This window comes from Acinetobacter gyllenbergii CIP 110306 = MTCC 11365, assembly GCF_000413855.1.
GTDB lineage: Bacteria > Pseudomonadota > Gammaproteobacteria > Pseudomonadales > Moraxellaceae > Acinetobacter > Acinetobacter gyllenbergii.
The window spans coordinates 1-115,343 of sequence record NZ_ATGG01000013.1 but is presented as its reverse complement, the minus strand read 5'-3'; the positions used below and the strand labels follow the sequence as shown (position 1 = coordinate 115,343).

The following is a 115,343-nucleotide window of genomic DNA, read 5'->3' as shown; positions in this document are numbered from 1 at the left end:
GCTGAATTGCCATCAAGTCCGCATCTCGCTTGAATTGCTCAAAACTACGGTTTTCTTTTGCTGATGCAGGTAATAAGTTATAGAACACCTCAAACCATTCATATACACGCTCAGCATTCCACTGTACATAGGCATCACGTGTAATTGAAATTAAGTCATAAGTATCCGCACCAATTACTGCGTCCTGAAAATCAATCACACCTAATTCTTGCTCATTCTCGATTTTCATCAAATTACGACTGTGAAAATCACGATGTACAATCACTTGTGGCTGCTGAGTTGCTTCAATCGCAAGAAAATCGAATGCTTGTTCGATTGTTTCCAACTGCTGCTCTGTCGGTTGAATGTTCAATGAAGGCAACATCCAATCTGTAAGCAAACGCATTTCAGTCATTAACTTTTCATAAGAATAAGCTGGCAATTGTGCATCACCATCGACCTGCTGCAATTCAATCAACTGCTTAAAACTTTGAGCATAATATTGATCTACTGTTTGATCATTGAGTAGTGTTGATAACACCACATCCCCAAAATCTTCCAATAACAGCAGTCCCAAAGTTAAGTCTTTCGCAACAATATGCGGAACACGCACACCATTTTTGTCAAAAAACTCATCAATACTGACAAATGGTGCACAATCTTCTTTTTCAGGAGGTGCATCCATTAGCATGTATGTTTTGTTTTGTAACTTAATTCGCGCATAGCGACGAAAGCTTGCATCTCCAGCCAGAAAGCTGATCTCAAATTGATCAGATTGTAGAGTGGCTTGAAGCCAAGTTTGTATCAATTGTTCACGTTGTGTATTCATTTGCAATAAAATCTAAAACTAGCTGAGATTTTGAAAGCTTAAGTGTAGCCACTTATCAACTTTTTCTCTATGATGCGACAATAATTAATTGTGAATTAGCGTACTGGTTAATGAGACAATGAAACATCAGTTTAAATTTAATCCTTTAGCAACAGCTATTTTGACACTCTTATGTGGCGGCTCGATCCAATCAAGTTTCGCGGCACCAGCTGATGCTGTCTCTACGCTTGACAATAAACAGCTCAAAGCTGCCATTCGACAGAATCAAGAACAGCAAAATCAAGAAAGTTATCCTGGGGAAAGTTTCTTCCAGCAATATTATGTGGATAAATCCGCACCTGAAGCACAGTTACGTGATAATCGCTATTTAAGCTCCTCCTTTTGCCAAGGGACTTGGGTGACTCCAATCAACCCAGAAACAAAAGCTGGCACTGCGGATACGACCACCTCTGTACTCACAGCAGATTATGGGCATTACAACCCAGCGGGTGATTCAGTCCTACAAGGCAATGTCGTCATTGACCAAGAAGGCCGCACCATTCGTGCCGATCAAGTTACCATTGATTCAACACAGACCTACGCCAACGCCGAAGGTCGTGTTCAAGTTGCTCAATCAGGTTTACTCACCCAAAGCGATACAATTAACTATAATTTAAAGACACAAACGGGTGATCTAAATAATAGTTTCTATATCTCAGAACAGCAGCATGCACATGGTCATGCCAGCCAGATCAAACGGGCCAATCAGAACTTAGTCGTGTTGAAGGATGCGAGTTATACTGCTTGTCCTCCTGAGCAAAAGCCTGCATGGAAAATTCAGGCCAAAGAAATTGAGCTCAACCAAGATACAGGTCGTGGCGTAACACGCGGTACCAAGCTCTATGTCAAAAATGTACCTGTACTTGCAGTTCCTTATTTCAACTTTCCAATTGATGACCGACGTACGACGGGTTTATTGAGCCCAAATTTTGGTTATAGCAATGATGGTGGTGCACAATTAATCACCCCCATCTATCTCAATCTTGCGCCAAACTATGACCTCACACTCACGCCGAGCTACATGAGCAAACGTGGCCCGAAATTAGATGCTGACTTCCGCTATATGACTGAAAACTTTGGTTCAGGTCGTATTTGGGGTGGTTATATTGCCAAAGACAATCAATATGGTGATGAAGCACGTGATGATCTTCACTTTGTTCACAATTGGAAGATCGATAATCAATGGTCGACCAATTTAGAATACAACTACGCATCAGATAAAGATTACTTCGCGGATTTCAACAATAATCCAAACACACGAACAGATCTAAATTTACGCCGTGCTTGGGAACTGAATTACCAAAATGGAATTCCGGGCCTGAGAGCTCAGTTGAAAGTTGAAGACTTCCAAACTTTGGATAAGACAATCAAAGATGTCGATAAGCCCTACGCTCGTCTTCCGCAATTCTTATTAAACTACATTACGGGTGATCCACAAGGCCTACAATACGAGTTTAATAACGATACTGCTTATTTCAAAAAATCTGTAAATGATGGATCTGCATTAGAATCAAGCGGTACCCGTATCTACAATCAGTTTGCAGTTCGTTATAACTACTTAACTCCTTCTTGGTTCTATGTTGTTCCAGAAGTCTCTGTCCGCAGCATTAATACCTTCTACGATCAAGACTCAAAAGAAGGCCGTGGACTATCTGCTTCTGATGATTTAGAGAAATCAGTTGTCGTTCCACAATTCACATTATCGACTGGTTTAACATTTGAGAAAGATGGTAAATACTTACAAAGTATTTCCCCTCGTGCCTTTTATGCTTACTCACCTTATAAAAACCAAGATGATCATCCAAACTTCGACTCAACCACAGCATCGATCAACTATGATCAACTGTTCAACCCGTATCGCTTCTATGGGCATGACCGTCTAGATGACAATAACTTCTTGTCGCTCGGTGTGACTTATAGCTTGCTGGATACTGAAGGCCTAGAGCGCATTAAAGCTAGCATTGGTCAAAGCTATTATTTCAGTGATCGTCGTGTCAGCCTAAATGAAAAACTCGATGAGTTTGACACACAGCGTCGTACAGGACCGATTGTAAGCTTATCGAGCCAGCTTAATCAGAACTTTACTATCACCTCCAACTCTGCTTGGATGTCGAATGGTGAAAACGCACAGCGGGACTTTCAAGCTTACTATACAGGCGACAAAGGTAATCTTTACAACTTAGGCTATTTTTATCGTAAGCACATCCCTGATCGACAGGATTCTTATGACCAAGTTGTTGCATCCTTTATACAACCTGTAAAAGACAATTGGCGTATTATGGGTCATGCTCAATACGACATTGACAACAATGTGATGCGTGAATACTTACTTGGTGTAAATTACGAATCATGCTGTTGGGCTGTTTCAGTCTATGGCCGTTCTTACTATAACGATTTGGATGATCCAAACTCTCCAGATGTACGTAAAAAGAATGCGGTGATGGCTGAATTCACCCTGAAAGGTCTTGGTGCTTTAAACAACAAGCTTGCTTCTCTCCTTGAAAACAGAGTTTTAGGTTTCAACAAAATTAATCAATCTTGGACACAACGTTAATGAAGATAAAATCTTTTCAACATATCTTTAAAGCGACTGTTCTCGCTACCCTAATTTCTTCATCAATGCAAAGCTTTGCACAACCTACGGATGAGGTTGTTGCCATTGTAGATAGTAGTGTCATTCTTAAAAGTGATTTAGAACAAGGGATTGCTGAAACAGAACACCAGTTAAAAGCACAGAATAAAACTGTTCCACCGCAACAGTATTTGCAAATGCAAGTGCTTGATCAATTGATCATTCGCCAAGCTCAATTAGAGCAAGTGAAGCGTTACGGCATCAAGCCTGATGAAAAAAGCTTAAATGCTGCGGTATTAAAAGTCGCAAACCAATCAGGGGCCAATACACTTGAAGCATTTCAACAAAAGTTAGATGCAATTGCGCCTGGTACATACGAAAACTTGCGTAACCGTGTTGCTGAAGATTTAGCGATTGGTCGTTTACGCCAACAACAAGTTATGTCACGTATTAAGATCAGTGATCATGATGTTGACAACTTCCTTAAGTCACCAGAAGGTCAAGCTGCGCTCGGGACTCAGGTGCACGTCCTTCACATGCGTATTTCAGGTGACAATGCCAATGATGTACAGCAAGTCGCTCAACAAGTAAAACAATCCCTCACTACAAGTGATGACACCAAATCAATTAGCTCTAAACTATCCACCGCTTCCGTGAAAGTTGATGGCGCTGATATGGGATTCCGCTCACTCTCAGAAATTCCAACTGAGCTTTCAGCACGTATTGCCCCACTTCAAGTTGGACAAACCACTGAGCTGATCAATGTTCGTGATGGTGTGCATGTCTTAAAATTACTTGAACGCAAGCAAAACGAACAAAAAGCATTAGTTCCTCAATATCAGACCCGCCATATCTTAATCCAACCATCTGAAGTGGTAAGCATAGATCGTGCAAAACAAATGATCGATAGCTTATACAACCGCGCTAAAGCAGGTGATGCTTTTGCAACACTCGCCGCAACCTACTCCAACGATACAGGTTCTGCCCGTGATGGCGGTAGCTTAGGCTGGGTGAGTCCTGGCATGATGGTTCCTGAGTTTGAAAAAGTCATGAAAGAAACACCGGTTGGACAAATCAGCCAACCCTTCCAAAGCCAGTTCGGCTGGCATATCTTGCAAGTCACAGATACTCGTGAACAAGACATGACCAAAGAAGTGCAAGAACGTATGGCACGTCAAATCTTGGGTGAACGCCAATTCGATACCGAAGTTGATAGCTGGATGCGTGAGCTTCGTGCCAATGCTTACGTGGAAATTAAAGATGCGAGCCTTGACTCAAAAGCACAACAGAAATAAATCCGCTTAAGAAAAATGCCAGCAATCCGCTGGCATTTTTTTATTCCTAAAATTAAAGGTAAAAAAATAGCGGCAATTGCCGCTATTTTTTTACCCATTACAAATTGATTATTTGTAACGATCAACCATTTTCTCTAAAGAAATTGGACGAATTTTATCTGCATTACCTGATGTACCAAATGAATTATAACGATCTACACAGATTTGCTTCATTGCTTCAACTGTTTCACCAAAGAATTTACGCGGGTCAAATTCACTTGGTTTTTCAGCCATCATACGACGCATTGCGCCAGTAGAAGCCAAACGTAAATCAGTGTCAATGTTAATCTTACGCACACCATGTTTGATCGCTTCTACTAGCTGATCTACAGGCACACCATAAGTTTCTTTAATATCACCACCGTATTGGTTAATCACAGCCAACCACTCTTGTGGTACAGAGCTTGAACCATGCATCACAAGATGCGTATTTGGTAAAGCAGCATGGATTTCTTTAATACGGTCAATCGCCAAGATATCGCCTGTAGGTGGACGAGTAAACTTGTACGCACCATGTGAAGTACCGACAGCAATCGCCAAGGCATCGACATTGGTATCTGCCACAAACTGAGTTGCTTCTTCAACAGAAGTTAACAGTTGAGAGTGGTCAAGTACACCTTCTGCACCAACACCATCTTCTTCACCTGCCATACCAGTTTCAAGGCTACCCAAGCAACCGATTTCACCTTCAACTGAAACGCCACACGCATGTGCCATCGCTACAACACGACGAGTTACGTCAACATTGTAATCATAAGTTGTAGGTGTTTTACCGTCCGCACCCAATGAACCATCCATCATCACTGAGCTAAAACCCAATTGGATTGAACGTTGGCAAACATCAGGGCTTGTACCATGATCTTGATGCATTACCACTGGAATATGTGGCCACTCTTCAATCGCAGCTAAAATAAGATGACGTAAGAAAGGTGCACCCGCATATTTACGCGCACCAGCCGAAGCTTGCACGATAACAGGTGAATTCGTTGCATCCGCAGCGAGCATGATTGCACGCATTTGTTCTAAGTTGTTTACGTTAAACGCTGGTACGCCGTAGTTATGTTCTGCAGCGTGATCCAAGAGCTGGCGCATTGAAATTAGAGCCATAATATCCTCCCAGGTAATGCGCCATATTCTACATGCTGATCTATTTCAATTCAGCAACTAATCACAGTAATTATAAAAAAATCTTCAATCTTTTGTGTAATTTGAGTAGTTATTCTGACTTAATAATCAAAAAGGTCAAATCACAGCATGATTTGACCTTTTCTCAAAAGACATTGCGCTTAATTAGATCCAATAAAATGGATCAAAATTTAGCAATAACCTTCTAAACGTGTTAACGGTAATTTTTTACCAATCGCTTTTTCAATTTCTGGTAAATAGAATGCATCATCTTCTGACAGGAAACTAATACTAACGCCCTGCGCGCCAGCACGCCCTGTACGCCCAATACGATGCACATAGTCATCCGACTGCTCAGGCAAGGTAAAATTAATCACATGCGAAACACCATCGACATGAATACCACGACCCGCAACATCTGTTGCAATCATAATATTGTTCTTACCTTGTTTGAATTGGTCTAACATCTTTAAACGCTTATCTTGTGCAATTTCACCAGATAGCATGCCTACTTTATATCCATCACGCTTTAAGTGATCGTACAAGCGACGCACCTGATCTCGGCGATTGGCAAAGATCATGACCTTATCAATTGGCTCTTCACGCAAAATATCTTGCAGTAATTTGTATTTATCCTGTTTAGCAACCACATAGACACGCTGTTCAACGTCATTATTGGTTTTTTGCTCAGGCTCAATTTCGACTGTAACTGGCTCGAACAACCATTGACGCGCTAAATTAAGTACATCATAACTAAATGTTGCAGAGAACATTAAAGTTTGGCGCTGTTCTTTAAACGGGGAGTAACGAACAATTCTTTTGACAGAAGGAATGAAGCCCATATCAAGCAAACGGTCAGCCTCATCAATTACTAAGAATTCGATTTTATCCAACCACACTTCTTTTTGCTCAACAAAATCAATTAAGCGCCCAGGCGTAGCAACAATAATATCGACAAAGTTACGATCCAACATTTTCTTTTGTTTTTCAAAATCCACACCACCGAGTAAGGTCACAAGGTGCAAATTTGAAAACTTGGTCAATGCTTGCGCATCACTCTCAATCTGCAATGCCAACTCACGGGTCGGCGCTAAAATCAATGCACGTGGTTCACCGCGAAAACGCTGCTCTTGCACTGGATTATTGAGTAGATCATTGATCACACTAATCAAAAAGGCAGCAGTTTTCCCCGTACCTGTTTGCGCTCGACCAATGGCATCATGCCCTGCTAATGTATATTTTAAAACCTTTTGCTGAATTGGGGTCATTTTTGTAAAACCCAAAGCATCAATCGCTTTCTTCAGCTGCGGATGTAAATTTAAGGTTTCAAAACCAGATGTCATATATGCTCTCAAACCATCAACGACCAAAAGAAAGTCGCTATTATAAACCATAAAAAACAAAAACGCCCCAAATTACATTGGAGCGTTTTTATATTGCGTTAAGGCAACAAATTAGTCTAAAGGCTGAACGTTTTCAGCTTGGAAACCTTTTTGTCCTTGAACAACACTGAATTCTACGCGTTGGCCGTCACGTAAAGAACGGTGGCCATCACCCATAATTGCGCGGAAATGAACAAATACGTCATCACCACCATTACGCTGAATAAAACCAAAGCCTTTAGTGTCGTTAAACCACTTTACTACGCCTTGTTCACGAGCTGTCATAAGTCAATCCTCAGATATTGAAAGATAAGGACCTTCCGGTGTTGCAAACAGCAGAGCCAACAAGGTTTTAAAATATTTATAATTTTAAAGCTTGTAATCATTCTGTAAAACTATCAACAATTTCCGGTTACATCCATTTGTTATAGAGTTTAAAACAATTAAATTGCATTAAACAACTTTCTAAAACGCATCGAGCTTATCATGGGTTTATCACAATTAATAGAAGTTTTTTTAGTTATTAAGGATATTTCTATCTGTTTTTTTCAATAATTTAGCTAATTTTTTAATGAAATTTTCCTCTCAAAAATTACGCAAAAATTTGTTAAGATAATTCTGAATAAAGTGATTTAAATGAATATGACCGACACACCCGATACTCTCATCATTATTGATGCCTTAGGGCAACCTTGCCCCATGCCTTTGCTCATGCTAAAGCGCGCACTAAAGAAAGCCAACGGCATACAACAATATCTATTGAAATCTTCTGACCCGCACAGTGAAATTGATGTAACACGATATTGCCAAATTCAGCAACTTCAATGCCAGACACAAAAAATTTCAGACAATGAATTTCACTATTTAATTGAATCTATGTGATTCTTTGCTAAACTCTTGGTAAAGATAAAATAGTTAACTTTACATTTCTATACTCAAATTTCCTTAGTGATGAATAACATTCGCATTAAGATGAAATTGTTGACTTAAATACCATCCTATAAGGAGACTCCATGACTACTGACAGCAGCAATCAATTGATGCCCCTGTCATTGTCTGCGCCAGGCGTAAACCTTGGTGCATATATCAGTACTGTCAATCAAATTCCAATTCTAACGGCCGAGCAGGAAAAAGAACTTGCTGAGCGTTATTATTATGACCAAGATCTTGATGCTGCCAAACTATTGGTAATGTCACACCTACGCTTTGTGGTACATATTGCACGTAGCTATGCAGGTTACGGATTGCCACAAGGCGATCTCATTCAAGAAGGTAACCTTGGATTAATGAAAGCGGTCAAACGCTTCGATCCAAATATGGGTGTTCGCTTAGTTTCTTTTGCAGTGCACTGGATTAAAGCCGAAATACATGAATATGTGATTCGTAACTGGCGTATTGTCAAAATCGCAACGACCAAGGCACAACGTAAATTATTCTTTAACTTACGTAGCCTTAAAAAATCAAGCAAACGACTCACTTTGGAAGAAGCGAAATCAATTGCCAATGATTTGAATGTCACACCAGAGCAAGTACTCGAAATGGAAGGTCGCTTAACCGCTTATGATGCTGCTTTTGAAGCTCAAGGCGATGACGATGACGATACACCCCATACAGCACCTGCACTGTATCTCGAGGACAATCGTTACGATCCTGCTCGATTAGTTGAAGAAGAAGACTACGAAGAACAAAGCACCACTGCCTTGCATGAGGCAATGGATCAGCTAGATGATCGTTCACGGAATATTTTACAACGTCGCTGGTTAGATGATGACAAATCAACCTTGCATGAACTGGCTGCAGAATATAATGTTTCCGCAGAACGTATTCGCCAGCTTGAAAAAAATGCAATGGAAAAGATCAAAACTGCGATGTCTGCAAGTTAAAATCAAACCAAACACAAGGGCTTTAATGCCCTTTTGTTTTATCTGGCTTTGTTTAAGCCCTCGAATATGTTAACTTTGTTCATCAAATTTCCAGTTCCATTGCCATTATGTGGATAGCTATCTCGGCGCTTAACCTTGCGCTTGCAGTTATGTTGGGTGCTTTCGGTGCTCATGGACTCAAATCATTTGCAACCCCAGAGCAACTCGCTTGGTGGGGAACAGCAACTCAATACTTTTTCTATCATGGGCTCGGCTTACTGATTTTAGGTGTTTTGCATAAAACCACAGCAACATTCCCAATAAAAATTCCTTTTATTTTGATGCAAATTGGTATCATCTTTTTCTGCGGTTCGTTATACATTATGGCGCTCGGCCTACCTCGAATCTTAGGTGCGATTACACCGATTGGCGGTGCGTTTATGATAGCGGGCTGGCTGTTACTCGCATGGCAAGCAATCAAGCATGCGAAATAAGGATTGATCATGCACATCTATTTAAATGGCGAGTCAACAGACACGTCTTGTGAAAATCTACAGCAATTGATTCAAAGCTTAGCCTTAGAAGGCAAACGCTTTGCTGTAGAGAAGAACCAACAGATTATTCCGAAAAGTAGACTTGAGCAAACAACAATTGCTCCTGAAGATCGTATTGAAATTATTCAAGCTGTTGGTGGCGGCTAATCGGCTAAAAATGGAGTAAGCCCATGCAAGATTCCCCTTTAATTGTTGGTTCACGTACTTTCCAATCACGTTTATTGGTCGGAACTGGTAAATATAAAGATCTCAATGAAACTGATTTAGCCATTCAAGCCAGTGGTGCTGAAATTGTCACCGTTGCAATTCGTCGTGTAAACATTGGTCAGCATGCCGATCAACCAAATCTGCTTTCTGTGATTCCACCTGAGAAATACACAATCCTGCCAAATACCGCAGGTTGCTTTGATGCAGATAGCGCGATTCGGACTTGTATGCTAGCCCGTGAACTGCTTGATGGTCACAATTTGGTGAAGTTAGAAGTGCTCGGTGATGAAAAAACTTTATATCCAAATGTCACTGCAACGCTTAAAGCAGCACAAACCTTGATTGACGATGGCTTTGAAATCATGGTTTATACCTCAGATGACCCTATTGTTGCTCAAGAACTTGAAAGTATGGGTTGTGTTGCGATCATGCCTTTGGGTAGCTTAATTGGTTCTGGTCTCGGTATTCTCAATCCACACACCATTTCAATCATCAAAGAAAATGCCAAAGTTCCCGTGTTAGTTGATGCTGGTGTTGGTACTGCCAGTGATGCGGCGATTGCAATGGAATTGGGTTGCGACGGCGTATTAATGAATACAGCGATTGCAGCTGCGCAAAATCCAATTTTAATGGCTTCAGCCATGAAGAAAGCGGTTGAAGCAGGTCGTGAAGCATTTTTAGCAGGTCGTATGCCACGTAAGCGTATGGCGAATGCGAGCTCACCTGAAACAGGTTATTTCTTTAAGTAAGAAAAGAAAGATTAAAAGGAGCTTTTGAGCTCCTTTTTTAATGCGATGATGATTTTATCTTGACTCGAGATTAATGAGATGAACAACATGCTCACTTGATCGTAAAGCAAGGTCACTTAAAACATCTGGCTTTAGCAGTTTGATCTCACTCTTTGGCATCCATGAAATCACTTGAGCAGCATTAGAGTCATCAACATAACTAGCTTTTGTGTGGATATGACCTTTATAAATATAAAGAAACTCATGGAAATGTCGACCGATGACGGAATCATAGAAAAAGTTTTCAACGACCGCGAAAAGCACAGGTGAATTAAAATCTTCTCCGGTTTCCTCCAATACTTCTCGCTGGACCCCTTCTAAAGTAGTTTCTGAAAACTTTAATCGCCCTCCGACCAAAGAGATGCTTCCATCTGGAAATGTAGAAACCAAAATTTGGTCTTCGTGTTCTATCCAAGCAGCCACACGGATATTAAGCTTCCCCTCAGCTATCTCTAATGTTAAATCTTTCACTTATTACTCAAAGGCTTCGTTTTAATTATTTATTCTATTATATTCTTTAAATTCCCTTTCGCCCTTTGCTCAAAATTCTGTTGGAAATATTCAGTTTGATACAGCGGTTCTGTCTGATAAAAATGCGCTAGGACTTCTTTTCTTTTAATCAAATAGACATCTGGATCAACCCAAGCGTATTCCTGCTGAATCTGCTGTTCATACTCCGTAAAACGCTCTGGCGAAGCCGCTAGAATCGCCAAATCAATATCCAGTAAAAACTGTAAATCCAACTCATCTGTCGATGCATGCTTTTGCGTGGCAACAATCCACCGCTTTATCTTTTGAACAATATCGTTTGGTAAATCTTGAGCCAAATACTGCTCGAACAGCTCAGCACTTTTCAACTCGTTATCTTTCGCTTGCGGATCATAAACTGCATCATGGAACCAGAGCGCCAATGCAACTGCATGCCCATCATTTAAATCAGCTCGAATCGTGTCAAATAAAGCCAAACATTCATACAAATGCTGCAGCGTATGATAAGCCCGCTGCTTTTCACTGTAGGCAGCAATCAACTTATTAAAAACTTTCTGCGGTTCAGAAAAATAATAATGCTGCTGCAGCTCAAACCATGATTTTTCTAATGAAGTTAAATATTGTGGCATTGCTCATCCTCATTGGATTTCTTTATTCAGCCACTTTGCCAATGATTCAGCATCTTTACGCTCTAAAAAAAGCTGATACAAGGTACAGGAACCAAACTCATGTTTCAGTTCCTGTTGGCGCATAGGATGATTACCAAATCGGAATCGTCGAGTACCATCTCGATCAAGCGGCAATGCATACACCCCATAACTTCGAGGTTCTGTCAAATGCCCTTTGACTTTAACTCGATCAGACGATATCGCATGTTTTAATAAATGTTCTTTGGTTAACATCCCACCCTGCCTAGGGCAAAACTAAGCTGCGTGTTGTTCATCTCGCTTAAAGACCAATTCTTTATTCGATGAACTTTCAGCATCAAAGTAATACCCTTCACTATCAAATGCTTTTAATTGTTCTACTTGGCTTAATTTATTTTCAATCAAGTATCTTGCCATCAGACCACGCGCTTTTTTCGCATAGAAACTAATGACTTTATATTTTCCGTTCTTCTGATCCAAGAATACAGGCTTGATAATTTCTGCCTGAATTTTCTTTTCATTCACAGATTTATAATATTCGTCAGAAGCTAAATTTACCAATACTTTTGCATCAATTTCAGCTAAATCGTGGTTAATTTGATCGGTGATAATACTGCCCCAAAATTCATATAGATTATGGCCACGGGTATTTTTCAATTTAGTCCCCATTTCCAAACGGTACGGCATCATCAAATCCAACGGACGCAATAAACCATACAGACCAGACAGCATACGTAAATGCTGTTGGGCAAAATCAATATCTTGGTCTTTTAGATAATAAGCATCTAAACCAGTATACACATCCCCTTTAAATGCAAACAAGGCTTGACGTGCATTGGAAAAATCAAAATCAGCATTCCAGTCACGAAAACGCTCTACATTTAAATTGGCGATTTTCTCGCTTACTGTCATCAAGGATGCGATTTCAGTTGCCGAAAGTTTACGACATACATCAATCAACTGTTGAGATTGTGCCAATAAACGTGGCTGAGTGTGCGTATCTGTAGGTAAGGCTGTGGTGTAATCAAGTGTTTTAGCAGGAGAAATTAAAGCAAGCATAATCAATCAAAAATAAATTTATCTTAGTGAAACTATAACAGTTGATAATTTTTAATGCCAATTCGTGTTCTCGTTCAGTTTTATCGGTAAAATAGTGGATTCTTCCATTATCCATTGCGTATCTTATGTCTGAGCAATTATTCATCCAAGGTCCTGTTGGTCAAATCGAAATGTTTGTTGATCAACCCCAAGGTGAAATCACAGGTTTTGCTGTCGTCTGCCACCCACATCCTTTACAAGGTGGTACACCTCATCACAAGGTCCCTGTTTTATTGGCTCAGATTTTCAATGAAATGGGCTGTATTGTGTATCGTCCAAGTTTTCGTGGTTTAGCTGGGAGTGAAGGCACACATGACCAAGGACACGGCGAGACTGATGACATCATGGCTGTGATTAAATATGCCCGTGAAAAGCATGCAGGTTTAACCTTCTACGCAGGTGGCTTTAGCTTTGGTTCACATGTACTGGCAAAATGCCAAGCACAACTCAGCGATGAATTACGTCCTAAACAGTTGGTATTATGTGGCTTACCTACAGGCTCTGTGGTTGATTTGCGTCATTATAAAACCCCTGCAATTGACGGCGACATTCTCTTTGTTCATGGTGAGCAGGATGATATTACCCTGCTCTCAGATATGATCGCGTGGGCAAAACCACAAAAACATCCGATCACAATTTTGCCAGGCGCCAATCATTTCTTTACAGGTTATCTAAAACAGTTGCGCCAAGTCATTGCTCGTTTTTTAAAACTGTAGACTTAACAACAAATTACTAAGAAAAATATACGTGTTTTGAATCCAATGTCTGTTATATCAGTATAGATATACAGACATTCGGGTTCTTTCATAATGAAATTAAATAAAAAACAGGGACTTTTTTTAAAGCAAACCATTGAGCAATGGCAACAACAAGGCACGATTACGCCCGATGTTGCCAATGATTTAAATCAAAGTTTTTCGATTCGGCCTTTTGACTGGGAACGTTTAGCAAAATACTCATTCTGGATTTCAATGATTTGTGCCGTAATTGCCATTGCTGCAATTACCGCCGATAAATTTTTAATGGAATTGATTGAAAAAATCTTTATTGATTCCAAAATCATTCCTTGTTTGATTTTTGCTGTGGTTGCAGCAACCTTTTATGGCTTTGCCTATCATCGACGCAAAACCAAACCGCTGCATCAATTTAGCAATGAAGCGATTATTTTTGCAGGCGTGCTCTCTACCGCAGCGTCTGTCGCCTATTTTGGCCAAGCCATCGATACTGGTAGTGGACATTTCTCTTTATTATTTCTGCTCTCCACCATCATTTATGCGGCACTTGCCTTCTGGTTCCCTTCTAAACTGATCTGGGTGTTTTCGCTGCTATCACTCGGCTCATGGTTTGGGACGGAAACAGGCTATATGTCAGGTTGGGGTGCTTATTATCTTGGGATGAACTTTCCTTTACGCTTTGTCTTGTTTGGTGGCGCACTGATTGGTCTAAGCTTGCTGTTTAAACGTTATGCGCATTTTAAAGACTTTGCACATTCAACTTATGTCATGGGCCTACTCTACCTGTTTATTGCCTTATGGATCCTCTCGATCTTTGGCAATTATGGGGATTTGAGTAGTTGGTATAGCGTTAAACAATATGAGCTGTTGCATTGGGGTGTTTTATTCGCGTTTATTGCCATCATCGCGATTGTCTATGGTTTAAAACATGATGATGCCACCTCACGTGGTTTTGGTATCACCTTCTTATTTATTAACCTCTACACCAAGTATTTTGAGTTCTTCTGGAATGGCATGCACAAAGCCATTTTCTTTATCTTGCTCGCTGTTTCGTTCTGGTGGATTGGCCGGCATGCCGAAAAGCTCTGGAACTTAGAATTTCTACCTAACCAACCCCAAATAAAGAAAAACCATCCAGTTGAATGATTACTGAAAATCCCCCCAACTTAAGCCAAACCGAGCCAAATACTTTTTGACTCGGTCACTGTCATTGGTGGTATTACGTTGTTGGCGTGAAGCTGCAAACAATTGACGTCCAGCATCCGCCATCGACTTGGCATTTTCACAGACTTGCAGCACCCCACGCAGTTGAATCTGATCAAACTCATCGATCTCGCTCAACTGCGCTTGATCTAAATACTTGAGTAGAACATCCTTTTTCTTAAATTCACTTTGTGTGGTTTGAATCGACCACAACTGCTTTAAACGCTGAATCTCTTTTTCGACTGTTTCTGAACGGATCAGCTCACCACTGGATAATGTCGCTAATCGCGTCACGCTGGCAGTTAAATCACGGAAATTGCCTTGCCATAATGCTTCTTTAGACTTGGCAAATTTCAAATACACATCGAGTGCATCACGTTGAAAGCGTAATTGGCGTTGCTGATTTGCCGCGAAGCGTTGCAACTCAAATTCAATATTCGGAGCAATATCTTCAATTCGATCTTTAAGATTGGGTAAAAAGAAAGTCCATGTATTCAATCGCGCCCATAAATCCTCTCGGAAACGACCTGCCTGCACTTCAGTTCTTAGATCTCGATTTGTTCCTGCAATCAGCTGGAAATCTGCCTGAACCTCTTTGTCACTTCCGACAGGAAAAAAGGATTTATCCTCCAACGCCTTGAGCAGCATCGCTTGCTCATCTAGCCCAAGCTCCCCAATTTCATCCAAAAACAAAATCCCCTGATCGGCACTTTTTAATAGACCTGTCCGCGAAGCCGCTGCACCTGTAAATGCTCCTTTGACATGACCAAACAAACTCGACATGGCACTGTCACCACGTAAGGTCGCACAGTTGACATCAATAAAGCGGCCATTCAAATGAAACTTATCTTTCTTTAATTGAAAGATTTGTTTGGCTAAATGCGATTTTCCAACCCCTGTTGCACCCATAATCAAAATCGGTGCGCTGGAACGTGTTGCCACCAATTCAACTTCAGTGATCAGTTGATTAAATTCAGGGTTATAAGTTGAAATATTGGCTTTTAGTTGCTGCCAGTTTTGTTGTTGTTCATCTTCAAAACGCTGCTTGAGAACATCATAGCGAGACAAATCCAGATCAATGATACGATATTCACCTTCTGGTGTTTTTTGTTGATTGGGTGCACTTTGAATCAGCTTGGCAGGCAAATAATTGGCATCGACTAATAGATACCAACAGATTTGACCAACGTGTGTGCCTGTCGTGATATGCAAAAGATAGTTATTTTTTTCAATATCAAATGGATAGGTTTTTACAAAGTCATACAGCGCACCATAGACCTCGGCAAAATCCCAAGGATCACGGATACTCACTCGCTGACCTGACACGGTAGTCGATGGCGACACATCCTGCACATCTTCAGCAATAAATTTAACTAAATTATGATGTTGTCGATCATGCAAGAGTACCAATTCATCCACAATCAAATCTTCATGCATCAGAAGGCTCAAAGTCGGACGCCAGCGTTGCCATCGATCAGGACGCTTTCCTTGATCTAAAGTAGAACCTACAAAGCCAATCACAACGGTTTTTTTATTCATTTAAATCTATCATGTTGAATATTTAAAATAGCTTGATATTTCCCTGATTCAGGAAGAAAAGCCTTAAACTGATTATTTCCAATACCTATCCATAATCGCCCACATTGCGTACATTCATACATATCTGCAGAATATCGTATAAACCTATCTATAAACTGCTCAGAAAATGTCTGTTTATGATTTAAAGGCGTATTCATCGTGTCGTCAACTGCATCATAAAAATCAAATAAATCAACATCAGTAATAAAAGAAGCTTTGTATGGAATTTGATCTGTCTGATCAACAATCACATGACCACATACACATCCTAGTTTACTCATTTGAGGCTATGCCCTTAAATCTTTTTATTGATCTTATGATCTTTGCACATCATTTTCTATAAAATTTTATAGTTTCATATACAATAACCTTTTCATTAAAAAATACCAACAAGATGCTTCATTTTACTTTTTTAGGCACATCATCTGGTGTACCCACACTGACACGCAACGTTTCTGGTTTGGCCATCCGCAACAGCAAGAATAAAGACTGGATATTGGTCGATGCTGGCGAAGGCACACAGCATCGCATTCAACAGGCCAAACTTTCATTACAAAACTTAATCGCGATCTGCATTAGCCATGTTCACGGCGATCACTGTTATGGCCTAGTTGGCTTACTTGCAAGTGCAGGTATGAATGCCCGTACTGCACCTTTAACCATTATTGCTCCCAAAGAAATTCAACAATGGATTGCAGTCACAGCACAACTGACCGATTTACATTTACCTTACCCACTCCACTTTATTGAAGTAAATGAAGCGACCCAGATACAGCAACTGACGGATAATCTTTCAATTCAAGCTCACCCACTCAGTCATCGTGTACCCAGTTTCGCATTTAGTATGATTGTGCAATACACTCAAAAAAAATTAGATACGCAGGCTTTAATTCAACTCGGCGTACCAAAAGGAAAAGCTTGGGGCGATTTACAACAAGGTCTGGACATTCAATTTAATGGACAAACTTTAAAAGCAGCCGATTTTACCCAGTTACAGATACAACGCGCACATGCCATCGTCGGCGGCGATAATGACTGTCCTGAATTATTGGCACAGGCTTGCGAAGATGCTCAACTTTTGATTCACGAAAGCACCTACACGCAAGCCGCTTTAGATAAAGTCGGTTCAGGCCCAATGCATAGTTCAGCAAAGATGGTTGCAGAATTCGCTCAGCAACAAGGCCTAAGCAATCTAATCCTGACGCACTTTAGTCCAAGACATCAAGATAATGCTGGACAGCAAGCCATTGCAGAGGAAGTGCAAGCTTTCTATCAAGGAAACTTCTATTTAGCCCATGATTTCGATCAATTTAGCTTAGATGAGACAGGTCAACTTTCAAAAATCGACAAATCCTAATAGATCCCCTGATATATGATCTATCAATAAAATCTCAGCACAGATTATATATCTTTTAAAATATTAATATATCCCAAAAGATATATTAATATCAATAATATCAACAATACATATACTCCAGAAAAATATTTAAAATTTAATTTTATTTAATTATCAATACTTTAAAAAATTTATAGTTGGTTTTTAAAAAGTTGGCACAGTCACTGCAATAACACATCCAAGAGACAACAACTTAAAATTCATAGAGGATGGGTCATGGTAAACCAGACAATTTTTGCCTCTCAGGCAACTAAAAAACAATTGATCAACAATGAAGCTGGCGGTCGTGCATTTCAACTAAATCACCGTCAAGCCTTAGCTCAACTTGCAGCAACAGGTACGTTGAATCACACCTTTTATCAAACGGCACAAATGCAGTTGGATCAGGTATTGGTACTAACACAAGATATTGATGCAGAATTTATTGCTAAAACGGCAGTTTATACCCGCCAAAATAACTACATGAAAGACATGCCTGTTTTATTATTGGCCATTTTATCACAACGTGATCAAACCTTATTTAAAGCAGTCTTTCCATTGGTGATTGATAATGGCAAACAGTTGCGTAATTTTGTACAAATCATGCGTTCAGGTGTGGTACAACGCAAATCTTTGGGTAGCTTGCCAAAGAAAATGATCAATCAATGGTTGATCAATGCCAATGAAAATCAATTGTTGGCAGCTAATATTGGCAATCAACCTTCTTTAGCAGATGTATTAAAAATGACTCACCCAAAGCCTAAAGATGTCGCTCAGGAGGCATTCTTTGCTTATGTGTTAGGTAAAAAATACGAGCTTGAGCAGTTGCCTACCAAAGTTCAAGCCTTAGAAAAATTCCGTCAAGGTTTAAGCCAAGATGTTCCTGACTTGCCAATGCAACTTCTCACCAATTTACAGCTTTCAGCACAACAATGGGCTGAGATTGCTAAAAATGGAGGTTGGCAGATGTTAAGAATGAACTTGAATACTTTTGCTCGTCATGGTGTATTTCAAATCGAAGGCATGGATGAAATCATTGCAAATAAATTACAAGATCAGGATATGATTCGCAAAAGCCGAGTTTTGCCCTATCAATTAATGACAACTTGGTCGGCATTGGATGATGCTGTCCCTCAAGTTGTACAGCAGTCTTTGGAACAGGTGATGCAAGCCGCTTTACAAAATGTGCCTCGCCTCACTGGTCGTGTGATGGTTGCGGTTGATGTTTCAGGCTCAATGGCAAGCCCTGTGACAGGCTATCGCAAAGGTGCAACATCAGTATTACGTTGTGTCGATGTGGCATCGTTATTTGCCTGTGCGTTAAAGCAAGTAAATCCTGACATTGAAATTATGCCGTTTGATACACAACTTCATTCATTGAATATTGTGGAAAATGAATCTGATCAAGCAAGCTTATTTGGTCGATTAAAACAGGTTTTCACAGGTGGTAAAACACGCTCTATTTTTGAAGTCGCCAAACAATTTGCTGCGCTTGGTGGCGGTGGAACGGATTGCAGCATTCCATTAAATCGACTCAATCGAGATCAGGCAGCTGTCGATTTGATGATTTATTTTTCAGACAATGAGTCTTGGGCTGACCAGTTACGAACACGCCATAAAACAGGCATGTTGTATGAATGGGATATTTTAAAACAACGCTGCCCAGAAGCAAAATTGGTCTGCGTAGATTTACAGCCTTATACACACACTCAAGTACCTGAACGTACTGATGTGATGAATATTGGTGGTTTTAGTGACCATGTATTTACGCTGATTGATTTATTTTCGCAGGGTAAAATGCACGCTGATCACTGGATCAATGAAATTGAACAAAGCAAATTACCGACTTGATTGGTCAGGTCTGTAAATAGGGTAAATGCTTTAGGAACTACATCTTTCCAATGTTTTTGTTTCTATACTCAACTTGCTACCCTATAATCAAAATTGCACAAATGCAGATGGAACTACATCACTATCCTTCCAAGATAGCTCAGTGAAAGCTGGCTCGATGTTTCATCATTATTGTTGTGCGAGGAATGGTTGTAATAAATGCCGATGGAACTACATCCTGTAGATAAAACGTTTCATTACACCTTGTTATTACAACCAACCAGTAAAATGCAGATAGGACTACATTTGTTGAGGGTTCAAGTCCCTTCAAATTGATGCAAATCAGTTTGTAGCTCAATTGGGTAGAGCCATGTATAAAAGGTCTTATCATTTTGTTTACTGGTCTATGCAAAATGCAGTCAGGACTACAATAAGGGGTTCACCGTTAGCAATAACTTGATGGTTCGAGTCCATCTTGATCGACCTCGATCAATGGCGGAAAGGGAAACGCAGTGGAAGAGTTGTCTTGGCGATTAATTGTTTGCATATTTTTTATGGTACGGCATAAAATGCGTTTAGGACTACATCCCACCCCATAAATGTGAGTAACCACTCTCATCTGCATCTACAGTGTATGCAGTCGTCTAAATTAAGACATAATGGTTTAAGTCTTAGATAATTTTGTTTATGTCGCATCATCACAAATGCCAATGGGACTACATGGTGAATGCGAAAGCATAGAGTTCAAATCTCTAATCCTTTTTTAAGGAAAGTCTCATTATTTTTGTTGTGATGATCCTCTTTAATCTCAATCAAATGCGATAAGCACTACATAGCAAAATCGTGCGTAGTTGTATATCTATTTTTATAGATAAGGCAGCTAAGGAAAAGAAGTGTTTATCCTCCTTGTTGATTGAGATCCCCCCTCCTTATGGAATATCAGGCGAAAAGAAATCAAATATTTTTCGTATTAGGCGAACTGGTAAGGTGATGATCCGATAAATAAGTTCAATAGAAATATCGATCAAATCGAACCAATCCCAAGCATCACTTCTACCACCTCGGTTTTCTCGCTTTGGTTTCACCCAATAAGCAAATAGGAAACAAACAGTACTTAGCGCAAGAAATACGAGATTAAAATCCTCCAACAGGAATTGCACAACACAAAATACCCCTGCAACAAATAAAATAATCGAGACTAAATAACGAAAAGATCCATAAGATTTAGCAATTTATTGATGTTTTGTTATGTTTATAGCATGACCTTAAACAAAGACATACTCACATCTAAACCAGACAACAGATTTTCATCTGAAATATATCAAACAGCACCCCATCTATTTACTAAAGCAGCAATATAGAATTCAAATGAGAAATGACGACGCTGGATATCAAATAGAAACCAGCATTTCTCTCCTAAATCATGCACTCATCAATACCTTATGACAACAAATTGCAAACGAGCTAAAATTCGCTCGAAAAATTAAGAATTTTTATAAATTTAAAATATCTTTTAAGATATAAAAATATCTAAAATAATAGCAAATTTATTAAACTATATACCAAAAACAATCCAAAGAATCTAAGAAAAATAAAATATTTTATTTATTATCAATAAAATAAGATATTTTAATAGATGCATTTAAAAAGTTGGCACAGTCGCTGCAATAGTATAAGCACACAATATCATTGGGATCTTGTGAATATCACCTGCCTGCAAACGCTTGGCAGGCAGGCTTTGAAAGGAAAATGAAAATGTCTGTCGTTGAACAAATCAACCAACAAGCTCAATTTGAACAAGAACAGCAACAACGCGCCTATCAGGTTCTACAAAATGGCAAAAGTATGCCTGTGAAAATGTGGACCAATGGCGTACTAGTCGATGAAAACTCAAAACAACAATTGCTGCAAACCGCACAAATGCCCTTTATTTATAAATGGATGGCGGTGATGCCAGACGTTCACTTTGGCCTAGGTGCAACTATCGGAAGTGTGATTCCCACCAAAGGTGCGATTATCCCTGCTGCCGTAGGTGTCGATATCGGCTGTGGAATGATGGCGACACGTACCAACTTAACCGCGTCGGATTTACCCGATAACCTATATGCTTTACGTACTGAGCTTGAGCGCTTGATTCCACATGGAATGACCAAAGGCCGTGGACGAGATAAAGGTTCTTGGGAAACGCCACCTGAAATGGTCGATCAAGCTTGGGCTGATTTAGTTGCAGATTTTGAGTTCATCTGTGCGAAGCATCCTCGCCTAAAAAATACCAATAACCGTAAGCAGTTGGGAACTTTAGGAACAGGAAATCACTTTGTAGAAATCTGTTTAGATGAACACGATCATGTTTGGATTATGTTGCACTCAGGTTCACGTGGTGTGGGTAATGCCATCGGTAATCATTTTATCGAGCTGGCACGTAAAGATATGCAAAAGCACTTTATTAACTTACCCAATAAAGATCTGGCCTATTTAGTTGAAGGTACTGAGCATTTTGATGATTACTGGTTTGCTGTGGGTTGGGCACAACGCTTTGCCATGAAAAACCGTGAAATCATGATGCAGTCTGCGATTAAAGCTTTAGCAACAATTATTCCAAAGCCATTCCAAGCACGATTAGAAGCCGTGAATTGCCACCATAATTATGTGGAAAAGGAAGAACATTATGGCGAAGAAGTGATGGTGACCCGTAAAGGTGCTGTACGTGCACGTTTAGGAGAATATGGAATTATCCCAGGTTCCATGGGTGCCAAATCCTTTATTGTTCGTGGACTTGGAAATCAGGAGTCGTTCTGTTCATGTTCGCATGGTGCAGGTCGTGTAATGAGCCGTGCTGAAGCAAAACGACGTTTTACCGTGGAAGATCAGATTGCGCAGACTGAAGGTGTGGAATGTCGTAAAGATGCTGCTGTAATTGATGAAATTCCATCGGCCTATAAACCGATTGAAGATGTGATGAAAGCTCAACAGGATTTGGTTGAAGTGGTGTATACATTAAGACAAGTGGTTTGTGTTAAGGGTTAAATACCTAAGCATAAGCAGAAGGTGAACATATGTTTGTCCAATTAAATCATTTGAAGAGCAAAGAATTACAATCTGATCTTGATGCCATACACGTCGTATTTGAAGTTTCTTTGTTTGATATCGTAGATCAAACAGAATCTTCGAATACACTCGCTATTCATCAACAGATGCTATTGAATTGTGAACATTTAGCAATAGAAAAAGAATTGGACTTAAACACTTTAATCATTGAGAAATTAGATAGCACTCTTGTAGATATTGATAGTTTAGACAAACCTAATTTATTCTCTGGACATAATTGGTTTTTGAACTTGTTAGAGTCAGTCATTGATCCACCATATGGAACAACCCTTGCCCATTCTAATCGAGTCGCATTCTTCAAAAAATTCACGCAATTATGTCTTTTAACTGAAAAAGACTGTGAAATATATGATTGGGTTGGCTACCCAGGTAGTGGTCGAGATAATGATTCTGAATGGAATGATTATTTTGAACCCAGCCGAGAATGGTCGGGTAATTGGTGCTTAACCATCTATTCACCACAGCAAAATAAAGGCTGTTTACTACTTGCAAGCTCGACAGATTAAAGAATAAATTTTTTAGGAAAATAAAAGATGAAACTTGCAGAAGCACTTTTACTGCGAAGCGATCAACAAAAAAAGCTCGCTTCATTAAAACAACGGATCAACGCCAATGTATTGGTACAAGACGGCGATGAACCGAGTGAAGATCCAAATGAACTGATCAAACAGGTGTTTGCTTTAACCCAAGAAAGCAATCAATTGATTTGTCGTATTCATTTGACCAATGCACAAGCAAAATTAGAGGATGGCAAAATCCTGCTGTCCCTATTAAGCTTACGTGATAGTTATGCTGAGCAGCATAAGATTCTCATTGATGCGATTGCCAATACCCATCGTGAACCTGATCGTTATAGTTCACGCGAGATCAAATGGCAGAAGGTTATCCCTGTCTCTAGCTTGCAAAAACAAGCCGATGATATCAGCGCGAAATTACGTGATTTAAATATCAAAATTCAGGCTGCCAATTGGCAAATTGATTTAGTCGAATAAACAACAGATTTTGTGAATTGAGTTCACAATCACAGTTTGGGCATACTGGGCGAGTACAAGATCCCGCTTTACTCCGATCTGAGGGATTGAAAATAATTCAGGCGGCTATGGCAGCATGTGAGCCGTGCATCAATCTTCACAGATTAGGCTCAGCACCATGTACCGAGTAAACCTTTGCCGAAAGCAAAGTCACGCGTTACTTCGCATTACCATGTACTGACAGTATGTTCATTAAATTACAAAATAAGGAAAATAGACGTGAATAAAGCTTTGGCAAATATGCCAGCAACCATCCAGATTGATGGTTCACAAGGTGAAGGTGGTGGGCAAATTTTAAGAACCGCCCTTGCCCTTTCGATGATTACAGGTCAGGCATTTGAATTAATCAACATTCGTGCTGGGCGTAAAAAACCAGGCTTAATGCGTCAACACTTAGTCTGTGTACAGGCATCTCAACAGATTAGCCAAGCCTATATAGAAGGTGCTGAACTGCATAGCCAGCGCTTGTACTTTGCACCACAGCATGTGCAAAGTGGAAAATACCAATTTCAGATTGGTTCGGCAGGAAGTACAACACTGGTTTTGCAAACCCTGTTGCCTGCTTTGTTATTGCAAAATGACGCCAGTGAACTCACCATCACAGGTGGTACTCACAATCCGCTTGCACCAACAGCTGATTTTATTGAGCATTGCTTTTTGCCTACGCTCACAAAGCTGGGGATCGAAAGCGAATTTAAGTTAAATAAAGCAGGCTTCTTCCCAATTGGTGCAGGTGAAATTCAAATCAAGATTCAGCCATGGCTACATCGAAACAAGTTAAATCTATTAGATCGTGGCGCTTTACAAAGTACTGAGGCTTTTGCAGCGGTATTGAATCTTTCAGAAGAAGCACAAATCGCACAACGGGAATTGGCAACGTTAGATAAAAGACTAAAGCTGGATACACAGCAGCAGTTCCATTTAAATGGAATTAGCCAAGGCAATACGGCGTATGTCAAAGTTGAGCATCAACACCACTCTCAGCTATTTACTGCTTTAGGTGAAATGCGTAAAAGTGCAGAACAAATTGCCAATCATTTGGCTGAACAGGTGAAGCAATATATTGATTCCCAAGCCGTAGTAGATGAGTATTTAGCAGATCAATTGTTATTGCCTATGGCATTGGGTCAAGGCGGTGAATTTACTGCACAATGTATTAGTAAACATACCCGTACTCAGGCCACGATGATTGAAAAATTTATTGATTGTGAAATTGAATTTATTGAGGTGGATAAAACGCTATTTCAGGTCAAAGTAAACGTAGAATAGTGAATATTAAATATGAAAGAACATACTCAAATAAGCAAATTTTTAAGCCTCATATTAAGACATAAGCCTGAACAAATTGGACTTCAGCTTGATCAAGAAGGTTGGGCAAAAATTGCTGAGCTCATTGAAGCTGCGCAACAACACGACGTTCGTCTAGATGAAGCATTACTCCATGTAATCGTCGAACAAAATGATAAAAAACGCTTCCAAATCTCAGACGATGATTTGATGATCAGAGCTGTTCAAGGCCACTCAACACATACCGTACAACGGCAAATGATTGCGCTTGAGCCACCACAATATTTATTTCATGGCACAGCGAGTCGATTTATAGATTCAATTCAGACGCAAGGCCTAATCGCAGGACAGCGCCATTATGTGCATCTAAGTGAAAATAAAGAAACGGCCTTGAATGTAGGCCAACGCTACGGTAAGCCTGTACTCTTCTTAATTAACACACCGCAAATGTATAAAGATGGCTTTGAGTTTTATCAAGCAGAAAATGGTGTTTGGCTAACAATACATGTACCAACACAATATTTATCGTTGATTGATCAGACCAAGACAGGATCATTGGTCTGATCTGATTCTAAGATTCAGTTAACGCACACTTTCCAAAGCTGTCACCAATAACTCCCAACATTTCTCGACCGTATCTACTTTAACCCTCTCACCTGGCGCATGCGCCCCTTGAATATCAGGGCCAAACGATACCATCTGTAAATTCGGATAATGTTCAGCGATAATGCCACACTCCAAACCAGCATGAATCACTTTCAAGTTTGGCTCAATCTTAAATGCAGACTGATAAGCTTGTTGTAAACATTTCAATGCAGCCGAATCTGGATTTGGTGTCCAGCCCGACACTAACGGCGTTAATTCAGATTGAATCTGGAAATTGGCGAAGTGTTGTTGAATGTTTTGTGCAAATGTCACTGCTTCTTGGTTCACCATCGAACGAACCATAATCAAAGTTTTCGCTTCATCTTTTGTGAGTTTGACCACACCGATATTATTCGAGGTCTCAACCACATCGGGTAAAGCAGTACTCCACTGTGCAATACCATAAGGACACGTTGCCAAGGCCTGTAACCAAGCTTGTTGCTGCTGTAAAGTAATAACTTCGTTTATCTGATTGGCATTTTGCTGCACGGTGATCTGCAACTGCTCATCAATGCCCTGTAGCTTTTGCAGCCATTCCTCTTGTGTTGCTGCAACTGCTTTTTCTAGATCAGCCAATTGATCTATTTTAATTGCAATCGTTGTCACAGCTTCGCGTGGGATGGCATTTCGTGCTGATCCACCGACAAATTCAACCAGTCGACCATTGGATTGCGCTAAATAGTCATTGAGGAAATTGGCTAAAATCACATTGGCATTACCACGACCTAAATGAATATCAACCCCTGAATGACCACCTTTTAAACCTGATACCAACAGATCAACATAAATCAAATTTGCAGGTGCTGTTTCATATTCAAGTGGCTGTCCTACTTCTAGGTCAATACTGCCTGCACAGCCAAGATACAGCTCACCCCATTCTTCGGTATCAATATTGAAAAGCCATTGCCCAGTTAAAATGCCTGACTCAAGCAAACGAGCACCGCTCATTCCCGCTTCTTCATCAATGGTGAGCAAAACTTCAATCGGTCCGTGCGCGATATCGCTGGATTCTAATACAGCCAGCGCCAGTGCAACACCAATACCATTGTCTGCACCCAATGTGGTATTTTCAGCAACCAGCCAGCCGTCTTTTAATACAGGTTGAATGGGATCTTTAAAAAAGTCATGTTGGGTACCACGATTTGCCTGAGTCACCATATCTAAGTGTCCCTGCAAAATCACACCTGCAACGTGCTCTTTACCTGCTGTAGCGGCTTTTCGAATAATTAAATTACCAATGTCATCGACATAGGTTTCCAAGTTGCGCTGCTCTGCCCAATCTTTTAAATGTTGTCTGAGTTGTTGTTCATGTTTGGATGGTCGAGGAATCGTACATAAGGTCTCAAAATGTTGCCAAACCATTTGGGGTGATAATTTAGAAAAATCGATCTGTATCATGCACCTATACTCTCAAATAAAGCGTTTAAACCAATATACACCATACACCCAAACGGCGATGCTGTTAAATCACTTCATTTAAAATTGTATTCGCAAAATGAACTTAGCTTTTCCACACAAACTGAGAAAAACTATGTTCTGCTTTTAAGCTATTTTCGACAGCCTGAGCCAATTGGCGAATTATGCTTTGTGTTTCAATACGCTCAAACCAAGCTTGTTCTTGCTGTGGATTGGCTGAAATTTCACAGAGAATATGTCCTTCGGTATCTTGCTGTGAGCATAAGATTGAAAGCGGTAATTGATGATTATCGATACGCACTTCAATTTTTTCATGTTCATGACGAATATGTTGTGCATCAAAGCCATATTGTTCTAATTGTTTATACAGCAATGCAGCCACGTACTCTTGCGTGATATAGCATTCATTCGGTGGATGATCAACCACCCCATGTTTTGGGCAATCTGCTATAAATTGCAACGTTTTCATGCTATTCCCTCTATTTTTATGTTTTAACTCTGGATCACAGAGTAAATCCGACGCGAACGGTAAGAATTATTATATATACAATTGTCTTTAATAGATTAGCTGATTGTCTTAGTTCTATAGCTAAATTGATAAATTTAGACCCGATTAGATATGTACATCCACAAACTCAGCCTTTTTATTATTTAAGCGTTTTCGCCTTATGTTTAGCCAATTGTTTTTATGAATATGCTTATAAAAAAAGCAGCATTTAACTTAATTAATCAAGCTAAACACTGCCTTTCCAGATCAGCTTATGGATTCACAACCTGTAAATCCAAACCTGCTGTATTTGCAAGTTCGGTGAAGGTTGGGAAACTGGTTGCCACAGTTTCTGTACCATGAATGGTGATATTACCTGAAGTACGTAAACCTGCCATACTGAAACTCATGGCAATACGATGGTCATGATGTGATTCAATTTCACCGCCAGTGAAAATGGCTGACCAGTCACCAGACTTACCCTTACCTTCAATAATGATGCCATCGTCGGTTGGGGTACAGTCAATGCCCATGGTTTTTAAACCATCTGCCATCACTTGGATACGGTCAGATTCTTTAACACGTAGCTCAGCCGCACCAGTCAGAACCGTTTGGCCTTCTGCACAAGCAGCCGCTATGAATAATGCAGGGAATTCATCAATTGCTAACGGCACTTGATCTTCAGGCATATGAATGCCTTTTAGTGTACAAGAACCTTTGATATGAATATCTGCAATAGGTTCACCACCTGCAATACGTTCATTTTCTACAGTTAGATCAGCACCCATTTGCTTAAGAATTTCAATCACACCTGTACGCGTTGGATTTATCCCAACCGCTTCAAGAATGACATCTGCACCTTCAGTAATTGCAGCACCGACCATAAAAAATGCAGCAGATGAAATATCAGAAGGCACTTGAATATCAGTACCGACTAATTTGCCGCCCCCCACAAGCGAGATTTTATTGCCCTCGGTTTTCACATCATAACCAAAAGCACGCAACATACGCTCAGTATGGTCACGGGTTGGTTCTGGCTCAGTCACTGAAGTTTCACCCGCAGCCCATAAACCCGCCAATAAAATGCCTGATTTCACTTGAGCTGATGCCATTGGTAAATCGTATTGAATCCCTTTAAGGGCTTGACTACCAGCAATACTGACGGGTGGTGTACCTTTCTCACCAGTGGTTTGGATGAGTGCACCCATTTCACGAAGTGGTTTAGCAATACGTTCCATTGGACGTTTAGACAATGATGCATCACCGGTCATCACTGAATCAAACTTCTGCGCAGACAACATGCCAGATAGCAAACGCATACTGGTGCCTGAGTTACCCATATACAAAGCGCTTGCTGGCGCTTTTAAACCTTGCATGCCCACGCCATGAATAGTGACTTCACCATTCTTCGGCCCTTCGATGCTGACACCCATATCACGGAAAGCCTGCAAAGTTGCAAGTGCATCTTCCCCTTCCAAGAAGCCTGTCACATGCGTTGTGCCTTCTGCAATCGCACCAAACATAATGGAGCGATGTGACACAGATTTGTCACCCGGTACGGTGAATTTACCTGTAAACGTTTTCTTTCCCGGTAAAATGGTAAATTGCTGTGTCACCTTGTTTTTCTCCATCAAAGGTTTTTTGGCCAACATATGGTTAAAGTGCTGACGTGCTGCTTGAGCATGCCCGAGCAGCCCCATCAACGCGTGCGAATCTTCCTGTTCAATCAGTTTCTTTAAAACGGACAATTGCTGTTCAAAGCCCTCAACAGCATTCAAAATTGCAGTTTTATTGGCAAAGAAAATGTCATGCCACATCTGTGGATCACTGGCTGCAATACGCGAGAAGTCACGAAAACCTCCAGCAGCATAGCGGAAAATATCTAAATTATCTTCACGATTTGCCAGTTGTTCGACCAAATTGAATGCCATCAAATGTGGTAAATGACTGGTATGTGCCAACACTTCATCGTGTTTGGTGACATCCATACAAATCACTTCTGCTTTCGCCGCAGACCAAAGTTGAATCAGTTTTTCAACCGCCCAATCAGCACTGGTCGGAAGTGGTGTCAAAATCACTTTATGATTGACAAATAAGTCAACTTTTCCTGCATGTACACCAGTATGTTCAGCACCCGCAATCGGATGACCTGGTACAAAACCGACTGGTAGACTTTCACCAAATACTGCTTTTGCCGCTTCAACGACATTACCTTTGGTACTGCCCACATCGGTAATAATGACATTGTCTGCAAGATAAGGCTTGATCTGTTCCAGCACTTTTTGTGTCGCACGAACAGGCAATGCTAAAACAATTAAATCTGCATCCCGAACTGCTTCTTCAGGTGTTGCATAACCGTGTTGAATAAGACCGAGTGCCTTAGCATCTTCTAATGTTTTTTTTGAGCGTGTTGAAGCCACAATTTGAGCTGCAAGTTGTTCTGCCACAATCACACGAGCAAGACTCGATCCAATCAGCCCAAGCCCAATAAATGCAACTTTCTTAAATAATGGTTGAGACATAAAACATATTTGCCTAATGAGACGACTTTGATATGGATAGATACCGAAGTCATCTATCCATACGATAAAACGGGATTATAAAACAGCGATTGGATACGAACCAAGGACACGTAACTCTTTCACCATTGGACGAATTTCTTCCAATGCCGCTGCAACATTTTCCTGACCAATATGTCCTTCTAAATCAATAAAGAACACATAAGCCCATTTCTCAGGTAAGGCAGGACGCGTTTCAATGCTGGTCAAGCTGATTTGATGCTTGGCAAATGGCGCAAGAATTTCCAGTAAAGCACCGGCACGATCATGCGCAGAGATGAGTAGCGAAGTTTTATCATTCCCGCTTTGAGGAATCTTCTCACGACCAATCACAAGGAAACGTGTGGTATTTTCAGGGTTATCTTCAATATTGCTATGTAAAATCTCAAGGTTGTACATGCTTGCTGCAATATCAGATGCAATCGCTGCTGAGTGCCATTCATTACGAATACGGCGCGCCGCTTCTGCATTTGAGTTCAGTGCAACACGCTCAACCCCTGGATAGTGTGCATCTAACCATTTACGGCATTGTGCCAAGGTTTGCTGGTGTGCATAAATCTGCTTAATGCTGTCTTTACGGGTATTTTCAGATACCAGGAACTGGTGATGGATACGCAGTTCAACTTCACCAATCACATTCACTGTCGATGATTTAAAGCAATCTAGGGTATGGTTGACAATCCCTTCTGATGAGTTCTCTACTGGAACTACACCATAATGTGCACTGCCCGCTTCAACTTCACGGAATACTTCATCAATGGTTGGCAATGGACGCACAACCGCATCTTTACCGAAATGCTTTAATACAGCGGAATGGGTATAAGTGCCTTCAGGCCCAAGGAATGCGATACTTTGTGGTGCTTCAAGTGCCAAACATGCTGACATGATTTCACGGAACAAACGCGCCATAGTTGCATCAGACAAAGGCCCTTGATTACGCTCCATCACTTTACGTAGCACTTGCGCTTCACGTTCAGGGCGATAAAACAGCGGATTTTCTTCGGATGCAAATTTCGCTTTGGCTACCGCTTCTGCAAGCGTGGCACGGCGGTTGAGTAACTCTTGGATTTGTTGATCAACACTATCAATATCGTTACGAATTTGGTCTAAATTAAGTGAATTCGATGTGTTTTGTCCATCGTTTACCATTGAATGCAGCCTCAGCAAAATCATCTATAAGAATGGATTACAATTCATCTGTGAATTGATTATCCGAGCTAGTATAGCAACACTTTAAGCTATTAAACACGCTGAGTTTTAACTCTTTTTATTACCAAACTTTATTGATAATGATTTTCATTATATATTGCTAGCAAAATTTCACTGCTTGCGAATAAATTATGTTTAAACGACTTGGTATTTTGACTTTTGCTCTGCTCATGGCTACACCCTTGGCTTTTGCTCAACCCAACACCACGAGTTCAAATAAAGTACCTCTCAAATCACAAACCAATATTCAACAAAGCTTTGTAATCGCATCTAAATATACAAAACATGATTATCTGATTCAGATCTCTGTTCCTGCTGGTGAAGCTCCAAAGCAAGGTTTTCCAATTCTGTATGTATTGGATGGTAATGCTGCTTTTGAGAGTGCTGCCAATATTGCTAAATCAGTAGGTGGTGGTGCCAATCGATTGGGTTTGAGTCCTGTCGCCATTGTTGCGATTGGCTACCCGCAGCAAAACAGTTTTGATGTAGAAAAACGGGCTTTAGACTACACACCTAAAGCATCGGCTGAATTTCAAAAACAAGCCAAGTACAGCTATGGTGGTGCAGACCAATTCATTCAATTTATAGAAAAAGAACTGAAACCTGCCGTTCATGCAAAAATCAAAGTCAATCCACAGCAACAAAGCTTGTTTGGACATTCCTTTGGCGGACTGTTTGTTTTACATACATTCTTTAGCCAACCACAAATGTTCCAACGTTATATCGCTGCCAGCCCTTCACTCTGGTTTGACAACTATGCCCTATTAAACCGTCAGACAGATTGGTTAAAGAACCAAAATAAAACTCAAGATCTTATGCTGATGACCACAGTGGGTACACATGAGCATGGTCGTAGCCCAACACCAGATGCTGAATCTTTGCAGAAGCAGAATGACTTTTACCAAATTTTTAATCAGCAACGTTCACCGCATTTCTTGTTCTGGAATTATCGACATCCTGCTGAGCAGCATCTTACCAATATGTATGCTAGCTTACCGAAAGCGATTATGTTGGCAGGTTGTCAGCCGCAAAGTTGTTCAAATCTCTTTGATGAACCAACACCATAAAATCCTGAATAAACACCGCTACATTTAAGCGGACGATTCGATTCGCTTAAATTTGGACCTTTCAGTAGCATAGATTGGTTATACTGTCTGAAGATGTCATAACAACAGTAAATACAATGAATAAGATTTTCGGCTTAGCTTTATTAAGCTTGATCAGTATCGGTTTAAGCGCATGTAGCGGTTGCCCCATGATTGCGGGTTGCAATGGTACTGATCGCTCACCTTACTTTATCAGCCCAGTGAGCAGTCAAGCTCGGGGAATTCCGATCCCCCCTCAAACCAAGCTCACCTATCAATCACAACACTTTAGACAGACCCATCAGCAAACTCATGCTTTAAAAGAACAAAACCTAACAGGCATCGCCCTTCCTGAAAATACCGCCATCCTTTGGGGCGGTATGCCCGTTGAACAATTTATTCAATATATCGATCCCGCAATGAAGGGTTTTTTTGTCTATCCCGCAAGAGGCTTTAAATCAGAACAATCGAATGCATTTCTAAATTTATGGAAAAGTTGTGAAAGCGATTTAAGCATTTACCTAAAAAACACCAATGACTGGTCATTTAATCCATCTAATATGCAAATACGCGGCTGTGGCCGCTTTCAACAACGCAGTGCATATACGGAAGACAGTTTTCGGCAAGATGAAGCCGATGAGTTTCTACGCAAGATCAATCAAGCCTTGCAACAATTACCTAAACAACAAAGCTACCCTGTTATCCAACGATCAAGCAAATAGTGAAAACAAAACAGCCTGCTCGAAAGCAGGCTGTTTGACTCGATAAATGCGGATTAAGCCTTACCGATAATGCCACGCGCCACGATTTCTTTCATGATTTCATTGGTACCGCCATAGATACGTTGAATACGCGCATCAACAAAGAAACGTGAAATTGGATATTCAGTCATATAACCGTAGCCACCAAATAATTGCAGCAAGTTATCGGCTACTTTCATTTGCATATCGGTACTAAAGCTCTTCAATGCGGCAGCCGTTTCCACATCCAACTTGCCTTCATTATATAAAGCTACGTTTTGATTATAAAAAGCGGCTGTTGCCAACTCATCAATCTTCGCTTGCGCCAAGACAAAACGTGTATTTTGGAATTGTGAAATTGCCTGACCAAAGGCCTGACGTTCTTTTACATATGCTGTTGCTAAATCAATTGCTCCACGGATTGCGCCCAATGCAGTAGACGCAATCGCGGTACGCTCACGCGGAAGCTCTTGCATCAAGTAAGCAAAACCTTGCCCTGCTTGACCCAATAATTGATCTTTCGGTACTTTGACATTATCAAAGAACAGCTCTGAAGTATCTTGTGAATGCAAACCAATTTTGTCGAGGTTAGTACCCTTTTTAAAGCCCTCTAAATGTGTGTCAACCAACATGAGTGACACACCTTTGGCACGCGCTTGTGGATCAGTTTTTACTGCCAGAACCACAAGATCTGCATGCTGACCATTGGAAATAAAAGTTTTTGAACCATTTAACAGATAGTGATCATCTTGCAGGATGGCGCTGGTCCGCATTGCTTGTAAGTCCGAGCCAGCACCTGGTTCAGTCATACCAATGGCACCAACCACTTCACCCGATACCATTTTGGGTAACCAGTACTGTTTTTGTTCTTCTGTCGCAATGTGCTGGATGTACGGCGCAGCAATTTCAGAATGACATGAAATCGCGGTGGATAATGCACAGTAGCCTGCACGTGCAGACTCTTCAACCAACATGAGTGAATAATGCGTTGGTACACCGTAACCACCATATTCTTCTGGAACATCGACACATAAGAATCCATTTTCGCCCAATGCGTTCCAGACTGAACGCGGCATAATCCCTTCACGTTCCCATTGCTCATAATGCGGTGCAATCTGCTCGCTCATAAAGCGTTTAAAGTTATCGCGGAAGAGTTCCAAATCTGAATCATAAGCTAACATCATTATTTCCTTTCGCTTTCATTGTTCTTAAAAATTTGTTCGCAGTCATGCTAATAACTTTTAGATGGGATGTCATGTCCCGTTTACATCAAATCACTAGACTGATTCGGTCAATAATTTTGTTTGCATCGCCAATCTCTAAACCACAATTGCTTATTGATTAAACAGCGTGTTGGTTTTTTTATGCTACGCCGCCCAATTTTATGTCATATTCATTTTATTCTTTGTGACAATCTTCAATACGACCATGAACACAAAACGTAATATCTATAAAACCGCAGAACATCCCTTTGCTCAGTATGTTCGTATTTTAGGTAAGGGCAAAACAGGTTCTCGTTCGCTTAGTTATGAAGAAGCCTATCAAGCTTTTAGCATGATTTTAAAAGACGAAGTACTTGATGTGCAGTTGGGTGCATTCTTGATGCTGTTACGTGTTAAAGAAGAGTCTGTCGATGAATTAGCGGGTTTTGTCCAAGCCACCCGTGATCAACTCAATTTTCAGCCATTTGATGTCGATCTTGATTGGTCCTCGTATGCAGGCAAGCGTAAACACTACCCATGGTTCTTATTGGCAGCGCTGACTTTAGCCCATCATGGTTACAAAATTGTGATGCATGGTGCATCGGGGCATACCATTAACCGTGTCTATACCGAACAAGTTTTACAATATTTGGGCTATTCAATTTGTCAAAATCAACAGGATGTCCGTGAACAACTTGAACAGCACAACTTTGCTTACCTCCCTCTTGAAGCAATCTCACCGATTCTAAGTGAATTAATCTCGCTACGAAATGTAATGGGGTTGCGTTCCCCAATCCACACCTTGGCACGCCTGATTAATCCATTTAATGCCAAAGCGACCTTACAAGCAATCTTCCATCCAGCTTATCGCACTTCACATCAACAGACCGCATTCCGTTTAGGTTATCAGAACAGTGCCGTGATTAAAGGTGAAGGTGGAGAGTTTGAACGTAATCCTGATGCCAAAACTTTGATTTGTGGTATTAAAAATGGTGCGTTGTATGAACATGAACTACCAAAATTAACACCTGATCGTAGCCCGATTGAAGAAGAGCTTAATCTTGCTGTGTTTAAAGCGGTGTGGCTAGGTGAACAGACGCATGAATATGGTGAATTGGCAGTCGTTGAAACCATGGGAATCGCGTTGTATACCATGGGTGTAGTCAATAGCTATGATGAAGCAATGGATAAAGCCAAAGCGCTATGGGAAAAGCGTCTAAACTAAGCCAAATGGCGATTTCAAGTAAAAGAAATCGCCATGATCTTTACAATATATTGCTCTATCGAACTTTAGATTCAAGCATCGCAGCTTTAGTGATAACGATAGTATCTGCAACAACTTTACTTTTTCTGAACAGCCCCCCCATAACAAGCCGGCAAGAAAGATTATCTGTTAATAACGCCTCAATCTGCTTCTTTCTGAGGCAGATATTCATTGCCTCATCTTCACAGACTTTAAAAGAACCCGCTGAAATATACATCCCATGTTCAACACGCCCCTCATCAATCGAAACGGAGCCTATGACGACATAATCTTGTATTGGCTTGCATTTAAAATGTGAATATTTATAGTTTTCCTTAAGATACAAATCGCTTAAGTTATTCTTCGTCATCATCTCAAAACTGAACAAGTCCCCACTGATCCCATCAAGTCGAGAATAGGTTATTTTTCCTAACTGGACATCTTGAACTATTTTACTCTTTTCATTGCTAGGAGAACTACATCCTACAAGAACAAAACTGAATAGTACGATCAGCTTAAGCATCAATTGACCAATCTCACGTTTCACGTTTGCCCAACCCAAGAAACCCACATATTCTAAATACAGTACAAAAAGTCATTTTCCCCCTAGTCTTCAACATAATAAAAATCTGGCCAGAATGGATATTCTTGACCTGAAGAATGAATATTTCTTAGGCTCAATTGATCACCTATTTTAATTGTAATTTTATTGGCGTCATAAGGACCAGACAGATAAGCATCTCGCTGTTGACCTATCAACTTATTACAATATGCATCATGCGCTTTAATCTTTTGGGAGTTCTGCATAGTTTGCGCCTCTATCACCTGAATCCCAATCAATAACATAGGATAACCATCATTCTTGATAGTTGTATATTTCGTTCGTGGCGAACTATATTTTTGACTAGCTACAACATTTACTTTAAGGCGGCATTCAATGGGCTGTTTGGCAAAAATTATGCTTGTATTAAATATAACAAGTGCAGTTAAAGCGATTTTAAGATAAGTCCTATTCATTATTTTTCTCATCCAAATATCGTCATGACTATTTTCCATTGCTAGCCTGTTGGTGCAACTGCTTCACCATTATACGTCTTTCTAACAAAATTTATTGAATGAGCTGTTATTATTGAACTGAATAGTAAACACTACCCAAATTAATTTTATAGTTCGCAATACGATATATCTGTTAAACAGATAAAGTGAGAATAAATGTTGGATCAAGACTCTCAAACAAGCAATATAAAAAAAACAATCTCTAAATATAGAAAAATTCGTTTTAAGCAACCATTTTATATCAGTATGGTCTTAGCCATGACACTATTCAGCTACCCTTCAGCATACGCACAAAATGACCTCACACAAACCGTATCCAATCAATTAGAACGTGCCAATCAGGGCAACACCGCAGCCCAAGTTTATATTGCAAATTCATATTACATGGGGAGAAATGGTTTCCCAATGGATGATAAATTAGCATTCAAATATTATCTTTTGGCTGCAGAGAAAAACCATGCAGAAGCTCAATATGTACTTGCGATGATGTACCTTGAAGGTGAAGGAACCACTGTGAATCAGCAGCTTGCTTTTAAATATCTAGAAAAATCAGCATATAACAATTTATCTCAAGCACAATTTACATTAGGCTTGTGGTATCAAGATGGAGACGATTTTTTGAAAGTGAATCCCCAAAAAGCGAAATATTGGCTGGACAAGGCGGCTATAAATAATTCTACTCAAGCCCAAATCGAGTTAGAGGAGTTAATACGATAAAATTAACCCTTTTCCAATCTCAACGGCATAGAGAAAAAAATATTAACGAGGAAAAAGATGGGAATCGAATATTTTATTATTGCAATGGATGAGTCAGCGAGCAAAGATGATCTCTTAAATATCTTTAGTCCCTATTGGGTAGAAATAGAACACAATTATTATCTTTTAAATTATGGCAACACACAATTTCAAAATCTAATCCTGAATAATGAATGTCATTTTTCGATAAACTTTCATGAAAATAATAGTACTGTGGAAAGTATCACAATTTATAAACCATGCGGTGACATCAAACTGGAACAAGCAATTTATCGGCTTATTCAGAATTATCCAATGTTCCTCACCTATCCTCGTGACCCTTTAATTGTCGTTACTGCAAATCCTAAATGCCTTGAACTTATAAGAAAGCAATACCCTGATCTTCTTGAGAATTTAAAACTAGTCTCTTGCTTTGAGGAGTACCATAATCTTGAATAACCAGTTTATTCATTTTATAACTAAAATCTTGCTAAATTTTCATACGCAATAAAAATGCTCCATAGGAGCATTTTTATTCATTCCAGTCGTATTAAACAAAACGAATTGGCTTAAATTCAGGCTCGTGTTTGTGATGATCATCATCACACTCTTCGCCTTCCTCTTTAGTACCACGGTCGATATAACCACTACGCTGTTCTTTTGGCAAATGTTCCATTTCCCATGCATACACCGCTTGCATACAAATTTCACGCTGCTCTTTGGTCAATGCAATACCATTTGGCCATTTACCAATTTCAACAGCAGTACGAAGACGCTCAACAATTTCAGGATTTAAAATAGCGAGCATTTGTTCAATATTCATGAGTCATCCTGTTGAAAAGATTCAAAATCTTGATTCCACCCCAATTTGGTACGACATGCCATATAGAAGTCATAACCAGGTGGATGTAATAAGCTTAGTTTAAACGGATGTTTGCGAATATGCACAGTATCACCGACATTTAATGCAACACTATGTTGACCATCGGCGCTGACCATCGGCAAAACACGGTTTTCCCGAATGGTAATCTTCACCTCACTTTGCCCACCGACTACGATTGGTCGTGATGACAACGTATGCGGATGCATTGGAACTAGTGCAATCGCATCCATACTCGGATGCAAAATTGGCCCACCACCTGACAGTGAATATGCGGTTGAACCCGTTGGCGTTGAAACAATCAAACCATCACTATGCTGACGATAGACATATTGTCCATCAATATTCAGTTCAAAATCGATCATATGGACCGATTTGCCCGAATGTAGCACCACATCATTCAATGCAATCGCATCATAAATCGTTTCACCATTGGTTCTGACTTCCATTTCCAATAAGAAACGGCGATCCAATTGAAACTGACCTTGCAAGACCTGATCAAGCTTAAAAATAGCCTCTGCTGGCTTAATATCGGTCAAGAAGCCCAGTCGACCACGGTTGATGCCGATGACTGGGGTATTGTGTCGAACCAATGCACGAGCAGCATGCAATAATGAACCATCCCCACCAACGACCACAACTAAATCGACCACTTCTCCAAGCAAATTTCGGCTAACGGTCTGCCCATGACTATAAGGCACCAATTTGGCTGTTTCCTGATCAAAAACGGGGTTTAAGCCTAAAGTGATCAGATGATCATGAATTAAACATAACGTTTCTACTACAGAATATTTGTCTGGTCGTCCAATTAGACCAATATTTCGAAAGGATTTATGTGAAATTTGCACGAATAATTCAGCTCCGTCGCGATTACTGACTATCATATCATTAACAACCAATGTTGCGTTGATGATTGATTAAAAAGTATAAAAATGTCTATCCGTTGTTTTTTTATACGATTAATGTCAACACATTCTTAAACTTTTTATTGCATGTTGCTATTTATTCACAGTTTTATGATTGCAAAATGACAATAAGCTATCGCATCATTACCGACATTGTTTTGGTTTTAACGCAAATCTATGAAGTTTGAACGTGGTATTGGTTTTCTAGCACTCATTTTCTCAATGTTAGTGATAGGTGTCTTTGTTGCTTTTAGTATCTATCTGATCCGCTTGGATAATATTATTCGTGACAAGTTTGAAGGTCAGCGTTGGGACATTCCTGCCAAGGTGTTCGCTCGCCCATTAGAAATCTATTCTAATGCACCGATTACCCAAGAGAATTTTACCCAAGAGTTAAAATTACTGGGTTATAAAAACACGGCGAATTACGATAAGTCAGGTAGTTATGTGGTACAGGGTAATAAACTGTATGTGCATACTCGTGGTTTTGACTATGGTGACAGCACCGAGCCTGAACAAGTACTCGAACTTGCCTTTATGAATGGTCAAGTTAGCGAAATTCGCTCGACTAAACCTTCGAATACAGGAATTGCACGTTTAGAACCTTTATTGATTGGCGGTATTTACCCACAGCATAATGAAGACCGTGTCCTCATTAAACTGAATAAAGTACCAAAAACCCTGATTGAAGCATTAATTTCAACCGAAGACCGTAACTTCTATCACCATCATGGTATTTCAATCCGTGGTACGGCACGTGCTTTGGTCAGTAACGCCACCGGTGGTCGCCGTCAAGGTGGTTCAACCTTAACGCAACAGCTGGTTAAAAACTTCTATCTCTCTCCAGAGAAAACGTTAAAACGTAAAGTCAATGAAGCCCTAATGGCTCTACTGATTGAATTGCATTACAGCAAAGATGAAATTCTGGAAGCGTATCTCAATGAAGTAAACTTGGGACAAAACGGCAGCTATTCAATCAATGGCTACGGTTTGGCATCACAATTTTACTTTGGCTTACCGTTACGTGAACTGAATATCTCACAACAGGCATATTTAGTTGGCCTGGTTCAAGGTCCTTCTTTATATAACCCTTGGCGTAATCCAGAATCAGCCAAAAAACGCCGTGATGTTGTATTAAACAACATGAAAGTCATGGGTTACTTAACCGAAGCTGAATACCAAGACGAAATTGCCCGCCCTTTAAATGTGGTGAGTAAACCAACCTTAGGCCCTGCAAAATTCCCAGATTTCCTTGATATCGTGCGTCGTCAACTTCGCACTGAATATCAAGAAAGTGATATCACCAATCAAGGTCTAAGAATCTTTACCACACTGGATCCGATTGCACAAACCCAAGTCCAAAATGCCTTTAAGAGCACTGTGGACCGTTTAGCCAAAGCCAACCCTGCCCGTTTGAAAAACTTGCAAGGCGCTGTTCTGGTTGCACATCCTGAAAATGGTGAATTAGTCGCTGCCGTCGGTTCAACTCAAGACTTTACTGGTTTTAACCGTGCACTGGATGCCAAGCGTCAAGTCGGCTCTCTGTTAAAACCGATCATCTACTTAAATGCGATTGAATCTGGCCGCTATACTTGGGCAAGCCCGATTGAAGATAGTGCAGTGAATATTCCAATTGATGGGGATAAGAGCTGGACACCGAAAAACTATAGTGGTGGTGAACATGGTGTTGTTCCGATGCAACAAGCATTGGCCAACTCGTATAACCTTTCGACCGTACGTTTAGCCAATGAGTTTGGTTTATCCGCGTTCAGCAATAAATTAAGGCAGTTTGGCGTAAGTTCAGACATTCCTGCCTACCCTTCGATTTACCTTGGTGCCGTAAATATGTCGCCGATGGAAGTTTTAAGCATTTACGGCAATTTTGCGACTGGTGGCTTCAAGTATCCACCACGCTCGATTCGTACTGTGGTCGATGCCAAAGGACATTTATTAGATCGTTATGGCTTAAATGTTCAACAGACTATTGATCCTGCTGCGGCCTACATTCTTAACTATGGTTTACAGCAAGTGATGCGTTCTGGTACAGGTCGCTCTGCTTATAACAGCTTACCTGAATCATTGAATTTAGCAGGTAAGTCAGGCACAACCAATGATACGCGTGACTCATGGTTTGCTGGCTATTCAGGCAATCACGTTGCAGTGGTGTGGTTAGGTCTGGATGACAATAAAGTGACGGGCTTAACAGGTTCTTCAGGTGCATTACCCGTTTGGACCAATGTGATGCGTCAATTACGCCAAGAACCTGTGAACCTACGTCAAACCGACAATGTTCAATGGCAATGGATTGATAGTGCAACGGGTGACTTATCAGCGCAAGGCTGTGATGGAGCGTTGTATATTCCATTATTACGTCAAACTGTACCCCGTCGTGCAACCCTTTGTGGACAATCTCATTACGAAGTAGAACCTACCTATATTCCACAGTCCGAAGAAACCCCTGCCGATGATCATAATGACGGGATCAGCAACTATATTCGTGAAAGTGAAAACCAAATGGATACAGATTTATCCAATCGCCAACCCAGCCGCGTTATTTCGAGCGGCAGCTATAGCGGTGACAACTAAGTCAAAAGGATAATTGGATATGATGAAGAAAACTGCAGTCTTGGTTGGTATGTTGCTACTTGCAGGCTGTACCACAGCGCCTGAAAAAACGCCGACCAAAACAACACCGGCTCACCCGCCTAAGAAAGTGACTGAACCTTCTTCTGGGGTGAAAATTACGCCTTATGAACAAAAAGAGATTAAGCGCCAAAGTGTGCCAGTGGTGGTGCCGCAGCAAAAAGTTCAGCAAAAGTTTAATGATGGCAGTCAACTGCCCGCATTTAAAACCTTAATGCAAAAAACACAAGTCGCTTATAAACAGCAGCAATTGGCGGAAGCTGAACGTTATGCCCTACAAGCACAACGCATTGCACCACAAGCGACTGAAACTTATTTGTATTTGGCCATGATTGCCGATCAGCGCAAAGAATATGCCAATGCCGAAGCATTGGCACGTCGTGGCTTAAGTTATGCACAAAGCAATGCCATGAAGAAACAGCTCTGGTTGATTATCCTGAAAGCCAGTGAAGCCCGTGGCCATACCATTAAGGCTCAAGAAGCGCGTAAAGCCATTCAGGCACTTTGACTTTAGTCAGCTGAAATAAATTGACGAATTCCAGCAAGCCCATAAGCATGATGTTTTTGGGCTTGTTCTAAATCTGCTGGTGCAACACCACCTAAGGCAAATACAGGAATATCACTGTTTTGTGCCAGTTCTGCAAAACTGTGCCAACCCAAGCCCTGTGCTTCAGGATGTGTGGCGGTTGCATGTACAGGACTCAAAAAGACCGCATCACAGCCAATCTGGTGTGCATGCTGTAATGACACTGCATCATGACAGGCCGCAATAAAACGTTTCCCTACGATCAATTCAGCTTTGTTTAAATGCATCAATTGTGATTGCTTCAGGTGGATGGTTTGAATTTTTGCTTGTAGGTCGTTACTCAATTGCTGCCAAAGCGCATAATTGACAACCAGCCGCGAATATTCTGCATCGCTTAAGCGCTGCAATTGTGATTCAATCTGTGCTTGATCTTCTAAAGATGTACGCCAATAAAACAAAGCATGCTGTTGTGATATTTGAGCAAGTTGGTCACTAATTTGAATCAAATGCGACCAACTTAAGCGCTCTAAAATTGCAGCATTGGCTTTAGGGAAATTTAAATTTGCCAATTGATCTCGGCTATACCAAGCCCACGGTTGATGAATAAGCCCTAATAATTCATCAGGTACATAAGCATGGAATAAATGCAAATTGACAATGAGATCATCATATTCATAATGAATCAGATCAAAAGCATGCCACTCTTTTAAACCAATACCAACTTCTTCAAAAATTTCACGGCGACAAGCCTGCTCAGGACTTTCCCCTAGTTCGACTTTTCCACCTGGAAATTCATGTTTATTGCCTTGGTGTTGACTGGCTTGTCTCCAACCTACCAATACTTTGCTTTTATGTAATAAAATTGCGATCGCAACATCAACCGTAGCTTTGGTCATAACAGACTAAAATCTCTCATCTTTTCAGTTTTATTTTAAGGAATTTATAATCGCTTTCCCATGTCAAAAAATAAAATTAATAGAGGATTTTGTAAATTCTTCAAATTTCCGTTGACAGGTCTATTCGATAATGATTATCATTTAAAACATTAAAAAACACACCACGGAGCATAACAAATGAACGCACCATTTAGCCTATTTACCCGCAGTACTGATGCAGCTCAATCATTGCCAATGTTGCATTCAAATAACCTTTTTGCCTTAGGTCGCGAAATCCGCATCATGCATGCTGGTGAGGAGTATCGTTTACGTTTAACCCGTAATAATCGTCTGATTTTAACGAAGTAATATAATAATAATCGCACAACAATAAAAAACGTGGGAATAGCAGTATGTCAGCGCATACTGCTTTTTTAATGTGTTTAAATTACAAACATTTAAAACGTATGCTGACTTTTAGACCACCATGTTGAGACAGTGCGAACTCAATTTCCCCATGATGAAGTTCAATAATTTTTTTACAAATAGATAAACCCAAACCAGAGCCTTGTGTTTTGCTTCCCAAAGCCCGATAAAAACGCTCACCCAAACGTGCCAAACTTTCTGCACCGATCCCTTGCCCTTCATTTTCTACAATCAAAGCCAAATATTGCTGCTGTTGCTGTAAAGTGATATAGACTTGTCCATGTTCTGGCGTATACCGAATGGCATTATCCACAAGGTTTCGAACACAGGTAAAGATGAGCTGCTGATTGGCAAGAATCTGACCTTGCAGATCTGCCACATCCTGCCAATGCAATTGGATATGCTTTTCCTTGGCAAATAAGTGAAGTGCCTGTATTGCCTCTTCAACAATCTCCTGCATCGAAAAATAAGTTTTGGGTAAGTTTTCCGCATGCTCAGGATCTAATCGCGCCAATAACAATAGATTTTCTAAAGTTTGAATTCCCCGACTCACGTCTTGCTGCATTTGTGAAAAATCGGCAGTACGTTCTGGATATTTACGTTGTAACAACTGTAAACGCATCTGAATTGCGGACAATGGCGAGCGTAACTCATGCGATGCATCTGCAGTAAAACGTTGTTCAGCCTGCAAAGAATGATCTAGACGCTGCAGTAGCCGATTGAGCTGAGCCAACATCGGTTGCAGTTCTTTTAACTCAACTTCACCAGAGGAGATGGGCCTAAGATCATCCGCATTCTTGGCCGAAATTTGTTTTGATAATTGATGAATCACACTAAATTGGCGCTTGATCAGGAAATGCAGCATGATCCACTGCATTAACCACAGCAAAATTAAGACCAGTGCATATCCCATAAAGCTATGCAGCAAATCTTGAAAACGCTCTTCTAAAGGTTGCAATATCAACACGTGCATATGCGAATTTTCATCTTCACCCGCATAACTTCGCCATAGCTGACCTTTCTGCCAAATCAAGCCGTAGTCGCCATGTGCGGCCTCAATCAAACTGTAATACTGTTGATCGAGTTGAAAGTCTTCTGACTGGGTGAGCACTTGCTGCTGATTGCTTAAACGATATTGAATATCAAACTGATCACTGAGCTCATCAATTTGCTGCCCAGAGGGGCTGGTTAAATCTGCGATAAGCAGCATATCTGAAATCTCATCCATGATTTCGTCTTGTACTTGCATAGTTTGGTAAACAGAAATGACCGCGAATAAAAGCAATGCCACACATCCAGCAACGATGGAGCTGATTAACGAAGTTTTGACCAGTTTGCTTTGTAAAGACAGCACTTTCATTCTGTTATTCCTGATGCATACGATAGCCTAAACCACGGATGGTTTTGATATATTGCCCACCAATTTTCTTTCGAATTTGATAAATAAAAACTTCAATGGCATTGCTTTCAATTTCATCGCCCCATGCATATAAAGATTCTTCCAGTTGTTCCCGTGTCAAAATGTGATCGGGCTTTTGCATGAGTTTATGCAAAATCTGAAATTCTTTCGCGGTCAGATTAATGGCCTGCCCTGCTTTGGTCAGTGTTTTGGCTTGTGGGTCTAGCTGTAAATCGGCAAAATTCAGGTACTGTCCCGCTTGAGCTTGATGTTGGCGTAATTGTGAACGAACCCGTGCCGAGAGTTCCTCTAAATTAAATGGTTTCACCAAATAATCATTGGCGCCCAAATCCAAACCTTCGACCCGATCATGAATATGGTCTTTGGCTGTAATAAAAATAACTGGAGTTTTACTATCCTGACGGCGAATGCATTTTAGAATGTCGTCACCTGTAGCCTGTGGTAAGCCCCGATCCAATAAGATGCAATCATATTGATGCTGTTCGACCGCCAAGATCGCATGATCACCACGTTCCACCCAATCGACACTATAGCCATCCATCTCTAACCAGTCTTTAATACTCTCTGCCTGAGAGGCATCATCTTCAGCCAATAAAATTCGCATAAAAAATAATCCTCTCTTTTGATCTATAACATTTTTCTGGGAATAAAGCATAAGCAAAAAACCACATGATTGTCATGTGGTCTTTTGAGATCATCAGCTTGCTTAGAATTGAACTTGATCTACATCAACCTCAACACGTTTGGCTGGTTTATAATCAATATCAATTTCACCAATCAAGGTTACAGGTGTTTTTGCCGATACAGCTTTACCTTGCCATAAATCATCATCAATATCGACGGTGATTGAACCAGTTTGATCGCTAAACTGATATTTCTCATCGCCAGTCGCCTTCACCACATAACCTTTTAATTGCACTGGCGTATCATCTTTCATCGTCAATGCTTGTTTAACGGTCGTCGTTTGAGTGGGCGCTATCGCCTGTTGATTCACAGCATTTGTATTTGCAACTGCAAAAGTTGTCACACCAACCAAACCAGCAATTACTGCAACTTTAGAAATAACGTTCATCTTGATACCCTCATTTTGGCTTCTTCATTTCGATGTAGGCATTAAAACAAATGAAGATGAGGTGAATCTGAAGATTAAAATTTTCTGTTTAACTTAGAGGGACGACACGTAAAACCTCTTCCAAAGTGGTTACCCCTTCAATAACTTTACGTGCCCCTGCGATACGCAAAGGTTCAATGCCTTCTTTCTTGGCCTGTGCTCTTAATTGATTCAGTGTAGCGTTTGCACTGATTTGTGATTTAAGCTCCAAACTCACTGGCATAAACTCATAGATCCCGACACGGCCTTTATAACCCGTCTGACGACACGCTTCACACCCAACCGCTTTATACATCGTCGTAGGCATATCCATCATATAGTCAAAGGTGAGATGTTCCCATTCTTGTTCATTGATGGCGGTTTGCTGTTTACAATGCGGACAAAGGCGACGTACCAAACGTTGTGCCAATACCCCTAAAATTGTTGCTGCAGTAAGAAAGGGCTGGATTCCAAGATCGTGCAAACGAGTCAAACTTGATGGCGCATCATTAGTATGTAACGTAGAAAGGACTAAATGACCTGTTAATGCCGCTTGAATCGCCATATTTGCGGTATCGTGATCACGAATCTCACCGACCATGATAATGTCAGGGTCTTGACGCATTAAGGCGCGAACCCCATCCGCAAAGCCTAATTCAATGTTTGGATTCACCTGCATTTGGTTAAAGCTTGGTTCCAGCATTTCGATCGGATCTTCAATGGTACAAACATTAACCTGTTCGGTTGCCAGTTGTTTTAACGATGAATACAGCGTTGTGGTTTTACCTGAACCTGTCGGGCCTGTCACCAAGATAATGCCATGACTGTGCTGTGTGAGTTGTTGCCAACTCTGCAATAAATGCCCTTCAAAGCCTAACTGCTGGAAACTACGGACCAACACTTCTGGGTCAAAGATACGCATTACTAATTTTTCGCCAAAAGCGGTAGGTAAGGTAGAAAGACGTAATTCTGTTTCTTGCCCTTTTGGTGTACGCGTTTTTAAGCGTCCATCTTGCGGTTTTCGCTTTTCCGCCACATTCATACGGCCCAAGATTTTAATGCGTGAAATTACCGCGGTGAGTGTATTGGCAGGCATGTTATAGATGGTATGCAAAACACCATCTATACGGAAACGTACCTTACCTTTATCTTTCCTTGGCTCCAAATGAATATCACTGGCACTTTGCTCGAATGCAAATTGCAGCACCCAATCCACCAATTTCACAATATGCTGATCATTGGCATCTGGGTTTTGGGTATCGCCTAACTGTAATAAAGCCTCAACCCCTTTATTTTCTCGATCATAAATACTGGCATTTTGCGATGAACTCACGGCCCGACTGACTTGATAATATTCAACCAGATAACGTTGCAGTTGTTCGGGATTGAGCAGCACTTTTTCAATTTTCTTTGGTGCTAAACTCCGCTCCAAGTTGTTGAGCCATTCGGTGGTAAAGGGCTGATCCGTCCCAATCAAAATCCGATCCGCATGCACTTCAACCGCTAAAATATGGTTTCTAACCGCAAACTCTTGTGACATCACACTGGTTAGAGCAGCGACATCGGCTTTGAGTGGATCAATCACAAATAAAGGAATATCTGCTTTTTCAGCCAACCACTGACACAAGCGATTCATCGCTAGTGTAGAACCCTGATTGAGTTGATCTTTTAAATTAAAATTGGCAATCCATTGCAAAGGATGCCATTTCAACTGATCTTTCTGACGATGTGTGGTTTGGATAAGTAACTTATCCCGTTCAGTAATCCGACCATCTTTCAGTAGTTGCTCTAAGCACCACGTCACATCAATCGTAAACGAAAAGTTTGCAAATTTTGCCTGCGCTTGTATCACCGTCAGTTCCCCAAATGTATGACTCAATTATTTTTTTAAAGTTTTTAGCTTTGCTCTACAGCCACTACGGTGACAGTCCGGTCATCCACTGTAAAACGAATATTCAATTCTGAAAAACACATCCCATAGACCCGCTCAGCATCATCTTGATACGCAGGTCGTGGATCTAAAGATAACACTTGTTCCAGTTCATCGAATATCTTTTTATTTAAAATCCCATCATTTAATAACTGTTGCTGCTGTGACTGTGCAGTTTCCGTCCACACGACTATTTTCCGTACTGGCTCTTGTTGGGCATAACCACTGACCGAATCTTCAATCGAATCGGAATATTGGATATACGGTTTGATGTCTAAAATCGGTGTGCCATGTAATAAATCACTGCCCATAATATACAGGCGAACGGCTTTAGCCTGCTTTTCAACACGTAGAAAACGTACCACCGACAAGCCGATGGGTGATGGCCGATACATGCTACGTGTGGCAAAAACACCTATTTTCTGATTACCGCCCAGTCGTGGTGGACGCACCTGTGGACGAAATTTAGACATTTGATTCAAAGAGTTATCTTGATTTTTGTTTTCATGAAACTGCCATAGCAGCCACAAATGACTAAAATCTTCAATCCCTTCAAAAGCCAGAATATCGTTATAAGGCTCCGCCATCTCTATATAGGACTCGACTTGTACGAGGTTTGGCTGGCGTGGGATACCAAATTTCTCCCGATAAGGAGAATGCATATGGCCAATGATCGGCATGACTACTGAGTTGCTCATCACTTTTTCTTATAAACACAATTAAATATATTCAGTTTATCGAGAATGATTTTAGATTAGAATAGCGATCTGTTTCTTTTAACTGTGATCGAGACCTTTAATGGCTGCTTTTAACGTTGAACGCATTACTCATGTTCACCACTGGAATGACACGCTTTTCAGTTTTAAAACTACACGCGACACCAGCTTACGTTTTAAAAATGGTCAGTTTGTGATGATCGGCCTTGAAGTGAATGGTAAGCCTTTAATGCGTGCTTATTCGATCGCGAGTGCGAATTATGAAGAAGAACTCGAATTCTTCTCTATTAAAGTACAAGACGGTCCATTAACTTCTATCTTACAAAAAGTACAAGTGGGCGACGAAATCCTGATTTCTAAAAAGCCTACAGGCACTTTAGTACATGACGATTTATTACCAGGTAAAAATTTATACCTTTTATCTTCTGGTACTGGCCTTGCTCCATTCCTTTCTCTACTTCGTGACCCTGAAACTTACGAAAAGTTTGAAAAAGTAATTATGGTTCACGGTACACGTTATGTTTCAGAACTTGCTTACCAAGATTTGATCTTAAATGAACTTCCGAACCACGAGTTCTTTGAAGAACTCGGCATCAAAGACAAATTAGTTTACTACCCAACGGTGACACGTGAACCGTTCCACACTCAAGGCCGTGTGACCACAGCCATTGAAACTGGCGAACTATTTGAAAAAATAGGTTTACCACGTTTCAACCGTGAAACTGACCGTGCCATGCTGTGTGGTAGCCCTGCCTTCCTTAAAGATGTTGCAGCACTGCTTGATGAACATGGTCTGGTTGAATCACCTCGTATGGGCGTGATGGGTGACTATGTGATTGAACGTGCATTTGTTGAAAAATAAATTTTTTCATTGAAAAGGTGCTTTAAGCACCTTTTTTTATAATTAAAAAAAGGAAAATCCATTGATGACAACTCAAGATTCAACGATAAATATTGAAGACTATAAAAATATCATGCAGTTTTTTTATGACTTTAATGATGAGAACACTGAAAAACGTAGTCAGGCACTGGTTTGGTTTTATGAAAACTTTGAATTGGTCTTATCATTTCCCCTCTATTTATCCATACAAGCAATAGAAGGTATCAACGAAAGTCAGATTAGCCCTCACATTCATATTTTAGAGCTAAAAGATGATCAGGGTATCTCCCATCCAACCTATGTGATTGCAACTTATGCATTTCAACCCACTGTTGAAATGCAAGAACCGCTCTCAAACGCTGAGTTTAAATGTATCAATCTTGAACTTGGCAAAATTATTTTCAATATTTTTCCAGCGATACAACAAAAATATGAAAATACCATCATCTCTATTTCATTTCCTAATGATATTCATCAACAGTTCTTTTTAGACCGACAAGAGAGTGCATTTATTAGTTTATTTAAGGATGATATTGAGATTTTAAGAAAAATAGCATTTACCGCATTATCAAGCCAAGATTCCAATTTAAGTGAAGAACTCTGGTCACGCCACTTAAATCACCGCCAATTTAGACAGTTCATTTATAGTTTTGGCTTAGAGCACCCCGAAATTGAAAAAATTTGGTGTTGGGGTCTTGGGAATATACTTTACATCACACTTGATTGCCCATCTTCGTGTTTCAAACAATATAAACAGCTATTAACACTGGAGTTATCAGCAGTTATAAAAGATTCTGAACTTTCATTACAAATTTTAGATTTAGATCAATTAGAAAAAAATGAAATACAAGAAAATATATTAGCCGAAGAATTTAGTTTATTCTTCCAAAGAACATGGAATCATTTTTTCTTATTTCGCTGGTGGCGTAATTTTCGAAAAATACCTCTCATTACTGTTAAGGACCAATGATAAAACAGTGTCATCTTTTTATAACTTATAAGGATGACACTGTTATTTAAGCTAAGCTGCTTCTAAATGAATCAAACGTTCAATATAATACCAACACTCTTCGATTTTAGCATGATCCTTATTCACTTTTGCATAAGCGGTCATACCATCTAAAATATTTATATACATTGCAGTCAGCACGTGAGGTTGAAATACTTGAGCCTTTTCAAACAAATCTTCCACCAAAGCCATTAACCACTCTCGATATTCGACAATTGGCCCAATAATAGAAGGATATTGTTGTAGAATTTCTAAAGAAGCTTTTTGGAACATACAACCATGAAAATCATCTGAATTAAACCAAGACAAATGCCAAAAATACACTGCCTTAATTTTCCCTAAATAATCCTCTTCTGCGATTAAGCTAATTTCATGCTCAATAGCCGCCTGAATACTTTTATTCCTTCGAGACAAGCATTCTTCGATCAAGTTCTCTTTGGATGGAAAGTATTTGTAGAAAGTCATTTTGGCAACACCCGACTCACTAATAATTCGATCCACACCCACAGAGCTGTAGTTATGACGGTTAAAAAGGTCTAGAGCCGTTGCAATAATATCTTCTTTTTTTGACATTTTATTATCCTTGTAGAATTCTATCAAAAAACTTAATGCATTATTTAGACATAGTTTACATGCTGGAAAGTTCTGGCCACTATGTATGTTATGTTATTTTAAGAGCATTATAGAAAAGTCGCATTTTCTTTATTGTTCCTCTTATAGGGTATGTAAAAATCAGTCTACATACAAGATCATTTGTAAAAAAATCTTTCTATTTTTAAAATATTTCTTTTTAACGTGAAGCAATTCACTGTTTGCTTACAGTTAAGTTAATTCATAAACTTTCTTGCTATTTTTTAGATGACTTAATAAATTGATTTCACAAAAAATTCATTTTATATTTAAATCATCCAATAAAAAGATGTTTGGTTGAACTAATAGTTATATTCATAAGCAACCAAAGAAAATCTAAGTAAATAATTGGAAAAGCAATAATATTATTAATTCATCGAGTACAAAACTATGCCTAAAAAATTTGAAAACTTTAACGACCCAAGACAGAAAGCTATTGAAGGAATGAAGAATAGTATTTCTACTGAACAATGGAACAAGAACTTGAACTTTCTGAAACAATTACGTGCAGAAATTTCAAATCACCCTGTTTCACGTCATCCAGCTATTCAACTTCTAAATGACGGTGTTATTGATAAAGAAACCTTAAAACACATTCATTTAGAATATCGCCATGCCATCGTACAAGTATTTACGGATGCATTATTGATGGCACAATTTCAAACCAAACAACTAGAGCCGCGTTTATTATCAGGTTCTAAAATGTTCCCTCGTTTTTTACTTAATCTTAATATTCTGGATGAATTCGGTTTCCGCCCAGGTTTAGACGAAGAAGGATACTATTCAGGCAACCCTGAATATGCCCATTATCCACTATTTGAAGACGTGCTAAATGACTTTGAACTGAGTCAAGCAGAACGTAATGACTATCAACCATCGCTCATTTCGCAACGTGTTCGTAGTTATCTGGAAAATGCATTCCATAGCTATCAAGCCGTTTCAGCATTATTGGCTGTGGCCGAAGAAGAAGTAATTTTATTTAGCCCAGCCTTACGTCAGGCAACCAAAGCTGTTGGGTTTGATGTCGACAGCGGTTATTACTATGTACATGGTGTTTCACATGATGCCTCAGCAGAAGCTGCAGATGATGATCATGAGGACGATTTATGGTTCGTGTTGGCGCAAGCTTGTGTTGAATCTGAATATGCGTCGATCCGCCAAATCTGTCTTGAATACTGTGATTTATGGGAACAGTTCTGGGATGAACAAATTGCCTATTATGGAACATTCAAAAAACTGGCTTAATTTCTTTCGCACAACGAGCCATCTTCAACTTTTTAGTTGAAAGATGGCTTTTTTAATGCCTTGGAGAATCTGCAAAGGCATCAATGTTAAAATCTTCTCCTCTGCTATTAAGATGAATTTAACCGAAGTTAGCGGCTATTTACGATATAATTCAACTTTCTTTCCCCGCAAACGTTTCGCACATGTTTTCACAATTTGATGTCAACTTATTGGTTCTGCTTGTTTTATTGGGCTGCGGTATCTTTAGTCAAAACACGGCAGTAACGATCGCAGCTGCTTGTCTGATCTTGGTTAAATTGACTCCTCTGAATCAGTTTTTCCCCTATATTCAAAATCATGGTTTGAATATTGGCATTATCATCCTGACCATCGGTGTCCTTGCACCCATCGCAAGCGGCAAAATCAGTGGTGAAAGCATCCTCAAATCATTTATTAGTATTAAGTCATTAGCTGCAATTGCAGTTGGATTATTGGTGGCTTGGCTGGGTGGTCGTGGTGTTAAACTGATGAGTAATCAACCCGATGTGGTTGCAGGGCTTTTGATTGGAACCGTGGCAGGCGTTGCGCTATTGAGAGGTGTTCCTGTTGGTCCACTGATTGCCGCAGGGATATTGTCCTTGCTGATTGGTAAATCATGAACGGATAAATTAAAAAAGAGAGGCTTCTCGCGAGTTAGTCGATAGGTAGTGGTGCTGCCACTACCTGATAACCAACAATCGCTGCTTACTGTTCATAATATACGGTGCGTAACTTGGAAAACTTTTCTAGCTGCTTAATAAAACCTTCAAAGTAATTCTTTTCCTTATCTTCACTACGATAACCCGCGTAGAGCTTTCGTCTTAAACCTTGTGGCGAAACACAATCTAAACGGCGACTCACCACCCAGCCTTTTTGCTCATACTCATTCACCACCCAATCAGGCAATGCGGCAATACCACGCCCACTGGCAACCAATTGAATTAGCATCTGGGTCAGATCAGTGGTACGAATATGTTTGGGTTGAATATTGGCAGGAATAAACAAGTGCGCCATGATATCCAAGCGATGTTTATCAACAGGATAAGTGATCAGCGTTTCTTCAGCTAAATCTTCGACTGAAACCTGCTCAGCACGCACCAATGGATGGGTATTGGAAAGTACTAAACGAGATTCATATTCAAAGATCGGGAAGTATTCAATCCCTTTTAGCGCAATTGGGTCAGCCGTAATCAATAAATCAAATTCCGCATTTTGCAATAACTCGTGCGGATTGGATTCAAAACCTGCTGCAAAGTCTAGGTCCACATCAGGATATTGCAGGCGATATTGATTGAGTAATGGCATGAGCCAATCAAAGCAGCTATGGCATTCCGATGAGAAAATAATTCGTCCCGTTTGCCCATGTACGATACGGGTAATATCGGTTTGCGCAATTTGTACCTGTGGCAATACATCATCTGCCAGTTTAAGTAAGCGTTCACCTACATTGGAGAAGCTCACCGGACGACTACGACGATTAACCACTTCTACCCCATACCAGTGATCCAATTCTTTTAATTGATGTGAAATTGCAGATGGCGTAAGACATAAATCTGTTGCAGCAGATACCAAGGAACCGTGCTCTCTTAAAGCAATTAAAGTTTTTAAATGACGAAGTTCTAACACGACCACAACCATTATTGAATTTAATTCATCTTAACATGATATTAATTAGTTTGTCTCAACATAGGCTTTATTTCATGATTTACCCATTCACACTCGTTTAAAAACTCAACACACCAATTGCTATTAATACACGGATGCTTTTGGTATTTAAAAATTTTCAGCTTGAGCTGAGAACATTTCATGGAATTGAACTGCCATAAACATTTAAAACTTTTACAATAGACGATTCACTTTTGCAGACCACGCTAACGATGACACGACAAAGTCAAAAGACGCTTGAACGTCAAATGCTCAGCCTACCCGAAGGGCACGACAAACTGTTGCTGCATTCATGCTGTGCGCCGTGTTCAGGTGAAGTGATGGAAACCTTGATTGAGTCTGGCATCGACTTTTCGATCTTTTTCTATAATCCAAATATTCACCCTGTGAAAGAATATTTGATTCGTAAAGAGGAAAATATCCGCTTTGCCGAAAAGCATAATATTCCTTTTATCGATTGTGACTACGACACTGACAATTGGTTTGCCCGTGCCAAAGGCATGGAAAATGAGCCTGAAAAAGGCATTCGCTGCACCATGTGCTTTGATATGCGTTTTGAAAGAACAGCGCTATATGCCTATGAACATGGCTTTAGTCTGATCAGTAGTTCACTGGGCATTTCTCGCTGGAAGAATATGCAGCAAATTAATGACTGTGGTCTGCGTGCCGCTGCACATTATCAAAATATTCAATATTGGGATTATAACTGGCGTAAACATGGCGGCGCAGTACGGATGCTAGAGATCAGCAAACGTGAAGAGTTTTATCAACAGGAATACTGTGGTTGTGTTTATTCGCTTAGAGATAGTAATCGCTGGCGTATGAGCAATGGTCGAGATCGTATTCAATTGGGTGTGAAATTTTATAGTAATGCAATGGATGATGAGTCAAATCAATAAAATTGACCTCGAAATAAAAGGCTAATTCAGATGAATTAGCCGTTCCACTTCTTAATTTACAGCAACACTGATGATGCTATAGAACTGATTGCTTGGCTTTTGCTTCGCATCGACTGCTTCGCTAACTTCAATCAGATATTCACCTGCTTGAGCAAAGACTAAATCAGCACTGCCATCTGCAGCGGTCTTCAAGCTAATGCCTTGCTTATCGGTTGCACCTTTAGCACGAATGACCACATTAGCATTGATCAATGCTTGATTGGCTTTCGATGCTTTAATTTTAACGGTTTGATTGGCCTTTAGCTCACTTGGATGGGTTAAAAACTCAACTTGAATCGGTGCTGTGCTTGCCTGCACTGGCGTATTCTTCTCTTTAGACACATAAGTCAATAATGTCCATTCCCGGGTAATTTCAACAGGCGTAAATTTTTTCGCTTTTAAATCCGAAGGAATGACAAAATCACGTTCAGCTTTAGCTGGTGCTTTGTCTGCTGGCATATCAAAGAACATTTTCCATTCTTTTTGATCTTGTACATATTTCAATGGATAACTAGCACTGGTTTTAACACTATAAGTTCCCGCTTCGGGCAACTTTAAATCAAATACGGTTGCCGAACCCAATTTAGACTCTGCTGCAACTGTGGTTTTACTGTTATTCGGGCTGGTGACTTCAAACTTCGCATCTTTTAATGCATATTCACTTTGCAACGCTTCTTCTGCATAGCCCGAGATAATTGCGACTTGGGTTTGTTCAGTGGTATACGCAAGTGGCGCAACATAGGGTTCATGAGCAAAGCTATAACCTGAAGCAAGCAACAATGAACTGATCAATAATTTTTTCATTCTCTTTCCACCCTTTATAAAAATTCAGCTAAAAAACGTCTGCGTTGCATTATACATAAATGAAAATAATTATCATTCAATTAATCAAATTTTATCCTACCTCTCCAAATCAGTTGAGATAAAAATTGTGTTCTATTTCACTTTTCTGAATGCGAGTCGAATATAATACGGCGCTACTTTTTGACTTGAAATATTATGTCCTCGCCAAGCTCTCCCTTAGATTCCACACCCTCACACAATTATTCCTTATTTCTGGTTATTTTCTCCCTCGCTGTTGGTAGTTTCTGTATTGGAACGACTGAATTTGTAGCAATGGGGCTGATTCAGGAAATCGCCACCGATTTAAATGTCAGTGTGCCGCATGCAGGCTATTTCATCAGCGCCTATGCCCTCGGCGTCATGGTGGGTGCACCGATTATTGCGATTTTAGGCGCAAAAGTACCGCGTAAGACGCTATTGCTTAGCCTGATGCTTTTTTATGGTTTGGCCAATGCTGCGACGGCTTTTGCCAGCACACCAGAAGCCATGCTGCTGTCTCGCTTTATCGCAGGCTTTCCACATGGTGCCTACTTCGGTGTAGCGGCATTGGTTGCGGCTGAACTGGCAGGTAAGCAACGCCGTGCCACAGCGATTGCACAAGTGATGATGGGACTCACCATTGCCAATGTCATTGGCGTGCCGATTGCCACATGGCTGGGTCAACAATTTGGCTGGAAATCAGGTTTTGAGTTTTCTGCGGTGATTGCGTTTATTACCCTCATTGGTGTCAGTTTATTTGTACCCAATATCCCATTGCAGAAAACTGCGAGTATCAAAGCGGAGTTGGCGGGTTTAAAAAATATCAATATGTGGCTGACCCTTGCCGTTGGTGCAATTGGCTTTGGCGGCATGTTTTCGGTGTATAGCTATGTCTCACCAATCCTAACCGAATATACCCATGCTGATATTCGTGTAGTACCTGTAGCGCTCGCAATTTGGGGCATTGGTATGGTGATTGGTGGCTTGGTTGCCGGCTGGTTGGCAGATAAAAATCTATTTAAAACCATTATTGGCATTCTGATCAGTTCGGCACTCGCCTTTGTCGCTGCCAGCTTTATGATGTCTCATCTCTATACCGCAATTGCGGCCTTATTCTTGATTGGCTTTACCGTGATCGGTCTTGGTGGTGCTTTACAGACCCATTTGATGGATATCGCAGGTGATGCACAAACTTTGGCAGCCTCACTGAATCATTCAGCTTTCAACTTGGCCAATGCACTTGGTGCTTTCTTGGGGGGCTGGGTCCTCAGCCACAATATGGGTTGGTTAGCACCGATCTGGGTGGGTTTTGTATTAAGTTTGGGCGGTCTGGCGATTCTGTTGATTGCACTGGCTTATGCCAAATACTCAGAAAAAAATGAATCTGCCGTATCTTAACGGCAGATTCATGCACTGATTTTAATGCACTAATTTTGCAATCTGTCGATCATGCCATTTTGATAAGAATAATAAGGCGCTGATCGACCCAATCAAAGCAAAAAACATATCTGACTGTGTATCCCACTCATCCCCTTGCGTACCCAAAAACTCTTCGGCTCCTTGGCCCAAAGACAATGCAGCGGCCCATTCAATCAATTCATAGCCCGCACTAATCGCCATTACAATACAGATCACAATAAAACTGAGCATTTTGCCTTTGCTTAAAATACGATTTCGAATCAGAATTTCACGCGCAGCTATGGCAGGGACAAAGCCCTGCATAAAATGTCCGATCTTGTCGTATGGATTCCGTTCTAAACCCAACCATTGTGCAATTTCAAAACCCAAAGGCACGCGTGCGTAGCTATACGCGCCACCGACAATCAACACAACGGCATGCAAAAAAATCAGTACATATAACAAATGACTGAGCGGGAAAGCTTTATAGGTCGTAAATAATAACGGGACCACGATCAATACGGGGATGATTTCAAGCCACCACGTGGTTCGATCGAAAGGCTGAATTCCAGAAATCAGCAGCAAAATGGCTAAAATCGCCGTGCCCAAATACAATAAAGAAATACGCATGAGGTTATAAAAGTAGTGATTTATTAAATCCCATCATATAAAAAACCCAAAGGAAGTCCTTCGGGTTTTTGTTATAAAATCAGCAGATTGAATTTTTATTTCACCGCATCTGCCACTTCTTTTAACATGGCCTTCATGCCATCCAAGCCATTATTCATCAAGTACCAGTTACTTGAATCCAAATAGACGATATTGCCATTTTTCGCTGCTTTGGTCTGGTTAATAATCTTGTTATTCAAGACCTGCTTGGCACCTTGCTGATTTTCAGTAATCGCAGCACCACGGTCAATCACAAACAGATAATCAGGATTTTTCTGGGCAATAAACTCATGCGACACCGCCATACCATGCAAGCCGACTTTGATTGAAGGATCTGCTGGAGTAAAACCATAGAGGTCATGGATATTACCGAAGCGTGAACCTGGTCCATAAGCCGCAATTTTGCTGTTATTGACCAGAACCACCAAAGCAGTTTTAGCTTTAGTTTTGGCTTTTAATGCGGCTATATCTTTTTCCAAAGTTTGTAATTGTTGCTCCGCTTCTGGCTTTTTGCCCACCATCTCGGCAATATTCAGGGTTTGCTGCTTAAATGAGTTGAACTGATCGTTATAGTCCACATCAACAAAATAAGTCGGTGCAATCTGTTTAATCTGTGCCACCAGATTTTCCATTCGTCCGCTCATCAAAATCAATTCAGGTTGGCTGGCTGCAATTTTTTCCAGATTTGGTTCTTTGACTGTACCGACATCCAGATATTTACCCTCATTAAAGTCTTGCAGCACTTTTGGCAACGGGGTGCCTTTGGGTAAAGCCACCACTTTGTCATCCGCGCCTAAAGCATGGATGGTATTCAAAGCACTGGTATCCAATACCGCAATTCGAGATAAATTTGCAGGAATCGTGATTTGACCCGCCTTACTTTCGAAGCTATGCGTATCCTGTGCAGCAGCCGTATTTCCTTCCTGTGTTGCAGAAGGTGTGTTGGAATTACCACATGCAGCCAAGACCACACTCAGCATCATGACTGGCAATGTTTTTTTGAAAAGCATAACGAACTCCTAACTAATGAAATACAAACCTAATTTGTGTTGTTCAACCTGTTGAATCGGGATATGAAAATCGAAAATATCCTTGAGAATGCGTTCATCCATCATCTGCTGTGGATGACCTTGATAGACCAATTGCCCTTCTTTCATGGCAATGATGTGATCGGCATACACTGAGGCAAAATTGATGTCATGAATCACTACAATGATCGACTTACCGTGATTTTCAGCCAGATCTTTTAGCACCTTCATAATTTGTGAAGAGTGCTTCATATCCAGATTATTCAAAGGTTCATCGAGCAAAATATAATCGGTGTCTTGTGCCAGAATCATGGCGATATAAGCACGCTGACGTTGACCACCTGACAATTCACTGATTTGACGCTGCCGTAAGGCTTCTAAATCCATATAGGCAATCGAGCGATCAATTACCTTGCGATCTTCTACGCTCAAGCGTCCTTGGGAGTATGGGAAACGACCAAATGCCACCAGATCCTCAATACTGAGCCTTAACTCGGTATGGTTGGACTGTTTTAAGATGGCCAGCTTTTTCGCAATCTCGGCACTTTTCATCTGCTGTAAGTCCTGCCCATCCAGCAACACTTGCCCCTGATCAGCCTCGATTAAGCGACTCATCATCGAAAGTACCGTACTTTTGCCCGCACCATTCGGGCCAATGAACGCCGTAAACTGTCCTTTGGCAATATTTAGTGAAAGCTCATGTACCACCTGCTGTTGCTGATAGCTTTTGCTTAAATTCTTTAGCTCTATTGCCATTTTTTATTTTCCTTCAGTAATATCCAGAAGAAATAAATTCCACCGACAAAATTAATGATCACACTCAACGTGGTTTTGAAATTCAATAGATGCAATACGATGAACTGCCCGATCATCAAACATAGGATGCTGACCAGAATAATGCCGAGTAATAAGATGTGATGCTGATGGGTCTTGAACAACTCGAGGGTAATGTTGAGTACCAACAAGCCAAGGAACATCATCGGGCCTGCCAAAGCAGTTGCTGAAGCCAGCGCCAATACCACCAGAATCAATAACACGCGACTGGTCTTGTCATAATCCAGACCCAAATTTAGAGCATGATCGCGTCCCAGCGCCATCACATCCAGCTTGTGATAGTGCTTTAAGCTATAAAACAGAATCGGCACAATGGTCAGCAAAGACAATCCAACCGTTTCCATTTTCACCACATTAAAACTGGCAAAACCGGCATAGGCTGCAATCTGAAATTCATCAGGATCGAGCAAGACCTGAAAGAAGGTGGTCATATTGTCGAATAAAGTCGAACAGATCAGCCCCACCAACAACAGAAAATAAATATTTTGCTGTACAACTTTTTGGAAAATAAACCGATATAGCAACAAGGCAAACGTGACCATGAGCAGCAAACTGATCAAATAATCGGTAACAAAGTTGAGTGACAGTAAAGTGCTCGCACCAAAGAAATAGATCATCGCTGTCTTGGACAATTCATATAATTTATCCAACCCTAAAGCCTGCGGTGTCACCACTCGGTTATTCACAATGGTATGAAAGACCAAAGTTGAAACACCAACGGCGACGCCAGCGACGATGATGGCAGCAACGGTTTTTAAACGCAGACCGAGAGCATATTGCCATGCCACCCCTAAATTCCAGCCCAGATATAAGGCAATGCTCAGCAGCATCAAGAGGGCTAAAACAATCAGTTTGGTTTTATGAGGCATGGCGATATCTCCTGAGCAATAACCACAGGAAAATCACACTGCCGACAACACCCATAATTAAACTCACTGAGACCTCATAGGGATAAATCACCACCCTGCCAAAAACATCACAAAGCAATACCAGCAAAGCACCGAGGAGCGCCGTATGTGATAAGGTTCGACGAATATGATCACCTAAATACAGACTGACCAAATTCGGTACGATTAATCCAAGAAAAGGAATTGCACCCACGGTCACAATCACCACACCTGTAATCACTGAGACCAGTAGCAAACCCAGAAATAAGGTCTGTTTATAATTCAGTCCAAGATTGGTGGCAAAATCCTGTCCCAAGCCTGCCAAGACAAAACGATTGGCAAAGACATAGATCAGGATCAATACAGGCACACTGAGGTAGATCAGCTCATACTGACCATTTAAAATGGTGGAAAAATCACCTTGCAACCAACCTGCCAAGTTTTGTAATAGATCCATTTGCAAGGCAATAAAGGTGGTAAAGGCCGAGATAATACTGCCGAAAATCATACCCACCAGTGGAACAAACACGGTATCTCGATGCTTGAGGGTCGCCAGAATGCTCATAAAGGCCATTGCCCCCATCAGTGTCACGGCAATCGCAAAGCCTGTTTTGACAAAGATTGAAGCATTCGGCAGCAAGATAATCGAAACCAAGACGCCTAAACGGGCACAATCATACAAACCAGCAGTGGTTGGAGAAACAAAACGGTTGCGGCTAAGGGATTGCATAATCAAGCCACAGACACTCAGGCCCGCACCTGCCACAATAATTGCCATGAGACGCGGTAAACGACTGGTCCAGAACAATTGCCATTCATGAGGATTACCAGCCCACAAACCCGCAAGACTCATCTCACCGACACCAACAAATAAGGAAATAAATGCCAATGGAAGCAATAATAAAATCAGATAACGCCGCTTAATCATGTTGGGAGAACTTCATAGGATGCGCAAACTTAAAATAAGCTTAAAAAATACAAAATAGATAACAAGAAATTATCACAAATGATAAAGATTATTGTTAACTTTTTTAAATGAAATATCATCGATGTGAAGTACCACTGAATCAACAGAACTTTTAATTTTTAATAAAAAAGCCCTAAGGCTCAGTGTTACCGAGCTTTAGAGCCAAATTTAGTATTATTTAATCAGAATAAATAACTGAGTATTAGGCGCTTATGCTGAAGCCTTAAGCTACATTTTTATAATAAATTTCAAGTTATTCAGGAAGTTTTTCGCCACAATGTGGGCAGTAACGGCACAGCTTCTTTTCCTGCTCCTGATCTTCAAGCAACTTTTCTCTGACCAGTTGCATAATAATTTCATGGGTCTGCTCTTTGGGTAAACCGACCTTTTTGCGAATCCGTTCAATTTCCACTTGATCATGCAGCAGGTCTAAACCTTTGGCCTGTAGTACTTCCCGAAACTCTTGCTCCAATCGCTGATTACGCATATTCAATTCATTGGCAAGACCAGAAGCCAAAATACCCGCTGGTAAAGCGGCAATACCTACCCCGAGAATGGTAATAAATGCACCGAGTATCCGCCCCAAGTTAGTCACAGGGGTCACATCGCCATAACCAACTGTAGTTAAGGTAACCACTGCCCACCACATCGATTGCGGTATTGAGCTAAACGCCTCAGGCTGGGCTTTATTCTCAACCACATAAATCGCAGAAGCCGTCATCACGATCATAATCACCAAGATAAAAATAACCGCTTGGAATGAGCCTTTTTCGCGTTGAATCACGCGCAATAAAATTTGCAGCGAAACAAAATAACGGGTTAGCTTGAGTAAACGAACCAAACGTAAGACGCGTAAGAAACGCAAATCAATCGGAACAATGAAATTGAGATAAGCAGGCAAAATCGCCAATAGGTCGATAATTGCCCCACCACTTTTCATCCAACGAATCCGTTGTTTCCAAGCAGCCTCTTGCGGCTCTTCCTCAACAATACTCCAGAGCCTAAGCAGGTATTCACCACTAAAAATCATGATCGAGAGATTTTCAAAGATATCGAAATAAGGCTTGTATAGTTGATAAAATTCGTTGACGGACTCCAACAAAACCGCAGCCACGTTGCCAATAATCAAGGCAATCAATAGATAGTTTACACAGGTACTTACCGTACTTTTATAGTCATCATTGTGCAGATTGTCATAAACAAAACGTCTTAATTGCTGCCATGAAAATTGAGTCATACCATACTTATTGTTTAATCAAGCAAGCCAAAAATGTAGCACGTTGCTCTCATATTTAATAAGGGATTTTAAGCTGAAGCTCTATTTTCTCGTTTAAAACAAAAGCATTCACCAATTGATTGGCCTATATCACGCTGTTTCAACAAAACTTTCTTTGCAGTTTGACACTCGCTTCAACGATAATAAAAGCTTAGTGGTTATTTTCTTTAACGATTCATTCATAAAGAACTATAAATTTTATTAAACCCGTACAACAAGGGGAAATTACATGGGATTTAAAGCTCTCCCGACGCTGATCTCTTTATTTATTGCATTAATTATCTGGTTCGTCATTCCTGTGCCTACAGGCGTTGATCCTGATGCATGGCATTTACTGGCGATGTTTGTTGGTGTCATTGCCGCCATTATTGGTAAAGCCATGCCGATTGGTGCGATTGCGATTATTGCCATTACTTTAGTCGCCGTGACAGGTGTGACTAATGACAGTCCAAGTGGTGCCATTCAAGATGCCCTCAGCAGTTTTGCCAACCCACTGATCTGGTTGATTGGTATTTCAATTATGATCTCCAAAGGTTTGCAAAAAACTGGATTGGGTGCACGCTTAGGCTATTTATTTATCGCCGTTTGGGGCAAGAAAACCATTGGTATCGGTTATAGCATGGTGCTGTCTGAACTGATTCTTGCACCTGTTACCCCAAGTAATACCGCACGTGGTGGCGGGATTATTCACCCGATTGTCCGTGCAATTTCCACCAGTTATGACTCTGACCCTGCTAAAGGTACTGAAGGTCGTATGGGGAAGTATTTAGCTTTGGTCAACTACCAAGCCAACCCGATTACATCTGCCATGTTTATTACCGCAACCGCTCCTAACCCTTTGGTGGTTGATCTGGTGGCGAAAGCAACCAACAGTAAGATTTCCTTGAGTTGGAGTACATGGGCACTGGCGATGTTATTACCTGGTTTGATTGCCTTGATCATCATGCCATTGATCATGTATTGGATGTATCCACCTGAAGTGAAAGAAACCCCAAATGCAGCTCAGTTTGCCAAAACCAAGTTAAAAGAAATGGGCCCTGTCAGCAAAAATGAAATCATTATGCTGGGCGTATTTGGGATTTTACTACTGTTATGGGCCGGCATTCTTGCCATGATTTTCGGTTCGGCTTGGGCGGTTGATCCCACCACGACAGCCTTTATTGGTTTAGGCTTGCTGCTGATTACGGGTGTACTGACTTGGGAAGATATCCTGACGCAAAAAAGCGCATGGGATACCATCACTTGGTTTGCGGCCTTGGTGATGATGGCGACTTATTTAAATAAGCTCGGTTTAATCACGTGGTTCTCAGGTGTGTTAGAAACAGGGATTGGTCATTTAGGACTCAGCTGGATGCCTGCCTGTTTATTGTTAATGCTTGCCTATCTGTATGCACATTATATGTTTGCCAGTACCACCGCACATATCACCGCCATGTTTGCCGCCTTCTATACGGCTGGACTGGCATTAGGTGCGCCACCGATGTTATTTGCCTTAATGATGGCAGCAGCTTCGAGCATCATGATGACCTTAACCCATTATGCAACGGGCACATCGCCTGTGGTATTCGGTTCAGGTTACACCACACTGGGTGAATGGTGGAAAGCGGGCTTTGTCATGAGTGTCGTCAATATCATCATCTTTGTGGTGATTGGCGGACTTTGGTGGAAAGTGTTGGGTTATTGGTAGGATGATTTAGTTTAAAAAAAGCCCCTTACGAAGGGGCTTTTTCATGTAACTAATTTGAAGGGTACTAGAATTATAAACCTACACAGCGAATAAAATGATATCAGCGTCATTAATCAGGCTTGATATCATAAACCCAGTTTCGTGCTTGTTGATCCGTCGTCGTTTCGCAGACGTAGTAATCTTGATGCCACGAGTCTTGATGGAAGATTTCCTTTTTGTGGTAGCTGACTTGTTTGCCATTTTCGACACAGATAAAACTGTCACCTTGATCTTTCACAGCTGAACCGTTAAGGAATCCACCAATACATAAGAAGCGGGATTGTTTCGCCATTTAATTAAATCAACTTTTTAAATCACTCATTTTCGAATAATTAAACGATGGATGATTTAAACTGTAAAGACAAAATTACGAGACCATATCAATTAAAACTACGAGATCGGCATCGTGGCATAATCTATAAGCTTAAATTTCTCTAACCACACGGAAACCCCACATGGTTGAACGCGCCTGAGACGAATAATAGGCATTACGGTAAGCCGTTCGTACATTATGTACGTTATAGATCCATGCACCACCACGCAATACAGGGAAATTACATAGACCATTATTTTCTGCACCCCAACGTACTGCTGTTGCAGGCGCACCTTGATAATTGGCATGCCAACAATCATCTACCCATTCACGCGCATTGGCGAGTACATCATATAAACCAAAAGCATTCGGTAAAAATGAGCCCACAGGTGCGGTATATGCATAAGCATCGTTACAGTTAAATGCCCGCCATGTGGCTGTATTGGTTTCTGTGGTCGTCGTGCTGACATCTAAAACATTGGCATACTTGCAGGCTTGATCACGCTCAGGGTCATTGCCCCAATAGAATGCAGTTGATGTCCCCGCCCGTGCTGCATATTCCCATTCAGCCTCAGTAGGCAAACGATAGGTTTTTCCTGTTTTTTCAGATAACCATGCTGCAAAAGCCTGACCATCTTCACGACGTACACACACAACGGGATCTTGAGCCGTTTGTGCAAACCCTGGATTACTCGGAGTTAAGTCATTGCGATACCACATATTGAACTCATCGTCTCGTGTTTCCCAACTTCGACATCCTTGCACTTCCCAGCCTGTTTCTTTCTGGAATTGCTGAAATTGAGCGACCGTGGTTTCATGCGAGGCCATTGCAAATGGTTGTGTAACATTGACTTGATGTTGAGGTAGTTCATAGGGTCTTGCCTGAGCTGGCACGCCCTCTCGCTCCTGCTCTTCCAATGTGCCACCCATTAGATAGCTTCCAGCGGGAATTACCGTCAACTCAGGACAAAAGCCATCTGAACAATCTTTAAATTTGAATGCTGCAACGGTATCTGCATTAACGTCGACATTGGTTAAACGTGCGGGTTGAATTGATACATTCATTTGTGGCGGTTTACTGAGCTGTTTTGTTAATAAATCAATCGTTCCCTGCCATTCATTCAGCATTTCACGCAGCATTGCAGGACGTTCCATACTCACGCCCGTACCGTCATAATCTGGCGCATTACAACGTTCACGGATAAAAGTGGCCTCAGAACCCAACTGAGTGAGCTTAGGCAACATACGCTGATCAATAAAAGCGGCTAAATTGTTCTGCTGCGTGGTTAATGACGCTCTTAAATCTTGCAAGGCGGTTAATGCTTTATGATTTTGTTCTATCGCATCTCGATATACCGCATCACATTGGTCATTTTTCCAAACAAGGTGCTGACTTAAAGCTGTTAAGGCCATTGTTGTTGTTTGCAGCTTAATGTCAGAATTTAATTTCTTCTTATCATCATCATTACAGGCTGCCAATAGGCACCCTGCGAGCACAATTCCTGCTGCTTTAGCATAAGCTTTGGCTAAAGTTTCCATCATCAAACTCCTTTTTATATGATTGAATAAAACCCTGTATGTTTACGCTAAACACAGTAGACACTGAGCTTGAGCATAAACAGTAAAGTTTATTGTTCATGAATAATTAAAATGTATTGATGATTTAATTAGCATAGAAAAGAAGCAAATTTGAAAATGCTCAAGAAAAAATACAGATTAAAGTTATTCTGAAAAGTAAATCTTCATTTTTAATACATTCACTTTGCCTAAATTGTTAAGTCACATCTGGCATAACGATTAGGCACAATATCAAAAAAATAAGGGCTGATTACTCAGCCCTTATTTTTAGCTCACTAACGTATTAGGTCAATTGAGCAGCTTGGATTTTCTTGGTATCAACTTGATCAGCTTCTTTTGTATATTCGCTCATCTTGTCGAAGTTCAAGTATTTGTAGATGTCAGCAGAAGCGCTGTCGATTTGTGACGCGTACTGTTGATATTCTTCTGGGCTTGGTAATTTACCAAGAACCGCAGCTACAGATGCAAGCTCAGCAGAAGCTAAGTAAACGTTTGCACCTTGACCTAAACGGTTCGGGAAGTTACGAGTAGAAGTCGATACACATGTTGTGTTCGGTGCTACACGTGCTTGGTTACCCATACACAATGAACAGCCTGGCATCTCTGTACGCGCACCAGCACGACCATAGATGTTATACAAGCCTTCTTCCATCAATTGATGCTCGTCCATACGAGTTGGTGGAGCCAACCATAAACGAGTAGACAATGAACCACCAGGTACTTTGTCAAGTAACTGACCCGCTGCACGGAAGTGACCGATGTTAGTCATACAAGAACCGATGAATACTTCATCAATCTTGTCGCCTTGAACATCAGAAAGAAGTTTCGCGTCATCTGGATCGTTCGGGCAGCAAAGAATTGGTTCTTTGATGTCAGCAAGATCGATTTCGTAAACTTTTAAATATTCTGCATCAGCATCTGCTTTCAACAAGCTTGGGTTATCTAACCACTTCTGCATGTTTTCAGCACGACGCGCCATTGTACGCGCATCTCCATAACCTTCTGCGATCATCCACTTCAACATGGTGATGTTAGAACGTAAGTATTCAGCAACTTTCTCTTCAGAAAGTGTGATTGAACAACCAGCAGCAGAACGCTCAGCAGATGCATCAGAAAGTTCGAATGCTTGCTCAACCGTCAAGTCATTTTCCATTTCTGATAAATCGATCTCAAGGATACGACCAGAGAAGATGTTTTTCTTACCTTTCTTCTCTACAGTTAAGTCACCCGCTTGAATTGCGTAGTAAGGAATTGCATGTACAAGGTCACGTAAAGTGATACCAGGTTGCATTTTACCTTTGAACTTAACCAGTACAGACTCAGGCATATCAAGTGGCATAACGCCAGTTGCAGCTGCGAATGCAACAAGACCAGAACCCGCTGGGAAAGAAATACCGATTGGGAAACGTGTATGTGAGTCACCACCAGTACCAACAGTATCTGGAAGTAACATACGGTTTAACCAAGAGTGGATAATACCGTCACCTGGACGTAAAGATACACCACCACGGTTCATAATGAAGTCAGGTAATGTATGGTGAGTTGTTACGTCAACTGGTTTTGGATACGCAGCAGTGTGACAGAAAGACTGCATCACTAAGTCAGCTGAGAAGCCCAAGCACGCCAAGTCTTTTAACTCATCACGCGTCATCGGACCTGTTGTATCTTGAGAACCAACAGTGGTCATCTTCGGTTCACAGTAAGTACCCGGACGGATACCTTGGCCTTCAGCTAAACCACATGCACGACCAACCATTTTCTGCGCTTGTGTAAAGCCTTTGCCAGTGTCAGCAGGTTGTACTGGTGTACGGAACAATGCTGATGGTGCAAGACCTAATTCTTCACGCGCTTTTGCAGTCAAACCACGACCGATGATCAAGTTAATACGACCACCAGCACGTACTTCGTCTAAAAGTACAGGCGTTTTAAGCTCAGCTTCTGCAATTTGTGCACCGTCTTTGAATGCAGTTACTTTTGCAGCAGCGTGATCAATTTTCAATACAACTTCGTCGCCCATGTTCATGTTGGCAACGTCGATTTCTACAGGTAATGCACCTGCATCTTCCATTGTGTTGAAGAAAATTGGTGCAATCTTAGAACCTAAGCACACACCACCATCTTTTTTGTTTGGAATGTGTGGAAGTTCGTCACCGAAGAACCAAAGTACAGAGTTCGTTGCAGATTTACGAGAAGAACCAGTACCAACAACGTCACCCACGTAAGCAACTTGGTTGCCTTTCGCGATCAATTCTTTGATTTGGTTTAATGGACCAACTTCACCTGGTTTTTCAGGGTTGATACCGTCACGCTCGTTTTTCAACATTGCGTTTGCGTGTAATGGGATGTCTGGACGGCTCCAAGCGTCTTGCGCTGGAGACAAGTCATCGGTATTGGTCTCACCTGTTACTTTGAACACAGTGATTTTGATTTCTTCTGGAACGTCAGCACGGCTTGTGAACCATTCTGCATCAGCCCAAGATTGTAATACTGCTTTAGCGGCAGCATTGCCTGCTTTTGCTTTGTCAGCTACGTCATGGAACGCATCAAATACAAGCAGTGTTTTCTTTAATGCTTCAGCCGCTAATTCTGCAAGCTCAGCATTGTCTAGAAGTTCAACAAGTGGTGCTACGTTATAACCACCAAGCATTGTACCTAGTAAGTAAACGGCACGTTCTTTAGATACGAGTGGAGAGGTTGCTTCGCCTTTTGCAACAGCAGCTAAGAAAGCAGCTTTTACATATGCAGCTTGGTCAACACCTGCTGGAACACGATTTTCTAGTAAATCTACTAAATAAGCTTCTTCACCTGCTGGTGGATTTTTTAATAAGGCTACGAGTTCAGCAGTTTGAGCATCATCAAGTGGCTTCGGTGGGACTCCGAGTGCGGCACGTTCTTCAACGTGTTGGCGGTAAGCTTCTAGCACAGTGTTATTCCTCTTTTCTAAAAAATTACTTGTAAGTTCCAGCTTGCTACAAGCTTTACAAGTAATGTGGACAAGTAAAATTTTACTAGACTTCGCGTTAAATGTTAATGCAACTACCGTATTTCTACGTGATGCCCATTATTTTATAGCGAAATGTTCATCCCTTTGAAATACCGCTTTGGTCTTAGGTTAAAGTCTAATAAAACAATAAATTACATCCATAAAAAAAGACAAACGGTGTTGTCTTTTTTATATACACATTAAAAAAGTTTATAGTTTGGCAGCTTGTCATGTGGGGTAACCAAGCATTCTTCCATAAACTGTTTCTTTAAATTTTCACGTAATGCTTCTGGATCTTTTTTCAATTGATCAACAGGAAGTGCATAAACTGTATCCAAAATTTTAAAGATAAATTTACGTGTCATCTCATCTTCAATCTTTGCCGCATATTCCGTTGCTTGTTTTTGCTCTATTCCATTTTGACGATCTAGCGTAATCGAACGTGCTGCGTTGCCCACACTGACGCAATAGCCATGCCATTGTTCTTCAGGGGTTAACGGCTTTTTCTCAGCACAACCAGCCAAAACTAAACCTATTGCAATAAACAAAACTTTTTTCATCATCATACTGCGGCTAATTTGATGCACACATCATACTGAAACTTGTTGATTTTGCAAAAGGAAGCCTTTAAAACCATGCTTTCCGTAATAAAAACATACAAATCATTTGCTACAGCGCATGTTATTGCCTAACTTTTGACATTTTCCACCATTGGCAGAGAGGTATGTCGTTCCTGCGACGAGATTATAGGACTTACCTTTCATATCCCAACATCTAACCCCATTGCAGTTTTTGACAGGGATAAGCATGTCACTTGTCGCGCTAAGATTGCTTGTTGCTGCGGTGGTCGCAGTGACAGGCTTAGTCGATGTTGTTGCGGCAGTTGCGGTTACTGTTGTAATTTTTGGCTCTTTGAGCGTAGTCACCGTTTGTACATTTGCTTGTTGCGCGACCGTAGTATTGGCATTCTTTTTTACAGGATCAAGTTGAGGTTCTTGTCTTTGTACAGGTTGCGGTGTTGCGGAATAAGTGGTGACCCCTTTGGCATCAACCCACTTATAGTATTCCTTGGCATTGACTTGGAGTGTCGAACTGAAGAGCACTAAGCCAAGCACTGCCCAAAGCTGACCAAAAGTGACAGATTTCATTTATTTTCTCCAAAAAATGTCATAAAATCGTTTATTTTCAATAAGTTATATTAATTCTATCACATTTTTCATTTTCTAAAATCATTGGTTATAAAATCTGTTTAAAAAGTTTCCTCAAACCATTAGTCCGCATTAATTTTATGTGAATGCTTTTTGAAGGTTCGGGCTGTTTTACACTTATAAAAAAAGAGGAACTATTTCAGAGAAATAATTCCTCTTTGTGATGCTAAACCAAACTTAGAGTCAGCTTAGAATCTCCAGTTATAGAATACGTCAATCGCACGTTCTAAGGACTGACTCGCTTCCAGATATAAACGACGGTTCATCTGATAACGCAAGGTTAATTTATTTACTGGGGTAAACACACCAATACCATAGCGAATAAACAGATCTGGCGTGATATAGCCTGTCAGACTCACTTGCGTATCATCACCTGTACCCTGTGCGTCCAATGCCAAACCACTCAAACCAAAGGTTCGACCAATCTGGTTAGTCAAGGCTCGCGTACCGCCCAAGCCCATACTAATACCCGCAGCAGCAATGGTGTTATTGACGTCAGACTTAAAGCCTTCGGTATTACTTAAACCACTGTTACCTTCATTAATACGACCTGTCAGTAAGGCATTTAATGCTTCTTGTTCAGACAAGCCTGCATCGTTATAAATTTGAATATTCGGTACAGTGGCTGTTCCTGTGACACGCACACCAACCATGCTACCTTGAACTGGCTTATTGGCATCAATATCCAGTGTTGGGTTAGCCAACGGCCCATTGAAACGTGCAATTGCTCGGTTCAAATCAAGACTTTGTCCATAGGCTTCGATCTTCACCTTTTGACTGACGCCAATCGCACCATTGGCACGCATGGCTGTTTCTAAACCACGCTGCGATAAGTGCAAACGACCGACCAATGGAATGGTACTTTCGAAACCTTGGAAAATGACTTGGTTGCCTAAACTTACGGTCATATCGGCGCGAATATCCCACGGTTTAGCTGCTTTTAAAGTTGCCAGCAAGTCTTGACCTTGTTGAACCACACGCACATCAGGTGATAAGTTCACCACCGTCGCAGAACTTTCTGGCATCGAGATACGCGCACGCGGCACATCAATTTTCCCTTTCAAGCTTAAACGCTGCGCAAAAGGATAAACATCCAAGCTTAAATCAGGCTCTACAATCGCCGTGATCATTGGTGCTTGGCGTACCAATAAGTTTTCACCTTTCAGGGTCAGATTTAAATGTGGGTCATTTTTCCAATCAAAATTACCCTTCAAACGTCCAACACCTTGACCACTATTAAATGCGCCATCAATACTGGCAGATTGCTGACGTATAGAAGAATACAGCTGAATATTACTTAAATTCACTGGCAGAGAGATCATCGAAATTGCACCATTTTTCAAGCGCATCTCACCGACAAACTCAGGTTGAGTTAAAGTTCCATTCATTTTACCTGCCAAGGCCAGAGTCCCTGACATTGAGCGTACATCTTTGATAAATGGCTTAAACACTTTCAACTGCACATCATTAAATGCAACTTCACCACGCATTGGCATATTGGCTTGATATGGATTAACAATCACATTGGCATAACCTGTCCCAATGTCTGGTGTTTTCATATCGACACGTAACAACAAACCTTCGCTGATACTTTTCGCAATCAAACTCAATTCATCATAAGTGACCGTTGTAGCAGGATCTTGAGGATCATCTGCCGCCAATCCAATTTCACCTTTCTGGGTGACTAAACGCGCGTCCAGCTTCGGATGACTCCCCTGAGCCCAAGACGCTTTGGCATAGCCATTCAGTTGGCCTGTGACCGCTAAACCTTCAGGCATGAAGGCGGTAAAGTCTTTTAAATCTAGATTTTTGGTAATAAAGGAGAAGCTACCTTTAGCTTTGCTAAGGCGCGCAGGCTGATCTAGACATAATTGGCTACTCGAACTCTGCCAGCAATGCTGACCGACATACAATTCCTGTTGTGCCGTGGTATAGATAATCGGCGCACTTTGGTTTTGTACCAAACTGATATTACGCGAAGTAAAGTTACCTTTTTGCAATTGGCCTAACCAGTCGTTCTTCGGATTAAAACCACCTGCCAGTTGTAAATAGAAATTCGATTGACGGTTTTTACTCTCTACCTTTAACACATGTGCCTTGCGCGTTCCCGCTAGATTCACGGTTGCATGTTCGATTTCACGATTGCCATTACGCAAACGGTCTAAAGTTGCAGTCAACTGAGTAGGTGTGGTTTCAGAAGTTGGCAATTCACCTTGCACTTTTAATGAACGAATCGTCACCAGATCATTAAAGGCGAAATTATCAACCATCATATTTGCGGTTACTTTTAGGCGTGGCTGTGACTGTACATTTAAACTACCGTATGCACGACCACGCAAGCCCGGATAAAGCTCATATAAAGCAGGCGCATTCAACTTAATACGTAAATTTTGTGCATTGCCTGTGGCTTGCAACTGATTCTGTGCGTAGGCAAAGAATAAGTCATTGGCTTCGAATTGTTGTGGTAAGAAACCCGTTTGATTCGAATCAAGCAATAAACTCAGATTACCGCGACCACGAATTGGTTTGTTATTCAGGAAGCCTGCAACATTGAGCTGACGAATATCAATCCGTTTCAGTTTATCCGACCAAACACCAAGTGTTTTAACCCGTCCAGAAACTTCACCTTTGACACTTGAAACAAAATATTGAGGTTTAAAGCGTACCAATGAGGCATCAATATCCCACCCTAGTTTATCTTTGAGGTTGACCGCACCCGTTGCAAAGATCTTTCCAGCAATCCCATCGTGATTAAGTTCATTAATCTTGATGTAATCAGGCGTACCTGCAACCTTAATCTTTAAAATGCCATTAGCTTGATTCAAGGCATTCAAAGAACCATCATAATCCACGGCAAAACTTTTAAATCCACCACCAGCTTTTTCATCATGGAAAATCAGAGCTGTCGAACTTTTACCTTTTAAGGCAATTGTTTCAGCTTTATTTTCTTGTGGTAACTGACCAGTTAAATCAATTTGTTCAAAACGAATGATTTGTTGATTTGGTTTGGCATAACCAATGGCTTTGATTTCACCATTCAATAGATTGATTGGGGCAGCCGCAGCAATGCTTTGCGGATTAAAATTCTGTGCTTTGAGCTGAGCTTGCCACGAAAGTTGCTGCTTTTCGGTTGGTAACTTAACTTTGGCCTGACCCGACAAGCTGCCTTTTTCCGCTTCATAGCGAAAACTTTCCACATTTAATAGATCGCCTTTTACATCTAAACGCGCATCATATTTTCCTGTTGGCAATAAAGCCTGCTCATGAGGACGAATCGTTGTGGTGAGGTAAATATCTTGCTGACCTTCTTTTAAAGTCAGATTGGTATGACCTTCTTCACTACTGAGCCAGCCGATATAAGGCATGGCACGATCAATCCCTTTCCATGACACATCAAGCAACATCGGTTGTGCTTTATGGTCTTTTTCTTCCGCTTGGTCCAGCTGAACCGCCCAAGTCTCAAACTTATCAAATGCAAGCTGTGCATTCAGCGCCAAACCTTTTTCCATTGAACCTGTCGAGTTCAGGCTCGCATCCAAGTTCGGAGGTAAAAAATCTTGTGCAATTTGCGGTACGGTTTTGTCTTTCGGATCCAAGCCTTCTAAACGACCTTTGACATCCCAAGACACATGATCCTGCCAGTTTACAAAACCGAGCAAGCTGACCACCCCACCCATCAATTGGCCATTAAACTCACGGATATTCAATTGATGAGTTAAATCAGTATCCATCAGTGCTGTATATTGCCCCTCTGGCACTTGCTCGCCTTTAAGGTCTGTATTCAACGTTAAAATCAGTTTCTGGATGTCGCCATTAAATTTTGCAATACCATCTTTTGCAAACAGCTTTTGATCTTTGAGTAATGGCAAATGATAGTTTTTAAAGAACAGCTCACCATTCATCGGCACATGTTCACGTACAGGATGGACGACCGCCCAACCTGTGAGCAGGTCTGGAGTTCGAGTTGCCACGCCAACTTTTAAGGTATCTAGAGACCCTCTGGCTGCAACTTTAATGACATCAATATCCAAACTTTTAAGTGCAGGAATGATCAGATCAGCAGTCGCATTGAGCGGATATTTACCACTAAAATCCATCTCTCCTGAAGCATTGTTAACTGCTAAAAACTCCATTTTCATGCGTGAGTCTTCGAACTTTAATTTGGTTTCTGACCATAAAGCATCTTTTAGATAAATATCGCTAAAATCGACTTTCGAAGTAGTGGTTTGCAATTGCAAATAGTCGAGCTTGGCTTCATCAACCCGTAATACAAAAGGAAGTTTGATCGGATCAAATCCAAACGGTTTGCCTGATGGTGGTTTCTTATCAAGAATCTTTAGATTACGAACATCAGCATGGCTAAGATGCACTTCTTTTTTTAGAATCGCTCGCCACCCCAAAGACACATCGGCACGATCTAAAGAAACATCAATTCCCTCCAGTCGCACTAACACATTTTTTAAAATAATGCCTGAAAGCAGATTACCGCTTTCATATTCGTATTTAATGGTTTTCTGGCTTTGAAGTACACGGTCTAATAGAAAACGGCTACCCTTATCCGTTGACATCATCACAAGCAAAGAACTGACCAGTAATAAAAGAATGATCAGCACAATCAGCACAATATTTCGAGCAATGCGCCGTGGTGGTCTTGGTTTTGTTGGAGGGGTAAGTTGCTGTTCTACTTCCGTCATAATCAACCCGAGATTGTTTTGCCCTGATTAAATACAGGGCTAAAAAAGTTTTAAAGCTGTGGCCCAATAAAGAAATGTAATCGAATTGGATTATTATCATTAGAAATGCCCGATGCGATATCTAATCGAATTGGTCCAATTGGCGATCTCCAGCGGATACCAACACCCACACTATATTCTGTTGGGTTACTAAATTGTTTGTCATAAGCGTTACCAAAGTCCGAGAACACTGCAGCACGCCAGCCATCTTTAAATTGATAATTGTATTCTAAGGAGCCAACCCCTAAGGCTTGACCACCGATCTTATAGCCGTTTTCTTCAGGTGATAGGCTTTTATAGTCGAAACCACGTAAAGACTGATCACCACCCGTAAAGAAACGTAAGTTATAAGGAACTTTATTAAAGTCATCGGTAAAAATATAGCTTGCATCGCCACGACCGACAAATTGGTGATTGTCGTTTTCACCCAATGAATAGATAAAACGCCAACCCGCACTTACGATTGCCATATTGGCATCTGAGAGTAAAGACTCTGTACCCAGTTCAACTTTATAGGTTTGTTTAAAACCTTTGGTTGGATTCAAACGGGTATTGCTATTGGTTTTAGATGCTTCATAACCTAAGAGCAAAGATTCTTGCTCAGAATCAATTCCTGAAACTTTAAAAGCATCTGGCAACTCATCGACATTGACATCACCTTTTTTAGTGAGTCGGTCTAAACGATAACGCAAACCAAAAGTATGTTGCCAATCACCCAATGGATTTTTAATGACACGTTCACCACCCAGTACTGCAGATTCAACCAATAAGTTGACATCTGGACCAATGTCATCGCGGGTTTCACGCTCATAACCACCAACAAGGTTGAAATAGTCATTTAACGGATGTTTATAAGGAATACTATAACGACCATCAATCGACTGTCGGATTTCAGAGACCTCGACGTTCGCGTCAAAAGAGTGACCATATTTATTGACAATGGCACGACGGTATTGCGTACGAATACGTGCACCCGTATCGGTACCATAACCAATACCTGTCTCAAGGCTGTTTAAACGATCAGCATTTAGCGTCACGACCACAGGAATTTTGCGCTCTGCCCGTGCTTGTTCTTCGAGCTTCTGACGTTCTTCATCGTCGTCGTCATGTGCTGGTAACACTGGCATTGAACGCGCCAAAGCAGGTTGCGCTGGTTCTGCACCAGAGAACTGTGATTCATCCACCACGTCCTGTGTCACCTCTTGCGCAGAGGTGACTTTTGCACGAGCCAGATCTGCCTTCTGTTGACTGCTCATCAATTGCGATTCTTGCACACGTTGTTGATCAACCAAAGCCTGTAGGTCAGGTGGTAAATCTAGGGGGGGTTGAATGGCATCAGGCTTGATCGTATCAACCAAGGTATAGTTAAAATAACGACTATTGGTTAAATTATTTGCCAATGCATTGACACGCCAGAAAGCATAATCATCATCCTCTTTCCAAGGTGCTAAACTGTCGAGAACCTTTTGGGTGAGCGGCAATGGTTTACTCGGATCACTCATCCGATACTCAACTTTCTTTAACTTATAGCGCTCGCCCGTTTCATAATTTAAATTAATTTCAGCAGTTTTTTCTGGTTGAGTGATTTTGACATCATGCAATCGCCAAAATGCATCGAAATAACCGTTATCCGAAGCCACCGTAGTAATTTTAGTTTTGGTTGCTTCATAAGCGCCGTGATTAAAAATATCACCGACATCTTGCTCTGGAATTAATCGAATCACTTGGAATTGAGGTGTATTAGCGCCTGCACCCGTAAATTCAATATTTTGTTCTTTAATTTTGACGGGTTCATTTGGAACCACAATCACCTTCACTTTGCTATCACTTTCTTTCACAAAGGTATAAGTGGCATTGTAATAGCCTACCGCTTGCGCCGCCTGATTGGTCAAAGCACGCAATTGCGGTAAGGCAACATTAAAATCCTCAAAAGACTCTTGGGTGAAGCTAGACAATTTAGCTTTGATATTTAATGCCAAAATCGCAGGTGCGCCAGTCACATCTGCGGAAATACGCGGAATTTTATCGGTATTGAGTAAATTATCTGGACGAAAACGATTTACAATTCGTTTAAAGAATCCAACCTTTTCCTGCGGTTGATCAGACTTAGGCTGCAATTCAGCTAAAGTTTTACCTGTTTCATTGGCCTCCACCACGATTTTACTGTCTGCTTGAATCTCACCCATCAGTTGATCAATATTCAGTGGTGCTTGTTTAATTTCAGTCAGTTCAGTCTGTGATGCATCAGCGATGATAGGCTCAGGATTTCTTGCGGTGTTTTCTCGATACGCTTGTGCTTGATTTTTTGCATCTTCAGCAACACGGAAGATTTCATTTGCCATGTTTTGATCGACAGGGATTACAGGCAGATTTTCTAAATTGTCATCCAACTGAATCGGTTTTAATTCGCTAATTTGATTAGTGGATTGTTCTTGTTCTTTTAGCGCTGCCAAACTGTCTTGCCCAGGCAATACCCCTTGATCCGCAAGATTGATTGCTGGCGCTGTTGGTGCTAATGCAGGAGCTGCCAGTTCAATGGCTGGTTCGGTCTGTTCAAGCGCTTGATTTTCAGGCACAGCCGAATTTTGTTCTTGTGCATAAGCAACTGATATGCAAGAACTAATTAAAAAACCACTACAAATAAGTTTAGGAAAACCCTGCATTTTAAAAATTAAATGCATAGAATGAACCAGTGTCGACTGTTTAAACTTCGTTTTAGATGGCATGTAAAACTCTAAATTTGTTTTTTAATTTATCGTTTTTGATGGGTGAAATAACTTCAAATCTTTGATTTTTCATCCAATCAGACCTAGGTATCATACATGCATTTCATCACATTTTTACAGTTCGTCACATTTTTTTATAAATCACAATGAAGTGAACACATGATGAAACAAGATGAGCACTTAATGACATCACGTCGGTTTGCCCCGATGTTTTTCACACAGTTCTTTGGCGCACTGAATGATAATGTATATAAGCAAGCGCTACTGCTAGTGATTACCTATGGGTGGATTCAACAACAAAGTGCATCAATCAGCACATTAAACAATTTAGCAGCCCTATTGTTCATTTTGCCCTACTTCTTTTTTTCAGCGACTGCCGGCCAAATCGCAGATAAATACGAACGCTCACAACTGATTCGCTTTATTAAAATATTAGAAATCGTGATCATGTTGATTGGTACTGCTGGCTTCCTGCTTGGGAATTTATGGTTACTGTTATTTGCCTTGTTTTTAATGGGCACCCATTCCACTTGTTTTGGTCCAATCAAATATGCCATTTTGCCTGAAATTTTAAAGCCGCAAGAGTTGATGTCAGGCAATGCCTTGTTTCAGTCAGGTACATCGATTGCAATTTTGCTGGGGATGATTTTAGGTGGTGCAGTGATTGCCACTTCAGAAGGTAATCTACTTTGGATCAGTGTCACTGTTATCACTATTGCTTGCTTAGGCTATTTGTGTAGCCGTTTTATCTTGCCGCAGAAAGTCGCCGCACCTGATTTAAAAATTGACTGGAACTTTATTCGTACCAGTTTTCAGACTATCCAATATGCCAAAAGTATCCCCGTTGTATTTGTAATTTTGTTGGGTAACTCTTGGTACTGGTTCTACGGTGCAACCTATTTAACCCAGATTCCGCAACTGACGCAACAAAACCTACATGCCTCAGAAAATGTAGTGAGTCTATTACTCACCTTTTTCTCGGTTGGTATTGGCGTCGGTTCTTTACTTTGCAGAAAAATCGGGGGTTCGGATATTAATATCAAGATGGTGCCCTATGGCGCAATTGGTTTAACAGTTTTTGCGCTATATCTAGCAGCAAGCCTTGCCTTTGTCCCTGAGCGTACAGGTGAATTACTCAACTTAAAAGATATGTTTACGCTCGGTGCTGTCTATTACCATGTCATGCTGGCAGTGACTTTACTGGGCATTAGTGGTGGATTTTATATTGTGCCACTCTATGCCATGATGCAGGCCTATTCACCACGCTCACATCGTGCGCGTGTTGTCGCAGCAAATAACATTTTAAATGCTGTATTTATGGTCTCTTCTGCAGTTTTCTCTATTTTAATCTTAAGCTTTTTAAAAATTGATATTAAAATCTTATTTACCATTACCGCTGTTTTAAGTGCGATTTTTTCATTTTGGTTATTAAAACGCCTAAAACCTTTATTAGAAAATGCACCCAATACATTAGAGGATTAATATATGCGTCATTACACCGGTCTCGATAAACTTATTAATTCCTTTGATCAAGCCTTACGTAGTTTAGTTCCTGGTGCGACTAGTGCGCAGCGCAGCAACCCAGCCGATGAAGAAGCATCACAACTCTGTGTCAGTGATGCCCGTCATGTTGCTGGCTTGATGCGCGTCAATCATAGTGGTGAGGTGTGTGCTCAAGCGCTCTATCACGGTCAGGCACTCACCGCAAAACTACCGCATGTGCGTGAAGAAATGCAGCAAGCAGCAATTGAAGAACAAGACCATTTGGCATGGTGCGAAGACCGCTTAAAAGAATTGGATAGCCACACCAGTGTATTAAATCCAATTTGGTACGGCCTATCTTATGGGATGGGTGCAATTGCAGGTATTGCAGGCGACAAATACAGCTTGGGTTTTGTAGCTGAAACTGAACGCCAAGTGAGTCAGCATTTGCAAGAGCATATTCAGCAACTACCTGCTCATGATGAACGTTCACGGAAAATCCTCGTACAAATGAATGAAGACGAGTTACATCATCGTGATACTGCCTTAGAGGCTGGTGGTGTGAACCTACCCGCGCCTGTGCGGATTACTATGACCGCTATTTCGAAACTCATGACTAAAACCAGTTATTATCTTTAACTTATCCAAGGGAATTATCGAAAGCTAATTCCCTTTTGATTTAGCTTACATCATCAAAATTAACGAAACACAATTTTACCTTTATCGGTCGAATAACGGTCACTCCAAAAGCTTTGCGATTGCTTGTCCAAATCGGTAAAAATAGTGTAATCAATTTTACCTTGTCTAAAACTCAATTGGTCATTCTTCTTCACCGCAATAACGCGTGTGTCATTCACCCAAACTCGCTGTTGCTGATCAATTTTAATTACAGCCAAAGCTGTGCCATCTGATCTTTCTGCAATCCACTGCGGTTGCTGTGTTATTGATGCACTTGGACTTGCTACATCTACCGTTTGCTCGACAAAACCCGCCTTGCTATTTTCCTCTTTACTTTTGCTAATATCGCAACCTTGTGCTTCACTGACTTGAGTACAACCTGATTGTTCTAATTGTTGTCTATATTTGGCATCAATTGCATAGGCTGAGTTCATGCTGCCACAGAGGATAATCCCTAGAGCAATAAGTAACTTGGCTTGCATAAATAATTCCTTCATTATTCGCTTGTTATCTATTTAAACATCCCTGTATACAGGCGTATGTAACTCAAATGTGTTTCGTCACAAACAAAAATCCATGGGCTTAGCCATGGATTTTTTTTATCAGATGTTAAAACTGAACGGTTCAATATAAACCATGTTCGGCCTTAAAGCGTTCTAGATCTCTGACAGCCTGATGATAACGTGACTGCACCCAACTGCTATTGATGCGTAAATCGTATAAACTTTTTTTATACTCTTCCCGAACTTTGGTCGGCAGATCTTTACGCTCCAGCTCTTTTAAATAACGGTTCATATCATTTTGGGAGCGATTAAACTCCGTATCTGCCTGATAGTATTCATAGGCGACCTGATAGTAACTACGCAAGGATTCACGCTTTTCAATTGGGCAAACGCGTATATCACCACGACCTTCTAAAGCCTCATTAAAGATATTTTCTGGTCGACAATAATAGCCCAAGCCTTTTTGATAACCTTGTTCATACAGCTTTTGATTCGGTACAATATTGGCTTTTTGGCAGGAAGAATAATATTTATCTAAGCGTGAATCACGTCCTTCTGAACCATCTTTTTCACCTACATTGAACCAATTTGCTGTTTTACATTGCTCGACACTCATGGTCGCACAGCCCGAAAGTAAAACCGTTAAAGTTGATAAAAGTAAAACTATTTTCATCAAGAATTCTTCCTAATTATTATCGCATTAGCCACTCAAACAATTACATTGTAATGACAGGATAATGCATACTTTGAAGATAAGTTAAATCTGCATGCTGCCATAAATCATATAAAGGAATTTTGACATCCAAAGCCAATGGTAGCTTTTTTGGATTAAATTGCATACGGTCTAAAGTTTCACCCCATGCAATCACATCAATATCCAAACTGATCTGATGCGATGGGCGAACCCGACCAGATTGCGCTTCTAGTTTTTTCAGAATTTCAGTCACCTCATCAACACTGAGTCGGCTTTTTAATAAACAGGCTGAATTCCAATAATCAGCACCAATTCCATCCCGACATGGAATTTCATAAATTGGAGAAAATTCCACTGTGCCTAAACCTGCGATTTGTTGATAAGCAAAAGTGAAATTCTGTTGTTGCTTGAGATTACTCGCCAGTGCGAGCGCAAAAATTGTTTCTGTTGCGTTCAAGGCGAATTCCTACTGCATTGGCTTGTGCAATGATGGCGGGTTTGCGAATGGTGATACTGATCGATTCGATCGAGGGGAAAGTCGTAAATAGACATTCAAGTACCAATTGTGCTGCATGCTCAATTAGTTTGGGTTTGGCTTGTTGAATCACCTGTGCTGCAAGCTCACAGATTTGCGCATAGTTGAGCGTATCTTCTAGCTCATCTGATTGTGCAGCTTGCGTTAGATCATTATGAATAGTGAGATCTAGCATTAAAGGTTGAATAATTTGGCGTTCCCAACTGAAACAACCAATGACAGTATCAACCTTCAACCCTTCAATTATAATGGCATCCATAATGACCTAATGAACCGATAAATAAATTAATGCTTTAAAAACGAAGCAGGTTCAATATTGTGAACCATTTTTAAACGTTGGTCAGCATAAATATCGGTATATGGTGCGAGAACACGCATGAAACGATCAAAATATAGCATTTGCTTGAATAACAAAGCGAAGTCACGCGGGAATTTGATACCGTGACGCTCACCGACAGCCACCATATCCATCATGATGTCATTCAAATCTGCTGGATTAGAACTCAGAATTTCTTGTGGATCTGCCAATAACACACCACTAAATAAACGTTCTAAATCATCAGCCAAGACTTGAGTATCAATTTTCTGATGGGTCATACCCATTTTCAGCATGTTCTCAGCCATTGCATTGTAATTGGTATGCTGTAAAGCATCCATAAACGCCATACATGCGGTCCAAACTTCCGGGTTTAACTGACCAACAATACCAAAATCAATAAAACCGATACGACCATCTTCCAGCAGCATCAAATTGCCAGCGTGTAAATCAGCATGGAAACTCTTACACAGCATTAAACTACCAAACCAAGTATTCATGGCTGTAATCAAGACCTGTGTTGGGTCTTTGGCATATTGTTTGACCACATCAAAGTCAGTCAATGACACGCCATATAAACGCTGCATGGTCAGCACACGGCGCGTTGAAAACTGGTGATAAACTTTTGGCGCAGTTGCCGCTTGGTTACCTGACACATTCAAGTACTGAATAAAGTCATCCAGATTCTGAGCCTCTTCAATAAAATCAACTTCACGCACCATCCGTGTTTTGATCTCATCCACGATTTCAGAAAGCGATGCAAACTTGATTTTTGGAACAGCTCTTTCAAGCAACTTTGTTGCCCAATGCACCACATTCAAGTCAGTATAAAGAATGGTTTCAACACCTGGCTTTTGCACCTTTAAAACCACATCTTCGCCCGTGACCAATCGAGCGGCGTGGACTTGTGCAATTGAAGCCGAAGCCAAAGGCTTTTCATCAATAAAACTAAAAATTTCATTGAGATTACGCCCTTCAAACTCTTCTGCCAAAACTTTTTGGATATAGCTAAATGGTAAAGTTGGCGTTTGATCTAAACAGCCTTGGAATTCCTGAACGTATTCACGCGGGAATAAAGACGGCGTACTGGCAATAAATTGCCCCAGTTTGATATAAGTCGAACCAAGCGACTCAAAGGTCTCACGCATCAGTTTGGCGTTGCTTGGTCTTTCAGTTGCATACCTCACACCTGCTTGTGCTGCAACCACCACTGTTTCACCAATACGTGCAACAGAGCGTAATCCATCGAATAAAATATTTCTTTTCATAATCTTTCTTGCCTCACAGATGGCATTAGTTTAGCAAATTTTGCTCAATTTACCGATCAAGTTGCCTGACAAACAGGACAATTTATATCTTTTTCAAATTTAAGAATACGTTGCGTTAAATTTAAGCCATTCCAAAGCAATAGTTTTTGCTTGAGTGGGGTCAAACCTAAGCCTAAAAACAGTAAAGTGTGATGTGCTTGTAATGACGCTATCATTACAGGAGTGGTAGCTAATACACCCGACTCCGCACAACGTAGCCCTTCATTGGCATGATCTTCTTTCGGAAACAGGCATTCATAACAGGCTGAATCAGCATCCACCATAAACATCTGCCCTTCAAAACCTATTGCTGACGCACTAATCAGAGGTACTTGATGTTTTCTACATACTGCATTAACCAGATAACGGGTGGCAAAGTTATCACAGCCATCTAAGACTGCATCTTGATGCTGTACGAGTTCATCAGCATTCGTTTCATCGAATCGTATATTTTGATAACTGACCTGTATATGCGGATTAATGTCTTTTAGATGCTTTGCCAGTATTTCTGCTTTGTATCGACCTAAATCTTTTGTCGTAAAGGCAATTTGTCTTTGCAGATTACTCATTTCAATCGTATCGGCATCGACAATGGTAATTTTACCTACACCTGCACGTGCTAACAGCTCGGCACTGGTACAGCCGATACCGCCTGCGCCGATTATTAGCACATTGGCAAGTTTTAGTTTTTCTTGTGCTTCGATATCCCAACCATCTAATAAAATCTGACGACTATAGAGATGCATTTCCTCATTACTTAGCTCAAATTCGTTTTCTAAATGGTCTGACACGGGACTTACTTCTTTATCATCAAGAGTGTTCATGATTTTAAGTCGATGTAGGTTCTGAGGAAAGTAATAAATTAGAACCAACACTGTTTTCTTTTGACAAAAAGCTATTTTTACCCCAATATTTTTCTTACTCTTTAACAGTTTAATAAAATCAATAAGTTACCACATCAGTTAGAAATTTTGGGTATTAAAGCCTTTTTGAGTATAACTTCATGTTTTAGCTTATGTTATTTTCATTATTTTATAGTTCATGACGGCATACGTCATTTAGAAATTAAGCGGGCTTTATCAATTCTTGTTCGATTAGTTCATGACGGCATACGTCACATAAATTAATGTTCTAACTGGAGATAAGATTTAAACTGAAAACCCCGATGTACCAAAGAATTGAAAGAAATAGGAAATCGAATTCTTGCAGTTTGTAATACTTGAAGAACCCATGTTTTTTCAGCTAAAAATTCAAATAAGATCTTATCATCACATATCCTCGGGCCAGTAAAGATATCTGTCTGATAAACCAGCCCAATCCACAATGTCTCCAACAAGCTATTTTTATCCAGATCGACTAACGCCAAAGTTAAAGTTTCCTCAAAGATACAATCATGGGTAAGGAAAAGCAGATAGCAGTGAGAATATACACAAACCACACCTTCTAACACTTTACCCTCAACCACAACCCCTGTCTTTTTTCCCTTAATCACGACTTCCGACTGGGGCAAACTCTTATCTGTCATATCTTGGATCAATGCTAAACCAATATAATCAGCCACATACATATTCAAACTTACCTAATAAAATTATTACTGATTATATTTACATCTATTCCTTTTGCCCTACTTCCGATCATGCATCATTTCATATGACTGCGCTCTTAATAAATCTTCTTTAGTTCCAAAGGATTGATTACGCAACTGATCAATTGACTGCTGTTTACTGGCATCCGTGGCATCACTCTTTAAAATCTGGTCACGTGCTGCCAAGTAACCATTGACCTGTGTTTGCCATCCTGCTTCTTCTTGATCAACTTTCTCTAAACGATCCGCCGCTTCTGGCCCTAGTAAACTTTCACGCATATTCCGTAGCTCTTGAGCAGAACCACCCTTTTCCCGCACCTCTTGGGTTAATTGCTGCAATTCAGTAAATTGCATCGAAACCCGAACGCCATCCGCCAGTGTGCTCGGAAGTTGATCAATCAGTTTCGCCAATTCAGCTGCCTTTTGCTGAGCGTTCAGGGTTTTATTGGCATGGATACGCATTTGATCAATATTAAACTGATTCAGATTACGTTCATTGCCAAATAAGGCATTGATCTCAGCTGCATTAAAAAACTGCTGCTGTACTTTATACATCTGATCAATCACTTTCTGAAAGCCTTCAATATCACCCGTCTTAAAGTTGCCCGTTGGTTTTATATTTTTTAAGGCATGGGTATAGGCCACATATTGATCTAACAGATAACTTGCATAACTCGAAGCTGTGTCAGGTAAAGTCGCAGTGAGATACTGTCGAATATCGGCAATCAGTTCAGTTTCAGTTTTTTCACCTAAACTGGAAAAGAAATAGTCGAAACAGCTACGAATACCGACCGTCAAAATTAATTTACCGTTGGCATCGACCTGAATTGGACAATCAATTTCTGTACCGCGTAATGAAGCAGCCAATTCTGGCATTTTGCCTTTTTGATTATTTTGCTGGCCAGCTTCAAAACCATTGCCTATAAGCTGTGATTGAGCCTGTTGGCTTGGCTCATGTGGCGTATTTTGAGCATCTGGTTTAAATATCCAGTAGATTAAAGCCAACAAGAGCAATAAACATACAATCAAAACTAAGCTAATGGTTTTATTATTTAAAAATTTACCGTTCATCATCCCTTGCTCTATTTATCATTCTTTCTTTGTTTGAACCGTTAAACATGACAGGAGCAACGGATTGCTCCTGTCATCAATGAATTATAAGCCTAGATTTTTCAGACGATTTGCCTGAGTCCGATAAGGGGTGACTGGATTTTGTAAGAATCCAACTAAACCCAGAATTTGATTGACTTCATCCAAATGGTTAAATGCGTAATTGTCACGAATCACAGTACCCAAATGGCTCGAACAACGTGGCACTAAGCCATCATTTTCCCCTGAAATCAGTAACGATGTTGCAGTTAATGCATAGTCCATCGGATCTAATGCATTGGTAAATGGACTGGTTCCACTCCAAGAATAATAACGTACACCATTGACCAGTTCAGTACCCGAACCACATGCTGTGGTTGGTACACCTGCTGGAAAACGTTGGTTAAAGTTGGCTGAACCGCTAGTGGTTAATGAATTTAAGCCCGCCAGTGCATCTTGATCATAATAATGTCCTGAACCAATCCCCACTAGCGAGAAGAAGGCATTCACCCCTGCTGCGATCACAGGTGCCAAGACTGGCCCCGCAGGTGATTTAACCACTGAATCGACCACATCAGCCACATCAGATCCTTTGGTAGGCCCACCGACTGCTGTGACTGACGCAACTTTGTTTGGCAACAAACTCGCGACATAACGAACTGATTGAGAGCCATGACTATGGCCAATCAAATTAATTTTCTCTGCACCTGTAATCGCTAACACTTGTTTTGCCTGTAGCAATAATTGCTCACCACGTGCTTCCGAAGAATTAAACGAGGCTTGCTGTGCAACAAATACATTTGCACCATTACCGACCAAGTCTTCAGTAATTCCGTTCCAGTATTGCAAAGGACCTACGGCTGAGAAACCTGCCATCCCGTGCGCCAAGAGAATTGGATACTTGGTTTTCGCATAACTTGATGTAACACTGGTGCTACCGCCGACTGAACAAGAGTTCACATTACAGTTTTGCCATGATGCCTTGGGTGCAAAAAAATCAAACAAACCTGCGTGTACCACAGATCCGCTGCTCACCACCATGCCTGCCATCAGCGCCATGACATTTAAATATTTTTTCTTCACGTTTTGCTCCTAGCATTTTTCATTTTTATTACAACGATTTAGTCTTTTTCTTCGTATCTGGAATCATTCCGAGCATACAAACGACTGGCAAAATTATACTCCTTGGAAATTTTGTGTGATTTTTAGACTAAAACAAACTGTGCCAAAATCATAACAATTCGTGCCAAAATTACGCTAGATTGAATAAATTCCGATGAATGCACATTTTCAAATCATACTCACTGCTTTAAGTTCTGAATAAACTGGATCTGCTTTTAAAATGGAATTTGCTGCGCACTATGAGTATTCCCCGTCTTCAAAATCAGCACTTTATTAGTAGCTCGTATGCTCACCTACTGAGTGAGGTGGTATCACGATGGGATATTGCTGCTGAAACCTTATTTTGGGGTACTGGTGTTGAGATCGAAAAGTTGCATGAGCTAAGTTATAAAATTAGTTTAAATGCCTTTAAAAAAGTGATTGCACGAACGATTGAACTGACACAGGAACAAGGCATCGGTTTTTATGCAGGCACGCAGTTAAAAATCAGCTCACATGGCTTACTTGGTTTTACCGTTGCCATTTCCAAAAATGCCTTGGAGGCGATTGAAACCATCAATCAATTTGCCAGTTTGCAATGCTCATTTGTTGCATTCAACTTCAAAGTTGAAGATCAAACTGCCTATTACAGTATTACCTATGACAGTTCCCTGCTGAATTTTAATGATGAATTAGATACTCAAGCCTATGAATTCAGCTGTATTTTCTTTCTAACAGGTTTTGTCCATTTGGTTCGATTCTTCATTCCAGACTTTAAACCCAGCATTGATCTGCAATGTAAATGCCCTGACTATTTCGCTCGTTTTAGCGATATCCTAACTTCCAGCTTTGCTGAAATACGTTATCAACAACCCAACACCCGCTTAATCACACCCGCAACCTTTTTAAATGCACCTTTAAGTATGGCTGATCCGCTTAGCGCAGAAAAATTTAAAGCCTTGTGCCAAAAAGAGCTAGATGAACTGGTTGCCACTCAGGATATTTTACAGCGGATTAAATATCTGATTGACGATAAGACCGAAGGTTTACTCAGTATTGAACAAGTGGCACAAAAGTTGAACCTGACCAAACGGACTTTGCAACGCATGCTGCAAGAAAAAGCCGTCAGTTTTCAAACACTCTATGAGGACGTGCGCAAGGAAAAAGCCAAACAACTGATGCTAAATCCTTTTCTGACCAAAGATGAGTTGGCTAAAAAACTTGGTTACTCTTCCATTTCCAGTTTCAATCGTGCTTTTAAACGCTGGGAAATTGAATAAAATTTTACGAAAGTTTATGCAACAATAGGATGATGTTTCAACCTTTTGGATGTTATATGAATCACCCAGACATGAAGGCTGTTGAACTTTCCAAAGCCTATCGCCTACTCAATCATGGCCCGACGGTTTTAGTGTCTGCTCAATACGGACAAGAACGTAATGTCATGGCTGCGGCTTGGGCCTGTGCTTTAGAATTAACGCCTGCAAAGGTCACTGTAGTCTTGGATAAAAGTACCAAAACTCGTCAACTGGTAGAGCAAAGTGGTTATTTTGCCTTGCAAGTACCCTGCTTTGCGCAGATTGATCTGGTGCATCAACTCGGAACCATCAGTCAGTTCGATCATCCAAGTAAGTTAGAAGAGTGCAAAACTGAATTGTTTTACCAAGATGACTTTCCAGTCCCACTGGTGGCAGGTAGCCTGGCTTGGTTGATCTGTAAAGTGATTCCAGAACCGCACAATCAACAAGCGCATGATTTATTTATCGGTTCGGTGGTCGGTGCTTGGGCAGATTCACGCGTATTCCGCGATGGACATTGGCACTTTCAAGAAGCCAGCAAAGATTTGCGTAGCCTGCATTATATTGCAGGTGGGACATTTTATCTGATTGGTGAAGAAGTTAAGGCCAAATAATCTTGGATATCAGGCAAGGCCAAACAGGCTTTGCCTCTTTTACTAATCATTGATTTTCATCAACTCACGATATAAAAGATCCAAGAACTGCTGCTGTTCTTGGTCATTTTTAAAATAACGTTGATAAAGACCACTACAGCTTTGTACATCGGCAATATTGGCTTTATTAAATGACCAATCCTTTCGATCTTTGATACTGATGCCTAGATCATCATCACAACTCTGCCATAGCTGAGAAAATCTGGTTCGTTTATCTGCATCTAACTTCTTAAAATCGGCATACACAGAATAGCCGCGCATAGATGAATTAAAAAACTGCGAAATCATGGTAACTGGTACACCACCCCAATCGATGCTTTGACCAATGGGCAAGCGAATATCGGTCAGTTTATTTTCTGACATAATCTGGTCTTGTTTGCCTTTTTTGAAGTACTGTTCCTTATAGACCAAGGTGGTTCCTGCTGGAACATGGATTTTTTTAACCAGCATCGGTTGTTGTGTAACGTAATACGGATAATTTGGTCTTGAGTTGCCACCTGTCGGGTTCATATTACCGACACAGCCTGTTAAGGTCAGTGCCAATGTCATGGATAAAAAAATCATGGGTTTCATCGGTCTGATCCTTCTTGTTAAATCATTTTTATTATTCTTCAACCTTAAATCGAAATTGCTCTAGAAACAATATTCAATAGCACAAACATCAAAGTATAAAAAACCGTTATGAAATGATCTCCATAACGGCGTTTGAATGAAAGCTCAACTTATTTTGGCGCCATACGGATTGCACCATCTAAACGAATCACTTCACCATTCAAATAGGAATTTTCAGCAATATGCGCGACTAAACGCGCAAACTCTTCTGGGCGACCTAAACGTGATGGATAAGGCACCATTTGTCCTAAGGCATCTTGCACATTCTGAGGCAAGCCTTTCAACATTGGCGTTTCCATAATCCCTGGGGCAATGGTCATAACACGGATTGCATGGCGGGCCAGTTCTCGAGCAATCGGTAAGGTCATCGCTACCACAGCCCCTTTTGATGCCGAATAAGCCGCTTGTCCAATCTGACCATCAAAGGCAGCCACTGAAGCAGTATTCACAATCACGCCACGATCTTCATCACCTTCTGCAACCGTGTTTTTACTCATGGCATCTGCCGCAAAACGCAGCATATTAAATGTCCCCGTGACATTAATGTGTAAGGTTTTAGAGAACATCGCCAAATCATGGACGCCATCTTTACCCACTACTTTTGCAGAGGGGCCAATGCCAGCACAATTGATCAGGCCATAAACGCTGCCATGTTTGGCCAATACCTCTTTAAAGAACTGCTCTGCTGCTACTTCATCAGTCACATCTAGCTTGACAAATTCTGCTGCTGCACCCAATGTTTGCGCTTGTTGTTCCCCCGCTTCAACATTCATATCGACCAACGTAACCGAGGCACCCTTTTCGACTAAATATTCCGCTGTTGCCGCGCCTAAACCTGAACCGCCACCTGTAATAACAAAATGTTTTCCCTGAATTTTCATTTACGTTTCCTATCAAATTAAAGATATAAATTCTTATCACTAAGCCTAAAGGCAACTTTTTTCCGATACAATTTCAAAAAGTAGCAGATTTAATGCAACTTTTGAGCATTCGATTTTATTATTCTCCTGTATTTTATTGATCTATGAACAAAAACCTCAACCTCGATCTTAATTCGGCTAAGGACACCATTTCAAATGCTTTAATTCGTGAAGCATTGAGTGTCGCCGCCAGTCGTGGCTTGAATATTGTCAATATCGCCAATCGTGCAGGTATTTCTGCAGAGTTATTAACCTCTTCCAAGGCGCGTGTGCCTGTAACGCAATGCGCGCAGTTATGGGTTGAAGTTGCGGAAAGTATGAATGATGAATTCTTGGGCATGGATCGCCATCCTATGCGCCGAGGCAGCTATAGCCTATTAGCAAAATTAGCGTTTAATGCCGAAACCCTTGAGCAAGCCATCCACGAAATTTTAAAATTCCTAAGTCTGCTACTGGATGATATTCGTGGTGAATTGGTACAACGTGGCACCAAGGCTTATCTGATCTTGCATGATCGTGAGCATCCAAAGCGCATGTTTACCTATTCAACTTATCTGATGCTGGTGCATAGTTTAATGTGCTGGTTGAGTGATCAACGGATTGGCTTCCATAAAATGAGTTTTAGATGCCACCCACCTGTGGAACTACAAGATTATCGAGTGCGTTTTTGCGAGAACATTCAATTTAATGCCGAGCAAAACCAAATCGAGTTTGACGCGCATTATCTCAAGCATAAAATCAAAAAAGATAAACAAGCGCTCAAAGATTTTCTCAAACACACGCCTTATAACCTGATCGTACGCTTTAAAAATGAGAACTCATTAAGCTTACAGATCCGCCGTCAACTGCTGCTACAACCACCATCACAATGGGATGAACTAAAAGAGATTGCACAGCAACTGAATATGTCGACTGCGACCATTCAACGTCGTTTAAAGCAAGAGGGCGTCAGTTATCAGCAGCTTAAAAATGATATTCGCTGTGATATCGCTATTGAACGACTCAGTAAAAGTAATGATTCAATTCAAACGATTAGTGATGATCTGCATTTTCATGATCCGAGTGCATTTCATCGCGCCTTTAAAAAATGGACGGGAGTCAGTCCAGGCAGTTATAGAAAATCATCACCCAATAACAAAAAACTTTTGGGCCACTCAGAATAACTGAAGGAGTAAAGGATGTATTTACCTGAAATATTTGAAGAAACAGATCTTGAAAAACTATATCAATTGATTCAAGACTATCCTTTTGCAACTTTAATTAGTCATAGTGCGGAAGGTTTGGAGGCCAATCATTTGCCCTTTCATTTATTACGTGATAAGCAAAATCAAACAGCAACACTGGTTGCACATATTGCTAAAAATAATCCGCTGCATACCCAAATTGAAAGCGGCACAGAAGTTTTGATGATCTTTCAGGGTGAGCAAGCTTATATCTCACCGAATTGGTATCCAAGCAAACAACAACACCATCGACATGTACCCACATGGAACTATCAAGTCGTCCATGTCAAAGGAAGCATCAATTTTCTGCATGACGAAAAATCTTTACGCGGTATCTTGGCCAGACTGACACGTACTCATGAAGCCAAACAAGCAACACCTTGGAAAATGTCAGATGCACCCAGGGAATATATTGCTCAAGAGCTGCAAGGCATTGTTGGGATCGAAATTCCGATTTCGCAGATCACAGCTAAGTTTAAACTCAGCCAAAATCGGGAAAAGCCAGATGCTTTGGCCGTGGTGAATGGACTACAACAACAAGGTGAAAGCCGCTTAGCCAATGCAGTACAGCAATATATCAAGGAATAAGCTGAGGATATCACTATATTTTCAATAGCAGCCCAACGCAATAATCAACATTGTTGGTGAATAAAAACAATGTTTTGAGACTGATTTGATTTTTATCTATTATCATGATTTCTAAATCAAAATAACTCAGTTGGGATGCTCTGTGATACATGTAAAGATCGCTGATATTTCATTATACGGCGCTGATTTAGCTCATGTCTTTCTTTTCTAAATTACCTCTCTCTAAGACTTTATTCGCTTTAGGCTTCTCTACGATATTTATATCCTCCAGTTTTGCTGCCATTCCAACCACGCTCAAACTTGACTACGCCTACTATGCGCCGACCAGTTTAGTGGTCAAAGATCAAAAACTGTTAGAAAAAGCACTGCCAAACACGCAAATCAAATGGGTGTTCAGTCAAGGTAGTAACCGTTCTTTAGAGTATTTAAATAGCAATAGCATTGATTTCGCTTCAACCGCGGGTTTGGCTGCGGTACTCAGTCGCGCCAATGGTAGCCCAATCAAAACGGTTTATATTCAAAGCCAACCTGAATGGACGGCATTGGTTATTCCTGCAAACTCTCCAATCAAAAACTTAAAAGATCTCAAAGGCAAAAAAATTGCTGCAACCAAAGGCACAGATCCTTTCCTGTTTACGCTACAAGCATTAGATACGGTCGGATTGAATAAACGTGATGTTCAACTGGTGCATTTACAACACCCTGATGGAAAAACGGCCTTGGAACGTGGTCAAGTGGATGCATGGGCGGGACTAGACCCCTTAATGGCTTCTGCACAAATCCAATCTGGGGCAAAATTGCTGTATCGCAATGTTGCATTTAATAGTTATAGCGTCTTGAGCGTCAAAGAAGAGTTTAGTAAACAAAGTCCAGAAGCGGTAGAAGCGGTGATTAAAGCTTATGAACAAGCACGCAAATGGGCCAAAGCCAATCCAGATAAAGTTGCAGCGTTGTTAGCAAGTGAAGCGAAACTGCCTTTACCTGTTGCAAAATTGCAGTTGAGCCGTACCAACTTTGAGCAAAACATTCCTTCAGCGACACAAATCCAAGCCCTGAAACGATCAGGAAAAATCCTAACAGAAGAAGATCTGGTCAGAAAAGGAACTGATGTCAATCAAGTGGTTGATCAACTGCTTGATCCTCGCTTTGCGCAAAAAGTTGTGAAATAAGCGATGCGCAATTCAAGTCATCATGCGGGGCTAACAAATTTTCTGGCCCAACAAAACGCACAGCCAGATAAAAAACGCTTGAATAGAACTTTGAGTGGTTGGCTAAAAGCACTGCTCATTCCAATCCTGCTGCTGATATTGTGTGAGTTTTTGGTCAGAAATGGCTATATCGAAGCATATTTACTCCCTGCACCCAGTAGCTTGTGGCAATCTTTCTGGGATTTAGCTCAATCTGATTTACTACAGCACATTTACATCAGTACTTGGCGGGTGCTCATCGGTTTTGCCCTCGGTAGTGGTTTAGCTTTAATTTTTGCGGTTTGGGTCGGCTTAAGCAAAGAAGTAGAAGCCTATTTAGAACCTAGCTTTTCTGCACTCAAATCCATTCCAAGCCTTGCATGGATTCCATTATTATTGCTTTGGTTGGGGATTGATGAATCGTCTAAAATCACATTGATTGCGATAGGTGCATTTTTCCCGACCTACACCAATACCGTTGCCGCCATCCATAATGTAGATCGAAAGCTGATTGAGGTTGGGAAAGTCTATCATCTCAATGCATTGCAACGGGTTATCTCGATTGTTTTACCTGCCGCTTCTTCTGGAATATTGACTGGTTTACGCAATAGCTTGAGCTTATCTTGGATGTTTATGATTGCCGCTGAACTGATTGCCGCAACCCAAGGAATTGGCTATTTACTTAGTGATGGACGAGAAACTTCACGTCCAGATATTGTAATCATTGCCATTATTCTATTGGCATTGTTAGGTAAAATTAGCGACACCTTGATGAAACGACTCGAAAATCGTTTACTCCGTTGGCGCGATAGCATTCACAAACAAGCTTAAGCCCAACGAGCCAAAGTCACACGATCATTTCCACCATAGTCCTGAATGGTCTGAATCTGCTCAAAACCGTGTTGTTCAAAAATATCACGTACTGTTTGGCCTTGGTCATAACCATGTTCAAGTACAATCCAGCCATTCGGTTTAAGCCAGTCTTTACCTTGGGTGATGATGATTTCAATATCCGCCATGCCCTGCTTAGCTGCAATCAGTGCACGCTCAGGTTCCGACTTGAGCTTTTGCATATGTACATCGTCAGGATCAATATACGGCGGATTGGATACAATCAAATCAAATTGTTGTTGTTCTAAAGCCTCAAACCAAGCCCCACAGGCAAATTTCACCTGCATCAGCCCGTGTCGAACCGCATTGTCCTGCGCTACCTCTAAAGTCGGCGCATAGATATCTGTTGCAGTGACTTGCCATTGTGGACGTTCACTCGCAAGTGCCAAAGCAATTGCACCCGTGCCTGTCCCTAGGTCAACAATATTGGCTTGTGAACTTAATGGCAGTTTTAATACCGTTTCCACAAGGATTTCGGTATCCGGACGCGGTACCAAAGTGTCATGGGTGACTTTTAAATCGAGCGTCCAAAACGGTTGTGAACCAGTGACATAGGCCAAAGGTTCACCTTGTTCGATACGAGCCAGCCCATCCAAATAAGCTTGCTCCTGTATTTCGGTCAACTCTTGCTCAAGTCTTAATTTAAGTTCTAAGGCATTGATCCCTAAAAGATGTTCGAGTAGCCATGCCGCCTCTTGACGTTCATAGCTATCAATTTCACCTTTGATCTCTAAGGCTTGAGCAATATTCATTAGCCGCCATTTTCCTGTGCAAGCATCGCCAACTGATCCGCTTGATATTCACGATGTAAGCTATCTAGCAATTCAGTTAAATCACCTTCCATAATCGCATCTAACTTATATAAAGTGAGGTTGATACGATGGTCAGTCATACGACCTTGTGGATAGTTGTAGGTACGGATACGCTCAGAACGATCCCCAGAACCGACCAAATCACGGCGCATTTCTGAAGTTGCTGCATCAGCCGCTGCACGTTTGGCATTTTCTAAACGTGAGACCAACAACGCCATCGCTTTGGCTTTGTTCTTGTGCTGTGAACGCTCTTCCTGACATTCCACCACCACACCCGATGGAATATGGGTAATACGAACCGCTGAATCGGTTTTGTTAATATGCTGACCACCTGCACCTGATGCACGGTAAGTATCAATACGCAAATCGGCAGGATTAATTTCAACTGTAGTGTCTACATCGACTTCTGGCAGAATCGCAACCGTACAAGCCGAAGTATGTACACGGCCCTGTGATTCAGTCGCAGGAACACGTTGTACACGGTGCGCACCACTTTCAAACTTCAAACGACCATAAACGCCTTCACCGTCAATACGGCAAATGATTTCTTTATAACCGCCATGTTCACCTTCATTTTCAGAAAGCACTTCAATACGCCAACCTTGTGTTTCAGCGTATTTGCTATACATACGGAATAAATCGCCCGAAAAGATCGCTGCTTCATCACCGCCTGTACCCGCACGAACCTCAAGATAGGCTGCGTTGGCGTCATTTGGATCTTTCGGAATCATCAACACATTTAACTGCTCTTCAAGCGCAACCAAAAGTGCTTTATTTTCTTTGATTTCTTCCTCGGCCATGTCTTTGAAATCAGGATCTGATTTCATCGTTTCAGCCGTTTCGATATCTTCTTCCGCTTGACGATATTTGCTCCAAACCTCAGTGATTTCAGTTAAATCATTATGTTCACGAGACAATTTACGAAAACGTTTATTGTCCGAAATTACTTCTACATCAGCGAGTAATGCAGTCAGCTCTTCGTGACGATCACAAAGTTGATCGAGTCTTAAACGGAGTGATGCTTTCATGGGCGGAATATCTCAAAATCTAAAGACTCAGTGCCGACGAAGCACGAGCAAAATCAAAAAATTGCGCATAGTTTACAGACTCTACTGCTTAAAAGACATAGAGAATCAGGGGAACTTACTATTCCACACCCATTTCATCACAAATTGTTCAGTTTTAGTTCTCAATGCTTGTTCTCTGACTAAGGCTTATATATAAATAATGCAAGACAAATAGAAAGATAAAACAATAGGATAATTTATGAATAATTTTATAAACCGTCCCACCTCTGCCTTTATCGCTGCGAGTTGGGTGGCATTACTCGCAGGTGGTGTAGGCTTTATGATCGGCCTCTGGAATGCCAATATGCCTTTGCATGAAAAAGGCTATTATCTCGTGATCTTGCTGTATGGGCTTTTTTCCGCAGCTTCTTTGCAGAAAACCGTGCGTGATCAACTGGAAGGGATTCCTGTTACGGCGATTTATTATGGACTCTGTTGGGCTTCGATGGCCCTATGTATTGGTCTTTTATTGGTGAGCTTATGGAATGCCGAACTGAGCATGAGTGAAAAAGGCTTTTACATCATGTCCTTTTTATTGAGTCTGTTTGGCGTGGTGGCAACCCAAAAGAATATTCGTGACTTAAACTATCAGCGTCTGCAGACTGAACTCAATCCACGTCAGTTCAAACACGAAGAGCAAACTGCGAAAGATGAATCCTTAGATTAATTCAAAAATGAATGGAGCCTTAAAATAAGGTTTCATTTTTTTGTGCAAGGTTTAACGATCTTATTGTTTAATCGTATCTTACGCGCATTCTCCTCTAAGCTCAGCAACATAACACTACAATCCAGACACCAAAGAGTAATAATTCAGAAAAGCTTCTCCACACTTTCATACTCAAACTTTGTTACATTTGCAGCCATGAAAAAGAGGTCCGCTTTATTTCGGACACGGAGTCAAAAATGAAATTAAATGCTTGGTTATGTGCTGCTATTTTTGCGAGCTCATCATTGGTTACTGCTGCTCATGCTGATAATGCAACCCGAGTTGCTGCAACGTCTGCGCTTGGTAGCGTCGTCGGTACTGCGATTGGTAAAGAAATGGGTGGAAACAGCGGCGCAATGATTGGTTCTGCTCTCGGTGGTGCTGGCGGCGCTGCAGCTGCAAGTAGCAAACGTACCCGTACTGAAGCTGCCATTGGTGGTGGTCTAGGTGGTGTTGGTGGTTATACTGTCGGCAAAAACCTAGGGGGCACGACTGGTGGTTATATCGGTGCTGCAGCTGGCGCAGCGGGTGGTTCTGCTCTAGGCCGTAAAGTCGGACAAGACCGCGACTATGACAATTACCAATCTAAGAAATACAAGAAGAAAAGAAAGCACCGTCATCACTAATTCAAAAAGCACCTTCGGGTGCTTTTTTATGGCCTAGACTTTCCATTAATATCTATAAAATCCTGAGCAAAACACTAGGTTGAATCCTTAATCTGAACTTTCTAGAATAATCCCTTATTTTTTATATGCCTTTTTTTGCATCATGAATACTGAATTACTCTCTCCTGCTGGTTCACTTAAAAATATGCGTTATGCCTTTGCTTATGGTGCCGATGCGGTCTATGCAGGCCAACCCCGCTATAGCTTACGCGTGCGTAACAATGAATTTGACCATGACAATTTAAAAATCGGGATTGATGAGGCACATGCCCTAGGCAAAAAATTTTATGTGGTGGTCAATATCCAGCCACATAATAGCAAGCTCAAAAACTTTATTCGAGATATTGAACCAATTGTTGCCATGCAGCCCGATGCGCTGATTATGTCTGATCCCGGATTGATTATGTTGGTGCGTGAGCATTTTCCTGAGATGCAGATTCATCTCTCGGTACAAGCCAATGCCATTAACTGGGCCACAGTAAAATTCTGGAAAGACTATGGTCTAAGTCGGGTAATTTTATCTCGAGAACTTTCGCTCGATGAAATAGAAGAAATCCAAAATCATGTCCCTGAAATTGAACTGGAAGTGTTCGTGCATGGGGCACTGTGTATGGCCTATTCTGGTCGTTGCTTGTTATCGGGTTATATGAATAAACGTGATGCCAATCAAGGCGCCTGTACCAATGCCTGTCGTTGGGACTATAAAATCCACACAGCGCAAGAAGATGCCAATGGAGATGTCACCCCTGTTCAACCAGCCAATACTCAGCAGCAATGTTGCTCAAAAACATCAAACAGCACTAATACGGCGCAAACTGTTTTGGTGCAGCGTCATGATGAAGAGATGTTTGCCGCTGAAGAAGATGAGCACGGCACTTATTTTATGAATTCTAAAGATCTACGCGCAGTGCAACATGTAGATCGTCTGACTCAAATGGGTGTTGCTTCTTTAAAGATTGAGGGTCGGACTAAATCTTATTTTTATTGTGCCCGTACTGCACAGATTTACCGTAAAGCCATTGATGATGCACTGGTAGGTAATGAATTTGATCCTAGCTTGATGACTCAACTGGAAGGTTTAGCAAACCGTGGTTATACCGAAGGCTTCTTGCGCCGCCATGTGCATAGCGATTATCAAAATTATGTCGATGGTTCATCGCATTTTGACTATCAACAATTTTGCGGTGAAGTCACTGCACGTCATGGCGACCATATTCGCATTGAGGTTAAAAACCGTTTTGTGATTGGTGATTCACTTGAGCTTATGACACCCAAAGGCAATATCCACTTCAAATTAGAACAGATGCGTGATCTTAAAGGCAATGCCATTGAAAGTGCCAAGGGTTCAGGGCATATCGTAGAAATTCCATTTTCCCCAGAAGTCGATATTGAATATGCACTGTTGATTCGTAATTTGCCCCATGCCACAACCGAGTTACGATCTGCGGCTTTGGCCTATTCGGCAGATTAAGATGGCACTACTGATTACTAACGCATGTATCAATTGCGATATGTGCTTACCTGAATGCCCCAATCAAGCGATTAATGAAGGTGCAAAAGTCTATGAAATTGATCCACAACGTTGCACTGAATGTATCGGTTTCTACACAGCACCCACCTGTCTTGCTGTCTGTCCCATCGACTGTATTCAGCCTGACCCAGCGTGGCTGGAATCTCCTGATCAACTGCTGATTAAATTCCATAACCTGAATCTATTCAATCATTAAGGACTCACTAAAAGATAGGCACAAGCATCGCTATCAAATTACAAAGTGCCTATCTCGCTTTTCATTGACTGCACTTCATCCTGATTTTGCTATTCAGCATCCGCACTGGCATCAAAATTGCTAATTAGTATTACGTTTTATTCAATTAGTATTACTACGGGTGTGCACCTATGCATCATTCAGTACTGTCAAAAAGCAAAAAGCTTTATTTGAGTTTGGGGTCTTTTCTAATTCCCATTCTGATCTGGAGCTGTGTCAGTTACTTACCCTTTATCTGGCATCCACAAGTTCAAATTACCCATGCAGGCTCAGCCACTTATCTACAGGCAGGCACCCGAATAGATAAGCAGGCTTATTATGCAGAGGCACAAGATGCCGTCAATCAAGGCAAAACACCGCCTACAGGTATTCTGGTCAATCCCATTTATTTGCCTGCACCGCATCAAGTGGCGAAAGCCTTATTTACGTCCTTTACCACGCCCCCGCAACAGGCCGACGCGCCGTGGTTACATCAAAGTCTGTGGCACAGTATCAAGATTGTATTTACGGCGTTTTTTATTTCTTCATTGATCGGTGTGCCGTTGGGTATCCTGTGTGGTTTTTCCAATACCATCTCTAAGCTGACTGAACCCTTTGTCGAGTTCTTTCGCTACCTGCCAGCACCTGCCTTTGGGGCATTAGCAGTGGCGATTTTAGGTATTAATGATGCCCCGAAAATTGCCATTATCGTGATTGGTACCTTATTTCAGCAAATTCTGATCATTGCCAATACCACTCGAATGGTTGACCGCGGCTTGGTTGAGGCAGGCTATACCCTAGGCACCAATAAGCTTAAAAGCCTGTTCCATGTGGTGATTCCTGCGGCACTACCTGACATTTATCGAGACCAACGGGTGTTACTCGGTTGGGCATGGACCTATCTGATCGTGTCAGAACTGATTGGTGCCACATCAGGAATTACCTGGTTCATTACTCAACAAGCGCGTTATCAGAACTTTGACAATGTTTATGCCGCCATCCTGATTATCGGGGTGATTGGACTGTTGTGTGATTTGATTTTAATGAAACTCGGCACATACCTATTTAAATGGAAAAAAGGAGTATAAATATGGCGGATAATTTCGATACCAAAGCCTATTTTGAGCATATTTATACGCGTCCCGTGATGTTGGAAACCAAGCAACTGACGCAAATTTTTCAGCATGGTGATTCAGAACGAACCGTGCTGAACCAAATTGATTTACGTATTCATAAACGTGAGTTTGTCTGTGTGATTGGTCCTTCGGGATGTGGAAAATCAACTTTAAGCCGTGTGGTTGCAGGTCTAGATGACTATCACAGTGGCGAGGTTCTGGTTGAAGGGCAAAAGATTAAAGGCCCAAGTTCAGAACGTGGCATGGTGTTTCAAGGCTATACCTTATTTCCATGGAAAACCGTTAAAGAAAATGTGATGTTTGGTCCTTTGATGAAAGGCATCAGTCAAACCCGTGCCGAAGAAATGGCACGTGAGTGGATTAATATTATTGGCTTAGAAAAATATGAAAATCAGTTTCCACACGAGCTTTCAGGTGGGATGAAACAGCGTGTCGCCATTGCCCGTGCCTTAGTCAATGAACCTAAGATTTTACTCATGGATGAACCTTTTGGTGCACTCGATCCCTACACCCGACAAAAAATGCAGAAGCATTTGATGGACTTGTGGCAAAACATTGATATCACCATTTTATTTGTCACGCATGACATGGATGAAGCCATTTTATTGGCTGATCGTATTGTGGCCTTAAAAGCCAATCCAGGTGAGATCAAAGAGATTATCGAGGTCAATCTACCACGCCCACGAAGCATGGAACTGATGCATTCGCCTGAATTTAAACAATTACGGGAACGGGTTGATCTGTTGGTACATCACCAAGAGGAACAACTCGACCCTGCACTACAAGATTTACCTAAAATTCCACGTATGACCCAAATGAGTACACACAAATAAAATAGCGTTTGGGACGACCCAATCTGCTTCATTTATTGCTGGACGACCAGCCAATGGTGAGTCTCATGAACCATGATTATGTGTTGCCCTTAATTGATATTTCACCCCTCAACAGTGAGCGTTTAGAAGATCGCAAACAGGTGGTCAAGCAACTTGATCAAGCCTGTAAGGAGGTTGGCTTCTTATACATTCAAGGAGAACAATTTCAGCCCGAACTGTTCGATCAGTTAAAACAAACCGCGCAGCACTATTTTAGCCAAGACCAAGCCACTAAAATGCAGCATTATATTGGTCTTTCGCAAAATCATAGTGGTTATGTGCCAATCGGTGAGGAACAATTCAAAGCCAATGTCTATGATCTAAAAGAATCCTATGACATCAATTATGACTATCTCGGTGAGCAGCATCGTCGCCCTTTAATCGGACCAACACTATGGCCTGAAGATGCCCACTTTAAACACACCGTCTTAAATTATTATCAACATATCAAAGCCATCGGTAATCAGCTATTTAAAGCTTTTGCTTTGGCACTTGAGCTGAATGAAGACTTTTTTGAACCGCATTTAAAGCATGCGCCGAGCCAATTAAGACTGATTCATTATCCTTACAATCCTGAGGCACAAGATCAATCAGGCATTGGTGCACATACCGACTATGAATGTTTTACCCTGTTATTTCCAACGGCGGAAGGCTTACAAGTACTGAATAAACAAGGTGAATGGATGGATATTCCCTTAATTGAAAACACCATGGTAATGAATATTGGCGATATGATGGAGATCTTATCTAATGGTCGCTATCTGGCAACCAAACATCGTGTAAGACGAGTACAGCAAGAACGTTACTCTTTTCCGCTGTTCTTCTCCTGTGATTATGACTATCTGATTCAGCCACTGATTCTCAATGAAGCACCGTTATACCCGCCTATGAAAGGCGGTGAGCATCTATTCAATCAGACCGCTCAAACTTTTATGTACCTCAAGCAACGCATTCAATCAGGTGAGCTGGTACTTGAAAATGCCCGTCCGCTGTACTCCTTTGGTTTAAATGAACAAGGAGCAGGTGAATGAATCTAATCAACTTACTCGCGCAACTTGAACCAACTGCAATTGATGATCAGTCGCCCTTGCCCAGCTATTTACTGGGATGTTTTAGACGCAAAAGTATCAGCTTCTTTAATGGCATGACGGATGAAAAAACCATTGTGTACTGGTTTCAGTCCAAATCTTTCAGTATTGACCTCCGACTGGTCGATGCCAATCAAACTGCAGTACATGAGCGACAAGGATGGATCGGCGATACCTTATGGGATTCAGAGCGTGAATTACTCTCTTGGCAGGTTCATCAAAACTATCAGAATCATATTCAATGGCCTGAACCAGCGAAACTCTACCCGATCGGCAACAGTATTTTAGAGTTTTCACCTTCCCATGCCTATGTAGAGGATTGGCGGCAACAGGCTCAGCAAGGTTTATTGCTTGGTTTACGTCTATTTCAAATGCAACATGTGGCAACACAACAGATGATAGCTATGGATGGTGGCTTGATGATCAGCGATCAGCACATGGCTTATGCTCAATCACGCCTTCCTCAACAACAAAAGCAACTGAAGAATAGCCCGATTGATCATCCTGAAAATGATCCTAAAGTGATCGAAAGCTATGAAGTCTCGGTTGCTTTAAATGGTTCTTCTATTGGTTTTAGTACAATCAGTAGTCGTTTACAGCAATCAATTTCACTCGATGATTTTGAAATAGAAGATTCCAATACCCTGACCCAACTGAAACAGATTGAAGGTGAACTGTATCGACTTTATTTTCATCTGGATATGTATCAACCTGATTTTGTATTTAATACCACAACCGCAACCACTACAGATACACAACAATGGCTGGCTGCTGAGCAAAAGCATTTATTAAAAAATGCCACGCGAACTTACTAAAACTGTTTGTATCTGATTGATTCTAAAAAGGACAATCAATTCTTTAAAAAGATTGTCCTTAAAATTTTAAAATCCAGAAATAAAAAAATCGTTCTATGAGAACGATTTTTTTATAAATTAGCTATTTCAACTCATCCACCAAAGCTGGATAAATCAAGCCATCCACATCCACTGCAGTTTTATAAATGCCATTACTGACATTGAATTGATTGACGTGATAGGTTGAACCATAAATCGAATCAAAGCCTGTTCCCTTCTGAAACACTTTCTTATTCGCTGCGATATCCAGTAAATGCGTTCCCTCAATAAATTGCTCATATTGTTGAGGATCGACACCGACACGGTTGGCCATGATTTTTACCGCATCTGCATGGGTTGCAGGATCTTGGATATACTTCACCGTTTTATCCCACACTTGGATCAGCTTTTTCCAGTCCTCTTGATGCGCCGATAAATGAGCTGGATTCACCGCAAGCGTATCGTAGATCAAACCTGGCTTATCTTTGGAACTATAAATAATCTTGGAACCCGCCACTGCTTTTAATGCTTGATTGGCAACGGGTTGCCATACTGCAATCGCAGCAATATCCTGACTGCCAAACACTTGAGGAAGTTCATTGGTTACTGAATTGACCAGTTTAATATCTGAGAATGGAATCTTGGCATCGGTCAAAGCCGTCGATAATAACAGGTGATCGACCAAACCCTTTTCCGTTGCTATGGATTTACCTTTTAAATCCTGAATGCTGTTGATGCCATTCTTGGCAATAATCACATCATTGCCCGCAGAATAATCCGTCACCATAATGATCATGCCCTTGCTCCCGCCCGAGGCATTGACTAAATTATCGCCATTGGTAATAAACACCGCATCGAGTTGATTGGCAGCAAAAGCAGAAATTGAGGCTGAATAATCAAACCATTTAAATTCAACATTTAAGCCTGCATCTTTGAGCCAACCTTTTTCAATCGCCACTTGCCAAGCCACCCAACCCGGCCAATCACTATAGCCAATCGTAATAGGCGTGGTTGTCGGTACCTCTTTGGCCTCGGTCGCTTTTTCTGCTGTTGGCACTTTTGCGGAATTATCACACGCGCTAAGGCTCAGTCCCAACAGCACTGAAACAGATAACGTTGCTATTGCTTGCTTCATAATCACCCCATATCTTTTTTGAAAATTTTGCCCAGAGCACATCTAAATCACGTGTTGAGCGACACTACCGATGCCGCTGCGTCCTAATCGTTTTGCTGTAAGGGTGGCATCACGGCATCCATGAGTTCCAGATGCCCTTTAATCACCCCTTTTAAAGCAGTAAATTGCTGACTAATTTGTTTAAGATCATTACTGCCGCCTTGTAACAGCATGACTTCCAATATTTTTTGTTGATCCAATTGAATATGTAATGAACTGATCACCTGTTCTAAAAATTTTTGTTGTAAGTCTAAGAGTTGCATACGCAACGGCATACAACTGGCGTCATACAACAAGGTTAGTGTGCCCACCATGACTGCATTTTGCTGTGCCTGTTCAGCAATGAGATGCTTATTGATCATGTCGACAATCGCCTGAGAGCGACTTTCATAATGCTCTTCGACAATGGTTTGATCTAAGGCTTCAACCGTTTTTTCAGGGACGGTAATACTGATTCGAGTCAGTTTAGGACGTGCATTCATCATGATCAGACTATTGTTTAGAAACTTGGTTTTGCTTTACATACAGGCCTGCTCGGACCGTAAGTAAATTGGCAAAACAGCGCGCTGCAACTTTGAAATACTGAATCAGGATTGATTGCTTTTTCATAACCACCTCAGTCTTAGTAATACCAAATTTATAATTCGTAATATTTAATGCAGTATCTATGCCAATTTTTTAGCCAAATAAAGTAGAAAAACCGTGTGAATTGCTGAATAAATGCACACAAAAAAAGCCCGATGTTTCATCATAGGGCCTTTTCTGCATCATGGATTTTGATTGCTATACAGCAGGTGCAAGCGTAAACAATGCCTGTCCTGTTTTTACCGTTTGCGCTTTATCAATCAAGATACTATCGACTTTCATTTTTGCAGGCGCAAGGATTGGAATTTCAATTTTCATTGCTTCAATCACCGCCAAGGTTTCACCTTCTTCGATAATATCGCCTACGGTACATTCAATTTTCCAGACCGAACCCGGCATATGTGACTCCACGATCATGCCACCATTCGGAACTATGATTTCTGAATCATCCAATACTGCATCCATACTTTCGGAAACATATTCAGCCAAGCCTGCTTCATGCCAGCGACGGCGTTCCGCTTCAAAATTACTTTGTTGAACCTGTTTAAAAGCCTGAATACTGCTTTCATTGTCTTTTAGAAAAGCATTGTAGTCTTTGAGATTCAGCACCCCTTCTTCGATCCGCAGTTGCAAACGCCCTGCTTTAAAGTCTTCCCGCATTTCCAACAGCTCAGATTCGGACACTTCATAGAAACGGATTTGGTCAAAGAATCTGAGCAACCACGGTTTGTGCGCTTCAAAATTCGGATTTTGACGATAACGACTCCACACTTGTGTGGTACGTCCTACAAACTGATAGCCACCCGGTCCTTCCATGCCATAAACACACATATAAGCCCCACCAATTCCAACCGCATTTTCAGGTGTCCATGTTCGAGCAGGATTATATTTAGTGGTGACTAGGCGATGTCTCGGGTCTAGCGGTGTCGCAACAGGTGCACCCAGATAAACATCTCCCAAGCCCATTACCAAATACGCGGTGTCATAGACCACATCTTTAACGGCTTGCTTTGATGCAAGACCGTTAATACGGCGAATGAACTCAATATTATCTGGACACCATGGTGCATCTGGACGAACCAATTGGGTATATTTTTCGGTGGCAAGTTGGGTTTGCGAATCTTCCCAAGCCAGTGGTAAATACACAGTTCTAGACGGTACCTGCATATTTTCAATATCGGGTAATTCACTTTCAGCCACCTGTAACAAGCGAAGTAAATCCAGTTGCTCTAGAACCATTGAATCATAATGAATCTGCAATGAACGAATGCCTGGGGTCAAATCAATGATGCCCTGAATATTTTGTTGTTGTACCCATTGCATTAAGGCATGAATACGAAAACGTAAATTGAGATCTAAGACCAATTCACCATATTCAACCAACAAATATTGGTTACCTGCGGGGCGATAGCTCACTTTGGGTTTGTCGGCACCCTGATCCAAAGTCGCCAACACGGCATTTTTTAAAGTGACAGGCTCTGCTTTAAACATCGGTTCAAAATTAATCTGTGATGCCGTTTCATTCTGTAAGGCCGATTGATAACGCTGTTCTAACTGTTGCGCCTGTGCATAACTGACAGGGATAAATCTCACTTTATCACCTGCTTTGAGTTGACCTAATTTCCATAACTCTGAGTTGATCACCACCGCAGGGCAAACAAAGCCGCCTAAACTCGGGCCATCAGGCCCCAAGATAATTGGCATATCCCCAGTGAAATCAATGGCACCAATCGCATAAGCATTGTCATGAATATTCGATGGATGTAAACCTGCTTCGCCGCCATCAATCCGAGCCCATTCAGGTTTCGGGCCGATCAAACGAATACCGGTACGACTCGAGTTAAAGTGAATCTCCCAGTCTTGATCAAAAAACATGGCAACATCATTCGGCGTAAAAAAATCAGGTGCACCATGCGGACCATACATGACCGCGATTTCCCATTCGGTTTTAAAACTTGGGATTTGTTCAGGTTTTAATGCAACTGTTTGCTCGGTTTTCGCCTCCGTGATTGGCAACATATCACCAATCAGTAAGTTACGCCCTGCATGACCACCAAATTGCCCTAAGGTAAACGTGGCTAAACTGCCCAAATACGCAGGCAGATTAAATCCATGTTTAATCCCAATATAACTACGGCAACCCGTACTGATACGACCGCATTTTAACACCTGACCTTTACGCACATTAATGCTTGACCACATCGCGACTGGCTGACCATCCAGACTGACCTCCATCTCACCACCTGTGATGGCAATCTGACTATCACAATGAAACTTTAAAGTCGGTCCAAGCAAGGTACATTCTAGTCCCGAACTGTTAAATGCATTGCCCAACAATTGATTGGCAACATTCAAGCTCAATGCATCCATCGCACCTGAAGGCGGAACACCCACATCCCAATACCCTAAGCGACCTGTTACATCCTGCACTGCAGTTTGAATCCCTGCCTGTAACACTTCTATTTTTTGGGTTTTCCATCCAAACTGATTCAAGAAACGCGTGGTTTGTGTGCCTTGCCCAAATACCTCACCCGCAATAATTTCCTGTAGGTACTCGAGATTGGTTTCAATCCCTGCAATCTCTGTATTGCTTAGGCTATTTTGCATAGCAACGATGGCCTGCTCTCGATCCGTTGCCGTCACAATAATTTTTGCAATCATCGGGTCATAGAATGAGGAAACATTTGAGCCTGTTTCCACCCAAGTTTCCACCCGTGATTGCGGGTCAAATTTGACAATGGTCAATAAGCCCGCGCTGGGTTGAAAGTTCTTAATCGGATCTTCGGCATATAAACGCACTTGAATCGAATGACCTTTGGGCGGTGCAATCTGTTGCGGTGCTTGCCAATCCCCACTGGCCAAGCTCACCATCCATTCAACCAGATCAAGGTCATACACCTGTTCCGTCACCCCATGTTCCACTTGCAAGCGTGTATTCACTTCTAAAAAGTAGAACTGTTGTGTATCGGTATCCATCACAAATTCAACCGTACCTGCAGAACGATACTGCACCGACTGCATCAATTGAATGGCAACCTGTTGAATATAAGTGCGTTGCGTATCATTCAAATGTGGTGCGGGTGTTTCCTCAATCACTTTTTGATTACGACGTTGTACCGAACAATCACGCTCACCAAGTGCAATGACATTGCCTTGACCATCGCCAAAAATTTGCACCTCAATGTGACGGGCATTTTCGACAAACTTTTCCAGATACAGTCCTGCATCTTTAAAATTCGCTTGCGCCAGATAGGAAACAGTTTGATAGGCTTCTTTTAATTCCTGTTCATTCCAGACCAGACGCATGCCAATACCGCCACCACCTGCGGTGCTTTTCAGCATCACGGGATAGCCAATCTGATCGGCCTGAAGCAATGCATCATCCAAGTCGATAAGCAACTGACTACCTGGTAGCAAGGGTACATGGTTCTGAATCGCCAATGCTCGTGCGGTATGTTTTAGACCAAAATCACGCATTTGCTGTGAGGTCGGACCAATAAAGGCTATACCGTGTTGCTCGCACAGATCACAGAATGCGGCATTTTCCGATAAAAAACCATAACCCGGATGAATCGCTTCCGCCCCAGTGTGCTGTGCTGCGGCAAGGATTTTTTCAATATTTAAATAGCTTTGTTGTGCAGCTGAATCGCCGATAAAAATCGCTTCGTCGGCTAAACTGACATGCAAGGAGTCCCGATCCGCTTCGGAATAGACCGCAACCGATTGAATCCCAAGTTTTTTTAAGCTACGAATGACACGACAGGCAATCGCCCCACGATTGGCAATCAGTACTTTTTTAAACATTATGCCACCTCACGCGTCACGTATAACAAGTTGGATTTTGGTCGGGTTATAGGCATTACAAGGATTATTCAATTGCGGACAATTTGAAATCAGAACGATCAGATCCATTTCGGCTTTGATCTCGACATATTTACCCGCTGCCGAAACGCCATCTTCAAACTTTAAATGGCCTTCAGCGGTTACTGGTACATTCATAAAAAAGTTAATATTGGGACCAATATGACGCACATTGAGCTGATGCTTTTTGGCGATCGGATGTTGTGCCAAGGCATACATGAAATTATTGCGGCAACTGTGCATCGGATATTTATCATGTGCATAACGAACCGTATTGCTTTCACATGAACATGCGCCACCTAAGGTGTCATGTCTGCCGCAATTGTCATCGATAATAGTGGCAATTGGGCGGGCAAAATTACTAAATAAGATCGTGCCTTTTTCCAGATAAAGCTGCTGATTTTGCGCCAAGGTATCGGTTGCGCTATAACGTTCTTCAGCGTTGTTGGCACTGATAAATAAGGTATCAACGGCTTGGTTTCCTTCCAGATCAATAATGCGGAAATACTGACCTTGTTTTACCTCACCCATCCATGCTTCACCTGCAAGGCAAATCTGGTCTAAAACAATCTGTTCAATTTTTGCTGATGCTGTCATTTTCTCGCTCCCCACCTTAATTCGACAATGCGTAATAGCGTGTGTTATTGGCAAAACCACGCTGATTTTGAGCACATGAATCCCGACAAACATCCTGTTCAGTTAAGGCATTGGCTTTGAATAGACGAAGTTGGATATCGGCGGGTTGATACTGTGTAGATAAATCGAGTGGATGTGGTGCCGCAGAAAGAAAAACCAGACAATCCATTTCAAAGCGCAGTTCAATCTTTTGCTGTTGATTGTCGTCTGTGACATAACTTAATCGACCATGATCGTCGGGCTGGACTTTTGAAAATAAATTTACTGTTGCGCTCAAATCGGCTTGGCCTAGACCAAATTTGGTCAATTCCACCAATAAACTATCTAGACCATTTTGATGCATGTCATTACGCGCATCCTGAAAGTTTTTTTTGCCAAAATTTTGTGCAATCTGCTGTGCGGTACTTGGACCGCAAAACACATCATTCCAGCCATGCTCATCTTGAATAATGGAGGCCATCACACGGCCAAGATCTGAGTACAAAACATGCCCTGTCGAGAGAAAAGCCGTATGCTGTGCTTTTAGACTATCGGGCATATTAAAACGCTCCAGCTTGTCATCAGCATTGACACAGAACAAAGACACATTGGCCTGCTGCCCCAGCGCTTCAAGCTGTAAAACTGCCCCTCGTTGAATCCGACCCGACCAATGATGCCCACCAGGCAATGTTTCTTGCCACAGTATTTTATTGTCGTGATAGAACGATTGATTCATAACAAACCCCTTGCGGATACTTAACCTCGTTATGGCAATATGCCTGACCTCCCGGGCTTTTATCCCTCCGTGTAGTTCTATCGAACCGTTATCTCTCGGACCAGTCATGTCTCCATGCGGATACATCGGAACCCTAGACAACTTTATCTATGTTGTTATGAAGCAAAAGACATGCCAATTTAGTAATACGATTTTGCATATTCGTAATACCCAAAGGGTCATTTTTAGCTTGTTCAGAGTGCATTTTTAAAAACAAAGCACCAATTTGAGGCTGTGGGTTCACCATCACTTTTTTTTAAATCGGATTGCGGCACGGTAGATAAGAAAAATGTATCAAGTTCATTTTGATAAAAGTAACGACCACTTTTTAGCTATATTTTTTATTTATCCTACATTTTTCACGACAAAGAAAACAATTCAAACCTTTGAATAATATAAGTTTAAAATAAAAATCCGCACCCCTTGTGCGTCACAGTTTGTCGCTCAAGAAACAGCATTGATGTATTTCACAACTTATTCATCACAAAATGAATTTAAAGAAGCATGGCAGGCATCGTGATATTTCACCTGCTTTCCCATGATTCTTTTTATGAATACGGTGTTTTTTTATCCGTGTTTCAAATAATGAAAACCAATAATTTTTTATAAGATGGTAATGATATGAAAATGAATAAGCTGTTGCTGCACATGTTAGCAACCCCCTTTTTAGTCTCCTCAATCTATACCCATGCCGCTTATCAAGATGAGCGCTATGGACTCACCGCATTGACCGCACAAGCCCAAAATGTTCAGTCCTGTACCCCTGGGATCAATGCAATCTCCCGACAAATCACGACGGGCAGTACCGATATTACTGGCCCCTTAGCCTTTACCCGAAGCTATGAAACCGCGCTGCAATTAGGTTTCAATCCGAGCTACCGCTCAAATGATGCCAAAGTCCTCGATGAAGCATTTGCTGTGACTTATCTGGAAGTCAGAGCACTTTTTGGTGCGGGTTGGAGTCATAATTATGATTTCCGTTTAAATACCATTGGTACTCAGGCTTATACCTTAAATATGCCTGGTGGCGGCCTACCCATGACCTTTGCCAAACAAAGTGATGGCTCGATTAAAATGTCCAATCCGAGTCTGGTACCGATTACCACGGATACCGAGTACAAAATTACCGACAATAACCTCTCGGTCATTGTGAACATCAACGGTGTAGAAATTACTTTCCAAGCACTGTCAGGTTCAAGAGGACTGTTGCAGAATTTCCAAGCGACTCAGGTCAAATATCCTGGTGGCAAAGTCATCAATATGACCTATTCTCCAGTCTCTCGTTCTGGAGCCGTTGCAGGTTATTTGCTGACGGGCGTTACAGACAATCGCGGCAATAGCTTGAAAATAAGCCGAAATAATATGACAGGGTCTGATACCTCGCCATTGGGCTTACAACTGCAAGGCATGATTAGCAGCGTTGAATCTTCTCCAAATACACTGAATAAACAAATTGCCAATTATAGCTATGTAATTCAGCCTGTAGTCTGGAACGGTACGACAAAAAATCTGCCTAAATTAGTAAAAGTGGTATCAACAACTAATGGTACTGAAGACTATACCTATACAGACTATACCCATAATGGCTTATTTAAAGACAGAGCCAAAACAGATGTTGGGGTTATTCTGCCGATTTTAAGTAAATACGCCAAATCTGGACAGGCGTTATTTAACTGGGAGACAACCGCAGATAGCATCGCCAGCTATAGCGATAAAGCTTTAGATTACGCCTCATTGCGTTTTAATGAAAATGTAGATGGTGGTACGCTGACTCTTTCGGGCCCACACCCTTCCACCGCATCGGTTGCAACTGAAGTCTTTAGTTTGGCCAATAGCACGGATGGTTCTAATCGCCTGTTCTATAATTCGACCAGTGGCTTTCCGTGCTTGAGTTATAACGGCAAACCACTTAAGAATCTGGTTTTTTCCAAGAAAATTCGCCGCCTCAGTGAGGTTGTAGACAAGAATGGTAATAAAACCACACTCGGTTTTGATGTTAATAATCGCTTAACCTCTCTCGCCGAAGCCGTGGGTTCAGCCAGTCCCCGTACCACAACCGCAAGTTACAGCACGGCATTTGATATTCCGTCAAGCATTCAACGCGGCAATCAGACTCAAACCAACAGCATTAACACGGCTGGTCAGATTACTCAATCTGTTCTAAGTTCATCTCAGGCTGGCAGCACCTCCAAAACCACAGACTATACCTATCTGAGCAATGGTCTGGTTTCGACTGTGGATGGGCCGCGCACAGGCACGATTGATAAGGTGACTTTTGGCTACGATGCATACGGCAATAAGGCCTCAGAATCTCAGGTCGTAAACGGTACAACCCGTACCACCAGCTATGTCGGTTATAATGCGCTTGGTCAGCCTGAACGTATTGTTTACCCAACTGGCTTAGTCGATAAGTTTGTCTATAATGCGGATGGTACTGTTGCCAGCAAAACCACAGGTACGGGAACTGCGACGACGACTATCACCGGTAAAACCACCAGTTATACTTATGATACGTTGAAGCGCTTAAGTACGGAAACCAATCCCGATGGCGAAAAAACCGCATATGCTTATGATATAGCTGGACGCCTCATTAAAACCACCTTAGCAGATGGCAGTTTGCTCAATAAGAGCTATCACGGTAATGGGATCGTTGCTTTAGAAAAACTGACCGATAGTACTGGTGCAACGATCTTTAATCAAAGTTCCACAACATTGGACGCCAATTTCCGTCCACTTAAAACCGTCAGTGGTACAGATGCCGCTAAAAACTGGGTCACGAACAGCTATGACCTCAATGGGAATCTCACCCAAACGGCTTCTGCCTTGGGAATTACCGAAAAATGGTCTTATGATGTTTTAAATCGTGTCCTAACCCATACCGATGGCCTTGGCAATATTGATAAAAAGACCTATGACCTACAGGACAATACACTCACAGCACTTGATGCCTTAAATGCAGGAACCAATCCCTATGCTTATCGCAATGGTAAAGTCTTAACCAAAGAGATCAATACCGATTATGGCACCAAGAGCTATAGCTACAACGAAGCAGATCTACTGACTCAGTCTGTGTACGGAACACGTAAATGTGACAATCTGAATATCGATGCTTTGGCACGTGTTGGGCAAACAGCCTGTACGCATTCAACCACAACGACACCTGCCAACCTGTTGAGTAATCTGAGCTTTGCTTATGACCAAACTCGTTTTGGTCGCTTGGATAAAGTCAGCTCTAATGACACAGCTTATGGCGTAGATACCAGTTATGGCTATGATGCTTATGACCGTATCATCAGTAAATCTCAAACCAACAAGGCCATCACCACGTGGACAGGAACCAAACCAAGCTTAGCTGTCGCTTATGCCTATACTGTTGGTGATAAATTAAGTAGTTTGACCTTACCGTCTGGACGTAAGTTGGCGTATAGCTATGATGTGACCAAGAAGAACTTACTCACCAATATCACATTAGATGGCGCTGCGCTGATTCGAGCAATCACGTATGATGCAGGCGGTCAAATGACAGGTTGGAACTGGGGTGCTGGAGCCGCAAGTTATACGTGGAGCTATGATGCGGTCAAGAATGGTGCTGTTCAGTCCATTAGCAACAAAAATAATGCGGGTGCTGTCAACTATAGCTTGGCATATGCTTTTGATAACGATGGTCGTGTTAATAAACTCACTCGTAACAATGGTTTGGTTGATAGCTTTAGTTATAGTAATGCGGATCGCCTGCTTACCGAAACTCGTGTTAATGGCAGCACCAATGTTTTCGGGATTACCTATACTTATGACAAAAATGGTAACCGTTTAAGTCTTGCCGCGACAGGGACACATCAACAACCTCAGGCGAGTGTGGCCTATACATATACAGGCAATAAGTTAGCGACCATTGCGGGTGCAGCAGTTACGCATACTGCCAATGCCGAATTGATCTATGGTGGATTTACTCCGACCTATGACAATGCAGGTAATCGCCGTGAGGATAAAACCACAGGTGGTGCTGCAACGACTCCTCAGTACTATATGACTTATAACCACAAAAATGAGCGGACTGTTCGTGGTTATCAAGCCAATGGTTCAGCATGGAAAGCCAATGCTGTTCAGTATGTTTATGATGAAAACAGTCATTTGATTGGTGAATATAGCGCTGATGGTGTGCCACTGGTTGAATATGTTTGGATGGGTGACAAACCTGTCGCTGCAATTTATGGCTCTGGTACAACCAGCAAAACATACTGGATCGTCACCGATGCGCAAAATACGCCACGCCGTTTGATTGATGCTGCGGACGCCTCAACTACAGTATGGGCTTGGGACAGTACTGCTTTTGGTGTAGGTGTTCCAAGTGTTCAGACCGTGAAGTTTAACCTTCG

General features: G+C 41.2%; 108 protein-coding genes and 1 riboswitch (1 of these 109 running past the window's edge). Of the genes, 48 read left to right on the top strand and 60 right to left on the bottom strand.

Annotation, left to right across the window (positions count from 1 at the left end; translation table 11 throughout):
* On the bottom strand, positions 1-808 hold the 5' portion of the coding sequence (locus F957_RS11585) for an aminoglycoside phosphotransferase family protein (protein ID WP_016539880.1). 206 nt of this gene lie to the left of the window's left edge; only the first 808 of its 1,014 coding nucleotides appear in the window; it begins with the start codon at positions 806-808; its stop codon lies off the left edge, out of view.
* 118 nt (positions 809-926) lie between these two features.
* Here F957_RS11585 and F957_RS11590 point away from each other — a divergent pair, with 118 nt between their 5' ends.
* Together F957_RS11590 and F957_RS11595 are read left to right on the top strand one after the other, a co-directional pair.
* Entirely contained in the window at positions 927-3,401 is a 2,475-nt protein-coding gene (locus tag F957_RS11590) for an LPS-assembly protein LptD (RefSeq protein WP_016539879.1), read from the top strand.
* The gene (locus tag F957_RS11595) at positions 3,401-4,714 is read left to right on the top strand and encodes a peptidylprolyl isomerase (protein ID WP_016539878.1); all 1,314 of its coding nucleotides are present in this window, start codon (positions 3,401-3,403) and stop codon (positions 4,712-4,714) included. Before F957_RS11590 ends, F957_RS11595 begins: the two co-directional genes overlap by 1 nt.
* A 108-nt stretch (positions 4,715-4,822) precedes the next feature.
* On the opposite strand, the gene fba is transcribed toward F957_RS11595, so the two are convergent.
* The 3 genes from fba to F957_RS11610 form a co-directional block, all read right to left on the bottom strand.
* Positions 4,823-5,860 (bottom strand): class II fructose-bisphosphate aldolase, encoded by a 1,038-nt coding sequence (gene fba / locus F957_RS11600; protein WP_004653891.1) that lies wholly within the window; start codon positions 5,858-5,860, stop codon positions 4,823-4,825.
* Positions 5,861-6,069: 209 nt separating this feature from the next.
* The gene (rhlB, locus tag F957_RS11605) at positions 6,070-7,221 is read right to left on the bottom strand and encodes an ATP-dependent RNA helicase RhlB (protein WP_016539877.1); all 1,152 of its coding nucleotides are present in this window, start codon (positions 7,219-7,221) and stop codon (positions 6,070-6,072) included.
* A gap of 111 nt (positions 7,222-7,332) precedes the next feature.
* Positions 7,333-7,545: a cold-shock protein gene (locus F957_RS11610; RefSeq protein ID WP_004653893.1), complete on the bottom strand. Its 213-nt coding sequence runs from the start codon at positions 7,543-7,545 to the stop codon at positions 7,333-7,335.
* 357 nt (positions 7,546-7,902) lie between these two features.
* Here F957_RS11610 and F957_RS0120540 point away from each other — a divergent pair, with 357 nt between their 5' ends.
* From F957_RS0120540 to F957_RS11630, 5 genes are all read left to right on the top strand, one after another.
* Positions 7,903-8,142 carry a sulfurtransferase TusA family protein gene (locus F957_RS0120540; RefSeq protein WP_032860420.1) on the top strand — a complete coding sequence of 80 codons (240 nt, stop codon included), beginning with the start codon at positions 7,903-7,905 and terminating at the stop codon, positions 8,140-8,142.
* A gap of 131 nt (positions 8,143-8,273) precedes the next feature.
* Complete coding sequence (gene rpoH, locus F957_RS11615; protein WP_004653896.1) at positions 8,274-9,143, top strand: RNA polymerase sigma factor RpoH; 870 nt, start codon at positions 8,274-8,276, stop codon at positions 9,141-9,143.
* A gap of 107 nt (positions 9,144-9,250) precedes the next feature.
* Positions 9,251-9,616: a DUF423 domain-containing protein gene (locus F957_RS11620; protein ID WP_016660309.1), complete on the top strand. Its 366-nt coding sequence runs from the start codon at positions 9,251-9,253 to the stop codon at positions 9,614-9,616.
* Positions 9,617-9,625: 9 nt separating this feature from the next.
* Positions 9,626-9,823, top strand: coding sequence for a sulfur carrier protein ThiS (thiS, locus tag F957_RS11625; protein ID WP_004911577.1), 198 nt, complete (start codon positions 9,626-9,628; stop codon positions 9,821-9,823).
* 23 nt (positions 9,824-9,846) lie between these two features.
* A complete protein-coding gene (locus F957_RS11630) occupies positions 9,847-10,632 on the top strand; it encodes a thiazole synthase (protein WP_004653899.1) in 786 nt (261 codons plus the stop codon).
* A 54-nt stretch (positions 10,633-10,686) separates the two neighbouring features.
* Here the strand turns inward: F957_RS11630 and F957_RS11635 are convergent, their stop codons facing one another.
* Genes F957_RS11635 through yaaA form a run of 4 tightly spaced genes read right to left on the bottom strand, consistent with a single transcriptional unit; the run spans position 10,687 to position 12,866 of the window.
* Entirely contained in the window at positions 10,687-11,142 is a 456-nt protein-coding gene (locus F957_RS11635) for an NUDIX hydrolase (protein WP_016660308.1), read from the bottom strand.
* A gap of 29 nt (positions 11,143-11,171) precedes the next feature.
* On the bottom strand, positions 11,172-11,789 hold the full coding sequence (locus tag F957_RS11640; RefSeq protein WP_016539874.1) for an HD domain-containing protein: 618 nt from the start codon (positions 11,787-11,789) through the stop codon (positions 11,172-11,174).
* Positions 11,790-11,798: 9 nt separating this feature from the next.
* On the bottom strand, positions 11,799-12,062 hold the full coding sequence (locus F957_RS11645) for a hypothetical protein (protein ID WP_016539873.1): 264 nt from the start codon (positions 12,060-12,062) through the stop codon (positions 11,799-11,801).
* 21 nt (positions 12,063-12,083) lie between these two features.
* Complete coding sequence (yaaA, locus tag F957_RS11650; RefSeq protein WP_016539872.1) at positions 12,084-12,866, bottom strand: peroxide stress protein YaaA; 783 nt, start codon at positions 12,864-12,866, stop codon at positions 12,084-12,086.
* 125 nt (positions 12,867-12,991) lie between these two features.
* Between yaaA and F957_RS11655 the strand changes: the two genes are divergently transcribed.
* Together F957_RS11655 and F957_RS11660 are read left to right on the top strand one after the other, a co-directional pair.
* Positions 12,992-13,621: an alpha/beta hydrolase gene (locus F957_RS11655; RefSeq protein WP_016539871.1), complete on the top strand. Its 630-nt coding sequence runs from the start codon at positions 12,992-12,994 to the stop codon at positions 13,619-13,621.
* A gap of 93 nt (positions 13,622-13,714) precedes the next feature.
* Positions 13,715-14,785, top strand: a complete 1,071-nt coding sequence (locus F957_RS11660; protein WP_016539870.1) for a DUF2157 domain-containing protein — start codon at positions 13,715-13,717, stop codon at positions 14,783-14,785.
* Here the strand turns inward: F957_RS11660 and rtcR are convergent, their stop codons facing one another.
* The gene (gene rtcR, locus F957_RS11665) at positions 14,786-16,381 is read right to left on the bottom strand and encodes an RNA repair transcriptional activator RtcR (protein ID WP_016539869.1); all 1,596 of its coding nucleotides are present in this window, start codon (positions 16,379-16,381) and stop codon (positions 14,786-14,788) included.
* A complete protein-coding gene (locus F957_RS11670) occupies positions 16,378-16,701 on the bottom strand; it encodes a hypothetical protein (protein WP_016539868.1) in 324 nt (107 codons plus the stop codon). The genes rtcR and F957_RS11670 overlap by 4 nt, the downstream gene beginning before the upstream one ends.
* A 113-nt stretch (positions 16,702-16,814) precedes the next feature.
* On the opposite strand from F957_RS11670, the gene F957_RS11675 reads away from it, so the two are divergent.
* On the top strand, positions 16,815-17,777 hold the full coding sequence (locus F957_RS11675; protein ID WP_016539867.1) for a ribonuclease Z: 963 nt from the start codon (positions 16,815-16,817) through the stop codon (positions 17,775-17,777).
* 255 nt (positions 17,778-18,032) lie between these two features.
* Positions 18,033-19,646, top strand: a complete 1,614-nt coding sequence (locus tag F957_RS11680) for a TROVE domain-containing protein (RefSeq protein WP_016539866.1) — start codon at positions 18,033-18,035, stop codon at positions 19,644-19,646.
* A 908-nt stretch (positions 19,647-20,554) separates the two neighbouring features.
* Here the strand turns inward: F957_RS11680 and F957_RS21880 are convergent.
* Positions 20,555-20,857, bottom strand: coding sequence for a hypothetical protein (locus F957_RS21880; protein ID WP_081401617.1), 303 nt, complete (start codon positions 20,855-20,857; stop codon positions 20,555-20,557).
* Positions 20,858-21,380: 523 nt separating this feature from the next.
* Between F957_RS21880 and F957_RS11685 the strand changes: the two genes are divergently transcribed.
* The 5 genes from F957_RS11685 to F957_RS11705 all read left to right on the top strand — a co-directional run bounded on the left by F957_RS11685 (position 21,381) and on the right by F957_RS11705 (position 25,615).
* Positions 21,381-22,652, top strand: a complete 1,272-nt coding sequence (locus F957_RS11685; RefSeq protein ID WP_016539865.1) for an RtcB family protein — start codon at positions 21,381-21,383, stop codon at positions 22,650-22,652.
* Positions 22,653-22,681: 29 nt separating this feature from the next.
* Positions 22,682-23,239 (top strand): hypothetical protein, encoded by a 558-nt coding sequence (locus F957_RS11690; protein ID WP_016539864.1) that lies wholly within the window; start codon positions 22,682-22,684, stop codon positions 23,237-23,239.
* 27 nt (positions 23,240-23,266) lie between these two features.
* Positions 23,267-23,725, top strand: a complete 459-nt coding sequence (locus tag F957_RS11695; RefSeq protein WP_016539863.1) for a DIP1984 family protein — start codon at positions 23,267-23,269, stop codon at positions 23,723-23,725.
* 258 nt (positions 23,726-23,983) lie between these two features.
* The gene (gene rtcA / locus F957_RS11700; RefSeq protein ID WP_016539862.1) at positions 23,984-25,033 is read left to right on the top strand and encodes an RNA 3'-terminal phosphate cyclase; all 1,050 of its coding nucleotides are present in this window, start codon (positions 23,984-23,986) and stop codon (positions 25,031-25,033) included.
* A 12-nt stretch (positions 25,034-25,045) separates the two neighbouring features.
* Entirely contained in the window at positions 25,046-25,615 is a 570-nt protein-coding gene (locus F957_RS11705) for an RNA 2'-phosphotransferase (protein WP_016539861.1), read from the top strand.
* Between the two features lie 18 nt (positions 25,616-25,633).
* Here F957_RS11705 and F957_RS11710 read toward each other — a convergent pair whose 3' ends face one another.
* The 4 genes from F957_RS11710 to pheA form a co-directional block, all read right to left on the bottom strand.
* Positions 25,634-27,094 (bottom strand): aminoacyl-histidine dipeptidase, encoded by a 1,461-nt coding sequence (locus tag F957_RS11710; RefSeq protein ID WP_016660307.1) that lies wholly within the window; start codon positions 27,092-27,094, stop codon positions 25,634-25,636.
* Positions 27,095-27,197: 103 nt separating this feature from the next.
* Positions 27,198-27,581 (bottom strand): hypothetical protein, encoded by a 384-nt coding sequence (locus F957_RS11715; RefSeq protein ID WP_004653914.1) that lies wholly within the window; start codon positions 27,579-27,581, stop codon positions 27,198-27,200.
* A gap of 290 nt (positions 27,582-27,871) precedes the next feature.
* Positions 27,872-30,121 carry a bifunctional prephenate dehydrogenase/3-phosphoshikimate 1-carboxyvinyltransferase gene (locus F957_RS11720; RefSeq protein WP_016539859.1) on the bottom strand — a complete coding sequence of 750 codons (2,250 nt, stop codon included), beginning with the start codon at positions 30,119-30,121 and terminating at the stop codon, positions 27,872-27,874.
* Between the two features lie 75 nt (positions 30,122-30,196).
* Entirely contained in the window at positions 30,197-31,306 is a 1,110-nt protein-coding gene (pheA, locus tag F957_RS11725) for a prephenate dehydratase (protein ID WP_005153565.1), read from the bottom strand.
* Positions 31,307-31,497: 191 nt separating this feature from the next.
* Here pheA and F957_RS11730 point away from each other — a divergent pair, with 191 nt between their 5' ends.
* Positions 31,498-32,433 (top strand): alpha/beta hydrolase, encoded by a 936-nt coding sequence (locus F957_RS11730; protein ID WP_016539858.1) that lies wholly within the window; start codon positions 31,498-31,500, stop codon positions 32,431-32,433.
* A gap of 116 nt (positions 32,434-32,549) precedes the next feature.
* The gene (locus F957_RS11735) at positions 32,550-33,173 is read left to right on the top strand and encodes a hypothetical protein (protein ID WP_016539857.1); all 624 of its coding nucleotides are present in this window, start codon (positions 32,550-32,552) and stop codon (positions 33,171-33,173) included.
* Between the two features lie 53 nt (positions 33,174-33,226).
* Here the strand turns inward: F957_RS11735 and F957_RS11740 are convergent, their stop codons facing one another.
* Positions 33,227-34,372: an acyl-CoA dehydrogenase family protein gene (locus F957_RS11740; protein WP_016539856.1), complete on the bottom strand. Its 1,146-nt coding sequence runs from the start codon at positions 34,370-34,372 to the stop codon at positions 33,227-33,229.
* A 247-nt stretch (positions 34,373-34,619) separates the two neighbouring features.
* Between F957_RS11740 and F957_RS11745 the strand changes: the two genes are divergently transcribed.
* Entirely contained in the window at positions 34,620-35,618 is a 999-nt protein-coding gene (locus tag F957_RS11745) for a glycosyl transferase family protein (RefSeq protein WP_016539855.1), read from the top strand.
* A 55-nt stretch (positions 35,619-35,673) separates the two neighbouring features.
* Here F957_RS11745 and F957_RS11750 read toward each other — a convergent pair whose 3' ends face one another.
* Both F957_RS11750 and F957_RS11755 read right to left on the bottom strand, forming a co-directional pair.
* Positions 35,674-36,183, bottom strand: a complete 510-nt coding sequence (locus F957_RS11750) for a hypothetical protein (RefSeq protein ID WP_155762611.1) — start codon at positions 36,181-36,183, stop codon at positions 35,674-35,676.
* A 59-nt stretch (positions 36,184-36,242) separates the two neighbouring features.
* The gene (locus F957_RS11755) at positions 36,243-36,653 is read right to left on the bottom strand and encodes a hypothetical protein (protein WP_016660305.1); all 411 of its coding nucleotides are present in this window, start codon (positions 36,651-36,653) and stop codon (positions 36,243-36,245) included.
* 195 nt (positions 36,654-36,848) lie between these two features.
* Between F957_RS11755 and F957_RS11760 the strand changes: the two genes are divergently transcribed.
* Together F957_RS11760 and F957_RS11765 are read left to right on the top strand one after the other, a co-directional pair.
* Entirely contained in the window at positions 36,849-37,409 is a 561-nt protein-coding gene (locus F957_RS11760; protein ID WP_016539852.1) for a tetratricopeptide repeat protein, read from the top strand.
* A gap of 57 nt (positions 37,410-37,466) precedes the next feature.
* Complete coding sequence (locus F957_RS11765; protein WP_016660304.1) at positions 37,467-37,886, top strand: hypothetical protein; 420 nt, start codon at positions 37,467-37,469, stop codon at positions 37,884-37,886.
* 91 nt (positions 37,887-37,977) lie between these two features.
* Here F957_RS11765 and F957_RS11770 read toward each other — a convergent pair whose 3' ends face one another.
* The gene (locus tag F957_RS11770) at positions 37,978-38,250 is read right to left on the bottom strand and encodes a YeaC family protein (protein WP_016539851.1); all 273 of its coding nucleotides are present in this window, start codon (positions 38,248-38,250) and stop codon (positions 37,978-37,980) included.
* A complete protein-coding gene (locus tag F957_RS11775; RefSeq protein WP_016539850.1) occupies positions 38,247-39,155 on the bottom strand; it encodes an NAD(+) kinase in 909 nt (302 codons plus the stop codon). Before F957_RS11775 ends, F957_RS11770 begins: the two co-directional genes overlap by 4 nt.
* A 234-nt stretch (positions 39,156-39,389) precedes the next feature.
* Between F957_RS11775 and mrcB the strand changes: the two genes are divergently transcribed.
* Entirely contained in the window at positions 39,390-41,798 is a 2,409-nt protein-coding gene (gene mrcB, locus F957_RS11780) for a penicillin-binding protein 1B (protein WP_016539849.1), read from the top strand.
* A 19-nt stretch (positions 41,799-41,817) separates the two neighbouring features.
* Positions 41,818-42,363, top strand: a complete 546-nt coding sequence (locus tag F957_RS11785) for a tetratricopeptide repeat protein (protein ID WP_016539848.1) — start codon at positions 41,818-41,820, stop codon at positions 42,361-42,363.
* A 2-nt stretch (positions 42,364-42,365) separates the two neighbouring features.
* Here the strand turns inward: F957_RS11785 and F957_RS11790 are convergent, their stop codons facing one another.
* Positions 42,366-43,277 carry a thiamine phosphate synthase gene (locus F957_RS11790; RefSeq protein ID WP_016539847.1) on the bottom strand — a complete coding sequence of 304 codons (912 nt, stop codon included), beginning with the start codon at positions 43,275-43,277 and terminating at the stop codon, positions 42,366-42,368.
* A gap of 177 nt (positions 43,278-43,454) precedes the next feature.
* On the opposite strand from F957_RS11790, the gene hemP reads away from it, so the two are divergent.
* Positions 43,455-43,625: a hemin uptake protein HemP gene (gene hemP / locus F957_RS11795; protein ID WP_004653932.1), complete on the top strand. Its 171-nt coding sequence runs from the start codon at positions 43,455-43,457 to the stop codon at positions 43,623-43,625.
* Positions 43,626-43,704: 79 nt separating this feature from the next.
* Here the strand turns inward: hemP and F957_RS11800 are convergent, their stop codons facing one another.
* From F957_RS11800 to tsaA, 5 genes are all read right to left on the bottom strand, one after another.
* Positions 43,705-45,042, bottom strand: coding sequence for a sensor histidine kinase (locus F957_RS11800; RefSeq protein ID WP_016539846.1), 1,338 nt, complete (start codon positions 45,040-45,042; stop codon positions 43,705-43,707).
* A gap of 4 nt (positions 45,043-45,046) precedes the next feature.
* Positions 45,047-45,706 (bottom strand): response regulator transcription factor, encoded by a 660-nt coding sequence (locus tag F957_RS11805; protein WP_016539845.1) that lies wholly within the window; start codon positions 45,704-45,706, stop codon positions 45,047-45,049.
* A gap of 102 nt (positions 45,707-45,808) precedes the next feature.
* The gene (locus F957_RS11810) at positions 45,809-46,174 is read right to left on the bottom strand and encodes a NirD/YgiW/YdeI family stress tolerance protein (RefSeq protein WP_004653936.1); all 366 of its coding nucleotides are present in this window, start codon (positions 46,172-46,174) and stop codon (positions 45,809-45,811) included.
* An 88-nt stretch (positions 46,175-46,262) separates the two neighbouring features.
* Positions 46,263-48,041: a GspE/PulE family protein gene (locus F957_RS11815; RefSeq protein WP_032860413.1), complete on the bottom strand. Its 1,779-nt coding sequence runs from the start codon at positions 48,039-48,041 to the stop codon at positions 46,263-46,265.
* A gap of 47 nt (positions 48,042-48,088) precedes the next feature.
* Entirely contained in the window at positions 48,089-48,802 is a 714-nt protein-coding gene (tsaA, locus tag F957_RS11820) for a tRNA (N6-threonylcarbamoyladenosine(37)-N6)-methyltransferase TrmO (RefSeq protein WP_016539843.1), read from the bottom strand.
* 118 nt (positions 48,803-48,920) lie between these two features.
* Here tsaA and F957_RS11825 point away from each other — a divergent pair, with 118 nt between their 5' ends.
* Together F957_RS11825 and F957_RS11830 are read left to right on the top strand one after the other, a co-directional pair.
* Positions 48,921-49,700, top strand: a complete 780-nt coding sequence (locus tag F957_RS11825; RefSeq protein ID WP_005153604.1) for a ferredoxin--NADP reductase — start codon at positions 48,921-48,923, stop codon at positions 49,698-49,700.
* A 64-nt stretch (positions 49,701-49,764) separates the two neighbouring features.
* Positions 49,765-50,688, top strand: a complete 924-nt coding sequence (locus F957_RS11830) for a hypothetical protein (RefSeq protein WP_016539842.1) — start codon at positions 49,765-49,767, stop codon at positions 50,686-50,688.
* A gap of 51 nt (positions 50,689-50,739) precedes the next feature.
* On the opposite strand, the gene F957_RS11835 is transcribed toward F957_RS11830, so the two are convergent.
* Positions 50,740-51,300: a TetR/AcrR family transcriptional regulator gene (locus F957_RS11835; RefSeq protein WP_016539841.1), complete on the bottom strand. Its 561-nt coding sequence runs from the start codon at positions 51,298-51,300 to the stop codon at positions 50,740-50,742.
* Between the two features lie 447 nt (positions 51,301-51,747).
* Here F957_RS11835 and F957_RS11840 point away from each other — a divergent pair, with 447 nt between their 5' ends.
* Together F957_RS11840 and F957_RS11845 are read left to right on the top strand one after the other, a co-directional pair.
* Positions 51,748-52,602 (top strand): hypothetical protein, encoded by an 855-nt coding sequence (locus tag F957_RS11840; RefSeq protein WP_016539840.1) that lies wholly within the window; start codon positions 51,748-51,750, stop codon positions 52,600-52,602.
* A 182-nt stretch (positions 52,603-52,784) separates the two neighbouring features.
* Positions 52,785-53,240, top strand: coding sequence for a DUF441 domain-containing protein (locus F957_RS11845; RefSeq protein WP_004653942.1), 456 nt, complete (start codon positions 52,785-52,787; stop codon positions 53,238-53,240).
* 85 nt (positions 53,241-53,325) lie between these two features.
* Here F957_RS11845 and F957_RS11850 read toward each other — a convergent pair whose 3' ends face one another.
* Entirely contained in the window at positions 53,326-54,246 is a 921-nt protein-coding gene (locus tag F957_RS11850) for a LysR family transcriptional regulator (RefSeq protein WP_167539922.1), read from the bottom strand.
* Positions 54,247-54,497: 251 nt separating this feature from the next.
* Here F957_RS11850 and F957_RS11855 point away from each other — a divergent pair, with 251 nt between their 5' ends.
* Positions 54,498-55,184 (top strand): epoxyqueuosine reductase QueH, encoded by a 687-nt coding sequence (locus F957_RS11855; protein WP_016539838.1) that lies wholly within the window; start codon positions 54,498-54,500, stop codon positions 55,182-55,184.
* A gap of 51 nt (positions 55,185-55,235) precedes the next feature.
* Here the strand turns inward: F957_RS11855 and F957_RS11860 are convergent, their stop codons facing one another.
* Positions 55,236-56,027 (bottom strand): DUF4198 domain-containing protein, encoded by a 792-nt coding sequence (locus F957_RS11860; protein ID WP_016539837.1) that lies wholly within the window; start codon positions 56,025-56,027, stop codon positions 55,236-55,238.
* Between the two features lie 195 nt (positions 56,028-56,222).
* Here F957_RS11860 and F957_RS11865 point away from each other — a divergent pair, with 195 nt between their 5' ends.
* A complete protein-coding gene (locus F957_RS11865; RefSeq protein WP_016660303.1) occupies positions 56,223-57,443 on the top strand; it encodes an MFS transporter in 1,221 nt (406 codons plus the stop codon).
* 21 nt (positions 57,444-57,464) lie between these two features.
* Here F957_RS11865 and F957_RS11870 read toward each other — a convergent pair whose 3' ends face one another.
* From F957_RS11870 to F957_RS11895, 6 genes are all read right to left on the bottom strand, one after another.
* On the bottom strand, positions 57,465-58,073 hold the full coding sequence (locus F957_RS11870; protein WP_016539835.1) for a DUF2238 domain-containing protein: 609 nt from the start codon (positions 58,071-58,073) through the stop codon (positions 57,465-57,467).
* 95 nt (positions 58,074-58,168) lie between these two features.
* The gene (locus tag F957_RS11875) at positions 58,169-59,122 is read right to left on the bottom strand and encodes a siderophore ABC transporter substrate-binding protein (RefSeq protein ID WP_016539834.1); all 954 of its coding nucleotides are present in this window, start codon (positions 59,120-59,122) and stop codon (positions 58,169-58,171) included.
* A 9-nt stretch (positions 59,123-59,131) separates the two neighbouring features.
* Complete coding sequence (locus F957_RS11880) at positions 59,132-59,896, bottom strand: iron ABC transporter ATP-binding protein (protein WP_016539833.1); 765 nt, start codon at positions 59,894-59,896, stop codon at positions 59,132-59,134.
* Positions 59,887-60,843 carry an iron chelate uptake ABC transporter family permease subunit gene (locus tag F957_RS11885; protein ID WP_016539832.1) on the bottom strand — a complete coding sequence of 319 codons (957 nt, stop codon included), beginning with the start codon at positions 60,841-60,843 and terminating at the stop codon, positions 59,887-59,889. Before F957_RS11885 ends, F957_RS11880 begins: the two co-directional genes overlap by 10 nt.
* Complete coding sequence (locus F957_RS11890; protein WP_016539831.1) at positions 60,833-61,789, bottom strand: ABC transporter permease; 957 nt, start codon at positions 61,787-61,789, stop codon at positions 60,833-60,835. Before F957_RS11890 ends, F957_RS11885 begins: the two co-directional genes overlap by 11 nt.
* A gap of 292 nt (positions 61,790-62,081) precedes the next feature.
* Positions 62,082-63,065 (bottom strand): ion transporter, encoded by a 984-nt coding sequence (locus F957_RS11895; RefSeq protein ID WP_004806485.1) that lies wholly within the window; start codon positions 63,063-63,065, stop codon positions 62,082-62,084.
* Between the two features lie 268 nt (positions 63,066-63,333).
* On the opposite strand from F957_RS11895, the gene F957_RS11900 reads away from it, so the two are divergent.
* Positions 63,334-64,791, top strand: coding sequence for a DASS family sodium-coupled anion symporter (locus F957_RS11900; RefSeq protein WP_016539830.1), 1,458 nt, complete (start codon positions 63,334-63,336; stop codon positions 64,789-64,791).
* A gap of 109 nt (positions 64,792-64,900) precedes the next feature.
* Here F957_RS11900 and F957_RS11905 read toward each other — a convergent pair whose 3' ends face one another.
* The 7 genes from F957_RS11905 to F957_RS11935 all read right to left on the bottom strand — a co-directional run bounded on the left by F957_RS11905 (position 64,901) and on the right by F957_RS11935 (position 78,371).
* Positions 64,901-65,122, bottom strand: coding sequence for a hypothetical protein (locus F957_RS11905; RefSeq protein ID WP_004806481.1), 222 nt, complete (start codon positions 65,120-65,122; stop codon positions 64,901-64,903).
* Between the two features lie 132 nt (positions 65,123-65,254).
* On the bottom strand, positions 65,255-66,682 hold the full coding sequence (locus F957_RS11910; protein WP_016539829.1) for a formylglycine-generating enzyme family protein: 1,428 nt from the start codon (positions 66,680-66,682) through the stop codon (positions 65,255-65,257).
* 322 nt (positions 66,683-67,004) lie between these two features.
* Entirely contained in the window at positions 67,005-69,644 is a 2,640-nt protein-coding gene (locus F957_RS11915) for a bifunctional aconitate hydratase 2/2-methylisocitrate dehydratase (RefSeq protein ID WP_016539828.1), read from the bottom strand.
* 260 nt (positions 69,645-69,904) lie between these two features.
* Positions 69,905-70,264 (bottom strand): hypothetical protein, encoded by a 360-nt coding sequence (locus F957_RS11920; RefSeq protein WP_004806476.1) that lies wholly within the window; start codon positions 70,262-70,264, stop codon positions 69,905-69,907.
* A 102-nt stretch (positions 70,265-70,366) separates the two neighbouring features.
* Entirely contained in the window at positions 70,367-70,852 is a 486-nt protein-coding gene (locus tag F957_RS11925; RefSeq protein WP_016539826.1) for a DUF4124 domain-containing protein, read from the bottom strand.
* A 248-nt stretch (positions 70,853-71,100) separates the two neighbouring features.
* Entirely contained in the window at positions 71,101-75,606 is a 4,506-nt protein-coding gene (locus tag F957_RS11930; protein ID WP_016539825.1) for a translocation/assembly module TamB domain-containing protein, read from the bottom strand.
* Positions 75,607-75,656: 50 nt separating this feature from the next.
* Positions 75,657-78,371, bottom strand: a complete 2,715-nt coding sequence (locus tag F957_RS11935; RefSeq protein ID WP_016660301.1) for an autotransporter assembly complex protein TamA — start codon at positions 78,369-78,371, stop codon at positions 75,657-75,659.
* 159 nt (positions 78,372-78,530) lie between these two features.
* Between F957_RS11935 and F957_RS11940 the strand changes: the two genes are divergently transcribed.
* Positions 78,531-79,853, top strand: coding sequence for an MFS transporter (locus F957_RS11940; protein ID WP_016539823.1), 1,323 nt, complete (start codon positions 78,531-78,533; stop codon positions 79,851-79,853).
* A gap of 3 nt (positions 79,854-79,856) precedes the next feature.
* On the top strand, positions 79,857-80,492 hold the full coding sequence (gene coq7 / locus F957_RS11945; protein ID WP_016539822.1) for a 2-polyprenyl-3-methyl-6-methoxy-1,4-benzoquinone monooxygenase: 636 nt from the start codon (positions 79,857-79,859) through the stop codon (positions 80,490-80,492).
* Positions 80,493-80,551: 59 nt separating this feature from the next.
* On the opposite strand, the gene F957_RS11950 is transcribed toward coq7, so the two are convergent.
* The 9 genes from F957_RS11950 to F957_RS11990 form a co-directional block, all read right to left on the bottom strand.
* Positions 80,552-81,013: a hypothetical protein gene (locus F957_RS11950; protein WP_016539821.1), complete on the bottom strand. Its 462-nt coding sequence runs from the start codon at positions 81,011-81,013 to the stop codon at positions 80,552-80,554.
* A 142-nt stretch (positions 81,014-81,155) separates the two neighbouring features.
* Positions 81,156-81,707 (bottom strand): DUF2799 domain-containing protein, encoded by a 552-nt coding sequence (locus F957_RS11955; RefSeq protein WP_016539820.1) that lies wholly within the window; start codon positions 81,705-81,707, stop codon positions 81,156-81,158.
* Between the two features lie 43 nt (positions 81,708-81,750).
* Entirely contained in the window at positions 81,751-82,185 is a 435-nt protein-coding gene (locus F957_RS11960; RefSeq protein WP_016539819.1) for a 2-amino-4-hydroxy-6-hydroxymethyldihydropteridine diphosphokinase, read from the bottom strand.
* On the bottom strand, positions 82,142-82,522 hold the full coding sequence (gene folB, locus F957_RS11965; protein WP_016539818.1) for a dihydroneopterin aldolase: 381 nt from the start codon (positions 82,520-82,522) through the stop codon (positions 82,142-82,144). Before folB ends, F957_RS11960 begins: the two co-directional genes overlap by 44 nt.
* 26 nt (positions 82,523-82,548) lie before the next feature.
* Positions 82,549-83,847 (bottom strand): ABC1 kinase family protein, encoded by a 1,299-nt coding sequence (locus F957_RS11970; RefSeq protein ID WP_016539817.1) that lies wholly within the window; start codon positions 83,845-83,847, stop codon positions 82,549-82,551.
* Positions 83,848-83,903: 56 nt separating this feature from the next.
* Positions 83,904-84,710, bottom strand: coding sequence for a HesA/MoeB/ThiF family protein (locus F957_RS11975; protein ID WP_016660300.1), 807 nt, complete (start codon positions 84,708-84,710; stop codon positions 83,904-83,906).
* Positions 84,711-85,009: 299 nt separating this feature from the next.
* Positions 85,010-85,453 carry a hypothetical protein gene (locus F957_RS11980; protein WP_016660299.1) on the bottom strand — a complete coding sequence of 148 codons (444 nt, stop codon included), beginning with the start codon at positions 85,451-85,453 and terminating at the stop codon, positions 85,010-85,012.
* Positions 85,454-85,510: 57 nt separating this feature from the next.
* Complete coding sequence (locus F957_RS11985) at positions 85,511-86,542, bottom strand: lipase secretion chaperone (RefSeq protein ID WP_016660298.1); 1,032 nt, start codon at positions 86,540-86,542, stop codon at positions 85,511-85,513.
* Positions 86,543-86,626: 84 nt separating this feature from the next.
* Positions 86,627-87,643: a lipase family alpha/beta hydrolase gene (locus tag F957_RS11990; RefSeq protein WP_016539814.1), complete on the bottom strand. Its 1,017-nt coding sequence runs from the start codon at positions 87,641-87,643 to the stop codon at positions 86,627-86,629.
* 278 nt (positions 87,644-87,921) lie between these two features.
* Between F957_RS11990 and F957_RS11995 the strand changes: the two genes are divergently transcribed.
* Both F957_RS11995 and F957_RS12000 read left to right on the top strand, forming a co-directional pair.
* Positions 87,922-88,941 (top strand): AraC family transcriptional regulator, encoded by a 1,020-nt coding sequence (locus F957_RS11995; protein ID WP_016660297.1) that lies wholly within the window; start codon positions 87,922-87,924, stop codon positions 88,939-88,941.
* Positions 88,942-88,997: 56 nt separating this feature from the next.
* On the top strand, positions 88,998-89,573 hold the full coding sequence (locus F957_RS12000; RefSeq protein WP_016539812.1) for a flavin reductase family protein: 576 nt from the start codon (positions 88,998-89,000) through the stop codon (positions 89,571-89,573).
* Between the two features lie 42 nt (positions 89,574-89,615).
* Here the strand turns inward: F957_RS12000 and F957_RS12005 are convergent, their stop codons facing one another.
* The gene (locus F957_RS12005) at positions 89,616-90,185 is read right to left on the bottom strand and encodes a hypothetical protein (RefSeq protein WP_016539811.1); all 570 of its coding nucleotides are present in this window, start codon (positions 90,183-90,185) and stop codon (positions 89,616-89,618) included.
* A gap of 149 nt (positions 90,186-90,334) precedes the next feature.
* Entirely contained in the window at positions 90,335-91,105 is a 771-nt protein-coding gene (locus F957_RS12010) for a 3-hydroxyacyl-CoA dehydrogenase (protein ID WP_016539810.1), read from the bottom strand.
* 143 nt (positions 91,106-91,248) lie between these two features.
* Between F957_RS12010 and F957_RS12015 the strand changes: the two genes are divergently transcribed.
* The 4 genes from F957_RS12015 (at position 91,249) to F957_RS12030 (ending at position 94,973) form a co-directional block, all read left to right on the top strand.
* Positions 91,249-92,307, top strand: a complete 1,059-nt coding sequence (locus F957_RS12015; RefSeq protein ID WP_016539809.1) for an AraC family transcriptional regulator — start codon at positions 91,249-91,251, stop codon at positions 92,305-92,307.
* Positions 92,308-92,322: 15 nt separating this feature from the next.
* Positions 92,323-92,955, top strand: a complete 633-nt coding sequence (locus tag F957_RS12020) for an FMN-binding negative transcriptional regulator (protein ID WP_016539808.1) — start codon at positions 92,323-92,325, stop codon at positions 92,953-92,955.
* A 194-nt stretch (positions 92,956-93,149) separates the two neighbouring features.
* On the top strand, positions 93,150-94,124 hold the full coding sequence (locus F957_RS12025) for an aliphatic sulfonate ABC transporter substrate-binding protein (RefSeq protein WP_016539807.1): 975 nt from the start codon (positions 93,150-93,152) through the stop codon (positions 94,122-94,124).
* A gap of 3 nt (positions 94,125-94,127) precedes the next feature.
* A complete protein-coding gene (locus tag F957_RS12030; protein WP_016539806.1) occupies positions 94,128-94,973 on the top strand; it encodes an ABC transporter permease in 846 nt (281 codons plus the stop codon).
* Here F957_RS12030 and prmC read toward each other — a convergent pair.
* On the bottom strand, positions 94,970-95,785 hold the full coding sequence (gene prmC / locus F957_RS12035) for a peptide chain release factor N(5)-glutamine methyltransferase (protein WP_016539805.1): 816 nt from the start codon (positions 95,783-95,785) through the stop codon (positions 94,970-94,972). The two genes, F957_RS12030 and prmC, sit on opposite strands and share 4 nt — an antisense overlap.
* Positions 95,785-96,873 (bottom strand): peptide chain release factor 1, encoded by a 1,089-nt coding sequence (prfA, locus tag F957_RS12040; RefSeq protein ID WP_005212840.1) that lies wholly within the window; start codon positions 96,871-96,873, stop codon positions 95,785-95,787. The genes prmC and prfA overlap by 1 nt, the downstream gene beginning before the upstream one ends.
* Positions 96,874-97,111: 238 nt before the next feature.
* Between prfA and yiaA the strand changes: the two genes are divergently transcribed.
* The 8 genes from yiaA to F957_RS12080 all read left to right on the top strand — a co-directional run bounded on the left by yiaA (position 97,112) and on the right by F957_RS12080 (position 103,939).
* On the top strand, positions 97,112-97,579 hold the full coding sequence (gene yiaA / locus F957_RS12045) for an inner membrane protein YiaA (RefSeq protein WP_016539804.1): 468 nt from the start codon (positions 97,112-97,114) through the stop codon (positions 97,577-97,579).
* A 236-nt stretch (positions 97,580-97,815) separates the two neighbouring features.
* Positions 97,816-98,244 (top strand): hypothetical protein, encoded by a 429-nt coding sequence (locus F957_RS12050; RefSeq protein WP_016539803.1) that lies wholly within the window; start codon positions 97,816-97,818, stop codon positions 98,242-98,244.
* Between the two features lie 142 nt (positions 98,245-98,386).
* Positions 98,387-99,754 (top strand): prephenate-dependent tRNA uridine(34) hydroxylase TrhP, encoded by a 1,368-nt coding sequence (gene trhP, locus F957_RS12055; protein ID WP_016539802.1) that lies wholly within the window; start codon positions 98,387-98,389, stop codon positions 99,752-99,754.
* 1 nt (position 99,755) lies between these two features.
* Positions 99,756-100,010 (top strand): YfhL family 4Fe-4S dicluster ferredoxin, encoded by a 255-nt coding sequence (locus F957_RS12060; protein WP_032860330.1) that lies wholly within the window; start codon positions 99,756-99,758, stop codon positions 100,008-100,010.
* A 170-nt stretch (positions 100,011-100,180) separates the two neighbouring features.
* Positions 100,181-101,116: an ABC transporter permease gene (locus F957_RS12065; RefSeq protein WP_016539800.1), complete on the top strand. Its 936-nt coding sequence runs from the start codon at positions 100,181-100,183 to the stop codon at positions 101,114-101,116.
* A gap of 2 nt (positions 101,117-101,118) precedes the next feature.
* The gene (locus F957_RS12070) at positions 101,119-101,997 is read left to right on the top strand and encodes an ABC transporter ATP-binding protein (protein ID WP_016539799.1); all 879 of its coding nucleotides are present in this window, start codon (positions 101,119-101,121) and stop codon (positions 101,995-101,997) included.
* Between the two features lie 53 nt (positions 101,998-102,050).
* Complete coding sequence (locus F957_RS12075; protein ID WP_016660296.1) at positions 102,051-103,067, top strand: isopenicillin N synthase family dioxygenase; 1,017 nt, start codon at positions 102,051-102,053, stop codon at positions 103,065-103,067.
* Positions 103,064-103,939, top strand: a complete 876-nt coding sequence (locus F957_RS12080; RefSeq protein ID WP_016539797.1) for a hypothetical protein — start codon at positions 103,064-103,066, stop codon at positions 103,937-103,939. Before F957_RS12075 ends, F957_RS12080 begins: the two co-directional genes overlap by 4 nt.
* 121 nt (positions 103,940-104,060) lie before the next feature.
* On the opposite strand, the gene F957_RS12085 is transcribed toward F957_RS12080, so the two are convergent.
* From F957_RS12085 to F957_RS12105, 5 genes are all read right to left on the bottom strand, one after another.
* Positions 104,061-105,092 carry an ABC transporter substrate-binding protein gene (locus tag F957_RS12085; protein WP_016660295.1) on the bottom strand — a complete coding sequence of 344 codons (1,032 nt, stop codon included), beginning with the start codon at positions 105,090-105,092 and terminating at the stop codon, positions 104,061-104,063.
* An 83-nt stretch (positions 105,093-105,175) separates the two neighbouring features.
* Entirely contained in the window at positions 105,176-105,613 is a 438-nt protein-coding gene (locus F957_RS12090) for a CopG family ribbon-helix-helix protein (RefSeq protein WP_005187690.1), read from the bottom strand.
* Between the two features lie 301 nt (positions 105,614-105,914).
* Complete coding sequence (uca, locus tag F957_RS12095) at positions 105,915-109,520, bottom strand: urea carboxylase (protein WP_016539794.1); 3,606 nt, start codon at positions 109,518-109,520, stop codon at positions 105,915-105,917.
* Positions 109,521-109,529: 9 nt separating this feature from the next.
* Positions 109,530-110,174 (bottom strand): urea amidolyase associated protein UAAP2, encoded by a 645-nt coding sequence (locus F957_RS12100; protein WP_016539793.1) that lies wholly within the window; start codon positions 110,172-110,174, stop codon positions 109,530-109,532.
* A 16-nt stretch (positions 110,175-110,190) separates the two neighbouring features.
* On the bottom strand, positions 110,191-110,928 hold the full coding sequence (locus F957_RS12105) for an urea amidolyase associated protein UAAP1 (RefSeq protein WP_016539792.1): 738 nt from the start codon (positions 110,926-110,928) through the stop codon (positions 110,191-110,193).
* A 46-nt stretch (positions 110,929-110,974) separates the two neighbouring features.
* A riboswitch (guanidine-I (ykkC/yxkD leader) is annotated at positions 110,975-111,076 on the bottom strand.
* A 512-nt stretch (positions 111,077-111,588) separates the two neighbouring features.
* Between F957_RS12105 and F957_RS12110 the strand changes: the two genes are divergently transcribed.
* On the top strand, positions 111,589-115,343 hold a 3,755-nt coding region (locus F957_RS12110; protein WP_016660293.1), incomplete at its 3' end, for an RHS repeat protein.

Bases quoted from the DNA above. Each gene is read 5' to 3' on its own strand.
- F957_RS11675 (WP_016539867.1), top strand. From the start codon at position 16,815: ATGCTTCATTTTACTTTTTTAGGCACATCATCTGGTGTACCCACACTG.
- F957_RS12020 (WP_016539808.1), top strand. From the start codon at position 92,323: ATGTATTTACCTGAAATATTTGAAGAAACAGATCTTGAAAAACTATAT.
- F957_RS11875 (WP_016539834.1), bottom strand. From the start codon at position 59,122: ATGCTTTTCAAAAAAACATTGCCAGTCATGATGCTGAGTGTGGTCTTG.
- F957_RS11870 (WP_016539835.1), bottom strand. From the start codon at position 58,073: ATGCGTATTTCTTTATTGTATTTGGGCACGGCGATTTTAGCCATTTTG.
- F957_RS11860 (WP_016539837.1), bottom strand. From the start codon at position 56,027: ATGAAAAAATTATTGATCAGTTCATTGTTGCTTGCTTCAGGTTATAGC.
- F957_RS11920 (WP_004806476.1), bottom strand. From the start codon at position 70,264: ATGAAAAAAGTTTTGTTTATTGCAATAGGTTTAGTTTTGGCTGGTTGT.
- F957_RS12065 (WP_016539800.1), top strand. From the start codon at position 100,181: ATGCATCATTCAGTACTGTCAAAAAGCAAAAAGCTTTATTTGAGTTTG.
- prfA (WP_005212840.1), bottom strand. From the start codon at position 96,873: ATGAAAGCATCACTCCGTTTAAGACTCGATCAACTTTGTGATCGTCAC.
- F957_RS11825 (WP_005153604.1), top strand. From the start codon at position 48,921: ATGGCTGCTTTTAACGTTGAACGCATTACTCATGTTCACCACTGGAAT.
- F957_RS12060 (WP_032860330.1), top strand. From the start codon at position 99,756: ATGGCACTACTGATTACTAACGCATGTATCAATTGCGATATGTGCTTA.
- F957_RS11800 (WP_016539846.1), bottom strand. From the start codon at position 45,042: ATGAAAGTGCTGTCTTTACAAAGCAAACTGGTCAAAACTTCGTTAATC.
- F957_RS11590 (WP_016539879.1), top strand. From the start codon at position 927: ATGAAACATCAGTTTAAATTTAATCCTTTAGCAACAGCTATTTTGACA.
- F957_RS11940 (WP_016539823.1), top strand. From the start codon at position 78,531: ATGATGAAACAAGATGAGCACTTAATGACATCACGTCGGTTTGCCCCG.
- F957_RS11630 (WP_004653899.1), top strand. From the start codon at position 9,847: ATGCAAGATTCCCCTTTAATTGTTGGTTCACGTACTTTCCAATCACGT.
- hemP (WP_004653932.1), top strand. From the start codon at position 43,455: ATGAACGCACCATTTAGCCTATTTACCCGCAGTACTGATGCAGCTCAA.
- F957_RS11865 (WP_016660303.1), top strand. From the start codon at position 56,223: ATGTCCTCGCCAAGCTCTCCCTTAGATTCCACACCCTCACACAATTAT.
- yiaA (WP_016539804.1), top strand. From the start codon at position 97,112: ATGAATAATTTTATAAACCGTCCCACCTCTGCCTTTATCGCTGCGAGT.
- F957_RS11660 (WP_016539870.1), top strand. From the start codon at position 13,715: ATGAAATTAAATAAAAAACAGGGACTTTTTTTAAAGCAAACCATTGAG.
- F957_RS11765 (WP_016660304.1), top strand. From the start codon at position 37,467: ATGGGAATCGAATATTTTATTATTGCAATGGATGAGTCAGCGAGCAAA.
- F957_RS11935 (WP_016660301.1), bottom strand. From the start codon at position 78,371: ATGCCATCTAAAACGAAGTTTAAACAGTCGACACTGGTTCATTCTATG.
- F957_RS11835 (WP_016539841.1), bottom strand. From the start codon at position 51,300: ATGTCAAAAAAAGAAGATATTATTGCAACGGCTCTAGACCTTTTTAAC.
- F957_RS11760 (WP_016539852.1), top strand. From the start codon at position 36,849: ATGTTGGATCAAGACTCTCAAACAAGCAATATAAAAAAAACAATCTCT.
- folB (WP_016539818.1), bottom strand. From the start codon at position 82,522: ATGGATGCCATTATAATTGAAGGGTTGAAGGTTGATACTGTCATTGGT.
- F957_RS11890 (WP_016539831.1), bottom strand. From the start codon at position 61,789: ATGATTAAGCGGCGTTATCTGATTTTATTATTGCTTCCATTGGCATTT.
- F957_RS11670 (WP_016539868.1), bottom strand. From the start codon at position 16,701: ATGAGTAAACTAGGATGTGTATGTGGTCATGTGATTGTTGATCAGACA.
- F957_RS11695 (WP_016539863.1), top strand. From the start codon at position 23,267: ATGAAACTTGCAGAAGCACTTTTACTGCGAAGCGATCAACAAAAAAAG.
- F957_RS12105 (WP_016539792.1), bottom strand. From the start codon at position 110,928: ATGAATCAATCGTTCTATCACGACAATAAAATACTGTGGCAAGAAACA.
- F957_RS11740 (WP_016539856.1), bottom strand. From the start codon at position 34,372: ATGTTAGCTTATGATTCAGATTTGGAACTCTTCCGCGATAACTTTAAA.
- prmC (WP_016539805.1), bottom strand. From the start codon at position 95,785: ATGAATATTGCTCAAGCCTTAGAGATCAAAGGTGAAATTGATAGCTAT.
- F957_RS11720 (WP_016539859.1), bottom strand. From the start codon at position 30,121: ATGTCTCAACCATTATTTAAGAAAGTTGCATTTATTGGGCTTGGGCTG.
- F957_RS11690 (WP_016539864.1), top strand. From the start codon at position 22,682: ATGTTTGTCCAATTAAATCATTTGAAGAGCAAAGAATTACAATCTGAT.
- F957_RS11640 (WP_016539874.1), bottom strand. From the start codon at position 11,789: ATGCCACAATATTTAACTTCATTAGAAAAATCATGGTTTGAGCTGCAG.
- F957_RS11830 (WP_016539842.1), top strand. From the start codon at position 49,765: ATGACAACTCAAGATTCAACGATAAATATTGAAGACTATAAAAATATC.
- F957_RS12085 (WP_016660295.1), bottom strand. From the start codon at position 105,092: ATGAAGCAAGCAATAGCAACGTTATCTGTTTCAGTGCTGTTGGGACTG.
- uca (WP_016539794.1), bottom strand. From the start codon at position 109,520: ATGTTTAAAAAAGTACTGATTGCCAATCGTGGGGCGATTGCCTGTCGT.
- F957_RS11685 (WP_016539865.1), top strand. From the start codon at position 21,381: ATGTCTGTCGTTGAACAAATCAACCAACAAGCTCAATTTGAACAAGAA.
- F957_RS11715 (WP_004653914.1), bottom strand. From the start codon at position 27,581: ATGAAAACGTTGCAATTTATAGCAGATTGCCCAAAACATGGGGTGGTT.
- F957_RS11845 (WP_004653942.1), top strand. From the start codon at position 52,785: ATGTTTTCACAATTTGATGTCAACTTATTGGTTCTGCTTGTTTTATTG.
- F957_RS12070 (WP_016539799.1), top strand. From the start codon at position 101,119: ATGGCGGATAATTTCGATACCAAAGCCTATTTTGAGCATATTTATACG.
- F957_RS12005 (WP_016539811.1), bottom strand. From the start codon at position 90,185: ATGAAACCCATGATTTTTTTATCCATGACATTGGCACTGACCTTAACA.
- coq7 (WP_016539822.1), top strand. From the start codon at position 79,857: ATGCGTCATTACACCGGTCTCGATAAACTTATTAATTCCTTTGATCAA.
- F957_RS11895 (WP_004806485.1), bottom strand. From the start codon at position 63,065: ATGACTCAATTTTCATGGCAGCAATTAAGACGTTTTGTTTATGACAAT.
- F957_RS11985 (WP_016660298.1), bottom strand. From the start codon at position 86,542: ATGAACGGTAAATTTTTAAATAATAAAACCATTAGCTTAGTTTTGATT.
- yaaA (WP_016539872.1), bottom strand. From the start codon at position 12,866: ATGCTTGCTTTAATTTCTCCTGCTAAAACACTTGATTACACCACAGCC.
- F957_RS11880 (WP_016539833.1), bottom strand. From the start codon at position 59,896: ATGGCAATAGAGCTAAAGAATTTAAGCAAAAGCTATCAGCAACAGCAG.
- F957_RS11645 (WP_016539873.1), bottom strand. From the start codon at position 12,062: ATGTTAACCAAAGAACATTTATTAAAACATGCGATATCGTCTGATCGA.
- F957_RS12010 (WP_016539810.1), bottom strand. From the start codon at position 91,105: ATGAAAATTCAGGGAAAACATTTTGTTATTACAGGTGGCGGTTCAGGT.
- F957_RS11735 (WP_016539857.1), top strand. From the start codon at position 32,550: ATGAATAAGATTTTCGGCTTAGCTTTATTAAGCTTGATCAGTATCGGT.
- F957_RS12075 (WP_016660296.1), top strand. From the start codon at position 102,051: ATGGTGAGTCTCATGAACCATGATTATGTGTTGCCCTTAATTGATATT.
- F957_RS11925 (WP_016539826.1), bottom strand. From the start codon at position 70,852: ATGAAATCTGTCACTTTTGGTCAGCTTTGGGCAGTGCTTGGCTTAGTG.
- F957_RS11745 (WP_016539855.1), top strand. From the start codon at position 34,620: ATGAACACAAAACGTAATATCTATAAAACCGCAGAACATCCCTTTGCT.
- F957_RS11980 (WP_016660299.1), bottom strand. From the start codon at position 85,453: ATGTATGTGGCTGATTATATTGGTTTAGCATTGATCCAAGATATGACA.
- F957_RS11975 (WP_016660300.1), bottom strand. From the start codon at position 84,710: ATGAACACTCTTGATGATAAAGAAGTAAGTCCCGTGTCAGACCATTTA.
- F957_RS11770 (WP_016539851.1), bottom strand. From the start codon at position 38,250: ATGAATATTGAACAAATGCTCGCTATTTTAAATCCTGAAATTGTTGAG.
- F957_RS12090 (WP_005187690.1), bottom strand. From the start codon at position 105,613: ATGAATGCACGTCCTAAACTGACTCGAATCAGTATTACCGTCCCTGAA.
- F957_RS11755 (WP_016660305.1), bottom strand. From the start codon at position 36,653: ATGAATAGGACTTATCTTAAAATCGCTTTAACTGCACTTGTTATATTT.
- mrcB (WP_016539849.1), top strand. From the start codon at position 39,390: ATGAAGTTTGAACGTGGTATTGGTTTTCTAGCACTCATTTTCTCAATG.
- rhlB (WP_016539877.1), bottom strand. From the start codon at position 7,221: ATGACATCTGGTTTTGAAACCTTAAATTTACATCCGCAGCTGAAGAAA.
- fba (WP_004653891.1), bottom strand. From the start codon at position 5,860: ATGGCTCTAATTTCAATGCGCCAGCTCTTGGATCACGCTGCAGAACAT.
- F957_RS11930 (WP_016539825.1), bottom strand. From the start codon at position 75,606: ATGACGGAAGTAGAACAGCAACTTACCCCTCCAACAAAACCAAGACCA.
- rpoH (WP_004653896.1), top strand. From the start codon at position 8,274: ATGACTACTGACAGCAGCAATCAATTGATGCCCCTGTCATTGTCTGCG.
- F957_RS12080 (WP_016539797.1), top strand. From the start codon at position 103,064: ATGAATCTAATCAACTTACTCGCGCAACTTGAACCAACTGCAATTGAT.
- F957_RS12025 (WP_016539807.1), top strand. From the start codon at position 93,150: ATGTCTTTCTTTTCTAAATTACCTCTCTCTAAGACTTTATTCGCTTTA.
- F957_RS11595 (WP_016539878.1), top strand. From the start codon at position 3,401: ATGAAGATAAAATCTTTTCAACATATCTTTAAAGCGACTGTTCTCGCT.
- F957_RS12015 (WP_016539809.1), top strand. From the start codon at position 91,249: ATGAACAAAAACCTCAACCTCGATCTTAATTCGGCTAAGGACACCATT.
- thiS (WP_004911577.1), top strand. From the start codon at position 9,626: ATGCACATCTATTTAAATGGCGAGTCAACAGACACGTCTTGTGAAAAT.
- F957_RS11610 (WP_004653893.1), bottom strand. From the start codon at position 7,545: ATGACAGCTCGTGAACAAGGCGTAGTAAAGTGGTTTAACGACACTAAA.
- F957_RS11790 (WP_016539847.1), bottom strand. From the start codon at position 43,277: ATGACCAAAGCTACGGTTGATGTTGCGATCGCAATTTTATTACATAAA.
- F957_RS11905 (WP_004806481.1), bottom strand. From the start codon at position 65,122: ATGGCGAAACAATCCCGCTTCTTATGTATTGGTGGATTCCTTAACGGT.
- F957_RS11620 (WP_016660309.1), top strand. From the start codon at position 9,251: ATGTGGATAGCTATCTCGGCGCTTAACCTTGCGCTTGCAGTTATGTTG.
- F957_RS11805 (WP_016539845.1), bottom strand. From the start codon at position 45,706: ATGCGAATTTTATTGGCTGAAGATGATGCCTCTCAGGCAGAGAGTATT.
- F957_RS11910 (WP_016539829.1), bottom strand. From the start codon at position 66,682: ATGGAAACTTTAGCCAAAGCTTATGCTAAAGCAGCAGGAATTGTGCTC.
- tsaA (WP_016539843.1), bottom strand. From the start codon at position 48,802: ATGCCGATCATTGGCCATATGCATTCTCCTTATCGGGAGAAATTTGGT.
- F957_RS11900 (WP_016539830.1), top strand. From the start codon at position 63,334: ATGGGATTTAAAGCTCTCCCGACGCTGATCTCTTTATTTATTGCATTA.
- F957_RS11680 (WP_016539866.1), top strand. From the start codon at position 18,033: ATGGTAAACCAGACAATTTTTGCCTCTCAGGCAACTAAAAAACAATTG.
- trhP (WP_016539802.1), top strand. From the start codon at position 98,387: ATGAATACTGAATTACTCTCTCCTGCTGGTTCACTTAAAAATATGCGT.
- F957_RS0120540 (WP_032860420.1), top strand. From the start codon at position 7,903: ATGACCGACACACCCGATACTCTCATCATTATTGATGCCTTAGGGCAA.
- F957_RS11710 (WP_016660307.1), bottom strand. From the start codon at position 27,094: ATGATACAGATCGATTTTTCTAAATTATCACCCCAAATGGTTTGGCAA.
- F957_RS11955 (WP_016539820.1), bottom strand. From the start codon at position 81,707: ATGAAAATAGTTTTACTTTTATCAACTTTAACGGTTTTACTTTCGGGC.
- F957_RS11655 (WP_016539871.1), top strand. From the start codon at position 12,992: ATGTCTGAGCAATTATTCATCCAAGGTCCTGTTGGTCAAATCGAAATG.
- F957_RS11885 (WP_016539832.1), bottom strand. From the start codon at position 60,843: ATGCCTCATAAAACCAAACTGATTGTTTTAGCCCTCTTGATGCTGCTG.
- F957_RS12030 (WP_016539806.1), top strand. From the start codon at position 94,128: ATGCGCAATTCAAGTCATCATGCGGGGCTAACAAATTTTCTGGCCCAA.
- F957_RS11785 (WP_016539848.1), top strand. From the start codon at position 41,818: ATGATGAAGAAAACTGCAGTCTTGGTTGGTATGTTGCTACTTGCAGGC.
- F957_RS11730 (WP_016539858.1), top strand. From the start codon at position 31,498: ATGTTTAAACGACTTGGTATTTTGACTTTTGCTCTGCTCATGGCTACA.
- F957_RS11950 (WP_016539821.1), bottom strand. From the start codon at position 81,013: ATGCAAGCCAAGTTACTTATTGCTCTAGGGATTATCCTCTGTGGCAGC.
- F957_RS11705 (WP_016539861.1), top strand. From the start codon at position 25,046: ATGAAAGAACATACTCAAATAAGCAAATTTTTAAGCCTCATATTAAGA.
- F957_RS11855 (WP_016539838.1), top strand. From the start codon at position 54,498: ATGACACGACAAAGTCAAAAGACGCTTGAACGTCAAATGCTCAGCCTA.
- F957_RS12050 (WP_016539803.1), top strand. From the start codon at position 97,816: ATGAAATTAAATGCTTGGTTATGTGCTGCTATTTTTGCGAGCTCATCA.
- F957_RS11970 (WP_016539817.1), bottom strand. From the start codon at position 83,847: ATGAAAAGAAATATTTTATTCGATGGATTACGCTCTGTTGCACGTATT.
- pheA (WP_005153565.1), bottom strand. From the start codon at position 31,306: ATGGTAAACGATGGACAAAACACATCGAATTCACTTAATTTAGACCAA.
- F957_RS12000 (WP_016539812.1), top strand. From the start codon at position 88,998: ATGAATCACCCAGACATGAAGGCTGTTGAACTTTCCAAAGCCTATCGC.
- F957_RS11995 (WP_016660297.1), top strand. From the start codon at position 87,922: ATGAGTATTCCCCGTCTTCAAAATCAGCACTTTATTAGTAGCTCGTAT.
- rtcR (WP_016539869.1), bottom strand. From the start codon at position 16,381: ATGAATAAAAAAACCGTTGTGATTGGCTTTGTAGGTTCTACTTTAGAT.
- F957_RS11840 (WP_016539840.1), top strand. From the start codon at position 51,748: ATGCCTAAAAAATTTGAAAACTTTAACGACCCAAGACAGAAAGCTATT.
- F957_RS12100 (WP_016539793.1), bottom strand. From the start codon at position 110,174: ATGACAGCATCAGCAAAAATTGAACAGATTGTTTTAGACCAGATTTGC.
- F957_RS11810 (WP_004653936.1), bottom strand. From the start codon at position 46,174: ATGAACGTTATTTCTAAAGTTGCAGTAATTGCTGGTTTGGTTGGTGTG.